A 115,343-nucleotide genomic window follows, 5' to 3' on the forward strand; every position below is an offset into this window, starting at 1 on the left:
GTAGACCGACAGGCCAGCGATGGCCCGGCCGATCACCGAACCTGTTGCCGCGGCGACCGTTTCGGCGTCAAGTACGCGATGCGTCACGTGCACGGTGGTCTCGGTGATGCCGTACATATTCACCAGTCGCGGCCCGGTCGCGCCGGGCGATCCGTCGCCGTGGCGGGCCATCCAGTCGCCGAGGCGACGCAGGTCGAGTGCCTCGCCACCGAATACCACGTAACGCAACGCCAAAGGTGTTGCGACACCGGCGTTCCGGTCGGCCTCGATCAGTTGGTAGAACGCCGAGGGGGTCTGGTTGAGCACCGTGACCCGCTCGCGGTGCAGCAATTCCAGGAACTGCTCGGGAGAACGCGACACGAAGTAGTCGACCACCACCGAGGTACCGCCATAGAGCAGCGCACCCCACAGCTCCCACACCGAGAAGTCGAAGGCACTCGAGTGGAACAACGTCCACACATCCTCGGGGCCGAAACCGAACTCGCGATCGGTGTTCGCGAACAACCGCACCACATTCCGATGCGACACGACCACACCCTTCGGGCGGCCGGTCGAACCCGAGGTGTAGATCACGTAAGCGGTGTTCCCGGCACGCAGCGGCCGGATCCGATCGGCATCGGTGATCGGCCCCTCGCCCGCGTCGACCAGATCACCGGTCTCCACACCGAAGCCGTCCATCGACACGACCGCGATGTCGCCGAGCAACTCAGTGTCGGCACTACCGTCGACGATCACGCTCGACGGGGCAGCGTCCGACAACACGTAGGTGATGCGCTCCGCCGGGTACGACGGGTCGATCGGCACGTAACCCGCGCCGGACTTGACCACCGCGAGCAGCGCGACCACCAGATCCAGCGAGCGCGGCAGCAGCACCGCGACCAGCTGTCCCGGCCCGGCGCCCTTGGCGATCAGCTTGCGCGCCAACTGATTCGCCCGCTGATCCAATTGCGCATAAGTCAATTCGTCATCGACGAAACGCACCGCAACCCGATCGCCGTAGGCCGCCACGGCCGCATCGACCAGCGTCGAGAGGGTGGTGGTCGGATCGGCGAACAGACCGGTGCCGCCGTCGCTGCCTGCGGAGACCCAGTGCTGCAACACATTCGAACGCTCAGTCGCGCCGAGCAGGTCGATGTCCCCGACGGGTGCGTCCGGTGCTGCGGCGAGTTCGGTCATGACCCGGACCAGCCGCTCTGCAACCCTGGCGACGCTGTCCGCGTCGAACAGGTCACTGAGGTAGCTGGCCCGCACTCGCAGCTGCGTATCCAGCGAGGCGATCAGCGTCAGCGGATAGTGCGTGGCATCGGCAACCTCGAGGCCTGCGACCGCCATCCCGTCGATATCGGCGGCTTGGGCCCGGATTCCTTCAGCGTCAACCGGATACGACTCGAACACCATCAACGTATCGAACAGACCACCGACACCAGTCGCGGTCTGGATCTCGGTCAACCCGATGTGGTGATGATCCAGCAGATCGGCCTGCTCACCCTGCAGGCGGGTGAGCAGCGCCCGCGCGGGCTCGGCCGGGTCGAAGGCCACCCGCACCGGCACGGTATTGATGAACAGACCGACCATGTTCTCCACACCGTTCAACTCGGCCGGACGGCCCGAAACGGTGGTACCGAACACGACATCGTGCTGGCCTGTCGACCGGCCCAGCACCAGACCCCACGCCGCCTGCAACACGGTGTTCACGGTGACACCCAGCTCCGGGGCGACTGCGGTGATGCCCGCGGTCACGGCCTCGTCCAGCTCGAAGCGATACTCGCCCGACAGCGTCGTGATCTCGTGCCCGGTATGCGGATTCGCCAGCAGCGTCGGCTCCGAAACACCCTGCAGCGCACGGGTCCACGCAGCCAGCGACACGGCGTTGTCCTGCTGCGCAACCCAGTCCAGGAAGTAGCGGTAGGACCGGACCGGCGGCAGTACCGCGGAATCGGCGTTGGTGGCATACAACACCAGCAGATCCCGCATGAGCAACGGCATCGACCAGCCGTCGAGCAGGATGTGATGGTTCGACACCACCAGTGACCACTCGTGCTCGCCGACCTGGATCAGGGTGAACCGGATCAGCGGCGGTGCGGTCAGGTCGAACCGCTGCAAGCGATCGGCCTCGACCAGGTCATCCGCTTGGCCGGTCGACCGGCGGTCGAGCTCGGACCAGGCCACCTGGACACCGTCCAGGACCAGCTGCACGGGGTTGCCGTTCGCATCCGTGACGAACGCGGTGCGCAGGTTGTCGTACCGGTCGACCAGCGCCTGTGCCGCCGACCGCAGTCTGGTCGCGGACAGCCGCCCGGTCAGGGTCAGCACCGCCTGCGAGGTGTAGACGTCCACCGACGACGCCGCCAACTGCGCATGGAAAAGCAGACCCGCCTGCAGCGGCGACAACGACCATGCGTCGGTGAGCGCGGGGAATTGCCGCTCCCAGCTGTCGATATCGGCCTGCGTGCTGGACACCAGCGGGAAATCGGACGGCGTGTGACCGCCCGCGTCCACCGTATCCGCATGCCGTGCAACCGCTTCCAGCGCTCGCACGAACAGTCCGGCGAATTCGGCGACTTGTTCGGCGTCGAGCAGCGTTGTCGGATAAGCGATCCTGGCACCCAGCCGGTCGTTATCGACACCCGCGTTGATGTCCAGCGGTGCCATCGCGGGCATATCCGCGTCATCGGCACCGACCAGGTCCGCGAGTTCGGGCGCGGGGAGCCAGCCGAAGCCACGCAGCGCCTCCGGCGCCGCGCCCTCGGCGAACCGGCCGAGGTAGTTGAAGCTGATCTGCCCCGGCATCCGGTCGGGCAGCGACGTCGCGGTAGCCGTGTTCAGGTAGCGCAGCAGCCCGTAGCCGACACCACGATCGGGCACCGCGAGCAACTGCTCCTTCACCGCCTTGACGGCACGGCCCATCTCGACACCGCCCGCCAGCGCGGCATCGATATCGATGCCCGCCAGATCGAACCGCACCGGGAAAATCGCGGTGAACCAGCCGACCGTGCGCGACAGATCGGCGCCCGGCACAACGGCCTCTTCGCGGCCGTGACCCTCGAGGCGGATCAGCGCGGAATCCTCGCGGATACCCAGCTGAGCACGCCATGCCGCGACCGCCACCGTCAACGCGGTGAGCAGGCCGTCGTTCACGCCGCCGTGGAACAACGCAGGAACCGTGGTCAACAGGGACTGAGTGACCTCCGCGGACACCTCGACTCGCACGGTGTCGACCACACCCGCCACGTCGATGGCCGGGTCGTATGCCCGCGCGGACAACAACGGGTCGGGCCCGTCGACCATGCCGCGCCAGAACTCCAGTTCCCCTGCACGATCGAGTGCGGCCTGCTCCAGTGCGTGCGCCCACGTGCGCATGCTCGTGACCGGCGCTTCCAGTTGCGGGCTCTGCCCGGCAGTCAGCTGGCCCCAGGCGGTAACGAAGTCCGGCACCAGCACACGCCAGGACACGCCGTCCACCACCAGGTGATGCGCGACCACGATCAGGAATCCGGCCCGATCCGTGGCACCGGCTTCGCTGTCCGCCGCGGTGACCGGTTCCAGCCACGCGAACCGGATCACCACGCCCGCTTCGGGATCCAACCGATCCAGGGTGGCATCCAATGCCGCAGAGGCGATCTCGACCAGCTCGTCATCGGATGTGTCGGCGTCGAATCCGGTGTGGTCGATCAGCGCGTCCACCTCGACCGTGCCAGTCGCCGCGGTCTCAACGCTCCACGCGGAACCCTCGTGTCGAACCAGCTGCGCGCGGAGCATGTCGTGCCGATCGAGCACGGCCGCGACCGTCGCGACGATCCCCGCCCGGTCGATACCGGCGGGCAGTCCCAGTGACACTGCCTGATGGAACCGGTTGTAGGAACCGGGACGCTGCACCATGAAGTGCTCCACCGGGGTCAGCGGCCTGGCGCCGACGCCGCCACCGGGCAGCTCCTGAAGCACCGGCACCGAATCCGAATGCGCCGCCGCGGTTTCCGCGACAACAGCCAAACCAGCGACGGTGCGCTGCTCGAACACGTCACGCGCGGAGAACAGCACGCCACGCGCCTTGGCGCGGGACACCAACTGAATCGACACGATCGAATCACCGCCGAGCGCGAAGAACGAATCATCCACACCGACCCGCTCCGAACCCAAGACCTCGGCGAACAGATCGGCGATGAGATGCTCGATCTGATTACGCGGCGCCAGATAGGCCGTCTCGGTGCTGAACACCGGCTCCGGCAACGCACGACGATCCAGCTTGCCGTTGGCATTCAACGGCAACTCATCCAGCACCATGATCACCGAAGGCACCATGTGCGACTGCAGACGACCCGCCAGGTATGCACGCAGCGCGGCCACCTCGATCGGCACGGGCGAGCCCGACTCCTGGGTGGCGGGCACGACATAGCTGACGAGCTGGTCGGTACCCGCGTGCGCGACCACGACGACAACAGCTTGTTTCACCGATTCGTGTGCGGTGAGCGCGGATTCGATCTCACCGAGCTCGATGCGCATACCGCGCAACTTCACCTGGAAGTCGGTTCGACCCAGATAGGTGATCGCGCCGTCGGGGCCGCGGCGCACCAGGTCGCCGGTGCGATACATGCGCGCACCGTCGTCGCCGAACGGGGCGGCCACGAACCGGTCCGCGGTCAGATCAGCACGCCCGAGATAACCACGCGCGAGCTGATCACCAGCCAGATACAGCTCACCCGCGACACCGACCGGCACCGGGTTGAACCGTGCATCCAACACATACGCCTGCGCGTTCCACACCGGCTTGCCGATCGGGACCGCACCGACCACGCCGGCCGCTGGCGCGTGTGTGGCATGCACGGTGAATTCCGTTGGGCCGTACAGGTTGAACAACTGCGCCGAGCTCACCCGACCGAACGCGGCGGCGGTGTCGGACATAAACGCCTCACCAGCCACCAGCACCGCACGCAACGACGACAACGCCGCACCCTCGACCGCACCCGCGAACACCGCGAGCATCGAGGGCACGAACGAAGTCATCGTGACCTGCTCCTCGGCGATCACCGTCGCCAGGTACTGCGGATCACGATGGCCGTCCGGTGCGGCAACCACCACACGACCACCAACGATCAACGGGCCGAACAACTCCCACACCGACACATCGAAAGTCACCGGGGTCTTGAACAGCACAACATCCGCGGCGTCGATGCCGTACTCGCCGGTGATCCACCGGATCTGGTTCACCACCGCCGAATGCGGCACCAGCACACCCTTCGGCCTACCGGTCGAGCCCGAGGTGAAGATCGCGTACGCCGGATGCGAAGGACGCAACGGCGCACGCCGATCGGCATCGGTCAACGGCGTGCCCGGGTAGGCCGACAAGTCCAGTTCATCGAGGACGAGCACGGACTCGCGCGGCGGCAGGGCAGCGCCTGCCGTCGAGGTAGTCAGCACACAAGCCGGATCCGCTGTCGCCAGCACGTATTCGATTCGTTCGGCGGGCTGTTCTAGGTCGAGCGGCACATAGCCACCGCCCGCCTCGGCGATCGCGTAGATCGCGACCAGCAGGTCAAGCGACCTGGGTATCCCTACTGCGACAAGGGTTTCCGGACCGACACCCACCTCGACCAGGCGATGCGCCAAACGGTGCACTCGACCTGCGAAGTCGGCGTAGGACAGACTTGTCCCCTCGGAGATCACCGCGACCGCGTCGGGGGTCCGCTCGACCTGGTCGGCGAACACCTCCACGAGGGTGCTGCCCTGACCCAGCTCACGCCACGATTCGTTCCAGCCCAACAGTTCTCGTGCTGTCTCGGCGGCATCGAGCAGCGGAATATCACCGACCGTGACCTCAGCGTCGGCCGCGACGGCGGTCAGCACCCGAGTCCACTGGCGCAGCATCGCCTCGGCGGTGGACTCGTCGAACAGATCCGTGGCATAGGTCAAAGTGACCGCCATGCCCGCGGAGCGGAAGGCGGCGTCCGAGTCGGCGTCCGGGATTTCCGACAGCGTGAACTGCAAATCGAAGCGCGAGGTCGAGGTCTCGACCTCCAGCTCCGACACGACGAGACCCGGCAGCTCCAAGGTGGCGCGGTCCAGATTCTGGAACGCCAGCATCACCTGGAACAACGGATTACGCGCCTGCGACCGCTCCGGCGCCAACAACTCAACCAGCCGCTCGAACGGCACATCAGCGTGGCCGAACGCCTCGAGATCCTGGTGGCGTGTATGCGCGAGCAGCGTGCTGAACGGCGTACCGAGCTCGAGCTCGGTACGCAGCACCAAGGTGTTGACGAACATGCCCACCAGGTCATCGAGCGCGGCCTCACCACGCCCCGCAACCGGCGTGCCGACCGCGACATCGTCGGTGCCCGCGAGACGGCCGAGCAACACCGCCAACGCGGCGTGCGTGACCATGAACAGCGAAACACCCTGTGCCCGAGCGACACCTTCGAGTGCCGCGATCAGCTCGACCGGCAATGTGGTCGTCACGGTCGCGCCGCGGTACGACGCGATCGCCGGGCGCGGCCGGTCGGTCGGCAGCGTGAGTTCCTCCGGGCTGCCAGCCAGCTGCCGCTGCCAGTAGGCAACCTGCTTGGCCAGCAACGACTCCGGATCATCCTCAGCGCCGAGGACTTCGCGTTGCCACACCGCGAAATCGGCATACTGCACCGGCAACGGCAACCACTCCGGCGCCACACCCTGAGTACGCGCCAGATAGGCAGTCATCACATCCCGGGCCAACGGACGCATCGAGAAACCATCCGCAGCAATGTGATGCACGACAACGACGAGCACGTGCTCGACCGCTAGCGACTGCTTGTCAGGTCGCTCGAAATGATCGGCCTGCAGCTGGAACAGCCTGGCCCGCACCGGCACTCGCTCGGCCACATCGAAACCAGCGTCGACGAAGTCGGTCGCCGCGGCCAGCAACTCGCCCTCCGAGATCGGATAGGCGCGCAGCTCTATGGCGAGCTGCTCGGCCGGGACAACGACCTGCACCGGGGTGCCGCCGTGCTCGGGATAGCGGGTGCGCAGCGACTCATGCCTGCGCACCACGTCCGACAGCGCCGATTCCAGTGCGGCGGTGTCGAGTTCGCCCGTCAACCGGATCGCCAGCGGCAGATTGTAAGCAGAGGACGACTTGTCGAACTGGTTGAGGAACCACATACGCTGCTGCGCGAACGACAACGGCACCAACTCACCCGCCGACCGCGACCGCGCCACCAACCGCGCACGAGCGCCTTCACCGGTGTGCGATTCGAGCCGGGTGGCCAACGCCTCCACGGTGGAGGCATCGAACAGCACCCGCAACGGCACCTCGGCGTCCAACGCCACACCGAGCCGCGCGGTAACCCGCGTCGCGATGAGCGAGTTGCCGCCCAGCGAGAAGAAATCGTCGTCGAGGCCGACCCGGTCGACGCCGAGCAGGTCGGCGAACACACCGGCGACGATCTCCTGCACCGGGGTCACCGGCGCACGGAACCCACGCACCTCGAACACCGGCTGCGGCAACGCCTTCCGATCCAACTTGCCCGAGGCGTTGAGCGGGAACGCGTCCAACACCACGAAGGCCGACGGGACCATGTAGCTCGGCAGCTGCGCGGCCAGCGCCGCCCGCAGTGCGTCGACGTCGATCCCCGCGTCCGCAGCGACCAGGTAGGCGACCAGCTGCGCGCCAGTGCGCTCGTCCTCACGCACCACCACCACGGCCTGGGCGACCGACTCCTGCGCGATGAGCGCGGACTCGATGTCGCCGAGCTCGATCCGCAGACCACGCACCTTCACCTGGAAGTCAGTGCGCCCCAAGTACTCCAGCTCACCAGTCGATTCCTCATCGACCGCCGCGATCCAGCGCACCAGGTCACCGGTGCGATACATCCGCGCACCGTCACCGAACGGGTTGGCCACGAATCGATCCGAGGTCAGCTCCGGCTGCCGCACATAACCGCGCGCCAACTGATCACCTGCCAGATACAACTCGCCCGGTATGCCCGCCGCGACCGGATGCAGGCGCGCATCCAGCACATAGACCTGGGTGTTGAACACCGGACGACCGATCGGCACCGACACCGTGTCGGCATCGACGACCTCGTGGAAGGTCACATCGACCGCGGCCTCGGTCGGTCCGTACAGATTGTGCAACAACGCACCGGTCAACTCACGCAGTCGCTGCGCGGTCGGTGCAGGCAGCGCCTCACCGGAGGCGAAAACATTACGCAGGCTCCCACATTCACCGACCCGCAGATCAGCAACGAACACCGCCAGCATCGACGGCACAAAGTGGGCCGTCGTGATGCCCTCGTCCATGATCAACTGGGCCAGATAAGCCGGGTCACGATGCCCGTCCGGCTTGGCGACCACGAGCCGCGCGCCGACCTGCAAGGGCCAGAAGAACTCCCACACCGACACATCGAAGGTGGCAGGCGTCTTCTGCAACACCACATCACCTGCGGTCAGGCCGTACTGGGCATGCATCCACACCAACCGGTTGACGATCGCCGCGTGCGAGACCGCAACGCCCTTCGGACGACCGGTCGAGCCGGAGGTGTAGATGACGTAGGCCGTGTTGCCGGGGCGCAGCGGCGCCAACCGATCCTCATCGGTCACCGGGGCATCGGAGAACCCCGACACATCCAGGGTGTCGATCTCCACCTGACGCACAGTCTCCGGCAACACCAGCTCGTCACGCGACGTGGTCAAAACACACACCGGCGATGCGGTGTCGAGGACGTGGGCGATGCGCTCAGCCGGATGATCCGGATCGATCGGCGCATACGCACCACCAGAAGCCACCACCGCATACATCGCGACCACCAGCTCAGTCGAACGCCGCATACCAAGCGCGACAAGCGATTCCGGTCCAACACCCTCGGCGATCAACCAGCGCGCGAGTCGCCGCGACTGCTCCGCGAACTCGGCATAGGACAGACTCGTCCCCTCGAAAGTGACCGCGACCGCATCCGGTGTCCGCTCCACCTGGGCCTCGAACAACGAAACCAGCGTCGCTGGATCGATCGTGTACTCAGTGGCATTCCACCGATGCAGCACCAGCGATCGTTCCTCGGCACCCAGCAGGTCGATATCACCGACCGCTACCTCGGCATCCGCGACCACAGCCGCCAGCATCCGATCCAACCGCCGCGCAAACTCGGCGATCGTGGCTCGATCGAACAAATCCGTCGAGTACGAGAACGCCGCCGACATTCCCGCGGGTTCACCCGCGGCGTCCGTCGTTTCCTGCACCATCAGCTGCAGGTCGAACTTCGCCAGGTCGTCCTCGTATTCGAGGCCGTGCACCGCGAGCCCTGGCAGCTCCAGGCTGGTCTGCTGCAGGTTCTGGAACGACAGCATCACCTGGAACAATGGATGACGCGCCTGCGAGCGCGCCGGGTTGAGCACCTCGACCAAACGCTCGAACGGCACATCAGCATGCGCGAACGCCTGCAGATCGGTATCACGAACTCCGGCAAGCAGATCCGCGATGGTGTACTCGCCACGGACCTCGGTGCGCAACACCAAAGTGTTGACGAACATCCCCACCAGATCATCGAGCGCAGCCTCACCACGCCCCGCCACCGGCGTACCGATCGCAATATCCTCAGTACCCGACAACCGCGCCAACAACACCGCCAACGCCGAATGCACAACCATGAACAACGACGCATTATGCGCCCGCCCGACCTCGACCAACCCACGCTGCGTCTCAGCCGAAATCACAAACGGATACGAACCACCCCGATAAGAAGCCACCGGCGGACGCGGCCGATCCGACGGCAACACCAACTCATCAGGCAACTCCGCCAACTGACCCGTCCAATAACGAATCTGATTGGCAATCAACGAACCCGGATCATCCTCCGAACCCAACACCTCACGCTGCCACAACGCATAATCCGCATACTGCACCGGCAGCGGCTGCCAGCCGGGTTCGCCGCCCGCGATACGGGCGGTGTAGGCGACCATAACGTCCCTGGTCAGCGGTCCCATCGAGAAACCGTCGGCACTGATGTGATGCGCAACCAGCGCGAGCACATGCTCGGTGGGGCTGAGCTCGAACAGCTCGACCCGCAACGGCACCTCGGTGGTGACGTCGAAGGCGGACAGCACCAGTTCCATCAGGCGCTGCGGCAGTTCGCTTTCGGAGACAACAGTCGCCGTCAGCTCGCGGGTGCCGTGGCCGATCGGCGCGATCACCTGATACGGCTGCCCATCCACCTCGGGGTAGTGGGTGCGCAGTGATTCGTGCCGGTCGATGACATCGATGATCGCGATCTCGAGCGCGGCGACCTCGAGTTCACCGGACAGGCGGATCGCGACCGGGATGTTGTTGACCGCGGACTCGGCGGCATCGGCGCCCGCGGAGAACCGGTTGAGGAACCACATCCGCTGCTGCGCCAGCGACAGCGGCACCCGCTCCGGACGCTCACGCGCCACCAGTTCCCGTCGCGCGCCGTCGCCGACATGGGATTCGACCCGCGCGGCCAGGGCGCCGACGGTCGAGGCCTCGAACAACAGTCGCACCGGCACCGAGGTGTCCAACGCGCTACCCAACCGCGACGCCACCTGAGTGGCGATCAGCGAATTGCCACCCAGCGTGAAGAAATCATCATCCACACCAACACGTTCGACACCGAGCACCTCGCTGAACACCTGTGCCACGATCTCTTCGATCGGCGTCGAGGGTGCACGGAACTGGCGTACCTCGAACGCAGGCGCAGGCAGTGCCCGACGGTCGAGCTTGCCCGTCGGCGTCAACGGAACCTGATCGATCACGATGATCGAGGACGGCACCATGTAGCTGGGCAGACGTCGGCCCAGGTCCCCGGACAATTCCGCGATATCAACCGAATGTCCTGGCACGAGAACCACATACGACACCAGCATCGTCATACCGGTGGTCCCGGCATGGCCGACCGTGACCGCGAAATCAACACTCGGATGCGTGGTCAGCGCCGCGTCGATCTCGCCGAGTTCGATGCGGAAGCCACGGATCTTGACCTGGAAGTCGGAACGGCCCACATATTCGACCGCACCAGAAGCGGTCCAGCGCACCACATCTCCGGTGCGATACATCCGTTCATCAACAGCGAACGGGTTCGCCACGAATCGATCGGCGGTCAGCCCGGCCCGGTCGAGGTAGCCACGCGCCAGCTGGATACCCGACACGTACAACTCACCGGCCACACCCACCGGCACCGGCTGCAACCGTGAATCCAGTACCAGCGCTTGCATACCCCGGATCGGGCCGCCCACGGTCACCCGATCACCCGGCGACAGCGCGTTGCTGATATTGCTGGCAATTGTTGCCTCGGTCGGACCGTACGCGTTGAAAAACTGCCGTCCACCCGCAGGCGCATCGACGGCAGCGAACTTCGCGATCAGATCGGCCGAAACCGCTTCACCACCAGCGATTATCACCCGCAGGCCTGCCAGCGCGGCCGGATCCATCGACGCAAGCACCGACGGCGTCAACATCGCATGCGTGACCCGCTCGCTGCGGATCAGCTCGGCCAATTCCGCACCGCCGTACATGCCCGGCGGCACCACCACCAATGCGCCGCCACCACCGACTGTCAGCAGGAACTCGAGAATCGACGCGTCGAAGCTCGGCGAAGCGAAATGCAGTGCCCGAGTAGCACCGTCCAGCCCATACCGCTCGTTTTGCTCGGCACGGAAATTCGCGAGGCCCGCATGGGTTACCACCACGCCCTTGGGTTTGCCCGTCGTACCAGAGGTGTAGATCACGTAGGCAGGATGCTGTGGCAACAACGACCGCGAACGAGTCCAATCGGTCACTGCCGCATCGGAATACGAGTCCAGATCCAGCTCGTCGAGCACCAGCCAATCCACCGAATCCGGCAACTGACCCCGCACCGCCGACACCGTCACACCGACCCGGGCACCCGAATCCGACAGCATGTACTCAATACGATCACTCGGCAGATCCGCGGCAATCGGCAAGAACGCCGCACCCGACTTCGCCACACCCCACGTTGCCAAGTACGACAACTCCGAGCGCGGCACCGTCAACGCGACAATGTCCTCGGCACCGACACCGCGCTCGATCAGCAACCGCGCCAAACGATTCGAGCGAGAATCCACCTCGGAGTAAGAGAGACTTGTCCCCTCGAACACCACCGCGGGCGCTTCCGGATCACCGGCAACCGCCTCAGCCAACAATTCCGGCAACGTCCACGCCGGCGCAGCAGCCGACCCACGACGCGCAATCAACGACGCACGTTCACCCGCACCCAAGATATCGATATCCCCCACGGGGACACCGGGATCGCGGGAGATCTCCTCGAGCACACGCACCCACCGCTCAGCGAAGCCGGCAGCGGTCGACTCATCGAACAGATCCGTTGCGTACGTCAGGTGCAGCGTCCAGCCACCATCAACAGCTTCTGTCAGGGTGAACTGCAGATCGAACTTCGCAAGCTCGACGTCGAGCTCCTCGGCACGCACCGAAAGACCGTCGAGCTCCAGCGCGGGTTCGTCCAGGTTCTCCAGCGAAAGCACCACCTGGAACAGCGGGTGCCGTGCTTGGGAACGCGCCGGATTCAGTACCTCCACCAACCGCTCGAACGGCACATCCGCGTGCCCGAACGCCGCCAAATCCGTCTCACGAACACGACCCAAGAAACCAGCAAACGACTCCCCACCCTCAACACGCGACCGCAACACCAACGTGTTGACAAACATCCCGATCAAATCATCGAGCGCCTGCTCACCACGACCAGCAATCGGCGTACCGATCGCCACATCCTCAGACCCCGACAACCGCGCCAACAACACCGCCAACGCACCATGCAACACCATGAACAACGACGCATTGTGCTGACGACTCAACACCACCAACCGCTGCTGCGTCTCCACCGAAATATCCGCAGTCACCCGACCACCACGGAAACTCGCCACCGCAGGACGCGCCCGATCCACCGGCAACACCAACTCATCCGGCAAATCCACCAACTGCGCAGACCAATAACCAATCTGCTGCGAAATCAACGACTCCGCATCATCCTCACCACCAAGAACCGCACGCTGCCACACCGCATAGTCGGCGTACTGCACCGGCAGCGGCGCCCACGCGGGGGCTTCGCCCGCGGTGCGGGCGGTGTAGGCGAGCATGACGTCGCGGGCCAGCGGCGCCATCGACCAGCCGTCGGAGGCGATGTGGTGCACCACGAGCGCCAGCACGTACTCCGACGTGCCGAGCTGGAACAGCCGTACCCGCAGCGGCAGGTCGGTGGTGACATCGAAGCCGGTGGACGCCAACGTGATCAGATGCTCGGCGAGGTTGGCTTCGGTGACCCGGAGCAGTGCCACATCCGGCACGCTCTCGCGCGGGTCAAGCACCACCTGCACCGGCCCGGTGGCGCCGTCGACCTCAGGGAAGATGGTGCGCAGCGACTCGTGCCGCTCGATCACGTCACCGAGGGCGGCCTGCAAGGCGGCGACGTCGAGGTCACCGGTCAACCGGATGCCGACGGGCATGTTGTAGATCGCCGCGTCGGTGTCCATGCGGTTGAGGAACCACATCCGCTGCTGCGCGAACGACAACGGCGTGAGCGCGTTCGGATCCCGCCGCAGCAGCGGGATCCGGCTGCCCTGTCCGGCCTGGTCCGCCAGCCGCACCGCCAACGCCGCCACCGTCGACGCCTCGAACAGGATGCGCACCGGCACGGTGGTGTCCAACGCGGCACCGAGCCGCGCGGTGACCTGGGTGGCGACGAGCGAGTTGCCGCCGAGCGCGAAGAAGTCGTCGTCGAGACCGACCCGGTCGGCACCGAGCAGATCGGCGAAGACACCGGCCACGATCTCCTGCACCGGCGTCACCGGCGCACGGAACTCACGCGCCTCGAACACCGGCTGCGGCAACGCTTTCCGATCCAGCTTGCCCGAGGAGTTGAACGGGAACTCCGCCAACACCATCAGCGTCGAGGGCACCATGTAGGACGGCAGTCGACGCTGCAGCTCGAAGCGCACCGCCTCGACATCGACCGCGCCTTCGACGTATCCGACCAGCTGATCACCGGCCACGGTCGCCACGACCTGCACCACGGCCTGCCGCACACCGGGGCAGTCCAGCAACGCGGTCTCGATCTCGCCGAGCTCGATGCGCTGACCGCGGAACTTCACCTGGAAGTCGCTGCGGCCGATGTACTCCAAGACGCCAGAAGTGTTCCAGCGCACCAGGTCACCGGTGCGGTACATCCGCTCACCGGCCACGCCGAATGGATCAGCGATGAACCGATCGGCGGTCAGGTCCACCCGGCCTTCGTACCCGCGCGCCAGCTGCACGCCTGCGAGGTACAACTCGCCACGCACGCCGACCGGCACCGGCCGCAACGCCGAATCCAGCACGTATGCCCGGGAGTTCCACACCGGCCCGCCGATCGGCAGCGACGCAGGCATGACCTCGCCGACCTGGCCCGAGGTGACGGTGATGGTGAACTCGGTGGGACCGTAGGTGTTGAACACCGCCGCATCCGAGATCCGCCGGAACGCGGTGGCGGTAGCCGGTGGCAACACTTCACCACCGGCGAGAACCGTACGCAGCGAACGGCATTCGTCCGGCGAAGCGGTAGCGGCGAAGACGGCGATCAGCGACGGGACCATCTCCATCGCGGTCACCCCGTGCCGCGCGATCAGTTCGGCTTGGTACCTCGGGTCACGGTGGCCGTCGTGGGTGATGATGATCGCGCGTGCGCCGATCATCAACGGGACGAACATCTCCCATGCCGAGGGGTCGAAGGTGAACGGCGTCCGCTGCAGCACCACATCGGTCTCGTCCAGCCCGAATTCGCCGATCATCCAACCCATCTGGTTGGCCAGTGCGGCATGACTGATCGCCACGCCCTTCGGGCGACCGGTAGAGCCCGAGGTGTACAGCACGTAGGCGGTGTTGCTCGCCCGCAACTGCCCACGTCGCTCACCTGCCGTCACCGGCGCATCGGAATACCCGGCAAGATCCAGCTCGTCGATATCCCACACCGGAACGGCGCCAGCGGTTTCCGCGCCGATGCCGCCGGAAACACCTGCGGCGTCACGAGCGGTCAGCACGCACACCGGCCGCGAACCGGCCAGCACGTACTCGATCCGGTCGGCCGGATGATCCGGATCCACCGGCACATAACCACCACCGGCGGTCAGCACCGCGTAGACCGCGACCAGCATGTCCACCGAACGGCGAATACCGACCGCCACCAACGCATCCGGGCCGACGCCCGCCTCGATCAGCTTGCGCGCCAACCGGTTCACCCGCGCGGAGAACTCCCCGTAGGACAGCGTCACGCAGTGACTCGATGAGGGGTGGTGGTCGGGCGACGGGTGGGCAAGGGTCTTGGCTACCGCGTCGGTACCCGGATCGAAGATCACCGCGACCGCGTCCGGCCGCAACCGCACCTGGGCCTCGAACAGATCGAGCACACTCACCAGATCCGGTACCGCGTGGGCGGTCTGGTTCCACTGCTGCAGCACCACGGCCCGCTCGGCGTCATCGAGCAGATCGATGTCACGCACCCGCCGCTGCGGATCTTCCGCGATCAGCGCGAGCACGCGCAGATACCGGTCGGCGAGCTTTGCCACCGTCGCGCCATCGAACAGATCGGTGGCATAAGACAATTCAGCGACCATGCCGCTGTTCGCCTCGCCGGATTCCTGGATGTTCAACGACAGGTCGAATTTCTCGGTGCCGACCTCGACATCGATCGCCGAGACGCGCAGGCCGGGCAGTTCGAACGTGCTTTCCGGCAGGTTCTGGAAGGAGAGCATCACCTGGAACAACGGATGACGCGCCTGCGAACGCGTCGGATTCAGCACCTCCACCAAACGCTCGAAAGGCACATCCGCATGGGCAAACGCATGCAAATCCGCATCACGCGTCGCCGCAAGCAAATCCGCAACCGAATGATCACCACGAATCTGGGTGCGCAACACCAACGTATTGACGAACATCCCCACCAGATCATCGAGCGCAGCCTCACCACGCCCCGCCACCGGCGTACCGATCGCAATATCCTCAGTACCCGACAACCGCGCCAACAACACCGCCAACGCCGAATGCACAACCATGAACAACGACGCATTATGCGCCCGCCCGACCTCGACCAACCCACGCTGCGTCTCAGCCGAAATCACAAACGGATACGAACCACCCCGATAAGAAGCCACCGGCGGACGCGGCCGATCCGACGGCAACACCAACTCATCAGGCAACTCCGCCAACTGACCCGTCCAATAACGAATCTGATTGGCAATCAACGAACCCGGATCATCCTCCGAACCCAACACCTCACGCTGCCACAACGCATAATCCGCATACTGCACCGGAAGCTCGACCCACGCCGGGTACTCCCACAGCGTGCGCGCGGCATAAGCGACCATGACGTCGCGTGCCAGCGGCGTCATGGACCAGCCGTCGGTGGAAATGTGGTGCACCACCATGCCGAGCACATACTCGGATTCGCTGATCTCGAACAGCCGCGCGTGCAGCGGCACTTCGCTGGTGACGTCGAAGGCCAGGGACGCGAGCTCGATCAGATGATCGAGCAAGGTTGCCTCGGTGACCGGAACGGGCGTCAGGTCGGGAACGATCTGTGCCGCATCGAGAATCACCTGCACCGGACCGGAAGCGGTGTCGGGGAATACTGTGCGCAGTGATTCGTGCCGGTCGATGACGTCGATGACCGCGATCTGCAACGCCGCCACATCCAGCTCACCCGAGAGCCGGATAGCGACCGGAATGTTGTTGACGGCCGACTCCGCCGCATCGGCGCTACCCACCGAGAACCGGTTGAGGAACCACATCCGCTGCTGCGCCAACGACAACGGCACCCGCTCGGGCCGCTCACGCGCCACCAGCTCACGCCGGGCCCCGTCACCGACGTGCGACTCGACCCGAGCCGCCAGCGCGGCCACCGTCGAGGCCTCGAACAACAGTCGCACCGGCACCGAAGTATCCAGCGCGCTGCCCAACCGGGAAGCGACCTGGGTCGCGATCAGCGAATTACCGCCGAGAGTGAAGAAGTCGTCGTCGGCGCCGATCCGCTCGACGCCGAGTACCTCGCCGAAGACCTGAGCGACGATCTCTTCGATCGGCGTCGACGGCGCACGGAACTGACGCACCTCGAACACCGGCGCAGGCAACGCCCGACGATCCAGCTTTCCGGTCGGCGTCAACGGAACCCGATCGATCACGATGATCGACGACGGCACCATGTACGCGGGCAGGCGCCGCGCCAGATCCCCCGACAACTCCGTGACATCCACCGAATGCCCCGGCACCGCAACCACATACGACACCAGTACGGTCACCCCCGCAGGACCCGTGTGACCCACCGTCACCGCGAAATCCACACTGGGATGCGTGGTCAATGCCGCGTCGATCTCGCCGAGTTCGATGCGGAAACCACGCACCTTCACCTGGAAGTCCGAACGACCGACGTATTCGACTGCACCGTCGGCAGTCCAGCGCACCACATCGCCCGTGCGATACATCCGCTCATCAACGGCGAACGGATTGGCGACAAAACGCTCTGCGGTCAAACCAGCACGATCGAGGTAGCCCCGCGCCAACTGAATGCCCGACACGTACAACTCACCCGCAACGCCCACCGGCACCGGCTGCAACCGCGAATCCAGCACCAGCGCTTGCATACCCCGGATCGGACCACCGACGGTCACCCGATCACCCGGGGACAGCACACCACTGATATTCGACGCAACCGTCGACTCTGTCGGGCCGTACGCATTGAAGAACCGACGAGACACGCCCGAGCCTTCGTCCGCCGTAGCGAACTTGGTCAGCAGATCGGCCGAAACTGCTTCACCACCGGCGATCACAACTTGCAAACCGGCCAATGCCGCCGGGTCCATCGACGCAAGCACCGACGGCGTCAACATCGCATGCGTGACCCGCTCGGAGCGAATCAGATCGGCAAGCTCAGCACCGCCATAGACGCCCGGCGGCACCACCACTAATGCGCCACCGCCGCCGACGGCAAGCAGGAACTCCAAAATCGACGCATCGAAGCTCGGCGAAGCGAAATGCAGTGCCCGAGTAGAACTATCGAGCCCATACCGCTCATTCTGCTCGGCACGGAAATTCGCCAGACCGGCATGCGTGAGCACCACGCCCTTCGGCCGACCTGTCGTACCCGAGGTATAGATGACATACGCGGGATGCTGCGGCAGCAATGCGCGCAGGCGCGCCGAATCCGTCACCACCGCATCGGAATACGAGCCCAGATCCAGCTCGTCGAGGACCAGCCAGTCCACCGAATCCGGCAACTGATCGCGTACCGCCGACACCGTCACACCGACCCGCGCACCCGAATCAGACAGCATGTACTCAATACGATCGCTAGGCAGATCCGCGGCAATCGGCAAGAACGCCGCACCCGACTTCGACACACCCCACGTCGCCAAATACGACAACTCCGACCGCGGCACCGTCAACGCGACAATGTCCTCGGCACCGACACCGCGCTCGATCAGCAACCGCGCCAAACGATTCGAGCGAGAATCCACCTCGCCGTAAGACAGACTTGTCCCCTCGAACACGACTGCGGGCGCGAGCGGATCACCGGAAGCGACCTCGGCCAACAACTCCGGCAACACTCGTGCCCTCGCAGCCGGAGCCCCGATACGCGTGACCAAGCCCGCACGCTCACCCACACCCAGAATTTCGACATCCCCCACCGGGACCGACGCATCAGCAGCGACGGCCTCCAGGAGTCGCACCCAGCGTTCCGCGATATCGGTGGCGGTCGACTCGTCGAACAAGTCTGCGGCATAGGTCAATTCCAGCGTTGCGCCGCCGCCGGACGCGTCCGAGACCACGAATTGCAGGTCGAACTTCGCCAGATCGACCATCAACTCCTCGACCTGGACGCTGGACCCCTCCAGCTCCAGTCGAGCCCGGTCCATGTTCTGCACCGAGAGCATGACCTGGAACAGCGGGTGCCGTGCTTGGGAACGCGCCGGATTCAGTACCTCCACCAACCGCTCGAACGGCACATCCGCGTGCCCGAACGCCGCCAAATCCGTCTCACGAACCCGACCCAAGAAACCAGCAAACGACTCCCCACCCTCAACACGCGACCGCAACACCAACGTATTGACAAACATCCCGATCAAATCATCGAGCGCCTGCTCACCACGACCAGCAATCGGCGTACCGATCGCCACATCCTCAGACCCCGACAACCGCGCCAACAACACCGCCAACGCACCATGCAACACCATGAACAACGACGCATTGTGCTGACGACTCAACACCACCAACCGCTGCTGCGTCTCCACCGAAATATCCGCAGTCACCCGACCACCACGGAAACTCGCCACCGCAGGACGCGCCCGATCCACCGGCAACACCAACTCATCCGGCAAATCCACCAACTGCGCAGACCAATAACCAATCTGCTGCGAAATCAACGACTCCGCATCATCCTCACCACCAAGAATCGCACGCTGCCACACCGTGAAATCCCGGTACTGCACCGCGAGCGGCGCCCAGTTCGGCGCCTCGCCAATAGCCCTGGAGAGGTAGGCCTGCGCCATGTCCTGCGCGAGCGGCCCGAACGAGAAACCGTCGACGGCAATGTGGTGCGTGACGACAGCGACCACGTACTCCCGGACGCCCGAGATGGCGAAAACCCGTACCCGGATCGGCAGTTCGCGGGAAACGTCGAACCCGACCTGCGCGAACTCGAGCAGGTGCGCGCGCAGGTCCGCCTCGTCGACGCTGTGCACGTCGATGTCGAGGTTCACCTGGTCCATCGGCAGCACCTGCTGGTAGCCACCGCCACCGGAGGCGGGGAAGATCGTGCGCAGCGACTGCTGCCGCTCGATCACATCCGACAACGCCGCGGCGCACGCGTCGATGTCGATCTCACCGCGCAACCGCATCACGAACGGCAGGTTGTAAATCGGTGCGGTGGGATCGAATTGGTTGATGAACCACATCCGCTGCTGGGCCAGCGACAACGGAACCCGATCCGGCAACTGCTGGGCCACCAGCGGCGGCCGCGGCGCGACGTCGGCGCCACCCGCGGCTTCCGCCCGCGCCGCGATACCGGCCACGGTCGGGGTCTCGAACAGCGCCCGCACCCCCAACCGGACACCGAACGCGGCCGACACCCGCGCGACCACCTGAGTCGCGACCAGCGAGTTGCCACCCAGATCGAAGAAGTCGTCGTCGACGCCGACCACGGGCAAGCTCAGCACATCGGCGAAGACCGCGGCGACGACCTGCTCGGCCTGCGTGCGCGGGGCCCGATAGCCTGCCGCGCCGACGGCGAACACCGGCTCCGGCAACGCTTTTCGATCCAGCTTGCCCGAGGTGTTGAGCGGGAACGACGCCAACGTCATGACGGCGGCGGGGACCATGTACGAGGGCAACCGCTCGCCGCCGAACTTGGTCAGCTCCACCGGATCGATCGACAAGCCTGGCGCGGGAACCACATACGCCACCAGCTGCTGACCGGTCGCGGTATCCATCACCAGCACAACGGCCTGCGACACCGCAGGATGCGCGAGCAGCACCGTCTCGATCTCGCCGAGCTCGATGCGCTGGCCGCGGAACTTCACCTGGAAGTCGGTGCGGCCGATGTACTCCAGCGAGCCTGCTGCGTTCCAGCGCACCAGGTCTCCGGTGCGGTACATCCGCTCGCCGTCGGCACCGAACGGGTTGGCGACGAACCGATCGGCCGTCAGGTCGGGCCGCCCGCGGTACCCGCGCGCCAATTGCCGTCCGGCGAGGAACAATTCACCCGCCGCACCGATCGCGGTAGGCCGCAGCCGCGAATCCAGCACGTACATTTCGACGTTCCACTCCGGCACGCCGATCGGCACCGTCACCGTGTCGGCGGCGGTCACCTTCCAGTAGGACACCGACACCGCGGCCTCGGTCGGGCCGTACAGGTTGTGCAGACTCGCGGAGCTGATCGCGCGGAAGGCGGCGGCGGTCTCCGGCGGCAACGCCTCACCGATCACGAATACCGCACGCAGCGAGGCGCATTGGTCCTTGGTCGCATGTGCGGCGAACACCGTCAGCATCGAGGGCACGAAGTCGGTCACCGTGACGCCGTGCCGCGCGATCGCGTCCGCGACGTACAGCGGGTCCCGATGTCCGTCGGGCGCGGCGATGACCAGTTTCGCGCCGACCATCAGCGGCAGGAAGTAACCCCACAGCGACACATCGAACGTCGTCGCGGTTTTCTGCAGATACACATCGGCTGCGGTCAGTCGATATTCGTCGAGCATCCACAACTGCTGATTCACGATCGCGCGATGACTGACCGCGACGCCCTTGGGCCGACCCGTCGAACCGGAGGTGTAGATGACGTAGGCCGTGTTGTCCGGGCGCAGCAAGGCCGAACGATCCGCGTCCGTCACCGGAGCATCGGAGAACTCCGACACATCCAGGGTGTCGATCTCCACCCGGCGCACCGTCTCCGGCAACACCAGCTCATCACTGGACGTGGTCAGCACACAGACCGGGCTCGCGGACTCGAGAATGTAAGCAGTGCGCTCAGCCGGATGATCCGGATCCACCGGCACATACGCACCACCGGCCTTCAGCACCGCATGCATGCCGATCACCAGCTCCAGCGACCGCCGCATACCCAGCGCAACAAGCGATTCCGGACCGACACCATCCGCGATCAAGAACCGCGCCAACCGGTTGACCCGCGCACCGAACTCCGCATACGTGAGTTCCGCGCCCTCGAAATCGAGCGCGATGTTCTCCGGCGTCAACGGGATCTGTGCATCGAGCAGCGCAGGCAGCGTGGTGTCGCGGACCCGATGACCCGACGTGCCCCACACCGACAGCGTGCGGGAGAACTCCGCCTCGGTCGTGATCGGCAGCTCCCAGACCGGCTCATCCGCGCCCGCGGCAAGCAGCCGATCGAAGAACTCCAGGAACCGCTCGCTGTGCCTGCGCGCCTCGGCCGCGGTGTACAGGTTCGGGTTCGTCTCGAAGTCGATGTGGAAGCTGTCCCCACCCATCGACTGATAGAAGTTGACGCTCAGATCCTCGATCGACCCGGTGGACAACACGTGCATGTGCCCGGTCGTCTCGCCCAAAGCGATCTGGTTGTTGAACAGCATGATGTTCACCCAGGGCCCGAAGAACTCCTTGGTGACCGCGCCCGCACCCGCGCTGTCGCGCCGGATGTCCTCGTGCCGGTAGCGCTGATGCCGCAACGCGCCGGACACCTCGACCGTCACCGCCTGCAGCAATGCGGCGACGTCCATGTCGTATCCGATGTGCAGCCGCAACGGCACGATATTGGAGGTGAAACCGGCGGCGCGGCGCATCACCGCGGTGGTCCGCGCGGTCACCGGCAGGCTGAGAATGACTTCTTCGCTGCCGGTCCACTGCGCCAGGTACGCCGCGAAGCCCGCGAGCAACAGCGCCGACGGGGACGAATTGTGCCGCTGCACCGCGGCATCCAGCAACTGACGCCTGCCGCGCGACAATGCCGCGCCCGCAACGAAGTTCAGCGGCGCCGGGGGCGCGGACCGGCCTGCCAGGCTGGTGCCCTCCTCCAAGCCCGCCACCCGCTCGGCCCAGTAGGTCTTGTCGGATTCGAACCGGGTGCTGTCGCGGTAGGCGAATTCGGTATCGACCAGGTCCCGCAGGTCCGTGGCTTTTGTCTGCGACGGCTCAGTGCCGGTGGCGTAAGCGGTGTACAGCTCGGCGAGGCGGTTCACATAGGTCATGGCCGAAAAGCCGTCGAGGACAATGTGATGCGCGCGCAGATAGAAGAACCAGTGCTGCTCGTCCAGCTGCAGGGTGGCCAGCCGGATCAGGCGATCCTGGAACGGATCGATGGGACGGCTGTATTCGGCGCGCATCCACTCGTGTGCGCGCGCCTTCGGGTCGGCCGCCCCGCGCAGGTCGATGTAGTAGATGCTGTCGCGGTCCGGGATGGTGGGGTCGATGTACTGCATCGGCTCACCGTCGACCTCGGTGAGGCAGATCAGACCGGACCCGATCTCGTTCGACGCCTCGATGGCGACCCGCCGCAACAGCTCTCGATCGAGGTCGCCGGTTAGATCGACGTACTGGGCGATGGTGATCGGCACCTGCGGATCCAGCGCCTGGGCATACCAGATACCCAGCTGTGCCGGGGACAGCGGGAACAGGTCCTCCCGCGCAGGTGCAGGCACGACCACGTTCTCCATCTCGCCGTTATCGTCGAAATTCACCCGATCCACCCGACCCTCAATCCTGGTGCGCTGTGCTGCGCGACTTCGCTACGAGATTTCGACCGAATCGATCGATGGTTGTTCTCAATGTTGGGGCGTGCGGTACGCGTCAACATACGTTCAGCTCGCGGTTGAGCACGTGCGCCAGCGCAGCGGCGCCACCCTCGCCGAGGTACTCGTCGACGTAGGGCTTGGTGAACAAAAATGCACTCAACTCGCTGAGTTCGGCACTCCTGGAATCCCACATGCGCAGGCCGAACGGGAACTCGCGGAGTTGTTCCCGAATATCCGCGTCCACGAGCCTTCTGCCCCACCCGACCATTTCTTCCTCGGTCGAGAGGTCGGGGTATTCGAATGCCTCGGCGGTGATGCGCAGTGCACTGCTGACCGGCAGCGCGGTCGTCAGGTCGCCGCGCGCAGCCGCCCAGTAGGCGGGCACCGTGTCGATCGTGCGCTGGCCGAGCATGCCGCAGCCGCCGGGATCCGTCCCGATCGACATGCCTGCCGGGCGATACGGGTCCGAGATGAGTGCGCATCCGGCGATCTCGACTCCGGCGAACCCGCCTCGGCACACCTGTGCGGCGACATCACCAGCGATGGCAGCGCCCTGCGCGTAGCCGGCGAGCACGACCGGCTCGCGACAACGCATGACTTCACCGATGAGTTCGGTCTTGCCGCTCGCTCCGGTCTCCGACGTCGAGACCAGGCGCGGCCGGAACCGGGCCGGATCCAGCGCAGCCGCAAAAGTATTGGTCACCGGATGCGGCGTCGAGGCCCAACTCGCCCCCACGATCAACACGTCGATCACCGGGACCCCGCGCCGAGGACCGTCGTCTGCGTCGCGCCAGCGGACACGGACCCCCCTTTCGATCACAGACTCCACGTACATCTAGCAGGATGCCCGAGCAGCCAGGGTGATTACATCGCCGCACAGGGTGAGGTCGTGTGCGGCAAGTGCACAGCCCGCGGGCCCCTGCCGGGCAGAGCCGAAGGCAATGGTCAGCGGCGCCGTCGCAGAGGTGACGCCGCGAGCACAACCGGGCGCGGCGCGGCCGCGGCGGGCAAATCACCCCGCAGGGGTGACGACGTCACCCTGAATTGCGGGCGATGATGATCACCGTGCACCACCCGAGCCCATCGACGACGCCCGAGGACTGAGCCAGCATACAGCGCACAACCCCATAAACAGGGACGGAGTCGGCTTGCGGGCAACGAGCCGACCCCACGTTGACAAAACCGACTCGGCTGAGGTGTGGTGGAACCATGCACGCAGTCGAGCCGTCAGCTTCGTCATGGTCGGGCTACCCTCCGGACCAATGCGGTAACCGGGATTTCCAGACCATCCAGCTCGGCGACCGACGCGATGCACCGCACACTTTCGACACAACGACAGCCGCACAACAGCCGGATACCAGCCTAATACGGCAAGACCAGCAGGATGCCGTCTTGGCCGAACGGGCCAGGATGGCCAGAGAGATCCACGATGTGCTGGCCGGCTCGCTCGGTCTGCTCGGCATCCAGCTGGAAGTGCTGCACACCGTGCTCGCCGACCTCGGCGATGTGGACAGCGCACTGAAGTTGCTGGTCGAGCTGCAGCAGACGGCACGCGAAGGACTCAAGGAGACGCACCGCGCCGTGCACGGGCTGCGCTCCGAGCTCCGGCCGCTCGACCAGGAACTCGCCGCGCTGGTGGACCGGCACCGCGAAGTCCAGCACACCGACGTGACGCTGACCGTCGCGGACACACCGCAGTGGCCTGCACCGGAGACCGCGCTGGCGCTGGTGCGGGTGACCGGCGAAGCGCTGGTGAACGCCGCCAAACACGCACCACACCAACCGATCACCGTTGCGCTGCGATACGAGTCGGGCGACGTCGTGCTCACTATCGAAAACCCGTTGGACCACAACGTTTCCGATCAGCGGTACCGAACAGTCGACGGCGGCTACGGGCTGCTCGGCATGCGGGAGCGGCTGTCACCGCTCGGCGGCACGGTCACCGCGGGGGCCCGCCAGGGACGGTGGGTGGTCACCGCGCGAGTACCGAACTGACGTCGAGCGCCGGACCCGCGAAGCAGCGCACAACCCGGCACGACGACGACAGTCACCCCCCGTGCGGTGACGAAACGCACGGTAACGAAACGGCCAAACCGACCGACTACGCTACCGAGCCCGCTATCCGATAGGCCAGGAGAGTTCGGTTGCCGCCAGTCACGCCAGTACCGCCGGTTATAAAGGATGATGAGGTGAATCTGTCCCTGGAGGTTTCGCCCGCACCGGTCCAGATCACCGATCAGGCACTGTCGACATCGCTGAACCTGCTCCCCGGCGACCGAGACGTGCACGACATGTCCGACACTAAGGGGTGGAACGTGAACGCGGCGATGGATGCCGAAAGGCCGTTGCGGATCATCGTTGTCGACGACCAGGCCAGCGTCCGAGAGGGCTTAGCCCTCATGCTCAATGTGCTACCCGACATCGACGTGGTTGCCACCGCCGCCGACGGACAACAGGCCCTCGACCGAGTTGCCGAGCACAACCCGGATGCCGTGCTGCTTGATCTGCGGATGCCGGTGCTCGACGGTATCGAGACCTCGACCCGATTGGCCGCCGACCACCCGGACGTCGCCGTCGTCATTCTGTCGACCTACGCTGACGACGCCTCAGTGCTGTCCGCGCTGCGCGCCGGCGCCCGCAGCTTCCTGACCAAGGACGCCGATCGAGCAGGCATCGTCCGAGCGCTGCACTCCGCGGTCGGCGGCATGGCCGTGCTCGACGCGCGCGTGCAGGACACCCTGCTCGCCGCCGCCCGCGGCCTGCCCGAGCCTGCCCAGCAACTACCCGACGGGCTGACCCGCCGCGAAGGCGAAATCCTCTCGCTCGTCGCCCGCGGCATGACGAACACCGAAATCTGCGAAGCACTCTTCCTCAGCGCGAACACCGTCAAGACCCATATCAACCGGATCTTCGCCAAAACCGCCTCGCGCGACCGCACCGCCGCCATCGACTACGCCCGCCGTCACGGACTCGCCTAGCAATACGCCGTCGGTTTCTTGTCGGCGAACGGCGTTTTCGCTGCTGGTGCCGGTCCTTGTGATTGCTGAACAATCGCTGCGGATGTGATCGACAATCAGCGAGGAGATCAGCCATGACCAGGACCGACGAAAAGCTCAGCACGGCCGGGATCGAAGAAATGCTCCTGGACTACTTCGAACTGCTCTACACCCAGAATATGAGCCTGTTCGATCGGGTGTTCCACCCTGCGGCAGTGCTGTACTCCGCCCAGGACGGTGAGGTTGTCGTGCGTTCGCGCGAGGAGTACCGCGAGCTCATGCTGGGGCGGCGGTCACCGCTGCAGAACAACGCGCCGCGGTACGACGCGGTGCTCCGGATCGATATGTTGTCGCCGGAGATGGCGATGGCCAAGGTGCGACTACGGCTCAACGACAACGTCATGGTCGATTTCCTGAACCTGCTCTTGGTCGACGGCGAATGGACGATCGTGGCAAAGCTGTATCACCGGGATGCCACCATCATCGACACGCCCTAGGACCGCGTGGCGAAAACCCGGCCCGACCTGCACCGATTAGCGTAAAACCATGTTGCACACGGTCGCCGCGATTGTCGTCGAGGACTTCATGCCGTTCGAACTCGGCGTTGTCTGCGAGGTCTTCGGCGTCGACCGGACCGCGGAGGGTGGGCCGTCCTTCGATTTCCGGGTATGCGGGGAACGCCCCGGCGAGCCGCTGCCCTGCGCACAGGGTTTCGCGCTCGTTCCCTCGGTGGGGTTGGCAGGGCTGGACGACGCGGATCTCGTGGTGGTGCCCGCCGCGACGGTCCGCGGCGAGTACGCACCGGTTGTCCTCGACACGCTGCGCGACGCCTACGACCGTGGCGCGGTGTTGCTTTCGGTGTGCAGTGGCGCGTATCTGCTCGGTGCTGCCGGTTTGCTGGATGGGCGGCGGTGCACCACCCATTGGCGTTACGTCGAGGATTTCCGGCAACGCTTTCCCCGTGCGGACGTCGATCCTGACGTGCTGTTCGTCGACGACGGATCGATCGTGACCAGCGCGGGCACGGCAGCGGGCATCGACGCGTGCCTGCATCTGGTCCGACGGGAAATCGGTTCCGCCGCAGCGAATCTGATCGCACGACGGATGGTCATCGCGCCGCATCGGCAGGGCGGGCAACGGCAGTTCGTCGACCGGCCGGTGCCTGCGAGCGCCGACGCGAGCCTGCAGCCGGTCCTCGACGAGATCCTCACCGACCTCACCGTCGAACACACCGTCGCCGAGCTCGCCCGCCGCGCCAGCGTCTCCACCCGCACCCTGCTGCGCCGGTTCACCGCCGAAACCGGCACGACCCCGCATCGCTGGCTCACCCTGCAACGCATCCGCCGCGCTCAGCATCTGCTCGAGGACACCACCTTGGATGTCGAGCAGATCGCCCGCGCCACCGGCATGGGCACCGGACCGCTACTGCGCCACCACTTTCGCCGGATCGTCGGGGTAACCCCCAAGGAGTACCGCGCCGCCTTCGCCACCCGGACGGAGACGTCGGCGAGCCGAGGTCATTGATCGAATGATGTCGTTGCCGCACGCCGCGACACCCGGCTGCTCGCGGGGTTTCACCCGCTGCGCTTCTCCGCTTCGAGTGCTCGGTGCTCAAACAGCAACGTATTTCCCTTGTGCGCCACCTGGATTCGCGGGGCGCCGCCGCGCTCGGAGCGCGCCGTGTTGCGCACCTGCTGCGGGGTCGCGCCGAACCAGCGGCGGACCACCCTGGTCAGGGTGGATTGCTCGCGCAATCCGATCAACGCGGTGATCTCGGTCATCGGCATATCGGTTTCGCGCAGCAGCCGGTAGGTGACGTCGCGGCGGGCACCGTCGAGCACCTCGCTGAAGGTCGTGCCCTCGTCCGCGAGCGCGCGCTGTAGCGATCGGCCGTGCATGGACAGCCGCTTGGCGACATCGTCGATATCGGGCTTCGTGCCGGTGAAGTTGTGGTCGATGGTGATTCGGACGCGCGCCGTCATGCTCTTGTCGAGCTCCGAATAGTTCCTGGCCAGATAGTCCATCGATATGGTGCGCAGCACCTGGTCGCTGCACGGTATCGGCCGGTTCAGCAGTTCGGCCGGAATGCGCAACAGCGTGGTGCTCGACTCGAATCGCACTTCGGCACCGAAGAATTCGGCGTAGCGGGCGGCGGGTGCGAGGGGTGGGTGCGGCAGATGAATGCTCCGCAAGCCGTAGTCGCCGACCGCGCGACGCAATCGGTGGTGGATGCTGCCCGCCGACAGATCGATGCCCTGCGCGAATCCGTTCGCCTCGCCGGGATCACGGAAGTTGATCGCCACCACGCCCGGCTGGTCTACCGGGTCGGGCACCAGCGCGAGCGAAATCCCGGCGTGGTGCACGAACAGGTACTTGGACGCACAGGAGATCGCATCGCCGAGGGTCGCGGCATTGGAAATAGCAACCGACAACGCGCCGAGCACACTGTCGTCCTGGCGGTCGGACAGCCGCAGGCCGAAATCAGGACAGTCGAGTTCGGCCGCCGCGGCCTGCAATGCCCAGCCGATCGCCTCGCCGGGGACCACAGCATCGTCGTCGTTCACCGCGGCCGGGGTGATGCCGAAGCGTTCGAGCAGCCGCGCGCCGTCACCGCCGAGTTCGTCGACGAGCGCCGGGTAACCGCGCAGGCTTGCCGCGCGCGCCATGATCACCACCGCTGGATCACCAACCTTCGGCCGGACTCGTCGGCTGCGTCGTCGCAGCCGGACCGGCTACTCGTCTGCCGAGCCACTGATCGGCAGGCCAGACCGGTCGTTCGTGCACGATTGATCTTTCCGAGACAGTGAGTATCACAAATGGCGGGGGCCGCGGCTATCAAATGGCAAAATTTGGCAGTGCGGACTGCCCTGCGCTCTAGTGCATCAGGACAAAAACTTGTCGTCCTGGAGCAATCAGGAACGTGCGGCGCACCGCCATACTCAGGCAGCAATGAGCAAGCACTGTGGCGCGGCCGGTTGCCAGCTGCCGGCGGACCGCGCCGCAGACCACCGGCCGTCGCGGGCGCTTTTCGACCGAGTCGGTGCGGATCACACCGAACTCGCCGCCGGCCGTATCCACCTCGATACGCGCGGAAAAGCCGCCACCCGCTCGCTGTGCGACGGCCGGACTTCGCGGGTCGCCGGGCAGCGAGTTTCCGCAACCGGACAGGAATGGATCGAGATGGAAGCACGGGCCCGCACGAAGCGATTCGCACGACCCGCACTACTTTTCGCCGCAACACTTCTCTGCGCGGGGACGGTGACGCCGTTCGCGTCCGCCGAACCGCCGGAGGGGTTCACCGACATCACCGGCGGCCCCTACGCGGCAGCGTGGACCGCGGCAGTCGACGGACCCCAGCCGTACTCGCAAATTTTCCCGGACTTGGCGATACCCGTCACGATGAGCGACGGCACCGTGATCAAGCTCGATGTCCAGCGTCCCGGCAACGGCGGCCGCCCGGTCGACGAAAAGCTGCCGACCATCGTCGAATTCCAGACCTACAGCAAGATCGCCATCAATCTGGCCTCGGCGATGCTCCAGATTCCTGGCATCGATGAGGTCCTGTTGCCCGCGTTGGCGTCGGTCGGCGCCCCGCCCGGCTCCGGCCTGGAGGGCCTGACAGATCTGACCAGGCAGCTCGATGCCGGGCTGCTGGCCACAGCCGCGCACAACTTCGATCTGGTCAAGGGCGGCTACAACCTGGTGCACGTCGATATTCGCGGCACCGGCACCTCGCAGGGCCATTGGCAGTTGTTCGGCGACAAGGAACGCCAGGACGCGGCCGAGGTGATCGACTGGGTCACCCGGCAGCCATGGAGCAACGGCTCGGTCGCGGTCAAGGGCACCTCCGCGACCGCCATCGCCGCCTTACGCGCCGCCGACCGGGGAAACCCGGCAATCAAAGCGGTCTTCGGGTTCGTGCCAAGTGCCGATCTGATCGACGACATCGTCATCCCAGGCGGCGGAGTGGGTTTCGGCTTCGCGGCGTTCTGGCCGATGTCGGTGAATCTGGCCAAGTTCGCCCCCGATGTCGAGTCGATCATCGCGGGCCGCTTCGATCCGGCACAGCAGTTGCAATGGTTCAAGGATCGGCTCGCCGATCCGCTCACCTTCATGGACGTGGTCGCGAACGCCTTCACCGCCATGAACACCGGACAGCTCACCCCGAAGACCCGCGCGCTCATCGATCCGGATTCCGATCTGCGCAAAGGCATGAAGGCCGACACCGAAAAGATCACCGCACCAACCTTTCTGGCCAGCGCGTGGTGGGACATCTTCGGTAGCACGCCCACCGACACCTACAACGACCTGGCGCTGCCGACCGAACAGAAGAAGCTGATCGTCGGCGAGGGGTTCCACGCCGGGGCCGGGCTTGCCGGGTTCGGCCATCCCGGGATGCCGCCACGGCTGGATGTGTTACAGCGGGCCTGGTTCGACAAGTGGCTCAAGGGAATCGACAACGGTATCGACAAATACAGCCCGCTCACCCTGAAACAGCAAGGTGGCGAATGGACTTCGGCGCCGTCGTTCCCCAGGGTGCCGGGCACACATCAGCGGATGTACCTGAACGATCGACGCTCTGGCACGGCGAACTCGCTGTATGACGGCGGACTTTCGGCTGACCCGGTGCAAGGCACGGTCAACGACCTGACCGTGGCACCCAGCCTGCTGAGCGTGTGCTCGCGGGACACGTCCCGCATCTGGGCCGGGATTCCGTCGATCATCATGGCGTGCGACCAGGATTCACGAATCTGGGAGCTGAACGGACTCACCTTCACCAGCAGCCCGGTGACCGAGCCGACGGTGCTCTCAGGGCCGATCAACGCACACCTCAACACTGTGCTCGATCACCCGGACGGGTATTGGGTCGTCACCGTCAACGATGTGTTCCCCGACGGCCGCTCCCGTGAGATCAGCTCTGGACAACTACTGGCGTCGGTCCGCCAGATCGATGAGGCCAAGAGCACAAGGGCGGCCAACGGCGACTACATCAGGCCCGAGTACTACATGGACCTGGACCGGCGCGAGCCCGTCGAGCCAGGACGGCCGCTCACCCTCGACATCGCCCTCGATCCCACCGATGCGGTGCTGCAGCCCGGCCATCGGCTGCGCATCGACATCTATGCCAGCAACCTGCCCAAGGGTCTGCCACCGATGCTCGCCCTGGTGGACAGCCAACTGGCGCCCCAGCACCTTCGGCTGGACCCTGGCCAGCCGAGCTGGGTGAACGTTCCGCTGAGTGTCACCATCCCCGGATAGACATCGGGAAAACGTAGGCCGCGCAGGGCGTTTCCGTCCTGCGCGGCCTGCGGTGGTCGATCAGCCCTTACGGCACCAACAGGTACCACTCCGCGAAGGTGCTCCGGATCGGCCACGCGATGGCCATGACCTTCGCCGGGCCCGTGCCGACCCACAGGTCCGTCGTGATGGTCTCGCCCGGTGCCGCATCGGCGTAGACGTAGACATCCCGGGTCTGCAGCCCCGCCGAGCCGACCCAGCCCAGCTTCACCTGGTTGCCGCACGGGCCGCCGAGATAGCCGCGTGGTGTCACGTGGGCAAGCACGTGCCCCGGATGGTGTGGTGCCGCCTCGAGCGCCAAGTCGATCGCGCCTGCACACAGACTCGCGTCGCCGAAGCTGTAGAGCGTGCTGCCGATCGTCGCCAACTGTGGCAGCGGGTCCGCCTGCGCCGGTGCCGCCACCCCTCCGAACACCAGCGCAGCGAGCACCGCCGACACTATTCCCGCTAGCATTCGCCGCGCCCTCATCAGTGGATACCCCTTCCGTGGAGCGACATTCGCCGCCCGCTTCCGCACGACAGCCGGTCGGCTGCGTAAACCGCGAGCGACATTATCGAAACAACTCGGCTGGTGCCGGAGCGTTAAGTTCTGCCTAACCGTTCTGAAGTGCTTCTCCACCAGGGAATTCCGACACTCCGACGACCATCCGGGTCGGATCGGGCCGGATCGGGCGTCGTAGGATACTGCCCCCGGATCCGTTCGCTCTGCCAGATACGCCAGTAACGACGACTGCACGATGTCGAATCAGGAGGGCTGTCGGTGTTGCCACGTGAACGTGCACGAAGCTTTGTCGAGTCATCTCGATGCCAGCGGTTCGTCGTCGCGGTCATTCTGCTGAACGCGGCGGCCCTAGGTGCGGAAACGTCCGACTGGCTGATGGCGATCGCAGGCAGGTCGATCCATCTGGTCGACACGGTCGCGCTCGGAATATTCGTCATCGAGATGCTGCTCAAGCTGTATGCCTACGGGCCCAGCTATTTTCGCGATCCGTGGAATTGTTTCGATTTCCTTGTCATCGGCGTCGCGCTGGTGCCCGCATCCGGTGGGCTTTCGGTGCTGCGGGCCTTCCGCATCCTCAGGGTGCTTCGTCTGGTCTCGGTCAGCCCGAGCATGCGACGGGTGGTGGCCAACTTGCTCGCCGCGTTGCCGGGCATGGGATCCATCCTCGGCCTGCTCGCGTTGGTCCTGTACGTGGCGGCCGTCATGGCCACCAAGTTGTTCGGCGCGATAACCCCGGAGTACTTCGGCAGCCTCGGCACGTCCATGTGGACGCTGTTTCAAGTCATGACCGGCGAAGCGTGGCCGGATATCGCGCGCACGGTGATGGCCGAGAAACCGCTGGCGTGGATCTTCTTCCTTGTTTACATCCTGGTCTCCACCTTTGTGGTGCTCAATTTGTTCCTGGCCGTCATGGTGAGCGCGGCGGAAGACGTGCGGGACGGGGAAAACCGTAAGCGCAAAGACCAGCAAACTGGAGCCGACAGTGCCTCCTACACAACAATTCTCAGCGAACTGACCGCGCTCCGCGCAGAGGTCAACGCATTGCGTTCCGGCACACACACCCTGGTGCCCGACACTCGCCGACAACTCAGCGACGTCGAACTAGCCCACGCGGTCATCCTCTACCGCAACGGCCACCCGCTCGCCCATATCGCCGACCGACTCGGCGTCACCCACGAAACCATCCGCACCACCCTGCAACGCCGCGCCGTCCTCCGCCATCGCTGACCAGTCGGCCCGGACGAAGGCCAGGTCATCGCGACCGAGCCTTCGTGAGTGGGCCTGGCGGGCCAGCGGATTCAGGCGATGTCGAGGGCGGCGCGGACGATGGCGTCGGTGTCGATGTCGTGGTGGCGGTAGACGTCGTCGAGGGATCCGACTTGCCCGAACTGGGTGACGCCGAGTCCCGCGTGGCGCACCCGGTTGATGCCGGCCAGGAAGGTGAGGGTGTGCGGGTGGCCGTCGAGCACGGTGATCAGCGGGGTCGCCCGATCGGCGGGGAAGAGTTGATCGAGGATCCAGGTTTCGCCGGTGCCGCGACCTTGGCGGGCTTGCAGCGCACGGAACAGGAGATCTGGGCTGGTGATGCAGATGACGTCGGCAGGGACCCCCGCGAGGTCGAGTCGTGTTGCGGCGCTGAGGGCTTCGGTCATCATCGCGCCCATCGCGGCAATCGTCACGCGGGCATCGTCGCGCCGGATCAGCGCATACCCACCGGCGACGACCTGGCGACGACGGCGCTCGCGTGCGGCCGGGTCGGACGGCACCGCGGCCAGCGTCTGGTCGACGGGCCGCGTCGACAGTCGCAGATAGGCCGAGCTGCCGCCGGGGCGGCCGAGCTGGTTGAGGCAGGCGAGCAGTGCCCATTCCACGTCGAGGGAGAAGGCCAGTTCGTAGCTGGTGCACCCCGGCTGTTCGAGTCCGATCGACGGCGTCTTGATGGATTGATGGGCACCGCCCTCGGCGGCCAAGGTGACCCCGGAGGGCGTGCCGACCAGGATGGATTGACCGCCGGCGTAGATGCCGTACGACCACGGCTCCAGCGCGCGCTCGACGAACGGGTCGTAGACGACGCCGATCGGGAAAAGCGGCTGCCCCCAACGACTCCAGGTGGCGCCGAGCTCGCCGATGAGGCCGACCAGGTTGGTCTCCGCGATGCCGAGTTCCATGTGCTGACCGGTGGGCTTCTCGCGCCAGTGCAAGATGGTTTCGGCGTCGTCGGCGAACCAGTCGTGCCGCTCGGCCGACGACCACACCCCGACCTTGTTCACCCATCCGGCCAGGTTGGTCGTCGAACTGACATCAGGGCTCACGGTCACGATCCTGCGCGCGGCCTCGGGTGCGGCGCGGGTGAGATCGAGCAGCACGCGTCCGAGCGCGGACTGGGTGGTCGCGGTGCCCTTCGGCGTCCTGCCGAAATCTGAAGGAATGGCCGGAAGCCCCACCGGCACAACAGGATCGCGGCGCAGGCGGGCCGCGACGGCGGCACACATCCGGCCCGGCGCGGTGCTGTCCTCGAATCGCGACCACGGCCGATCCGGATCCATGCCCAAATCGCTTGCCAGCTGGACATATTCGGCCGTACTCAACAGTGAGGAATGGTTCTGCGGGTGGCCCTCGACCGGCAGCCCGTAACCCTTGATGGTGTAGGCGATGATGATCGTCGGCCGGGAATCATCGATCCGGCGGTAGGCCGCCGTCAGCGCGGCGAGGTCGTGACCGCCGAGATTGCGGATCGCCGCCGTCAGCGTCTCGTCGTCGAGTCCGGCGATCAGCGTCGCGATCGCCGCGCTGCCATTGCCGGTGCCCGGCAGCCGGGTGCGCAGTTCCTCGGCGTTGCAGCGCAGCAGTCGCTGGTACTCCGGATTCGACATGTCCAGGATGCGGGTGCGCAGCTCGGCACCGCCTGCCCGCGCGAAAAGCGACTCGAGCAACTGGCCGAACTTGACCGTGATCACCTGCCAGCCTGCGGCGTCGAACATCTTCTCCAGCCTGCCCGCCGCGATATTCGGCACCACCCGGTCCAGCGACTGCCGATTGAGATCGACGATCCACACCACCTCACCCAGATCGATGACGCCGGGGTCGACAACGGCCTCCCATACCGCGCCCTCGTCGAGCTCGGCGTCGCCGACCAAGGAGTACTGGCGGCCCGTGCCCGCGGCACCGTCGAGGGTGTTGACGTAGCGGCGCGCCATCGCACCCCAGATCGGCGCGGTGGCGCCGATGCCCACCGACCCGGTCGAATAGTCCACCGTGTCAGGGTCTTTGGCCCGGCTCGGGTAGGACTGCAGTCCGCCGAACTGACGCAACGTGGTCAGGTAGGACTCGTCGAGCTCGCCGAGCAGATAGTTGATGCTGTGCAGCACCGGAGACGCGTGCGGTTTCACCGAAACGCGATCACCGGGACGCAGCTGCTCGAACCACAGTGCGGTCATGATCGACACCATCGAGGCCGACGAGGCCTGATGGCCACCGACCTTGAGCCCGCTCGGATTCGGACGCACCCGATTGGCATGGTGGATCATCGCCGTGGACAGCCAGAGCACCCGCTGCTGAATCGCTTCGAGCCCTTCGGGGGTACCGGAGAACTCGACTCCTGAATCGACGGCCGGGGCACTCATCGCAGTCTCCTCGCGCGTAATCGGTTGCGGCGCGCGCACAGAGGCTCGGCCATGGGCACACAGTGATCGAGGTTCGGGCAGCACACCCACCCGAGAAGGTTCCGTTGTGCAGAACTGTCAGCAAGTCCAGCAATAGGAGATGTTTTGCGCAATACTGACACGCGGACTTGATCAGATTGCCTACGGCGGACCTGTCGTGATGAGAACGGGGTTGTCACAATGCCAAGCACGCACACCGTCGACCAGATCGATGCCAGGATCCTGCTCGCACTCTCCGACGCGCCACGCGCGACCGTTCTCGCGCTCGCCGCGGACACCGGACTGTCCCGCAACACCGTCCAAGCCCGGCTGAACAAACTCGAAATGTCCGGCGCCCTACGCTCGTTCGAGCGGCGCATCGTGCCGTCGACCCTCGGCTACCCGCTGCAAGCGTTCGTCCTCACCCATGTCACGCAGCGCAAGCTCACCGCGGTGTCGGCGGCGCTCGCCGAGATTCCGGAGGTCCTCGAAGTACACGGACTCACCGGCGTCGCCGACCTGCTCGTCCACGTGGTGGCCCGCGACGCCGACGACCTCTATCGGATAGCCGGTCAGATCCTCGACATCAAGGGCGTCAAACGCACCAACACCGCCCTGGTCATGCGCGAACTCGTCGACTACCGCATCCAGCCACTGGTCGCCGCACGCGCCGAAAGCATCCAGGAGAGCCGCGACGACTCCGCCACCCGATGATCCGTCGACCCCGGCGGCTAGACCGGGCGGCGCTACGGCCCCGGGGCGTCGGTGTCGGCGGTGACCGGGAAGGACCAGGTCATTTCTGATCTGCTGCTGAAGATGTCGTACCAGTCCTCGTTCGAGATTCCGTGTTCGCCGGTGTTGATATCGGCGGAACTGACGGAGACCTCGACGCCCTCCACGCCGGCTGCGGACTCGCTGGCGCCCATCCCACCGGGCATGAAGAGGCGGGCGCGGATGATGGACACCTTGACGTTGGCGAACGCGGGCTTGCCTGCGGCCTGCAAGGCCGCGATCTCGGCGGCGCGGCGGTTGACGTCGGCGGAGATTTTCGGCCAGAGCGCCTGGACACCTTTCTGAATCTCCTTGGCGTCCAATCGGGCTCGGAAGTAGGCGGCCAGTAGATCGACTGCGAGACCTGCTCCCGACAGGGCATAGGAAGATCCCAATGAGCGCAAGGTCGAACCGACACGCACCCGGACAGTCAGTGGACGCGATGGCGCAGGCTTCGCGGTGGTCGGCGCCTGGGTCGGCAGCGTGGTACCGGGCGATGTCTGTGCGGGCGGCGTCGCCGTCACCGGCTGCTGGGCAGGTTTCGGCGTGGCCGGAGCCGGTGTCGTGGCAGGCGGGACTTTGGCGGTGGGCACCGTCGATGGGGCAGGCGGGACCTTCGCGGTTGGCACTGTCGACGGGGTAGGCGGGTTGGCGACGACCGGCGGTTTCACGGTGGGTTGTGGTTTTGTGGCGGTGGGTGTTTTGACGGCGGGTGGCGCCGACCCGGAGACCACGGGCGGCTTCACGACCGCCTTTTTCTTTGTCGCAGAAGACTTTTTCGGTGCGGGCGTCGCAGCCGGAGGCGTACTCGTCCCTGGCGTGACCACCCCGGCGCCGGTGATCGGCCGACGGTGGGTCGTCGTCCCGTACCGCACTTCGCTGATCGGCGAGCCCGGCCGGAACAAGACCGAATTCATCTCGTCCTGAACCTCTTTCGACGGCACCTGCGCGAAACTGATCACGATGCTCTCGCCGTTCGCCAGGTGCCTGCTGTTCCGCACAGCTTGGTCGACGTACGCGCGAGCCCTGGCCCGCGCGGCGGACGGTTGCAGCGACACGAGATCGTCGGACTTGAGATTGACGTGGATCCGTTCGAGGCTGCCGTCCGGGCGACGCCGGTCCAACGAGTAATCCGGCTGTGCATAACTCGACTGTCCGGGCGGCAGGTCGTGGTCTGGTAGCGCCGGGCCGCCCGCGACATGTTTGGTCTGCGGCGGACCCGCCGTGGCACTCGGTGTGCGCTGCAGCTCGTCGAAGGCGCCACGGCGCTGGCTCTTCTCCAACGTTGTTCCCGCGGTGCGCGCGATCAGCCTGCGATACCGCTCGAGGTCGGCGGCTTTGCGCGCCGGGGAGCGTTGTTTCGCGCCGGGTTGCCGGTAGCTGCGTTCGAGGGCGCGCGCTTCGTTCTCGGCTTCCGCCTGGGTGAGCAGGGCCGGGTCCTTGCCCGCTGCCGCCCGCTCCCGCGCACGTCGTTGGGTGGCCGCTTTGTCGCGCGCGCGTTCGGCGGCCTTGGCCTCGCCCTCCGCGTCGTCCTCGTCCTCGTCCTCACAGGCGACCCGGACGGGGCTCCGGCCTCGGACGTTGATCTGCGCGTCATCGAGCCAGCCTGCGGCAGCCTGTCGCGCGTCACTTTCCGCCTGCGCGGGCGTGAGCGCGCCGCCCGCCCCGCTCCAATTCTGTTGCACGACATGGGCGAGTTCGTGCGCGAGCAGATGATCACCCGCCGCAGTGCCCGGCCGGTACGCGCCTTCGCGGAAGACCACGTCGTTGCCGACGGTGTACGCGCGCGCTCGCAACGCGCGCGCCGACATGTCCGCCGCGGCCCCCGCATGAATCCGCACCGCGCCGAAGTCGTGGCCGAAGCGCGCCTCCATCTCGGTCCGGATCGTCGCGTCGAGTGGTGCGCCGTCATTGGTCCTGGTCGCGGGTATCGCGCTCAGATCTACGCCGAACCCGTCCGGCGCCCGCTGCGCCTCGGCAGTGCGCAGCCCCGGCTGCCGGACCACGTGCGACGGCCCGATCCCCGTGCTGGTAGGCACCGCTTTCCGGCCGCCTGTTCGACTGGACACCCCTCCATGATCGGCACCGTCGGCGGCGAACGAAATAGATCCTTGGATCTATCTTTCGCGGCATGCAGACTGGTTCGCCCGGATTCTTACCCGTCCTTGCCGTTGCCCTTGGCTCCCTTTGACACCGCCCAGGCACCGTGGCTGCTACCACGTTCGCAGCGGAGAAGAAGGGCGGTTTCCTGATGGGGACTTCCGTGCACACACTCGAGACGATCCCGGAGCGTCCGGCGTTGCCGTTGATCGGTCATGCGCTGCAGATTCCCAGCGGCGCAGACAATCTCCCCTACCTGCTCGCCGAAGCGAAGGAACTCGGACCGATCTTCAAGATCCGGTTCTTCGGCGACGAGACCACCATGGTTTCCGGCCTCGACCTGGTTACCGAACTGTCCGACGAGACCCGCTTCCGCAAGAACGTGCACGCCGATCTCCTCGCGCTGCGCGATATCGGCGGCGACGGATTGTTCACCGCCTTCCACGACGAGCCGAACTGGCGCAAGGCGCACGACATCCTGCTGCCCGCGTTCTCGCTGGCGGCGATGCGCGGTTATCACGCGACCATGCTGACGGTCGCCAAGAGCCTGCTCGCGAAATGGGATAGCGCCGTTGATCATCCGGTCGATGTGGCGGGCGATATGACGCGGTTGACCTTCGACACGATCGGGTTGTGCGGTTTCGGTTACGACTTCGGCTCGTTCCGCCGCGAGCAGCCGCATCGGTTCATCAGCGCGCTGTCCCGCACGCTGGATTACGCTCAGTCACAAAGCGAGTCGCTGCCAGGAATGCACCTCCTGCAGCGTGGGCGGGCCGAGCGCTACCGCACCGATATCGGGTACATGAAGGATCTGGTCGACGACGTGATCCGACGCCGTCGAGACCAGGCCGACGAGAACGCCGACGATCTACTCGGCCGCATGCTGCACACCGACGACCCGGTGACCGGCGCGCCCCTCGACGACGTCAACATCCGCTATCAGGTGCTCACCTTCCTGATCGCCGGGCACGAAACCACCAGCGGAGCATTGTCTTTCGCGCTGCACTATCTGACCAAACATCCCGAGGTCCTTGCCATCGCCCAGGCCGAGGTGGACGCACTGTGGGGCAATACCCCCGATCCCGAACCGTCCTACGAGGACATCGGCAAGCTGACCTACCTGCGCCAGGTGTTGAACGAGTCGCTGCGACTGTGGCCGACCGCCCCGGCCTACGCCGTAGAACCCTTGGCGGACACCGTGATCGGTGGCAAGTATGCGGTGCGCGCTGGCGAGTCGCTGCTGGTGTTCACCCCGGCGCTGCATCGAGATCCGGCCTGGGGCGAGAACATCGAACTGTTCGACCCGCAGCGGTTCGCCGCCGAACGCGAGTCCACCAGGCCTGCGCACTTGTTCAAGCCGTTCGGCAGTGGTGAGCGCGCCTGTATCGGACGCCAATTCGCGCTACACGAAGCAACATTGGTGCTCGGCTTGCTCGTGCACCGCTACCGCCTGCTCGATCACGCCGACTATCAGCTGAAGATCAAGCAATCGCTGACGATCAAACCGGACGGGTTCACTCTCCGGCTCGCCAGGCGCGGCGCCGCGGAACGGCGGTTGCCTGTCGCCGCGCGCGGCTCGGCTACCGGACCAGCAGAAACGACCAACCGCAAGGCCGCTGGCACCGCACTGACTGTGCTCTATGGATCGAACCTGGGCACGTGCGCCGGTATCGCGCGCGATCTCGCGGCGGAGGGAGCCGAGCGTGGCTTCACCACGACGGTGGCCGCACTCGACGACGCGATAGACATCCTCCCTGGCAATGACGGGGCGGTAGTGATCGTCGCCGCTTCCTACAACGGCAAACCGACGGATGACGCCGCCAAGTTCTACCCCTGGCTCGAACAGCTGGAACCTGGTGCCCTGCACCGGATTCGCTACGCGGTACTCGGTGTCGGTGACCGCAACTGGGCCGCCACCTACCAGCACGTCCCCTCGACCATCGACCAGTGGCTGACCACCGCAGGGGCCACCGCGCTGACCGAGCGCGGCGCCGCCGACGCCTCGGGAGACTTCGCAGGCGCCGTTGACGACTGGACCGGTCGACTGTGGGCCGCGTTGCTCGACCGGTTCGGTGTGCCGACCGCAGACGAAGACCGATCAGGTGCCGAGCCGACCCAGCTGTACACGGTGGAGGAAGTCGGTGCGTCGGTCACCGATCAACTCACCGGACGGCACGGGTTGACGGCAATGGAGGTACTCGACAGCCGCGAGTTGGTCGACATGGCGCACCCGCTCGGACGGTCCAAGCATTTCCTCCGACTGCGCCTACCCGAGGGCGTCACCTACCGAACCGGGGATCACCTGGCGGTGCTGCCGCACAACCCATCTGAACTTGTCGATCGAGTCGGCCAGCGGTTCGCACTCGACCTCGATCGCACCGTCCGGCTGCACGTGCACCGCCGCAGCCGAAACGCGCTGCCCGTCGACCGACCGCTCACACTGCGCAGGCTGCTCACCGAGTTCGTCGAGTTGCAGGACCCCGCAACACGCGAACAGCTCGCAGTGCTGGCGGCGCACACCGCTTGTCCTCCCGAACGCCGCCCGCTCGCCGAATTGGCGTCAGCACCGCACGAGCGGTTCGATCAAGAGGTGACCAGGGCCAGGCGCACTGTGCTCGACCTGCTGGGCCAATACCGAGCCTGCGAACTGTCATTCGAGCTCTTCTTGGAGATGCTGCCACCCCTGCGGCCACGCCACTACTCCATCTCCTCCTCCGCTCTGGGCGCACCGGGCACGGTCGACCTCATGATCTCCGTACTCGCCGCGCCGCATCGCGGCGGCGACGGCACGTTCCGCGGGATCGCCTCCCACTACCTCGCAGGCCTGCGCCCCGGTGCGCTGGTGCAAGCCAAGGTCAACCCGTGCCGGGAGGCATTCCGGCTGCCCGACGACCATGCCGTCCCGGTGATGGTGATCAGCGCGGGCACCGGTCTCGCCCCGTTCCGCGGCGCGATCCTCGATCGCCTGCACACCGGCGCTACCGGCACACTGCTCTGTTATTTCGGCTGCGATCACCCCGATGTCGACTATCTCCACCGCGCCGAACTCGAAGCCGCGCAGGATGCCTGCGCCGTCAGCCTCCGCCCGACCTTCACCCATGCGCCCGAACATGGCGCCCGTTTCGTTCAGCACCGCATCCTGGCCGAAAGCAGCGAGGTGTGGGCTGTTTTGCAGGCCGGAGGACACATTTATGTTTGTGGCGACGGCGCCCGCATGGCCCCCGGTGTCCGCGAGGCCCTGACGGAGGTCTACCGCAAGCACACCGGTGCCGACCCGACCGAAGCCGCGGCCTGGCTCGACATGCTCAGCGCGTCCGGACGGTACGTCGAGGACGTGTGGCGGTGATCGAGCCGCACAGTTCCGCGCGGTCGAACCAGGGGAATGCGGGACGATGAGTTTCGCGGCGACGGGCCGTCGTTACCTGTGACGTCTGTACCCATCCGAAGGAAGTGCCATGAACTGGACACTCGAAGTCGTCATTGTCCCGGTATCGGACATCGATCGTGCCAAGGACTTCTACAGCAAGCAGCTGGGATTCGTTGTCGACCACGACAGCACCTTCGGCGAAGGCATGCGCGTCGTGCAGTTGACGCCGCCGGGCTCCGGCTGCTCCATCGTCATCGGCGAAGGGGCCGTCCCGAAGATGGAGCCCGGCTCGGTGAAGGGACTTCAGCTGGTCGTGCCCGACATCAAACAGGCACACAAGGAACTGGTTGCCCGCGGTGTCGAGGTCAGCGATGTTCAGGTGCTCGGCCAAAACCCTTCGCCAACACCGGATCCGCTCGACAACGTCGGCTTCGTGTTCTTCGAGGACCCGGACGGCAACAGCTGGGGCGTGCAGCAGATCTCCTCGCGCGGGTGAGCCAGAAGTGCCCTGCCCTGTGCCGCACGGCATTCGGCGGGGCACTCCGCATCCGCGCTACTTCCATGCGCCCGCCGCGATCGCAGCGCGCACGTAGTCGGTGAAGTCGATCGGCTCGCGGCCGAGAACCCGTCGGACTGTGTCGGTCACCGTGGCGTTGCGGCCGTCCATCAGCGTGGCGAAGATGTCGATCATGCCGGCCACCTCCTCGTCCGGCATGCCGAACTCGGACTTCAGCACTGCACCGAATTCCGCACCGGTCACGGGAATGTAGTGGATCTCGCGGCCGGTCTCCGCGGCGATCGCCGCGACGGCGTCACCGAAAGTCAGCAACCGCGGTCCGGTCAGGTCGTAGTTCTGACCATGGTGACCGTCCTCGGTCAGCGCGAGCACCGCGACGTCCGCGAGATCATCGCAGTCGATGAAGGGTTCGAGCACCTGGCCTGCGGGAAACGCGAGCGCGCCTGCCTGCACCATGTCCGTGAAGGCGCCCTGGTCGAAGTTCTGGTTGAACCAGGCGGCTTGCAGCACAGTCCATTCGGCACCGCTCTCCCGGACCGCTGACTCGGCCGGAGCGGCCTGATCTTCGCCGCGCGCCGACAGCAGTACCAGTCGCTGCACCCCGGCGGCGACCGCCTGTTCGCTGAACGCCCGGAGAATGTCACCGGCCCGCGGATCCCCGATATCGGGCGTGTACATGAGGAAGACCGCGCGCACCCCGTCCAGCACCGGAGCCCACGTGCCCCGATCGTGCCAATCGAACGGAAGCGCCGCCGAGCGAGAACCGAGGCGAACCGGGAAACCGTTGGCGGTCAAGCGATCCGCCACCCGGCGGCCGATCTTCCCGGTGGCCGCGGTGACGAGGATGGTCTGGTTGTTGCTGTTCGTTGTCATGCTCCTAGTCAAGCCGTGCGCGGCGCCGCAGAACATCGGTGAGAGGCTCGTCTCCATACGCCTGCGTCCAGGGGAGCAACGTTCCAGTCCGACTGGTTGCTCCGGTTTTTCCCAGCGCCGAGAAGCGCAGCAAACCCGCAGTATCATGTGCCGATGTCCGAGAAGACTGTTCTGCCAACGGAATCGGGCGCTGTCTCGGTTCGAGGGGAACGTACAAGAGCCGCGCGGCAAGCCCAGGGTTTTCCGGCAACTGTCCTCGGTGCCTGTCATGCGGGAATCTCCCGGAGGTGAAGTCGCATGTCTACCTCGGCTTCCGAATCGACAGCGGATCCCGCCTTAGCGTCGGCTCTGCTGACCCAGGCTCGTGCCACCGTCGATCCGATTCTGCGTGATGCGCTGAGCATGCTGCCGTCGCCCCTGGATGTCATGGCAGGCAACCATTTCGGCTGGTGCGACATCGACGGGGCACCGATGTCCTCGGTGTCGGGCAAGGCGCTGCGGCCTGCGTTCATGTTCGCCGCGGCACGGTCGGTGGGCCGTACGCCCGACGTCGTGGCCCATGCCGCGGCGGCCGTCGAACTGCTGCACAACTTTTCACTGGTCCATGACGACATCATGGACGGTGACGCGCTACGGCACGGACGCGCGACCGTCTGGAAGACGTGGGGGGTCACCAACGCCACGCTGGTCGGCGACGGCCTGCAAGCACTCGCGACGCGCGTACTCACCGCGCATGCCCCTGCCCCAGTTCTTGCGGAAGCCGTTCGCCGCTTGACGATCACCTCCGTCGAATTGTGCGGCGGGCAGTATCTCGACTGCGCCTTCGAGCAGCGCGCCTCGGTCGCCATCGGGGATTACCTGGCGATGGCCACCGGAAAGACGGGGGCGCTGATCGGCTGCGCGTGTGCACTCGGCGGGCTACTCGCCGGCGCGGACCCGAGTTCGGTGCACGCCCTCGACGCCTACGGCCGCATGGTCGGTGTGGCATTCCAACTGGTCGACGACGTGATCGGGATCTGGGGCGATCCGAACAACACCGGGAAGCCGGCAGGTACTGACCTCGTCCGAAGAAAACGGACCTTTCCTGTCGTGCGGCTGCTCGGTTCGGGTCTGCCCCAAGCCGACCAGCTCGCCACGATCTATCAAGGGCGAGAACCGTTGTCGGACGCGGAGGTGGCCGCCGCCATCGGTCTACTCGATGCGGCAGGCGGGTCTGCGCCGACACTGCGTTGTGCCGAAGACCAGATCACCGCGGCCTTCGACGCATTGCCCGCACACCTTCGCACCGACGACTTGCTGGCGCTGGCCCAGCTGGCCGCCCATCGAGATCGCTGACAGCCATGCGCATCTCGACAAGCCGCCGCGCCACCTCGACGCCGACCCGAGTAGCAACCGATGGGAGCGAACGCGAATGGTGACCAGCCCCTCGTCGACGGCTTGCCGAGCGTGCAAGCAGGAAGTTCAGCGGTTGTTGTCCGGGCTGACCGAGGACGGGCGCATCAGCCTCTCGGTCTACGAGACCGCGCGGGTCGTGTCGAGTCTCCCGGACCTACCCGGCCACACCGCGAGGATCGACTATCTCCTTGCCACACAAGGGCAAGAAGGGCGCTGGGGACCACGCGACGCCGGCTACGGCCTCATCCCGACCCTGAGCGCGATCGAGGCGCTGCTGACGGTCCAGGCGGCCGGGCGCGGAGGTTCCCCGATCATCTCGACAGTGCAGAGCGCTCTCCGTGGCCTGGCCGATGTCGTTCCGGGAGCATCGCTCCGGCTGCCCGACCTACCCGCTGCCGACCTCGTCGTTGCCGCGCTGGTACCACGCATCGATCAGCACCTGTCGACCGTGCATCTCGCAGGCACAGCGAAGTTGCCAACGTGGGTGCGAGACATGGGATCCCACCATGGCCGCCGGTTGAACGCGCTCACCACTCGACTGAGCGCTGCCACACGATTGGACGACAAGCTGCTGCATGCGGCGGAAACTTTCGTTGCAGAACTCGCACCCGGCAGCATTCAGCCCTCGGCGGCAGGCAGTATCGGCGCGTCTCCTGCCGCCACCGCCGCCTGGCTGGCCACCAAACCATCCGGGCCCGGAGCGACCGCGGCGCGCCGATACCTCGCGCAGCTGGCCAGCCACACCGGCGGTCCACTGCCCTGCGTAGCGCCCGTCGCCGTCTTCGAACGGGCATGGGTGTTGAACTGGCTGCGCCACACCGGAATTCCGGTCGACGTCCCGAAAACGATACGACGAAGCCTGCGCCGCAGCCTCACCGCCACCGGCGCCGCAACAGCGCCCGGGCTACCGACCGACGCCGACACCACCAGCATGGTCCTGGCCACCCTGACTCTGCTCGGCGAACCGCACGATCCCTCGATGCTCCGCACCTACGAACTCGGTACCCATTTCTGTACGTGGCCTGGCGAACAAGGGCAATCCGTCACCACCAATGCCCATGTGCTGGAAGCACTCAGCCTCTATGTTCGCGCCCGGCCCGCCGAACGTCACCGCTATCTGCCGGTGATCCGCAAGATATCCAGCTGGCTGCTCGACCAGCAACAGGACGCAGGCCACTGGGATGACCGCTGGCACGCTTCCCCGTACTACGCGACATTCTGCGCGGCACTCGCCCTCACGCGTTTCGCCGACCCGCCTGCCACTCCCGCGATGCGCAGCACCGTCCGCTGGCTGCTGAACACCCAGCGCGCCAACGGATCCTGGGGTATCTGGTGCGGCACCCCCGAAGAGACCGCGTACGCAGTCCAACTGCTCATCCAGCTCGCCAGTCCGAGACACCCGAGATACCAGGTCGCCATCGAACTCGCGAAAACCTACCTCGACCAGACACCGCGCAACGGCGGCCAGCCACCGCTGTGGCACGACAAAGACCTCTACACACCCGAGACGATCGTCGACACCGCATTGCTCACCACGCGCCACTGCCTGCATTCGGCACCGAGTCGACAGCGAAGGGATCACTGATGCCCGATCGGCAGCAATCCGAGAAAACGCGCGAAGACCTCAGCAGCTTTCCTGTGACGGCCTTCGCGGAAATGACTGCCCTCCTGCCGGCTCGCCCGCACCCAGAAGCCGAGCAAGTCGAGAACTTGACCGTCGCCTGGGCCGATCAAGCACAGCTTCCGATGGACAAGGCGAAGTTCGAGCGGCTCCGTGGTTCGCGGATCGGGCGCGGCGTGGCGAACTGCTCGCCGGACCTCCCTCGCGAACTGGTTGCTCTCTGGGCACGATTCACCTTCTGGTACACCGCCTTCGACGATGTGTGCGCAGAGGATGTGGCCGCCCGCGACCTGTCGACCTACATACGCGAAGCAGGCCAGATATGGCGCATCCTGCACGACGAAACCCCGCCGGAACCGCCGCGCAGCACATTCGCCGCTGTGCTTCAACCGCTGCTCGCCGAGCTGGACATGTCCGCCTCGGCTACCACCGCCAATCGTCTGCGGCATGCGCTGCGCGACTACCTCACGGCCGCAGCCTGGGAAGCAAACAGCAGATCCAGCAACGTCCCGCCCCATTACGACGACTATCTGTCCTTCTACCGCCATTCGGGAACATTCGTCTTGAACATCGAATTCCTCGAAACGACTCCTGGTGCCGCTCTCTCCGACGAGGCCAGGCGGCTACCCCACACCAGAGCCATGCGGGCGGCGCTCTGCGATTTGGGGTGCCTGGTCAACTTCATTTCCTCAGGGCCGAAGGAGAAAGAGCTGAATACCTCATGGCCGACCGCCTTTACGGCGGATATCGGTGCGCTCTACACGGCGCGCTGCCTCGACTTGGCACGAACAGTGGCCGAACTGCGCGACACCTACACAACCGATCCCCAGGTCGGCGGCTTCTTCATGGCCGGAGCCGACTGGGCCGCAGGCATGCTGCGATGGCATCGAGAGTCGTTGGCGCACCGATACTCGCTGGGGCCAGGAAGCCTGGGGTCGTCATGATTCTTCCCAGCAACGTGCCCCCACATGTGGTGCGGGACTTCGACTATCACCGCGATCTACACCTGTCGCCGGACCCGGCCCGCACACCCATCCAGCCCTATTCGGATCCGATATTCTGGACCCCGAAATCCGGCGGATACTGGGTGCTCACCCGATACACGGACATCAGTGCCGTCCTCCGCGACACCGAACACTTCTCCAACGCCACCAGTCCCACGCTCGACGGCAAGGGCGCGTGGCCCCGCCCATTGATTCCGCAGGAACTCGACCCGCCAGAACATGGCAAGTACCGCAGGGTGTTCGTCCGGCATCTCAACCGTCGCACCACCGAACGCATCACCACAGCGATCACCACCCGCTGTACGGATCGAATTGCCGAATTCACGCCGAGGGGCCGTTGCGAACTGATGGCCGACCTCGCCCGGCCGATGCAGTACGCACTGTTCACCGCTCTCTATGACGCCTCGCACGAGACCGCCGTCCGCTGCGCCGAGTCGACCACAACGCTGCTGCACAGCCGCGACACCACAGCACGCGCGGAGGCCGGCAGAGCCCTCGAAGAGGTGCTGTCAGAGCTGATCGCCGCCAGACCCCAGCATGGGTTCATCGGCACCATGATCAACAGCGACGACGAATCGCTGACCGACCAAGAAATGCTCGATATGGCCGCCATGCTGGCCTTGGCCAGTCTGGACACACTCGCCAATTCCCTCGGCTTCGCCTTCAAATTCCTTGCCGAGCACCCTCAGCATCAGCATGCCCTCGCCACCGATCCCGAACTCGCCACGGCCGCAGTCGAAGAACTCCTTCGCCTCCATTCCGTCGCAAACCTGCTCAGAACCGCCGTAGCCGACCGCGAACTTTGTGGCATGACCATCCGCAGCGGTGACCGCATCCTCCTCAGCCCCACACTCGCCCACCATGATCCCCACGCCTACGACGCCCCTTCGGCAGCGCACTGGGACCGCCCCTCCCGAAACCAGCACCTAGCGTTCGGCATTGGCGCCCACCGCTGCGTCGGGGTCGCACTGGCCCGAACCGCTCTGAAGAGCGCGATAACTTCCTTCCACGCCCAAATACCGTCGTACCGCATACCTCCCGAAGCCGAGATCAAGACAACCTGCGGCGTAACCAACGAAATACGATCACTCCCACTGGTGTGGACACACCGGCTGGACAAGCGGTCGGGCGGCGCTGGTGGCGGTGCCGTCGGACCGACCGAGGTACTGCACGAACCGGCAGATCACGATTGAAATACGCAGTGTCGCAATCGGCTTCGTGCAACGCTCTTGAGCTGGCCGGCATCAATGAGGCTTCTGATCGCGGTGTAACAAAGTCACCGGCTTGGCCGAAAGCTGGAAGGTAGGATCCACGAACACAACTGTTCGACAACCACAAAGGATGAATATCGTGCGGAAAATGCTGGTGATCCTGGCCGTCGCAGGATCACTGATCGCCGGATCGAACGCTGTCGCCAACGCTGAACCCGCCCCCGTGCCACCGCTGTGCCAATTGTTCGGCGGCCCTTTGGCTCTGGTCAAATGGATGATCGATCCCTACAGCCAGTCCACCGACCCGCTCGCCGTCGCCTTCCGCGGTGTCGAGCACGCCCTGTGCCGCCCAGGCCAGTGAGCTCGAGGTAGGTCGACTGCTGCACTGAACAGTCGGCCCGCCTCGCGTCCGATTCCCGATTCGCCCGGGAGGAATTCCCGGGTATGCGTGGCATCCTCCCCTACTGCGAAGGTACGGCCGCCGAGCATCATCGAAGACGGCCGAGTGTCACTGCGGGATGTCCGGCATGCGTTACCCGGCCATCTGTTGAAGGCATTCCGAAGAGGGTTTGATATGTCTGCACCGATAGACGATTTCGATCTCGACATCCGAATCAGCCAACCCAGCACGACTCTCGATCGGACATCAGCACAGCGGAGGACGGACGACTCGGTCTGCCCGACTGAGGTGACCGGCTGCACGGGCTGCACCGTCTGCTATCCCTGCCGCACAGATGTGCGCTGAGCCCGATTCAGCTTTGTAGCATTGTTGTCATGCCTCTCCGCCGAGTTCGTTTCGTCTCACGCGCTGCGCTGGCGTTGGGTGCACTGCTTTGCCTGATCGGAGTGTTCGTTGTTCCACAGGCCTCGGCGGCGCCGCAGAGCACGTGGCTGTGCAAGCCCGGTCAGCCGAATGACCCGTGCGGAGGGCGGGCGGGGGCACCGATCGACTGCTTCTATGTCTATCCGACCGTGTCGTTGCAGCCGTCGATCAACGCAAACCTCGACGCGTCCCCGGAATTGCGCGGAGTAGCAGCAGCCCAGGCGGAGCCCTTCGGAGTGCACTGCAATGTGTGGGCACCGGTGTATCGGCAAACGACGCTTCGGACGTTGAATACCGGTTCGCCACAGGAGCGCAACGACGCGCGAGACCTCGCGTACGGCGACGTCGAGCGGGCCTGGGACGACTACCTCGCACAACACAACGGCGGACGCGGTGTCGTGCTCATCGGCCACTCGCAAGGCACCAGCATGTTGCGGACCCTGATCCAGCGCCGTATCGAAAGGAAACCTGCACAGTCGCAACTGGTTTCGGCACTGCTGATCGGCGGCAATGTCCTGGTCGGGAAGGGCGCGACGGTCGGTGGCGATTTCCGCACCGTGCCCGCATGCACCAGCCCGGCACAGACCGGGTGCGTTATCGCCTATTCCGCCTTCTCCCGAACACCGCCGCCGAACGCGCGCTTCGGCTGGTCGCCGAGCACACCCAACACCTCGGCGACCGGCGCAAGCCTGCCGTTCGGGCCCGATTACGAGGTGCTGTGTACGAACCCGGCCTCGTTGCGCGACAACGCTATAGCGCCGATCCACGGCAGTGTCGCGGGCCTCGCCCTCGATGGAGTACGCGCCCACTGCACCACCGGCGACGGACCGCACGTGCTCATGGCCGAGGGCCTGATCGCCACCGCGCTACCCGATCTTCAGGACGCCACCTGGGGCCTACACCTCTACGACGTGAACATCGCCCACCAAACCCTCGTCGACCTGGTCGGCACCCAGAGCGCCGCATACGGCCGGTGAGGCGCCAACGCCCAACGCCATGATCGCGCAGAGGATTTCAGTGGCAACGCGGAACGGCTAGGGCGACCTTGTCGCTGGTCAGGGGTGTAGGACGCGGGTTCGCAGTGCGGGGTCCGCGCGGATGTCGGATTCGGTGAAGCGATCGGCGATCCAGTCCTCGGTGGTGAACAGTTGGGTTTGGTCGCTGTGGTGGGGGGAGGTGGCGGCGGCAGATTGGGAGTAGGTCAGCAAGGTGCGGGCCGAGGGGCCTTCCGGAGACAGCTCGACTGCCATCATGAAGCTCGAACCGGAGTCCACGGGGGCGAAGGTGCCGTCGGGGCGGAGTCCTGGTGGGTCCCCGCCGATTACGTTGTAGCAGCCTTCCTGGTGGGTGCAGCCGGGCACTGCGACGCCGGTGCCGATCGAGCGTTGCGCCGAGGAGAGCGAGGCGGTCGGCGCCACCCCTGCGTCGGCCAGGCGCGCCACGGCGTCGGCCAGCGCGCGGCGGATATCGGGGGACGCAGTGTTGAGGGTGTTCGGTGTGGTCAGTGGGTTGGCCGGATCGAACGGCACCGTCCACGCATGGGGAACGCGCTCTGCGGCAAGCCAGAATTGGCGCCACAGCACGGCTCCCCCGCTGTCCGGCCGTGCGCGAAGATCCCACTGCGCCAACGCCGCACACGCTTCGCCGAGTTCGACGGCGCGGCCGTCGGTCGCCACCGCGGTCGGCTGCTCGCGGCACATCGAAACGACGCTGTCTCTTGCCAATTCGGCGCTGTGGTTACGCTCGGCCGAAAAGGCCGCCAGCGCGGTCGGAATGGTGAACCCCGGCGGACCGAAGCCATCCGTGCCACGCAGGCGCCGATCGATGATGTCGAGGCCGACCCGGGTGCGCAAGCTCCGCATCGTCGTAGCGGGTCCGAAGATCTGTGGGGTGCCGACGATCGGCGCGGCCGGGTTGGTGAGCCACGCCGAATCATTGCTGTTGGTGACGAAATCGGTGCGCGTCAGCGCCGGGTACACCTGCGGGCCGAAGATCCCCGGTGTCACGGCACCGGGGTCACTCCCCCACTCGCACAACGACAACGAGCCGTCGAGCAGCGCCGCACTCGGCGGAAACCCTGGTCCTCGGCCGCACAGCAACGCTTGCGTGTCGGTCAGGTGCGGAACCACCGAGGCATCGGCGTAATAGGCGACACCGGTGTCGTCGACGGCAAGTGTGTTCACGAACGGGACGCCCTGGTAACGGTCTTGGGCCGGGCGCAGCTCCGCGACACTGCCTGCCCGATTCATCGCCAGCCACACATTGGCCGTTCGCCCGTTGCCTGCGTTGACATCTCGCAGCGAGACCGCATGCGACTCGGTCCACGCACCGCCGAGCACCGGCCCGTACCGGGAGCTGTACACGGTCCGGTGCACCGTGCCGCCGCCGAGCACCGGCACCGCGATGCTGCGCTCGGTCATCCGCTCGGGTCGGCCGTCGACGAGATAGCTCGTCGGATCCCCTGGCACCAACTGCAAGGCGTACAGGCTGTGCCGCCGGGCCGTCGACACCGTATGAGTCCAGGCCATGCGCGCGGTGTGGCCGATCATGACCAACGGCACGCCGGGCATCGTCGCCCCCGACACGTCGAGGATACCGGGAATGGTCAACTGCGCCTGATAGAACCGCAGCGCACCGCGCCACGGAAAATGGGGATTGGCCAGCAGGAAGCCGCCGCCCTGTTGGGTGGCGTCGCGCCCGACGGCGATGCCATTACTGCCCAGAGGCACTGTGTCGTCGGCCAACTCGGTGAACACCGCGTCGATCGGGGCAGCCTGGTGCGGTGTCGGCGCCGCAGTCGCGATCCGTGTCTTCACCCGGCCGAGCCCGCCGAACACGGTGATGTCGTAGATGATGCGGTGCACGTCGAGCGGGGTGATCGGGCGCACCCACGGTTTGTCGCGGCACTCGGAGTCAGGCAGCCCGGCCACTCCGACATCGGCGAGATACCGGTTCACTCCGTCCGCATAGCCGTCGATGATGTCCTCGACTTCGTCGGTCGGACCGAGCGGTGGCGGCTGGTCGAATACCCGCTCCACAGTGTGGTTTTCGTGCAGGGAGCGGTGGAAGACGTCGCTATCGATATTGGTCAGCTGCCGATCGACCGGGTCCTCTGCGTTGGCGTCGGCGCCGAAGTACACCGAGCGCTCACCGGCGACCGTCACCACGATGTCCGCGAGCGAGCACATGTTGTCTTCCGCGAAGGCGTAGCCGAGACCGAATCCCAGACCGGCGAAATCGTGGGCGAGGACATGCGGAATGCCGTATTCGGTACGCCGGATGACTACCGATTCGCTTGCTGCGGCACCGGTTCCGTTGGTGATGCCCGCGAGGAGGGCGAGCACCAAGCCGAGCACTGAAAAGCAACGCACCCCGGCGGTCATATCGTCCTCTCGGCTGCTGTTTCGTCGCCGCGGACGGCGGCCGCCAACCGGTCGACATCCGGCGGCAGCAGAATCGTGTGGTGCATGCCCGGCACCTCGACGAGGACGCGGCCGTCGGCGCCGACCGATGCCCAGCCGAGCGTCGGATCATGCACGGGCTCAGCTGTTTCCGCGGCACGAACGATGGTGGTGACACCGTGATACGGGCGCGGCCGATAGTGGCGCAGTGCCCACAGATGTCGCTCGAACAACGCATAGCGGCGCCGGATCTCATCGAGGGTGGTGTATGTCGGCAACGCCCCTACCCGCTGTGCGTGCTCGGTGATCAGCTCGAGCTGGTCGGCGAGCTCGCGCCCCCAGATACCCTCGCCCAACGCAGCACGATGCTCGGCAGCAGGCATCAGCGTGTAGACGAACGTCGCGAACCGCTCGTCCGGGTCGACCGGAACACCGACCGACATCCGTTGCGGCGCAGCCGTGTCGACCAAGACGAGCTGGTCGACCGCGGACCCGGATTCGCGGAGCTGTACGGCCATCTCATAGGCCACGATGCCCGCGAACGACCAACCGAGCAATCGATAGGGACCGTGCGGCCGGTCGTGACGCATCCGGGCGATCAGTTCCGCGGCGATCTGCTCGATCGATGCGGGCGCCGACTCCGGTCCGGGCGTGAGCCCGTACACCGCGTCCGTATCGGCCAGCCGTCGGGCGAGCGCGGCGTACTCGAAGACACCGCCGAGGATCCCATGCACGCAGTACAGCGGCGGGCGGCCACCGCCTGCGCGGTGCAACCGGACGACACCGGACGGATTCACGGGCTCGGCGTCGCGTTGCTCCGTCGTGCGCCGCACGTCGATTCGCGCCGCGAGCGCCGAAACGGACGGGTGTGCGAACACCTCGGGCACAGGCAGCCTGGTTCTCAGCTCTTCCATCAGCCGTCGCACGAGCTGGGTGGCCACCAGCGAGTTGCCGCCGAGCGCAAAGAACTCGTCGTCCGAGCCGACGGCAGGCACACCGAGCAACTCAGCGAATACCGCGGCGACCGCGACCTCGGTCGGCGTTGCCGGCTCGCGATACCGCCGGGGCCGGAACACCGGTGCGGGCAACGCCGCGCGGTCCAGCTTTCCCGAAGTGCCGACGGGGAACTCGTCGAGCACCGTCACCGCCGGGGGCACCAGATATCCGGGGAGAACGTCACGCACCGACTCGATCATGGCGTCCGAGTCGAGGCCGGTTCCGGTCACGTAGGCCGCCAGCTGATCGCCGAGGCGCGGGTCGTTGTGCATCGTCACGACGGCCCTGCGCACCCCCGGCAGTCGCGCCATGACCGATTCGATCTCACCGAGTTCGATCCGCTGCCCGCGTAGTTTGACCTGAAAGTCGCTGCGTCCCATGAACTCCAAGCCCGCCGGTGTCCATCGCACGATATCGCCGGTGCGATACAACCGACCTCCCGCCCCGAACGGATCAGCTACGAAAGCAGCGCTGGTCAAGCCAGGCAGGCCCGCGTACCCGCGCGCCAATTGCGCACCGCCGATGTACAACTCGCCTGCCACGCCGACCGGCACCGGGCGCAGCATCGGGTCGAGGACAAACGTCGTGGTGTTCCATACCGGGGCACCGATCGGGACGGGGTCGGGCTCGTTGCCGGTGACCTCGAAACACGTTGCCTCCACCGTGGTTTCGGTGGGGCCATACAGATTGTGCAGCCGGACCCCGAGCCGATGCCGCGTCCGTCGCGCGGTGGCCGCCGGGAGCGCTTCGCCGGACGAGCACACCGTCGACAACGTCGAGCATCGGCGCACCTCAGGCTCGGCGAGAAAAGCTTCGAGCATCGACGGCACGAAATGCGCGACGGTGACGTCGTGCCGGAGGATCGTGTCGACGAGGTAGCCAGGATCGTGGTGGCCGTCCGGTGCCGCCACCACCATCCGTGCTCCGATGTGCAACGGCCCGAACAACTCCAAGACCGAGACATCGAAGGTGAGCGGAGTCTTGTGCAGCACAACGTCATCGGAGGTCAGCCCACAGTGCGATTGCAACCACAGCAGCTGGTTGACGATCGCACCGTGGGTAACGACAACGGGTTTCGGTCGACCGGTGGAGCCGGAGGTGAAGAGCACATAGGCAGGGTTGCCGGGTCGCAGCGCAGCCCGGCGATCGCGATCGGTGAGCGGTCCGGCGCTGCGTGCGGTCAGGTCGATGTCTGGCAGCGTCACCGGATCGAGGACGACGACCGGCGAAACCTGCTCGAGCAGTAGCTCTCTGCGTTGCGCGGGTGCGTTCGGATCGATCGGCACGAACGCACCGCCCGCCAGCACTGTGGCGTAAGCGCACTCAACGAATCGTTCGCCGCGCGGTAACGCGAGGGCGACCAGCGACTCCGGACCGACGCCTTGCTCGATCAACCAGCGGGCCAGCCGGTTCACCCGCCCGGAAAACTCCGCATACGTTGCCGACGTATCCCCACAGGTGACCGCGATTCGATCGGGGGTCCGCTCCACCTGCGCCTGGAACAGCGCGGGCAGCGTCGCGCCCGCCGCCATGGGTATCGCCACCGTACTGTCGTTTCGATCGATCAGCAGCGCGGTCCGTTCCTCCGGGGAAAGCAGATCGATGGCGCCGACTCGTCCTCGGGGGTTGGCGACGGCGGCGGTGAGCACACGCAGGAACCTATCCCGAAGCGCCGCGACTGTCGCTGGGTCGAACAGATCAGTGGCGAAGCCGAGCGAGCAGTGCAGCCCGGTCACCGCATCGGGTCCCTCCGGCACCTCGGCGAAGGACCATTCCAGGTCGAATCGCGAAGTTGTCCTTGGGATTTCGAAATCTTCGAGCCTTAACACCGGCAACTCGAAGGATGTCTCGGGCAGGTTCTGAAATGCCAGCATGATCTGGAACAGCGGATTGTGTGCGGTCGAACGCTGCGGCCGGACCACCTCAACGATGCGTTCGAACGGAAGTTCAGCGTGGGACAAGGCCGTCAAATCCGTTTCGCGCACCGCCTCGAGCAGCTCGACGAACGACTGATCTGCCCGAACCGACGTGCGCAACGGAATCGTGTTGACGAACATGCCAACCACATCATCGAGCGCACCCTCGGCACGTCCGGCGACCGGTGTCCCGATCACGATATCGTCGACGCGCGCCAATCGGGCCAACAGCACCGCAAGCACGGCATGCAACACCATGAAAACAGTGACCCGCTGCTCGCGCGCCGCCGCGTAGACCGCACCCGCCAGTTCAGCAGGCACCGCGAACTCGACTACCCCACCCGCATACGACAACGCCCCGGGCCGTCGACGATCCGACGGCAATTCGATGACCTGCGGTACGCCCGCCAGCTCCCGCACCCAGAAGGCCTCGTCGATGGCCGCCACCGAAGTGGGATCGGCACTGTCCCCCAAGACCTTTCGCTGCCACAGCGCGAAGTCCGCATACTGCATCACCAGCGGCGCCCAATCAGGTTCCGCGCCACGCGACCGCGCCGCATACGCGGTGACCATATCGCGCGCAAACGGCACCCTAGACAACCCGTCACTCGCGATGTGATGCACGACGAGCACCAGCACGTGAACCGACTCCGTCACCGCACACACCAACACCCGGACCGGCACATCGACCGTCACATCGAAACCGCGATCCGTGAAATCACGGACGGCATCCCGGAGCTCCTGCGCGCTCCCTGGAGCAACCGGGCCGGTCACGACATCGGCGATATCACCAAGCGGCACTATCGATTGCACGGGCGCACCGTCCACGATCGGAAACACCGTGCGCAGTGCCTCCTGCCTACCGACGACATCGCGCACGGCAGTGCGGAGAGTATTGATGTCGATGGCTCCGGACAGCCGGAACGCGTGCACGATGTGGTAAGCCGACGACGAGGGATCGAACTGATTCAACAGCCACATTCGCCGCTGAGCGAACGACAACGGGAGCCGCTCCGGGCGCGGACCGGCGACCGGCGCGGGCACTCGGTCCGCGCGCACGTCCGCCCGCGCCCGATCCACCAGCGCGGCGAACTCCGCCAGCGTCGGCGCGTCGAACATTCCTCGCACGGGCAGCTCGACGCCGATCGCGCGGTGCACCCGCGCCAGCATCCGGGTGGCCAGCAACGAATGCCCTCCGAGATGAAAGAAGTTGTCAGCGGTACCGAAGTCGTCGACTCCGAGCAGCTCGGCCCAGATGGCGTGCACCGTCCGCTCGGTCGGCGTCCGCGGCACGACCAGCGGAACCCGCTCGATTGCGGATTCGATCGCCTTGGCGTGCAACGCGATTCGATCGATCTTGCCGCTGGACGTACGCGGCAGCGTATCGACGAACGCGAACAGCGTCGGGATCATGTGCTCCGGCAACACCGTGCGCAAGGCCGCCCTGATCTCGCTCGTTGTCGCACCCGGTGCGGCCGCGAGGAAGGCGACCAGCACAGGGCCGTTGCCCTCGTCCCTGGTCAGCACCGCGGACGCGCGGACGCCGGGCACACCGCGCAATGCTTGCTCGACTTCAGCGGGCTCGATGCGGTAGCCGCGAAGTTTGACCTGATGATCCTCCCGGCCCAGGTACTCCAACTGCCCGGTGTGACACCACCGCCCGATATCGCCGGTGCGATAGAGCCGATGCCCCGTCCCGAACGGATCGGCGACGAAGGATACGCCGGTCAATCCGGGGCGGCCGGCGTATCCGCGCGCCAATTGCACACCGCCGATGTACAACTCGCCCGCGACGCCGACGGGCACCGGCCGCAGCCGACCGTCGAGCACGGCGACCGTGGTGTTCGGTATCGGAAGCCCGATCGGCACCGTGTCAGTCTCCTGGCCGGTGACCTCGAAAGAGGTTACTTCCACCGTGGTTTCGGTCGGGCCGTACAAATTGTGCAGCCTGGCGCCGAGGCGCTGTAGCGTTCGCCATGCGATGGCGACCGGGAGCGTTTCACCCGAGGCCAGCACTGTCGTCAAGGACCGGCAATCGCTGGCGCCGGGGTGGTCGAGGAAGACCTCGAGCATCGACGGCACGAAGTACACGACCGTCACCCGGTGCCGGACGATCGTGTCGACAAGATAGCCGGGATCACGGTGGCCGTCCGGCGCCGCAACCACCATCCGTGCCCCGATCTGCAACGGCCAGAACAACTCCCATACCGCGACGTCGAAGGTGAGCGGAGTCTTGTGCAGCACAACGTCATCGGCGGTCAGCCGGTAACGCGACTGCATCCACAGCACCCTGTTGACGATGGCGGCATGTGTCGCGACCACTGGCTTGGGCAGACCGGTGGAACCGGAGGTGAAGCTGACATAGGCGATGTTCGCAGGTCGCAGCGCTGCCCTGCGGTCACGGTCGGTGATCGGTTCCGCGGACAAACCGGTCAGGTCGAGGTCGGTCAGCAATTCCGAGTCGAGGACGACAACCGGCGAGACCTGTTCGAGTAGCTGTGTTCTCCGCTGCGCAGGGACAGTCGGATCGATCGGCACGAAGCCGCCGCCCGCCAGCACTGTCGCGTACGCGCACACCGCAAAGTGTCCACTGCGCGGCATGATGATGGCGACCAGCGACTCCGGGCCGATCCCGCGCCCGATCAACCAGCGGGCCAACCGATTCGCCCGCCCAGAAAATTCCGCATAGGTCGACTCGGTGCTGTCGTCCACCACGGCCACCGCCGATGGTGATCGCCGCGCCTGCCGCTGGAACAGGCTTGCGAGTGTTTCCTCCGGTAGTGGTTGACTCGTGGTGTTTCGCTCGGCCAGCAGGGCGGCTCGTTCGGGCGCGGAGAGCAGGTCGATGTCACCCACGTGGGTGCCGGGGTGCGTGACCGCCGCGGTGAGTACGCGCAGAAAGCGATCTCCGAATGTCTGCGCCGTCGCGGTGTCGAACAGGTCGGTGGCGAATATCAGCTTGCCGTGCAGCCGAGCCACCCGACCCTGGCCATCGAACACTTCGGTGAAGATCCACTCCAGATCGAACTTCGCAGTGGCACTGTGCAGTTCGAGGTCTTCGAGCCGCAATCCCGGCAACTCGAAGGTTGTCTCGGGCAGGTTCTGAAATGCCAGCATGATCTGGAACAGCGGATTGTGTGCGGTCGAACGCTGCGGCTGGACCGCCTCCACGATCCGTTCGAACGGTAGTTCCGCGTGGGTGAAGATCGTCAGGTCCGTTTCGCGCACTGCCTCGAGCAGCTCGGCGAACGACTGATCGGCCCGGACCGGCGTGCGCAGCGGAATCGTGTTGACGAACATGCCGACCACGTCGTCGAGTGCACCCTCGGCACGTCCGGCAACCGGTGTCCCGATCACAACGTCGTCGGCGCGCGCCAATTTCGCGAGCAGCACCGCAAGCGCGGCATGCAACACCATGAAGACGGTGACTGCATGCTCGTGTGCCTGCTGGTAGACCATCTGCGTCAGGTCGGTGGGCACCGTGAATTGCACTGTGCCACCCGCATAGGACGGGAATGCCGGGCGCCGACGGTCCGACGGCAATTCGATGACGTGCGCAACACCGGCCAATTCCCGCACCCAGAAGGCCTCGTCGGCGGCCGCCACCGAGGTGGGATCGGCACTGTTCCCCAAGACCTTTCGCTGCCACAGGGTGAAGTCCGCATACTGCACCGCAAGCGGCGCCCAGCCGGGCTCCGCGCCACGCGACCGCGCCGCATACGCGGTGACCATGTCGCGGGCCAACGGCACCTTGGACAGCCCATCGCTCGCGATATGGTGCAGCACCAGCACCAGCACATGAACCGATTCCGTTACCGCACACACCATCACCCGGACCGGCACATCGATCGTCACATCGAAACCGCGATCCACAAATCCGCGGACCGCATCCCAGAGCTCCTTGTCACTCCCAAGGGCGACCGGGCCGGTCACGACATCACCGATATCGTCGATGGGCAGAATCGATTGCACCGGTTCACCGTCCACAGCGGGAAACACCGTTCGCAGCGCCTCGTGCCTGCCGACCAGATCACGCACCGCGGCCCGCAGCACAGCGATATCGAGATCGCCGGACCCCCGGAACGCGAGCGCGATGTGATAGGCCGACGACGAGGGATCGAGCTGGTTCAGGAACCACATCCGCCGCTGCGCGAACGACAACGGGATCCGTTCCGGCCGTGGCGCCGCCGCGAGCCCAGGCATCGAGATCCGCGGCGTCTGCGCCCGCACCCGATCCACCAGCGCCGCGAACTCCGCGAGCGTCGGCGCACCGAACACCTCGCGTACCGAAAGCCGGACACCGGTGGCACGGCCGAGCCGCGCCAGCATCTGGGTGGCCAGCAGCGAGTGCCCGCCGAGGTGAAAGAAGTTGTCGGCGACACCGAAACGCTCGTCTCTGAGTACCTCTGCCCAGATGTCGTACACCACCCGCTCGGTCGCTGTGCGCGGCGGTATCTGCCGAGGACGCTCAGCTTCGGGCTCGATGGCAATGTTGCGCAACGCATTTCGATCGAGCTTGCCGCTGGATGTCTGCGGCAGCGTTTCGACGAACGCGAACCGTGTCGGCACCATGGGCTCGGGCAGCACGGCGTGCAATGCCGCGCTGATCTCGCTCTGTGCCAGGCCGGGGGCGGCAGCGACGAAGGCGGCCAGTACCGGGCCGTTGCCCTCGTCGCGCAATTGGACCGCGGCCGCTCGAATCCCCGGCACACCGCACAACGCGTGCTCGACCTCGGCGGGCTCGATGCGATGGCCACGGAGTTTGACCTGATGATCCGCCCGGCCGAGATACGCCAACTGCCCGGCGTGATTCCACCGGACGACATCACCGGTGCGATAGAGCCGCTCACCCGACCCGAACGGATCAGCAACGAATGCGGCACTGGTCAGGCCGGGACGGCCCGCGTAACCACGCGCCAATTGCACACCGCCGATGTACAACTCGCCCACCGCGCCGACCGGCACCAACCGCAATGCGCGGTCGAGCACAAAGACCGCGGTATTCCACACCGGCGCACCGATCGGGACGGTAGCGGACTCGGCACCGGTGGTCTCGTAAGACGTTGCGTCCACGGCGGTCTCGGTAAGGCCATAGAGATTGTGCGGCCGCAAGCCGAGCCGCTCCCACGAGCGCAGCACAGTCGCGACCGGGAGTGCTTCGCCACCGGAAAACACTGCGGTCAACGAACGGCACTCGCGCACACCGGGTTCATCGAGGAAGACCGCGAGCATCGACGGCACGAAATGCACTACCGTCACCCGGTGCCGAATGATCGTGTCGACAAGAAGACCTGGATCACGATGGACGTCCGGCGCCGCCACCACCATCCGTGCCCCGATCTGCAACGGCCCGAACAACTCCAAGACCGAGACATCGAAGGTGAGCGGAGTCTTGTGCAGCACAACGTCATCGGCGATCAGTCCGTAACGCGACCGCAGCCACAGCAACTGGTTGACAATCGCAGCGTGCGACACGGCAACCGGTTTCGGGCTACCGGTGGAACCGGAGGTGAAGCAGACATAGGCGATGTTCGCGGGCAGCAGCGTGGCGCGACGGTCACCGTCGGTGATCGGATCCGCGCTGGAATCGGTCAGGTCGATCCGCGCCAGCACTTCCGCGTCCAAGACGACCACCGGCGACGCCTGTTCGAGTAGCAGCGCCATCCGCCGCGCCGGGGTGGTCGGATCGATCGGCACATACCCGCCCCCGGCGAGCGCCGTCGCGTAAGCGCATTCCACGAAGCGCACGCTGCGCGGTAAAACGATGGCAACCAACGACTCCGGGCCGACCCCACGCCCGATCAACCAGCGCGCCAACCGATTCGCCCGCCCGGCGAACTCCGCGTAGGTCAACTCCGTTGTCCCGTCCACCACGGCCACCGCCGATGGCGACCGCCGCGCCTGCCGCTGGAACAGACTCGCGAGCGTCTCCGCCGGTACCGGAACCGTGGTGCGGTTTCGCTCGACCAGCAACGCTGTTCGCTCGTCGGTGGCGAGCAGCTCCAGGTCGGTGAGCGGGACATCGGGCTGCTGCCCCGCGTGCCGCAGCATCCGCCCGAGGTAGCCGTTGAGGCGTTGCACGGTCTCGGGCCGGAGGCGGGCACGGTCGTATTCCATGACCCCGCGCAGTCGGCCTGCGCGCTCGGCGGCGGTCAACGTCAGGGGGAATTTCGCGGCCCCGGTCTGCATCGGCCGCGGCGCTACCGCAAGGCCGTGCAGTTCGAAGGTCGGCTGCGGCATGTTCTGGAACGCGAACATCACCTGGAATACCGGTGTGCTCTGTGGGTTTCGCGTCGGAGCGAGCGTCTCGACGATCTGCTCGAACGGAACTCCGCCGTGCGCGAGCGCGTCGACGACACTGCCGCGCGCCTGCTCGAGCAACGTGCGGAACGTCGGTCGTCCGGACAACTGGGCGCGCATCGGCAGCGTGTTGAGCAGCGGTCCGATCAAGCGGTCCAACTCCGGCTGATCGCGGCCGGATACCGGCACCCCAACCACGACGTCGTCTTGGCCGCTCCAATACGCCAGCACGGCCTGCCATGCGGCAAGCAGCACCGTGAACGGGGTAGCCCCGACGTCAGCACCGACCGCAACCGCCGCCTGCCACTCGGGGCCAGGACACTCGAACTCCAGCCACCCGCCACCGGTCTGCCCGGTGTCGGCCTCTAGTGCCGCAAACTCCGCGGGCGCACCGGCCAACCGGTCGCGCCAATAGGCCAGGTCGCTGTCGAAGTCATCCGCTCGTTGCCGCCGCCGTTGCTGCACAGCCACATCCACGTACTGCACCGGCAGTGGTGCCGGGTGGTAGGGCTGGTCGGTGACGCTCGCGGTGTAGGCCGCGCTGATCTCGGCGGTCAGCACGGCCACCGACCATCCGTCGGACACGCTGTGGTGCAGCGTGCAGACCAGCACGTGCTCGACCGCCGACGCCCGCAACACCGTGAGGCGCAGCAACGGGCCGCTGCCGAGATCGAAGGGCCGCTCGACCTCGGCAGCGGCGCGCCGATTGATCTCGTCCGCGCGGTGCTCCTGGCGCGATCCGACGTCGACGACCGGTATATCGATCACCAGCACGGGCGCGATCACCTGTACCGGTTCCCCGTCGAAGGCCTGCCGGAACGTCGTCCGCAACGACTCGTGCCGTGCGACAACCTGATTCACGGCAGACCGCAGCGCAAGCAGGTTCAGCGGGCCGCGGACTTCGAGCGCGGCCGCAATGTGGTACGCGGGCGAACCCGGGTCGAGCTGTTCCAGCAACCAGAACCGTTCCTGGGCGAAGGAGAGCGGCAGATAACCGTTGCGGGCCACCGGCATCAGCGAGAATCGGCCGGCGGCCGACCGGCCGGGCATGGCGTCGATCCGCGCCGCCAGTGCACGCAGCGTGGTGGCCTCGAACACCGCGGGCACGGGAAGCGCGACGTCGAATACCGCACCGATCCGCGCGATGAGCTGCACGGCGATGACGGATTGTCCACCGAGTTCGAAGAAGTCGTCGTCGCGCCCGACCCGGTCGACGCGGAGCAGCGCGCTCCACACCTGTGCCAACGCCACCTCGGTCGCACCGTGCGGCGCGGCGAACGGCGCCTGCGGCCGCTCCCCCGGTTCCGGCAGAGCGGCGCGGTCGACCTTTCCCGCAGCGGTCAGCGGCAGCGTCGGTAGGGCGACAATCGCCGAGGGCACCATGTACGCGGGCAACCGGCGTTGCAGGTGCGTGCGCAGGTCCTCGTCGGACACCGCGCCGCCGTCGCCGACGACGTAGCCGATCAGATAGGGCGCGCCGAAACTGTTGCGCCGCAGCGCCGACGACGCGGCCGAGACGCCGGGACAGCCGAGCAGGGCCGAGTCGATCTCGTCCAGCTCGATGCGATAGCCGCGCAGTTTGACCTGAGTGTCGCTGCGACCGAGATAGTGCAGGACGCCGTCGGACCGGATGCTGACCAGATCGCCGGTACGGTACATCCGGCCGCCGGCCTCGGTCGCGACGAATCTGCTTGCCGTACGGGCAGTCTCGGCGAGATAGCCGCGGGCAACGCCGGGGCCTTCGACATAGAGTTCGCCGGTCACGCCGATCGGCACCGGCCGCAGCCAGCGGTCGAGCACGCGCACCCGCACGCCCGAGATCGGCCGCCCGATCGGCACCGGTCCGGTCCAGGGATCGGCGGCAACGATCTCGTGCATGACACAGACGACGGCGGTCTCCGTCGGACCGTAATTGTTGAAGATCCGCAGGCCCGGCGCGTAGGCGCGGAACACGGCCAACTGTTCGCTGTGCACCGCTTCACTCGCAACGGCCAGCGTGCCGCGGAGATTCGCGAGAGCGGCCGGACTCAACAACTCGCGGAGCAGTCCGACATGGACCGGTGTCGCCGCAAGCACACCGACCTCGCCGTCCGCCGCGAGCCGTGTGGCGAGGTGAGTGATGTCCTCCGCTTCGGTGTGGACCCGGATGCGGCCGCCGACAGCCAGCGGAACGAACACACTGATCAAGGCGAAATCGAAAGCCGCCGACGTGTGCACCGGCGTCTCGCCGTTGGCTGCGCTGCCGAAGCAGTGCACCGCCCACGCCAGATAGTTCGTGAAGCCCTGATCGGTCACCATGACGCCCTTGGGCCGCCCGGTCGTTCCCGAGGTGTAGATGACGTAACACAGATCGTCCGCACCTCGGGCCCGCACCCGAGCCATCCTGGCCGCCGGTGACTCGTGTTCGCCGGACACCACGACCGTGGGCACGATATCGGCGAGGCGCCCGGGGCGATCGACCACCGCAAGCAACGGCTGTGCGGACTCGACGATCTGCCGGATCCGGTCGAGCGGATGCGTGAGATCGACAGGGACGAACGCACCGCCCGCCTTGAGCACCGCCAGCATCGCCACCACGAGATCGGGTGACCGCGGCAGCGCAATCAGCACCCGTGTATCCCGCTCGACCCCCATGGCGCGCAACCGATCCGCCAGACCATCGACGCGCTCGGCGAGCTGACCGTAGGTCAGCGACTCGGCCGCAGACACGACGGCCGGCGTGTCCGGCCGCGTGGCAACCACGCGTTCGAAACGGGCGAGAAAGGGCACCGCCGGGGTGGGCAGTGTCGGCCCATGGCTCACCTCGGCGATCAGCCGCTGCTCCGCGGCGGAGCGGATATCCAGGTCCGCGACCCGCGTCGCGGGTGCGTGCGCGAATGCGGCGAGGGCGGTGTGGAAGTGCGCGGCCATCCGCGCCATGCGGTCCGCATCGAAGAGGTCGGTGTCGTACTCCAAGTGCCCGGTCAAAGACCCACCGACGACGCGAAGCGACACCGCCAGATCGGATTTCGAGGTCCCGGGAAAGTTGTCCTTCGCCTCGATGGTCAGGCCGGCCAGCTCGAACACGGACCTCGGCGCGTTCTCGAAGTTGACGGTGACCTGGGTCAGCGCGGTGTGGCCTGCCTGCTGTCCGCTGCCGAGTCGCGCGACGACGCGCTCGAACGGCGCTGCCTGATTGTCGTATGCCGACAGGCAGGTTTCCCGCACGCGCCGCAGCGCCTCGGCGAAGGTGGGATTCCCCGACAGATCGAGCCGCAGCGCCACGGCGTTGACGAAAAACCCGATCAGCCGCTCCGCGCCGGGCGGGCGGTTGGCGGCCATCGTGGCGACCACGATGTCCTCGACACCGGTATGGCTCCTGAGCACCGCGGCGAAGACCGTCAGACTCGCCATGAACAGGGTGGCGTTCTCCTGGCCAGCGAGCATGCTCAGCCGCTCGGTGGTGGCCACGGGCACCGAGATCGGCATCCGGGCTCCGCGACCTCGGTGCGCCGCCCGCCGAGGCCGGTCGGTGGGCAGCGGGAGCAACGGCGGCGCACCACCGAGTTGGCGCGCGAAATGCTCGATGTGCCCGTCGAACGCACCCGCGCCTGCCAGTCGACGTTCAGTGCGCGCATGATCGGCGTAGCTCGTCGACAGTGGCGCAGGCGACGGCGACTCGCCCCGGTGGTAAGCGTGATAGAACTCGACGATTTCGGCGATGAAGAGCCCGAGCGACCACCCGTCGCACACCGCGTGATGAGCGGTCACGCACAGCGTGAATTCCTCGGCGGCCGTGCGGAACAGCGTGGCGCGGACCAGCGGCGGGCGGGCCAGATCGAACGGCATGCCCGCATCGAACGGCATGCCCGCGTCGGCCACCGCAAGGGCGGCCACCTCGGCGGGCGAGGTCTCGAGCACCGAAAGGACCGGGAGCTCCGGCGCAGGCACCATGTGTAATCCGTTGTCGCGCAACACCAGTCCCGAGCGCAAGACCTCGTGCCGCTGGACCACCAGACGCAGCGCGGCCTGCAACGCGGCCAGCTCGAGCGGTCCGCGCAGCAGATACCGGACGGACTCGTTGTAGGCCGCGCTGCCGGGCGCGAGCCGGCTGAGCAACCAGAGCCGCTCCTGCCCCAGGGAGGCCCGTGCCTCCGGCGACGCCGCCGAGTCGCGTTCGCGCACCAGCTTTTCCAGCAGGGCACGCTTGTCCGGCGCGAGTGCCGCGATCCTTGCCGACAGGTCCGTCACGGGCCAACCTCCACATCCGGGTGCGACGCCGCACGCTGAACCGCCAGGCGCAGGGCGTCGATACCGGCCAAGCCGGCCAGCACGATGTCGTCGTCGACGCCGAAGTCGATCAGGCACGCCACCTCGTCGACGCCCGCCTGCTGCAGGCGCGCGGTCATGTCCAGGCAGGTCTCGGGTGTGCCGAACATGCCGTTGCCTGCGAAGTACCGCTCGAAGGCGAATTCCGCGACGGCCGCCTTGTCGTCGGCCGAGAAGTCGGCGGCGTCGATATCGAGCCGCGCCTGCAGGCCGGGCATCGTCTCGTAGAGCTTCAGGTGGGTTTCGAGATACGCCAGCAGCGGGGCGCGCACCGTGCGGCGCACGTCCTCGACCGACGCCCCGACGAAGGTGTGCATCATCATGGTCACCCGGCCGGTCGCCGGATCGTGTCCGGCGTCCGCTCTGGCGTTGCGATACCGGGCGATGTTGGCGGCGGCCCGGTCCAGATCGCCCTGTAACAGACCGGACAGCACGTGGTAGCCCTTCGCGCCTGCCAGTGCCCACGTCTCGGGGGTACCGGCGGTGGTGATCCACACCGAGAGCTCAGGCTGAATCGGCCGCGGAAAGGTGGCCAGCGGCAACGGCTTCGCTCCCGCACCGAGCCGCATGTCGATCCGATCGCCGCGCCACAACGCGCGAATCGCGTCCAACCTGGTGAAGGTCTCGGAACGGCGGCGCTGGAAGTCCACGGTCGAGAGCGCGAAATCGTCGGGCGCCCAGCCGGATGCGGCGGCGATGTCGACCCGCCCACCGGACAGGTTGTCGACCATCGCCCACTCCTCGGCGACGCGAGCCGGATGGTGCAGTGGCACAACGACACTGCCCGCCCGGATGCGCACCCGACGGGTGGTCGCTGCGACGGCCGCCGCGAGGACCGACGGGTTCGGATACAGCCCGCCGAATTCGTGAAAGTGGCGCTCGGGCAGCCAGACGGCCTCGAAATCGTGGTCGTCGGCGAACTGTGCCGCCGCAAGCACCAGTCGATACGGGTGCTGCGGGCGGTGCGCGGCATTGTCGGAGAAGAAGAACAAGCTGAATGACAGGGGCCGGTGCACCGGCAGAGGTGGCGGTGGCGCGGGCGCTGGGGCAGGCGGCTCATCGACACGTTTACGCGCCAGCCCGGCCGCAAGCAACGCGCGTTGCCGCGGCGACAGTCCGGCCAGCCGTCCGGGCAGATCAGTAATCGCCTGCTCCTTCCCTGCGATCGAGCAGCAGCCGTACTTCGTCCGGCTCGCCGTCGAGCTCGAGCGAAAGTCCTTCCAGCGCACGGACACCCGTCTCCATTCGCCAGCGCACGTCCGCGCTGCGCCGGATGTTCGGCCAACCGCGCAGCATCGCTGCCAAGGTCAGTTCCACCTCGAGGTGCGCCAGGGGTGCGCCGAGACAGAAGTGCGCGCCCAAGCCGAAACTCATCTGCCTGCCCGGCCGATCGAGCCGGATCTCGTCCGGAGCCGTGAACTCGGCCGCATCTCGATTCGCCGACGCCAGCAACACCAGCACCGGCTGCCCCGGTTCGATCCGCACGCCACGAAACCGCACCGGGGAGTCGACGTGGCGGGTGATGAAGTGGAACGGCGGCTCGTACCTCAGCAACTCGTCGACGGCGGCGGGGATCAGGCCGGGTTCGGCGCGCAACCGAGCCAGCAGCTCCGGGTGCTCCAGCAGTAGGTTCACGGCCTTGGCCAGAAACTGTGCGGTCGGCTCGTTGTCGCCGAATCTGCGGAACGGCGGGCCGGTGACGAGCGCGGCAACGAGCGCGAGCACCTCGTCGCGGGTCAGGTCGCCGCCCGCGGCCAGCGACGCGATCACGCCGTGCCCGCCGGAATGCGCGAGATGATCGTCCAGCCACTGTCGCCACTGTTCGATGGCGTGCTGCGCGCGACGTGCAGTGTCGACTTTCGGTGTTCGCATGAACGTGACGACGTCCGTGATCCACGGCCGAAACGACTGCAGCCGTTGATAATCGATGCCGAGCAGCCGCGCCATCACGACCGCGGGCAGCGGCGCGAAATCGGCGACCACGTCGCAGCCGCCGAGCTGAGCGGCCTTGGCGACCAGATGGTCGGCCGCGTCCTGGATCACCTCGCTGAGCGCCAGCACGGTGCGGTTGGACAGCTTCCCGCTGAACGCCGCTCGGCGGTGGGTGTGTTCGGGCGGGTCCGACAATCCCAGCCAGGTACCGAAAAACCTATGCAGCGAATCGAATTCACCCGTCCCGGTGGGCAGCATCGCGAGGAACCCGGCGTTACCTCGCACCGAGAACGCCGGATCACGCAGGACCGCTGTGACATCGGCGTGCTTGGCGATCAGCCAGGCCCCCAGCGTCGCATCGTAGGTCGGCGAAGCCTCCGCACGCAGCGCGCGATAGTAATCGTAAGGATCGGCGACAATCTCCGGTCGGTCGAATGCCGCGACCTCGCCCGGCCCGTGTACAGGACAATGCTCGGGCATCGTCATTGCTCCGATCCGTGGTGATCGGGCGGCGCGATACCCGCGTCGCGGAGCACTTCCAAGGCCAGGTCGTCGGGCAGGTTGTCGAGCTCGGCCAGCATCTGCTTGACCACCGCCAGATCGTCGGGGTCCGACTGCGCCTCCGTGATCAGCATCGCCACCTCGGCGGGAACGGGAGCCTCGAAGAGCTGCCGCAACGACAACTCGACCTGGAACTCCGTGCGGACTCGTGCGGCGAGCCGGGTGATGAGCAGCGAATCGCCGCCCAGCTCGAAGAAGTTGTCGTACACGCCGATTCCGGCGATGCCGAGCAGGTGCTCCCACAGTCCGGTGACGCCGGATTCGAGTTCGGTGCGTGGCGCCACGTACGGCGTGGCCAGGTTCGGGCGGCGATGGGTCGCCCGCACCCGCGGCGACGGCGCACCTGCGCCGGTGGGTTCGACCCACCGGCGCAGCCGTTCGACCGGGTCGGCCGTCGAGACGATCAGTTCGCGAAACGCGCAGGCGGGGGTGGAAAGCACCCGCGCCAGGACGGCCTCGGTTTCCCGCGCCGTCATCGCCAGTTCCAGTCGGCTCGCCCCCGCGGCCGCCGGATCGACCTGTTCACCGCCCAGCTTCCAGGTTTCGAAGTTCACGCTCTGCCACGGCAATTCGCGGCATGACCGCGCGAACGCGTCGGCGAAGGCCCCTGCTGCGGCATAGGCCGTGTGGCCGAGTCCACCCAGCAGTGAGGCCAGCGACGAGGCGATGACCGCGAAACCGAGCCCGGGAGCCAGCTGCGTGAGCACCCGGTCGAGGTGCACCAGCCCGTGCACCTTGGTCGCGAAGTGCCGCTCGCATTCGGCAACGTCTGCCTCCTCGAGCGCCGCCAGCAACGGCGGCGGGCCCGCCGCGTGGATGACGCCATCGAGGCGATCGAAGTGAGCAATGGTGTCGCGCACCGCGTCTCGGGTTTGCCACGCGTCGGAAACATCCGCAGCCAGGACGAGTACCTCGACGCCGTCGGCCCGCAATTGCCCGAGCGCGCGCTCGGTGTCATCGGACGGCGCGGCGGTGTCGATCAGCGCGATCCGCGAACAACCGAGCCCGGCCAGCACGCGGGCCGCGAGCAGGCCGAAGCTGCCGAGCCCGCCGAAAATCGCGCTCACACTGTCGGGTTCGATCCGCGAGCCGGTGGACTCGGTCAGTGGCATCGGCTCGAAGGTGCGCACCCAACGGCGGCCTGCTCGCCAGGCCACGGCCGGCTCGGGGTGATCCCGCATCGCTTCCGCAGCCATGATTTTCGCCGTCCCTGCGGCGTCGACGGTGCCGATGTCGACGACACCGCACCGGACCCACGGGCGTTCCTGCGCGAATGTCGTGACCGCGCCCAGCACAGTGGCCCGCGCCGGGGTCACCGTGTCGTCGGCTTGGACATCGAACAAGCCCCGCGTCAGAACCCAGATCGGCACCGGGTCACCCGCGCCAGGCAGGCTCATGGCCTGTGCCAATGCGATCAGACTGCGCAGGCCGAAGTGTTGCGCGGCAGCGAAATCCGCGTCGGCACCGAGACCGAAGGCGTGCACCACACCGGTCGGCTCGACACCGTCGGCGCGTAGCGCGTCCAGCAGCGCCCGGTAGTCGTCGGCGGTGGACGGCTCGACGAGATAGTGCCTTGCTCCTTTACGCTCGAACGCCGCGCCAGCGAAGACCTGCACCGCGTCGTCGAATTCTGCTGCGAGGCAGGCATTTTCAGTGTCACCGAAGATCAACCATTGGCGGTCGGGACGCGCCCGCGGCACCACAGGACGCTGCGTCCAACCGGGCACGGCGAACCAGTCGGCCACCTCCGGCCTGCGCACCAGCTGTCTCGCCTGCGAAATCGGCTGCCGCTCAGGGGGATCGACCCAATATCTGGTCCGCGCGAACGGATAAGCGGGAAGCCGCACGCGCCCGCGCTCTTCCCCATACGGGGACCCGAGATCGAGATCGTGCCCGCGCACCCACAGCTTGCCTGCCGCGGCCAGCAGTGCCGCCGGGTTCGAGGCGGGTTCCGGGGTCGGCAGCGAACTCACCACCGCGGCGTTTTCCCGGTCGGCCAGGGCGGGTCGCACCAGGCCGGACAACGACTGTCCGGCACCGACTTCCAGCCACGAGGCGTCCGGATGGGCGTCTCGCAACACCGAGACGGCGGCCCCGAACTGCACGGTGGACACCAGCTGGCGGGCCCAGTAGGCCGGATCGCAGGCCTGCTCGGGGCGTAGCCACTGCCCGGTCACGGTGGAGACGATCGGTATGCGCGGTGGTTGCAACGGAGTTTCCCGAAGCAACCGTTCCAGCTCGTCGGCCGCAGGCGCCAGCGCGGGGGAATGAAACGCGTGCGAGGTCTCCAGTCGGGTGCAGAGCACCTGTCGTGCGGAAAGCTGCTGCTCCAGTGCGAGGATATCGGCGGGCGATCCGGAAAGCACTGTGTTGCATGGCCCGTTGACCGCCGCCACCGAAACACCGTCGCGCAGTAGTTCGCTCAGCTCCGATTCGGGCAGTCGCACCGAGAGCATGACGCCTGCGGCGAGGCCGTCGACGAGGCGGGCGCGTGCGGCCACCACCCGCAGAGCGTCCGCCAGGGAGAAGACCCCGGCGAGACACGCGGCCACATATTCGCCGAGGCTGTGGCCGATCATGGCCGTCGGGTGGGCGCCCCAGGATTGCCAGGTCACCGCGAGCGCGTAGTCGAGAACGAAGACAGCAGGCTGGGTGGTGCGCGTGCGCCGCAGCGCCGCCTGCGCCGCCGCCGGATCCGACGCGGAATACAGAGCCGCACCCAGATCCACATCGGTTGTGTCGCTCAAGATTTCACAGCATTGGTCGATCGTCTCGCGGAACGGCCGGACGCGGCGGTACAACTCCGAGGCGACGGCGACGCGCTGGGTGCCCTGGCCCGGAAACAGCCACACCAGATCCGGTGCGCCTGCCGCCGGTCGCGTGCCGCGCAGCAGGGTCGGCCGGTGCGGCTCATCGAGCGCGCGTATCGCCTCGTCCTTGTCGCCGACCACGACTGCGGCTCGGTGACCGAATGCCGCTCGCCCCCGGTGCAGCGTGAACGCGATATCGCCGAGTCCGGCAGCGTTGTCGGCGTTCGGCAGCCAGGCACGGAACCGATCGATCGCGGTGTCCAGCGATTCCGGTTCGCGAGCGGACCACACCAGCAGCTCGGGTGCTCCGGTGACCGGCGTCCGCACTCGCTCCGGACGTGGTGCTTCCTGCACGACCAGATGGGCGTTCGTGCCACCGACCCCGAACGAACTGACACCGGCCCGGCGCGGGTGCTCTGCCACCGGCCACGGCCGCAGTGTGGTGTTGACGAAGAACGGAGACGATTCGAAATCGATTGCTGGGTTCGGGCTTTCGAAGTGCAGGCTCGGCGGGATCTGCCCGGCCTGCAGCGCCAGCACCACCTTGATGAGCCCAGCCATCCCCGCGGCCGAGTCGAGGTGGCCGATGTTGGTCTTGACCGAGCCGATGGCGCAGTACCCCGAGTCCTCGGTACCCGCCCGGAAGGCTCGGGTGAGCGCAGCGATCTCGATGGGATCGCCGATCGGCGTTGCGGTGCCGTGTGTTTCGACATAGCCGATGGTGTGCGGCGCGACGCCGGCCTGAGCCATGGCCGCGGCGACGGCCTCGGCCTGACCTGCGATGCTCGGCGCCGCGTAGCCGACCTTTCGGTTGCCGTCGTTGTTGACCGCTCCGCCCCGGATGACGGCGTGCACGTGGTCGCGGTCGGCCAGCGCATCGGCCAGCCGCTTCAGCACAACGATGCCGAGACCGCCGCCGGTGACGGTGCCCTGCGCCCGCGCGTCGAAGGCGCGACAGTGTCCATCCGGCGAGACGATTCCCCCCTGCACCGACCGATAACCAACGCGCTGTGGGAATTTGACCGCGACCGCCCCGGCCAGCGCCATGTCGCAGCCGAAGTTGTTCAAGCTGTCGCAGGCGAACTGGACCGAGACCAGACCCGAGGAACAACTCGTCTGCACCGCAACGCTGGGACCACGCAGGCCGAGCTTGTACGACACCCGGGTCGGCAGGGTGTCCTTGTCGTTGAGCGTCATGATCTGGAAGTCGCCCATCGTGGCGACCAGTTCGCCGTCGGGCAGAATGTTCTTCAGCAGGTAGGTATTCATGCCGACACCCGCGAAAACGCCGATGGGGCCTGGGTACCGGGTCGGGTCGTAGCCTGCGTCCTCCAGCGACTCCCACGCGCACTCCAGAAACAATCGGTGCTGCGGGTCGAGCACCTCGGCTTCACGCGGACTGAACCCGAAGAAGCCGGCGTCGAACAGGTCCGCGTCGGCGAGCACGCCGCGGGCGCCGACATAGCCGGAACGATCGAGATCCTCGGCGGACACCCCCGCTTCGAGCAGCTCTTCGCGGTCGAAATGGGTGATCAGCTCGCGTCCCGCGTGCAGGGCGTCCCAGAACACGTCGAGGTCAGGGGCGCCAGGAAACCGTCCCGCCATGCCGACAATCGCGATATCGAAATCACTCATTGCTCACTCCTGTATGCGGCCCGGCGGCGCGCGAGCGCGCGGGCACGTTGCCGGGCCCGGGCCGGTACCCCGGCAATGCCGTCGTCTTCGGGTGCGGCGCCGGGTGACACCTGGGCAAGTCGGTGCGCGAGCGTGCGCACGGTAGGGAACTCGAACAGCTCGATCAGCTCGAACTGCCGGCCAAGCCGTTCCTGCAGTAGCGCGTGCACGCGTGACGCGTTGAGCGAATGCCCGCCGATATCGAAGAAGTTGTCGTCTAGTCCGATCGGCTCGACGCCGAGAACCTCCTGCCACACCATGGCCACCGTCCGCTGCTGTGCATCGCGCGGCGGTGCAGACGAAACGTCCGCGAACGCAGGGACCGGCGGCGGCAGCGCGGCGCGATCGACCTTGCCGGTCACACCGCGCGGCAGCGCGGGCAGCAGCATGAACGTCGCGGGCACCAAATGCCGCGGCAGTTCCGTGCGCGCCAACTCCCGGAACTCCGCGACATCCGGCGCCGGGAAATCGACCGCGAGATAGGCCACCAACGCGGTGTTCCTCGCGAATTCCCGTGCCACGACGACCGCCTCGCGCACCGCGGGATGCGCCAGGAGTACCGCCTCGATCTCCCCAGGCTCGATGCGATGACCGCGCAGCGTGATCTGGTCGTCGATCCTGCCGAGAAACTCCAGACCGCCCTCGGCATCCAGCCGCGCCAGATCGCCGGTTCGATACATCCGCCCGCCCGCCGCGCCGAACGGATCCGGCACGAACCGTTGCGCCGAGAGTCCAGGCATGTCGACGTATCCGCGGGCCACACCGGCACCGCCGACATAGATTTCGCCGATGTTGCCCGGACGCACCAGCTCCAGCCCAGGGCCGAGCACGTACACCGCGGCGCCAGGCACGGCTCGGCCGATTCGTGCCGAGTGGCCGGGGTCGGAGGTTTCCCTGGTTGTCGCGCACACGGTCGTTTCCGTCGGTCCGTAAGAATTCAGGAACCGGCGACCGCCTGCCCACCGTTGCACGACGGCCGCGCTGCACTGCTCACCTGCGGAGACGACGGTGCGCAGGTTCGGTAGTTCGTCGCCGGCGTACAGCGCAAGCACCGAGGGTGGCATGGCCACGGTGTCGACACCGTCGGCAAGCAGCCGCATGAGGTCGGGCCCTGGTAGCAACGAGCGCGGATCCGCCAGCCGCAGCGTGCCGCCGGCCGCAAGGACAGGGAAGATCTCCCACACCGAGCCGTCGAAGCTGGGTGAGGCGTATTGCAGCATCGTGGTGTCCGGAGTCAAACCGAGCATCACCGCCTGCCCGCTGATGAGGTTGACCACGCCACGGTGTTCGATCAGCACACCCTTCGGGCGGCCGGTCGAGCCGGACGTGAAAAGCAGATATGCGGCCGACGATCGTGTCGTCCGACGCTGCGGATTCCGGTCAAGCTCCGCAGGCCCTGGAACACAGAGCGATTCGATGTCGAGGGCGCCCGGACCGAGTTCGAGCGTTGTTCCGGCCGTGACGGTCATCGCGGTCCGCCGGTCTTCCGGATACGACGGATCGAGTGGCACATATGCCGCGCCTGCCTTCAGCACGCCGAGCATGGCCACGATCGTCCATAACGAGCGGTCCGCCCGAATGCCGATCCGCTGCTCCGGGGTTATGCCGCGGTCGCGCAGCCGATGTGCGAGCCGATTGGCCAGACGGTTGAGCTCGCGGTAGGACGTGTGTACGCCTCGGTGATCCACCGCGACCGCGTGCGGTGCGCGCAGCACCGCCGCCTCGAAGCAGTCCTGCACACACTCCGCCGGAGACGGGACCGCCGCCGTCGACGCGGCCGCGAGCACGCGGGTCCGTTCCGCGCCGGATGCGGCCGTAAACCACCCCACAGTGAGGTCGGCGCTGTGCCGCAACCGTTCCAGGATATCGACCAGCCGATCGCAAAGCGCGTCGACAGTGCTCCGCTCGAAGATGTCGGCATAGTCGATCAGCACGGCGAGGCGGCCGTCGTCTGCGGCCATAGCCAGTGTCAGATCCACCTGGGCCGCCGCACCGGTGAGTGCGATGTTCTCCAAAATCACGTCATCGCAAGTGATCTGGGCCCCCGGGGCGCCCAAGGCAAACAACGCAGCTCCGGCCGTTGCCGCCGGCGGGTCGCGGTACAGCACGCACATGGTGCGGAAGAAGGTGTCGCGCCCGCGGCCTGCCGGTGCGCTCGACCGCGCGACGAGTTCGGCGAACGGATAATCCTGATGGGCGAGCGCCTCGACGACCACGCCGTGCACGCTGCGAACGAGATCGGCGAAGACCGGATTACCGGACACCGTCAACCGCAGTGCGACCGGGTTGACGAAATAGCCGACCACGTCGGCAAATTGGGCCGAGGTCCGCCCGGCTGTCGGACATCCGACGACCAGCTCGGCGTCGCCGGTCCAGGCGCCGAGCACCGCCGCCCATGCTGCGGCGAGTACGGAATACGGTGTAGCGCAGAGGGATTCCGCGATCCCGGTGATCGTTGCGAACAAGGCGGGGTCGAGCTCGCGAACCACCCTGCCGCCGGCGCGCACGGCACCGCCGCCGGATCGGCAGCGGTCGGCGGGCAGCCGCATCGCCACCGGAGCCCCGGCCAACCGCGCCTGCCAAAACTGTGCCAGCCGTTGACCTTCCGGCCCGTTCAGCAGCTCCGCTTCTCGGCGCGCGTACTGTGCCATGTCTGCCTGCTGGACGGGCGCCGTGCCACCCGCGAACCCGATCCGCAGGCGGTCGATGACCAGCAGGAACGACCAGTAGTCCAAGGCCAGATGATGTGCCGAGACCGCGACTACCGGTGCAGCGGCGGTGCCACGGTCGAACAGCCGCCCCCGAAAGATCGGCCCGGTCGCCAGATCGAAGCCGCGATCGGCTTCGGCCTGACAGGCGTTGCGCACCCGGTCGTCGTCCCAACCGGACGCGTCGACCACGGAAAGCCACTCCCCCGGTTGATCGTCAACGACACGGACGGGCACGCCATCGACCTCGATGAACCGGGACCGCAGCGCCGGACAGGCCCGAACGACCCCGTCGAGGACGGCGTGGATCGCGGCCGGATCGACCGCTCCGCGTACCCGAAAAGCGCGGGACAGGTGATACGCCGTGCCCATCCGATCGAGCAACCACAGCGCGGTCTCGGCCGCCGACAGCGCGCCCGCCGGCAGTGTGGTCTCCGTGGCACCCGTCGCAGGCCTGGTGCGCGTCCGCATCTCCTCGACCACCGTGCCGACATCGCCGCGTAGCAGGGTCGCAATGTCGGGCGCGACACCGAAGGTGACCTCGCATTCGTGCCGGATCCTCAGTGCCGCAAGGGAATCGATGCCGAGCCGAGTCAGCGGCCGGTGCCAGTCGGTCGGCGAGATCGCCATGCCCGTTGCCCGTTGCACGGCTAGAGCCAACTGTCCCGACTCGACAGGAATGCGCTCGCGCGCGCCGGATGTCACCTCGGCATTTCCCGGAATGCTGCTGTCCGCCAACACATTCAGACTGCCGTCGAGCAGACTGCGCCGGGTATCCAGCCGTCGCAGCTTGCCGCTGGAGGTCTTGGGGATGGTTCGCGGCGGGACAAGCACCACCCGCTGCGGCCGCACCTCGGTTTCCGCGGTGATCCGGGCCCGAACAGCCGTGCTGATGTCGGCGAGTTCCGCCTCGGTGCGACCAGGATCCACCCGGATCTCCTGGACGACGACCAAATGTTCCACCTCGTCGGCCAGCACGGCGAATGCCACACCGCAGCCACGGCGGACCGCGGGATGAGCGCGATCCATTGCCGATTCGACGTCGTGCGGATACAGATTTCGCCCGCGGATCACCATGAGTTCTTTGTGGCGGCCGGTGACGACGAGTTGACCGTCCACCATCATGCCCAGATCACCGGTGCGCAGGAACGGGCCGCCCGCGTCGTCGTTCGCCAGGCGTGCGCCGAAGACGCGCGCGGTCTCCTCGGGCGCGCGCCAATAGCCAAGTGCGACACCGGGCCCCCGTAACCAAATTTCACCGACCGTGGCGGGCGGCCGCGGCAGCCTGCTGTCCGGATCGACGACGACCACCTCGTGCGACGGTGCCGCCGCGCCGCAGGCCACCAATCGCGTCGCATCGGGCAGCGGGATGATCTCCGGTTCCGCCGCCAAGTCCCCGCCGGTCGCCAGCAACGTCGCCTCGGCCAAGCCGTAGCACGGATAGAAGGCCGATAATCGAAAGCCGGAGACGGCGAACACTTCCGTGAATCTCGACACCGTGCTCGCCCGCACCGGCTCGGCGCCGTTGAATGCCACGGTCCAGCTCGTCAGATCCAGGCCGCCGAGATCATCAGGACCGATCTTGTCGATGCACAGCTCGTACGCGAAATTCGGCCCGCCGCTGATGGTTCCGCGATACCGGGAGATCGTCTCCAGCCACAGTCGCGGACGCTGCAGCACCGCAAGCGGAGACAGCAGCACCACCCGGAATCCACCGAACAGCGGCTGCAGAATGCCGCCGATCAGACCCATGTCGTGATAGGGCGGCAGCCAGATCACCCCGACGCTGTCGCGGGTGCAGCCGAACAGGTGGTGGATGCTCGCACAGTTGTGCAGCAAGTTCGCATGGGACACCATGACGCCCTTCGGCGTACCGGTCGACCCTGAGGTGTACTGCAGCAGCGCCACCGACTCAGGGCTCGCAATCACCTGTCGGCCATCGCTTTCCGATACCGGCATCGGCGAATCGACTGCGACGCAACGTGGACCGTCCGGCATGCCGGAGCAGATCTCCTCGATCCATGGCCGCAGATCCGTGGTCGTCAATGCGAGAGCGGCACCCGAATCCGCGACGATAGCCGTCAACCTCGGTACGGCTTCGGCGTCACGCGGTGGGTAGGCGGGCACTGCCACGACACCCGCGTACAGGCAGCCGAGCAAAGTGGCGACGAATTCCATCCCCGGCGCGAACAACAGCACGGCACGATCACCCGGCGCAGCGATCCGCAGCAGTGCGTGCGAGATCGTCGTTGCCCGCTCGATGAGTTCGCGGTAGGTCAGGTGTAGGTCGGCACCGCCGTCCGTGACGAAACTGACCGCGATCCGATCACCATCGGCGGCGACGCGAGCGTCGAGAAGTTCAGGAAACGTACGCGCACTCGACTCCGCGAACTGCCGCCCCACTGTGCTGATCCGTCGAGATACCAAGTGCCCCATCCGCGTAGCCACGTAGCGTCAAAGTCAGTCGCACCGCCCAGGATGGTCGGACAACACCGGGACGGCGCCAGTAGAGCAAGAAGCTACGGTGTCGAGCGGATGCTTCTCAGCGTTGGGAATGCGATGGTTCGCCACAACAAACCCAGCCCATGCCCGCCATCGCCGGCGATCAAGACACCAGCCGGCAAACGATGAAGCCTTGCCCGTCAGCAGGTTTCACGGGCGTCGGCGTGCTATCGGCGAGCAACAGCCGGATGAACTCGAAATCGCGGTGATACACGAGAGTGGATGACTCGACGCCGAAAATGGACGGACAGTCCAGCATGAAGGGAATCTCGGCAAGGGCGTACTCGACGCAGGTATCGATCCTTGGGTCCGTGGCATCCGCGCCGATGGCCCGCGCGGAAAGCTGCCTGATCGCGCGGCGCATGCACGGATCGACGTCGTATTGGTGAGTAACCAACGCGCGTAGTCGCTGGTACGGCGGATGGCCTGCCAACTGTGTCCAGCTGTGCAGTCGGTCATCCGGGTCGGCAACACCGGCTTCCAGCAGCGCCGATCGAGTTGGCGCCCGGAGCTTTCCGACGGCGATCGCGGCCCGGCGGAGCGCGCGTTCCCGCGTCCACCCGCGTGCGACCAGCGTGTCGGCGGCCTCGATTCCGGGCACCACGAAGTCCGACGATCCGAAGGTGGTCAACGCCCACCGGGTGAGCGATCTGATCAGACGCGGTTTGTAGTAGCTGTTGAACGGCGACATGACGACAGCACAGTGCGTCCCCCGCTCCAGAATGCGGCGACAGTTATCGGTGTACGGCTCAGCGGTGAACAGCATGACCGATTGTCGCCACCGAGTCGGGACGGCGAATTCTCCGCACTCCCAGCGGCGAGAACTGCCACCGCGGTGATCGCACCCGCTGTCGCGACGGTGGTGAAATACCGTAGTCAACTGTACGATCCCGCATGACACATCATGTTTGCTGGGAAACTGCTCGAGGCCACACCGCCTGATCGGCACTCGGCAGGTTCTACAGGAATTGAGCGTGGCACTGTGGGCACGTTGGCCGAAGCAGTCCGGTTGATCCGAGATCCGTTGGCGGCGTTGACCGAACTGCCTGCGCGAGGCGATGTGGTGCCGATCGGAATCGGCCGATGGCGGGCCTTCGTGGTCTGTGATCCGGAGCTGACCAGGCAGGTCCTCGTCGACGGTCAAACATATGACAAAGGCGGCGTGCTCGCCGAGCGAGCCAGGGAGGTGTCCGGAAACGGACTGGTCACCTGCCGTCACGCGGACCACCGCAGCCAGCGCCGGCAGCTCCAGCCTGCCTTCGGCCGAGACCAGGTGGCCGGTTACGCGGACGCGGTGGCGACCCAGGTCGGGGCAGTGACCCGACACTGGCAGCACGGTCGGATCATCGACGCGGTGGCGTCCATGTACGCACTCACCACGCGAGTTACCTGCGCATCAATGTTTGCGACCGAACTACCCGCCGATCGCCTCACCCAAATCGCTCACGACCTCGATGTCTTCATGTCCGGGGCATACCGGCGCATCCTCATCCCGCGGCCGCTGGACCGCCTGCCGACACCCGGCCGGCGTCGGCACACGAAAGCTGTTGCCCGCCTGCGGGATCTGGGTTCAGACATCACCGACGAGGCCGGCCGCGGCACTATCCTGTCCGTCTTGACAGCGGCTCGCGACGAGGACGGCCGGGCGATGACCCCGGCCGAAATCAGCGACCAGGTGGTCACCTTCTTCATCGCCGCCGTCGATACCACCGCAGTGACGCTGACATGGGCGCTGCATCTACTCGCGGAGCATCCCGATGTCGCCGAGCGGGTATGCCGCGAGGTCGACACGGCACTCGCCGATCGCCCCGCCACCTTCGCCGATCTGCCCGCGCTCGAGCTGACCGGCCGGGTCGTCGCGGAGACCCTGCGGCTGTATCCGCCGCTGTGGTTTCTCACCCGCGTGACCACGTCCGACACCGAACTCGGCGGGCACCGTATGCCAGCGGGCAGTACGGTCGTCTGCAGCCCCTACCTCATCCATCATCGCGACGACCGCCATGCGGATCCCGAGCGTTTCGACCCGGATCGGCACGGCGAACGGCTGCCCCGCGGCGCACTCGTCCCATTCGGCGCCGGCGCCCGCCGGTGTATCGGGGACAGCTTCGCCACCGCCGAGGTGACGCTCGCCCTGGCGACACTGACGACCCGCTGGCGCTTCGAATCGGTTGCCGGTGAACGAGTTCGGGCCGCGCCCAGATTCGTGCTCGCCCCGCGTACCCTGCACCTGCGCACCGTGGCGCGCTGACTCCCCACGTGTGGGGAGTCGGTGTTCAATGTCACGTCAATAGACTTCGACCCGGTGAGCGACCCCCACCTTTGCCGCCCCGGGGTCGGCAGGATGCGTCCGTCATCCCAGAGCTGGCCAGATCGTAGGAGGCCACCATGACAGCCGTCGAAAATGGCGCGCAGGTACTGGATATCGTGCGCGGCGACGCGGAATTGCTGGAAGCAGACCTGAGAGTCTTCCTGGCCGAACTCACGGTCACCGCCGCTCGACTGGTCGGCTCGGTCGCCGGACCTGGCGAGCTGGACACCGCAGTGCGCCGGGCATTTCACGACCCGGTGCTCGACGCGCTCGGCTCGAAGGTGGGACAGGAAGCGCTGCGCCAGGGCGGGGGTCCCGGCTTCCGCCCCTCGCTCGTCTACTGGGTCTTCCGTAACTATCGTGGCTTCACCAACACCGGCGAGGCGGCCACCGACCTGCCGACCATCCGCCGGGTGGCGGTCGCGGTCCGGATGCTGCTGAAGGCAGCGGTCGTCCTCGACGACATCGAGGACAGCAGCGCGGTGCGCTACGGCGAGCCTGCGCTGCACACCACCCACGGTGTGCCGCTCGCCCTCAACACCGGCGCCTGGATGGTGCTCGCCGCCCTGCGCCACGCCGAATCACCAGCCGTCGTGCAGTATCTCGTGCAGACCGTGGAGAACGGCTTCATCGGTCAGGCACTGGATATGTCCACCCGGCTCGCCGAGATTCGGCGCGACCTGCTCGCGGCGGACGAGCACGACCGCGTGACGTTCTGGGAATCGGTGGCCACGTTGAAAACCGCGACACTGTTCCGCATGCCTCTGCACGCGGCGGCAACTGCCCTGCGAGTGCCCGACGACGAGCTGACCGTGCTGGACGACGCGATGCAGCAATTGGGTTTGGCGAGCCAGATCTTCAACGACCTCACCGATTTCGTCCCAGAGTTCGGCGGAGCCAATACCCACGAGGACTTCGACGGGCTCACGAACCGCGTGTGCCTCGAACTACTCGGCTCAGGGCCGATAGCCGCCGACCTCGTCGGCGACCGATTGAAGATGTTCGCGCTCGGCCACCCTCGACTCGACGCGACGCTCGTCCGACTCGCCGGGCAAGCCGTCGAGCTCAAAGAACAAGCCAAGAACCGAATACACGAGCTGTGCCGAACGCCAGGCAGCGCAGCCTATTTCGATCTGACGATCGACCGCAAAGGCCACGTGATGGAAAAGCTGTACGACGCGGTGCGCGCCAAGCACGTCGGCTAGGACCGCAACCATGATCATGCAACGGCTCCGTGCCGAAACCAGCACCTGGCACACCACGCTGGAGACGACCCCGTTCAGCATCGAACTCCTCAGCCGCACAATGCCATTGAGCACGTACGTGGGACAGCTGATCGCCTACCGGATCATCCTCGACGCCCTGGAGGCCGTCCTCGCACGCTCGGCCGACCCGACCGTCACTGCAGTCTGGCAACCCGACCTGGCCAAAGTCCCACTGCTGGACCAGGATCTCGAATTCTTCGACACCCTGCCCGTCGGCAGCATGCCCACCCCGGCAATCCGCGCCGCACAGCGATTCGCCACAGCCATCAACCGTCACGCGGCCACCGACCCGGTCTCATCCCTCGGCTTCCTCTACGTAATGGAAGGCTCCACCATGGGTGCCATGCAGCTGACCGCACACATCCGTGCCGCATTCGGGCTGACCCAAGACCACGGCGTCGCCTACTACAGCTGCGGCGACCGTCAACGATGGACCGCATTCGCCCACCGCATGAACGACGCGGTAGTCGACGAACCCCGCCAGCAACAAGTCCTCACAGCAGCAAACAACGCCTACCAGGCAATCGCAGAAACCCTCGCCGCCCTCGCCCAACCCGATCGCAGTGATCACCCGGCCGGGAACTCGGGCACCGTTGAAATCTAGTTGCGGACCTTGTGCCACAGATTGACGAACGGCCGCGTGTAGAGCATTGCGATGCTGGTGTACTGGTTGTTCTGTTCGGTGCTGCCCAGCCCGTAGTAGATCGGGCGTTCGGCTCCGGGAACGATGAGAGTTCCCGCCATCCAGTCCCACAGCGCGAGCAGGCCGCCGTAGTTCGCGTTGTAGTCGGCGCTGTCGCCGCTGTGGTGTATCTGATGATGGGCCGGGCTGTAGAGGATTCGGTTGAGCCGGGGACCGAAATGTATCCACACGTGGGAGTGTCGGAGCGCAGCGAGCAGGAATGCTCCGCTACCTATGGCCAGGACATTGGAGCCCAGCCAGGACAGCACCCGTACCGTGCCCGAAGAGAAGTACCCGGCGCTGCCGAGGACAACGCCCGAGAAGACGACCCCGGCGGTGGTGGTCAGGTAAAGCTGCACCGGGTGGGCTCGGAAACTCGTCAGTGGATTCAACTCGGTTGCCGAATGATGGATCTTGTGGAACTCCCACAACCACGACACCCGATGCATCAGCATATGGAAAAGGAAAAAGGAGAGATCGGCGGCCATGAAGACGAGGACGGTCACGATCGTACTGGCGAGAAATCCGCCGTTGAGCAGGTATAGACGAGGTTCCTGGAGCAGCCACGCCCAGCCCGATTCCACCGCATGGGGAACCTGCCGGTACCAGGGATCGCTGTAGGTATACAGAAAGGTCATCAAAATGATGTTGATGAAATAGAATCTGATATCCAGACTTCCCGACCGGCCGCGCAGTGCACGCTGGAAAGTCACATAGCTGATCAGGCTCTCTTCCCGCGGTTGACGCCGGAATGCCCATATCATGGCGACCAGTAGAAAAGGGTAGAAGAAGACACCGACATCGATGTCCGTGCTGAGTATCATCCGAAATGGCCGAATTACAGCATTCCGCAATGCGTCGACGACAGACCACATCATCGCCGATACCCCAATCCAAATTTCGCGCTTTCAGGTCATCTAGCAGAAGCGGATGGCCGCTGGCCAGCGGCCGCGCCGCTGGCCAGCGACTCCGTCAACAACAGCCGGCGTAAAGGCCACCGGAGAAATTGCCGACGGGCTGTTGCTGAGTGGTGGAATTTGCGGTCCCGCTGAATCCTAGGGCGCCGATGGCGGCTAGGGCCACGACCGCCGAGACAATGACTTTCCTTGTCTTAGTGGAGGTTATGTTGATCATGATCAGTTCCTTCCCGGATCTTTATTCGCCCTCGAGCTTGCCGACGCACATTCATCGCCGAGGACGGTCCTGAATATACGCCGTCGAGCGACGTTGTCAATCTTTAAACTACAACAACAAACGCCTCGACTTACCGGAGACTTGGGGGCATCAGAAAACCCATGAGGGCAGGTGGCGACGCCTTCGCTCACAATGAATGCGCGCGATTAGTTCGCACAGCATTTAATTTCGCTGAACTGCATCGCAGATCGACGTCATGGCTTAAGCCTGCGTGGCCGTGCCAGTGAATTCCGACGTCACTCGTCGGTGAATGCCGAGATCGGCTATAGAGGGTCGAATACCGCTAAATCGATGACGGCATTCAATCGGGGTTATCAGTTCTCAGGCGTGCCTATCGGTGATGGGCTGAGTGCGAGGTGTTCATGTTTCAAGGGGACGTTGGCAGGACATGCGATCGGCGGTTCCGAGGGAGGTTGGTTGTCTAGCTCGCGGGGTCGTCGCTACTGGGCCGCTCACCTCCCAAATTGCCAGATCATTGCTATTGGGCTGATTATGACCGACTCACACACCTGTTCTCGCCAGTGAGAAGGCCCGCCAAGCATCGCGGTGTATGTAAACCATCACAGGTAGGGACCAGACTGAACGCGCTTCGCCAACGACGCAGTTCACGAGAGGCTCAATGCAGCGCATCTCTCCCAAACATCAAGTCCGGTAGAGGATTCAGTGGCTTTCACGAGCACCTGACGCGGCTCCAAGCTCCTCCCCCGGATGGATTCCTCGCTGGCAAGGCGAAGACGCCGACCGCGACGGATTCTCTGGGCCGGTCGCTGCTGCAGGGTGTCGTGATGCGCGATGATGTTCTTGTGTCGCACCGGCTGCTGCAGGCCGTGCGCCGCCTGTTCGGACGGCGCGCACGGGCTCGCGGTGGGCGTCCAACATTCATCGTCGAGTGAGCCTCGTAAAGGAGCCTTGTGAGCAGCCTCGGTAGTTTCATCTGGTCGATCGCCGACCAGCTTCGGGGTCCCTACCGCCCCAACCAGTACGGCAACGTGATCCTCCCGCTTACGATCCTGCGCCGCCTCGACTGCATCCTAGAGCCCGACCAGGAGGCAGTGCGCAAGCTGGCGGCGAAGTATGACAACCCCAACCGGCTCAAGATCGAGGTCAAGAAGGCAACTGGGCGGCCGTTCTACAACACATCGAACTACTCGTTCGCCAACCTCCTCAAAGACGCCGATGGGCTGGCGGACAACCTGGCCGACTACATCGACCGGTTCTCGCCCGATGTCGACGTGTTCGAGTACTTCGACTTCAAGAAGGAGATCCTTGCCCTGGAGAAGGCGGAGCTCCTGCGCGAGGTCATCACGTCCTTCAAGGCCATCGACCTGCATCCAGAAGCCGTCTCCAACGCCGACATGGGAGATGCGTTCGAGTACATCATCCGCAAGTTCAACGAGGCCGCGAACGAGACCTCCGGCGACCACTACACCCCGCGGGACGCGATCCGTCTGCTAGTTGATCTGCTCTTCGCCGAGAAGGACGCCGACCTGACCGAGGCCGGCATCGTCCGCACGCTGTACGATCCCACCGCAGGCACCGGCGGCATGCTCGCACTGGCCGAGGAGCACCTGCTCGAGCAGAACCCCGACGCGAAGCTGAGCCTCTACGGCCAGGAGTACAACCCGCAGTCGTACGCGATCTGCAAGTCCGACTTGTTGGCCAAGGGCCACGACGCGACCAACATCGCCTTCGGCAACACACTCACCGATGATGCGTTCAAGGGCCGCCAGTTCGACTTCTGCATGTCCAATCCGCCATACGGTGTCGACTGGAAGCAGTACGCCAAGGCGGTCACAAAAGAGCGCGACGAAGCTGGTCCCTACGGCCGGTTCGCCCCTGGCCTCCCGGCAACCTCGGACGGGCAGATGCTCTTCCTGCTCCACTTGGCTCACAAGATGCGCGCCCCCGAGGATGGCGGCGGTCGGATCGGGATCGTCATGAACGGGTCACCGCTCTTCACCGGTGCCGCCGAGTCCGGCCCCTCCAATATCCGCAAGTGGCTGCTGGAAAACGACCTGGTCGATGCCATCGTCGCTCTGCCAACCAACATGTTCTTCAACACCGGCATCGCTACCTACATCTGGATCCTCGACAACACCAAACACCCCGAGCGGAAGGGCGCGGTCCAGCTCATCGACGGTTCGTCGTTCTGGACCAAGATGCGTAAGAACCTCGGCGCCAAAAACCGTGAGCTCAGCGAGGCGGACCGTGCCGCGGTGGTGAAGTTGTACGCCGACTTCACCGACGCCGACCCGGAATACTCCAGGGTGCTGCAGAACGACGAGTTCGGCTACTGGACCATCACCGTCGAGCGCCCCCTCCTCGACGAGTCCGGCCAGCCGGTCGTGGACCGCAAGGGCAAACCCAAGTCGGATCCGAAGAAGCGTGACACCGAGAACGTCCCGTTCACATACGGCGGCTCAAGCGCCGGCGTGGCCGGTAGATTCGAGGTCATCCGGGCGTACTTCGATGCTGAGGTGAAGCCGCACGTCCCCGACGCCTGGATTGACTGGGCCAAGGTCAAGACCAGCTACGAGATCCCCTTCACCCGCCACTTCTACAAACACGTCCCGCCACGCCCCCTCACCGAGATCGACGCCGACCTGGAGAAGCAGGTCGCCAAGATTCTCGACTTGCTGCGCGAGGTGGAACTGTGACGGGACCGCTTTGGGTCGCCTTGCCGGAAGGGTGGCTAGCGGGCCAGGTTAAGAACGCTGCGACCGTCACGCTCGGCAAAATGCTGCAGAGCAAGGACTCCGGCAGTGACGCGCGCGCCCCGTATATGCGTGCCGCGAACGTGCAGCCCGACGGTGTGCTGGCCCTCGAGGACGTGAACGAAATGTGGTTCAGCAAAACCGAGCTGGAGCAGTTGAGCATCCGAGCAGGCGACGTTGTCGTCGTCGAAGGCGGCCAAGGCGGCTTCGGCCGTGCCGCGTATGTCGACAAGGATCTCCCAGACTGGGGATTCCAGAACTCGATCAACCGACTTCGACCAATTGGCGATTTCGACGGCCGGTTCCTGGCGTTCTATCTGATCGCGCTGCGCGCCAGCGGCTTCATTCGCGCCTACTCGAACGTTGTCTCGATGCCGCACCTCACTGCGGAGAAGCTGGCCAGGATTCCGATGCCGCTGCCGCCTCCAGAGGAGCAACGCGCCATCGCCGACTACCTCGATCGCGAGACGGCCCGCATCAACGATCTCCTTGAGGAGCAGCAACGCCTGATCGAGATGCTCCGCGAGCGGCGGCAGGATCTGGTCCGAGTGGCGGTTCTCGGATCGGCGAACCCCTTCTCGCCAACTCCTGAAGTAGCGTTCACCGCGATTGGGCACCACTTCTCGGTGACACTCGGGAAGATGTTGGACGCTGGCAAAGCGATTCGTGGCGAAGATCGGATGCTCCCCTACGTCAGAGCCGGGAACATCCAGGACACCGGGCTGAAGCTCGATTACGTGAAAGAGATGCCCTACTCAGAGGCAGAGGCAGCGAACCTCAACCTGCTCAAGGGCGACTTGCTCGTAGTTGAGGGCGGAGCCGTCGGGACGAACGTGCTGCTTCGCGAGGACATGCCTGAGTGGTCCTTTCAGAAGACCGTCAACCGAGTCCGTCCGCTCAGCAGTTGGTCGTCTGCTTGGCTGGGGTATGTCCTTCGGACATACCGGGACATCGGCGTGATTGACATTGTGTGCAATAGGTCAACGATTCCGCACCTGACAGCCGAGAAGCTCCGTGCCATGCGTGTTCCTTTCGTGGATCCGCATGAGCAGGCGCTCGTGGCCGCAACGCTCGATCGTCAGACCGCGGAAATCGATGCTCTGATCAAAGAGACCGAGCGGTTCATCGAGCTCTCCCGAGAGCGCCGGACAGCACTCGTTACCGCTGCCGTGACGGGCCAGATCGACGTACGGGAGATGGTGTGATGGACGACCACAACGAGGTCGTCTTCGAGTCCGAGATCTGCGAACACTTGTGTGCCCACGGGTGGCGGTACTCGGTGGACGACACCGGCTACGACCGAGTGCGGGCGCTGTTTCCTGACGATCTGTTCGCCTGGTTGACAGAGACCCAGCAGGTGGCGTTCGAGAAGGCTTTGAAAGCCGCAGGCTCACAGGCAAAGTTCCTCGACGTGCTGGTCGCGGCTCTCGACAAACCCCTGGATCATGGGGGCGGAACGCTAAATATCCTGCGCAACGGGGTGCAGTACATCGGCGGTGGCCGGTTGAAGATGGCGCAGTTCCGTCCCGAGACCAGTCTGAACGCGACGACCAACGAGCAGTACGCGGCGATGCGGGTGCGGGTGATGCGGCAGGTGCATTTCTCCACCGCTGACCGGCGCAGCATCGATTTGGTCTTCTTCGTGAATGGGCTCCCGGTGGCCACCGTCGAGTTGAAGACCGACTTCACTCAGTCGCTCAATGAAGCGATCGACCAGTACCGCAAGAAGCGGCATCCGTTGACCAACGGACGGCCTGAGCCGCTGCTGTCATTTGGGCACCGAGCGCTGGTCCACTTCGCGGTCTCCAACGACCTTGCTGCGATGACCACCCGGCTCGAAGGCGAGAAGACACGCTTCCTGCCGTTCAACACGGGCCGCGACCGTGGCGCGGGGAACCCGCCGGCCGAGGGTGCGCAATCGGCTACGGCGTACCTGTGGGAGCGGGTCTGGGAGAAGGACGCCTGGCTCAATATCATCGGTCGGCTCATGATCGTGGAGACCAAGGAGGAGTGGGACGTCGCGACCGGGACGTCGGTGCGATGCACGAGCATGCTGTTCCCCCGGTTCCATCAGTGGGAAGCCGTGACGAACATCGTTTCCGCAGTGCGCGAGGAGGGGGTAGGGCATCGCTACCTGATCGAGCACTCGGCAGGTTCAGGAAAGACGAACACCATCGCCTGGACCGCGCACCGACTAGCGCGGCTGCACGTGAACGACGAGAAGGTCTTCGACTCGGTGATCGTGGTCGTGGACCGCACTGTGCTCGATGGGCAGCTCCAGGAGGCGATCCGGCAGATCGACGGGTCAGGGAAGATCGTTGCCACGATCAGCCCGGAGGACGTCCGCAAGGCAGGGGCGAAGTCGAAATCCGGGCTGTTGGCAACCGCTTTGAGGAACGGGGAGCTGATCATCGCGGTGACGGTCCAGACCTTCCCGTTCGCCCTCGACGAGATCCGGGCCGACTCCTCACTGAAGGGTCGGCGGTTCGCGGTGATCGCGGACGAGGCGCACTCCTCGCAGTCCGGCCAGGCCTCCTCCAAGCTCAAGGCTGTGCTGACCGTGGAAGAGGTCAAGGAGATCGAGGACGGCGGTGGGGTCGACGTCGAGGCGATCCTGGCCTCGGAGATGACCGAGCGGGCCGAGTCGGAGAACATCTCCTACTTCGCGTTCACCGCGACGCCGAAGAACAAGACACTGGAGCTCTTCGGCCGCAAGGGTCCCGACGGGAAGCCAGTCGAGTTCCACCTCTACTCGATGCGACAGGCGATCGAGGAGGGCTACATCCTCGATGTGCTCAAGGGCTACCAGACCTATGACACCGCGCTGAAGATCGCCAACAAGGTCAAGAGTGGCGACGGTGGCGAAGTGGACGAGGCCGCAGCGCGTAAGGGGCTGATGCGGTGGGTGAAACTGCACCCGACCAACATCAGCCAGAAAGTGCAGATCATCGTTGAGCACTTCCACATCAACGTTGCCCGCCTGCTGGAGGGCAAGGCGAAGGCGATGGTCGTCACCGACTCACGCAAAGCCGCCGTGAAGTACAAGAAAGCGATCGACGCCTACATCGCCAAGCGGGCCGCTATGGACGCCTCGTACAACTACCGCACCCTGGTTGCCTTCTCCGGCTCAGTGACTATGGCTGAGGACGAGGAGTGGGCTTCGGACTGGGGGCCGCAGCCAAGCAAGGACGACGAGTTCACCGAGGCCAACCTGAACCCTGGCGCCGGCTCGGACCTGGCCGCCGCTTTTAAGGGCACTACCTACAAGATTATGCTGGTCGCCAACAAGTTCCAGACAGGGTTTGACCAGCCACTGCTCTCAGCGATGTACGTCGACAAGAAGCTTTCCGGAGTCACTGCCGTGCAGACGCTTTCCCGGCTCAACCGCACCCATCGCACTGCGGGCGGGGAGCAGAAGCGCAAGACGTTCGTCATCGACTTCGTGAACAAACCTGAGGACATCCGGGCTGCATTTGAGCCGTACTTCACCAATGCCACCCTGGAGACCGAGACCGACCCGTACGTCGTCGTCCACCTCGCCACCAAGCTCGATCAGGCCGGGATCTACACGTCAGAGCAGGTCCGCGAAGTCGCCGAACTGTGGGTCAGACGGAAAGGCAACAACGCACTCTCGGCCGCGATCAGCCCGGCCAAGAACGACTTCGCCCGCCGCTACGCGTCGGCGATCGAGGCAGACGACAAAGTTGCCCTGAATACCCTCGACCTGTTCCGCAAGGACGTCTCCACCTACGTCCGGCTCTATGACTTCATGAGCCAGATCCTCGACTACGGCGACCCGTACCTGGAGATGTTGTCGATCTTCCTGCGGCTCCTCGAGAAGGTCATCGCAGACTCCTCCTGGGCCGCGGAGGTCGACCTCTCCGACGTAGTCCTGGTCGGGGTCAAGCACGACAAGAGGGCCCCGGTCGACATCTCGCTTACTGGTGACGGCGAGCTCAAGGGTATCGGCGCCGCGGGCACCGGCAGCCGGAAGGAGCCGAAATACGTTGCACTGCAGGTCGTCATCGACAAAATGAACGACCTCTTCGGTGCCGAGTCGTTCTCGGCATCTCAGGTCCGTGAGTTCGTGCAGGGACTGGTGCGGCGGCTGCTCGCCTACCCGGACCTGGTCAACCAGACCAAGGTGAACTCGAAGAAGCAGTTCATGGAATCGCAGGACTTCCAAGCGGCGGTCACTGAGGCGGTCGTCGCCAACCAAGAAGCCCACAACACCATGGCCGACTACTTCTTCAGCGATGGACCTGGCATTAGCGCTGTAATCATGGCGCTCGCGGACGCCTTCTACGAGGCGGCTACCGACATTAAAACCATAGACTGGAGCGCTTCCCCGGACGACGCCGAGCAAGCCGTCGCCCGTGCAATTTCCGCCGGAGTACTCGATCAGGCCGCACTGCAGGATCTACCAACAGCGGCAGAAGCCGCCGACATGCCGCTAGAGCCACCGTCTCCTGACGGATATACGGGGAGCGAGGCAGTCTTGTCTCTTCGCGACGAGGAGACATGGTGAACTTCCTGTACATGGATACTTGCGCGGCCATCAAGCTTTTCAAGCAGGAGGCAGATTCCGAGGCGCTGCAAAACTGGCTCGCTAGCCAGGCGTCCTCCCGCCAGATCACCGCTCACTTGACTCGGACCGAGCTGCGCCGTGGTCTGCATGCAGCTGGCGCCAATCAAGAGTCGCACGAGCGCGCCACCGTTTGGTTGAACCGCTGCGCGCATATTGCGCTGACCGCGGAAGTTCTCGACAAAGCGGGGAAACTGGCCCCCGGTGCCAGGCTGCGCACCTTGGATGCGCTCCACTTGGCCGCCGCCCTCGAATTGGGCGCCGCACTAACGTATTTCGTTACCTACGACAAGCGTCTCGCCACCGCGGCGGAGGAGCACGGCTTGACAGTGGCTGCGCCGAAGTAGCAGCTGATCGCGTACACGAAAGGGCGTGGTTCAGCATGGCCCAGAGGCGCAGATAAACACGAACGGCACATAGCGGCAGCAGGGAACCTGTGCCTGGTGTCGTTAGCTACACCAGGTACATGAGACGTCGTCCGAGGACACGGCATCGGGCTGGCGGACCTGGGAGGGGTTCTGGGGCGCGGCATCGGGGCTGGTGAATCGAGAAGGGGCGCAAGGCTAAAGCTGCACGGATAGCAATTGAGCGTGCACGATCCAAAAGACAGTGCACCAGGAAAGGTCCCTGGTACGAAGCCCCGCCAGGCGGGACGTGGCGTCTTCGCCCCATAAACACGATGAAAACGAGTACGGCTCAATGCTTTTCATGAGCATGAGCCGTCTACGAGTGAAGTGGGCCTTGCGGGAAACTATCCGAACCGAACGTGCCTTCTCACCTTCTCGGCCTCAAGCAACAGATCCAACAGGCCAGGACACCGCAGGCACCGGTCAACCAATTCGGAACGTTAGTACGAGCTGAGCGGTCCGGCCTCCCAGCACGATCACCGGTGCAAGGTCGACGCGTGCCTGATCAACTCGTTGCCCGAATAGCCTCGACCAGGTCCGAAGCGAGGATGCTGATTGCGGTTGCGACCTGCTCGGGCTCCCCAACTCCTTCCTCTGCGCGGCCGGCCATGTGGGAGCCGATAACGTCGGGCCCAGCCGCGAAGAACGCGTGGAGATGGTCGACCGCCTCGTTGGTGACCTCGGCACTAACCTCGTCGACGAGCAGGCTTGTGAAGGAGGCGGCCAGTTCTGCGGTCTGGAACTTCACTAGGATTCGGTAAATGTCGTGCGCGTCTTTGTCTTTCAGGCGATCAGGTTTCGGATCGTTGATGCGCTCGGCGATCTTGTGGCACTTGGCCACGAGCAACGCCGCAGGTCCAGCGACATTGGCAGTAATGGCCCGGTTGTCCCCCTCCACAAGCGATTGGACAACGACTTCGCTGTAGTCGACTACGGCTGCTTCAAGACCGCGAGCTCGCCGCATCGCCATCTTGTCGTGTGGTGGCTTATGCACGCAACGACGGCTCTTCTTCCCAGCAAGGGCTTCGGGGACCATGATGTCGACCGGAATTCCGTCCGGGCTCATCCATGCGCCGGGCTGCGGCTGCAATGGGTTGGGAATGAAGTTGGCCTTCTCCATGGCCTCGTTGATCGTGGGTTCCGGTCCGAGGTTGCGGGTGTCGAGCGCAACGTCGCTATCTTTGGTTGATTCGGCAATGGCGACTTGGACTCCACCGGTGTGCAAGTAGACCGCTTGGGCGCCGATAACTATTACTGAACGCCTGTGCTCGGCCAGAGCTTCGAGAGCATCGAGTAGCACGGAGCGCGTCCGGACGAGCAGGTCGAACGGGCTGTCAGACACGACGCCAGGATTGTTCATTCTTCTCCATCCAATTGAGTAGTTCTGTTGCTTCCGAAGGTGCCCGGCCTGGCCCGGTCAACAGGTCGACGGCGACCTGGGTCGGCGCTGCGATCCGCAGGTCGTGGAGAGCTTCCCTGCTTCGGGCGAGGAGGACAGGATATGCAGGCACAGCGATCAGCACATTGGCACCGGTGTCGGTAGCACGTAATCCCCAAGCCTCGGCGGCTTTTTCGGGGGCGTGGGCGTAGATCATCGCTGAGCGCGGCGGGGCGTAGGACTCCCATGCCGCGGCCGCGATCGAACCGGTCGCAGCGTAATCGGAGACTTCGGAACTGCGGACGACATCGAGAAACGCCGGCAGACCGCGCGGCGCAATCCATCTCGTGATCGTGTTCGTCTGCAGGAACTGGTAGTCCTCGCTCCAACGGCGTAGCAGCGCGACCCAGTCCGGAACCATCGCGACACCGCGCGGCTCACGGATGATCAGCGCTTCACGTTCGAGGAAGTCCAGCACTCGATAGGCCGAGCCGGTTGCGACTTCTGCGGCGTCGACTAGGTGACGGATTTTCCACGGCCCTTGGAAGTCGAGCAGCGCACGAACGACCTTCGCTGCTGGTTCCCCCTTGAGAGTGCCGCGTGGACGTCCCGGGCCACGCCAAGGGTCGGGGTCCGCACCGATTGCGGACAGGAACAGAGCCGCCCAGTCGGCACGCACCAGCATGTTGCCGGTCGCGTCTACGTAGGAGATCCCTGCCTGCTGGAGGCGTTGCCGCGTGGAGGCGGACAGGTGGCGTGCGACCAGCACACCGATGCTGCCTGGTTGCCGGGAGGTGGCGGCGGCGAGGTTTTTGTGTAGCCGGTCGACATCTTGGGCGCGGAAGACATTCTTGGCCTCGACGAGGAGAACGATAACGAGCCCGTTCGGCGCATAGAGCCTGATTTCCGCGTCATAACCCTTGCCTTCCGGGCCGGAGGGTGGTTCTGCGACCCCGAGATCCCACGTTGGTGGTATTCGCTCCCTTATGGCGGCTGCGGCAACGGCGATCGCCTCCCTCTCGTTCCGTGGTGGTTCAGTCCGCGTAGCAGGCATGTTCGGATAATACCCCAATTCCGTTCCGTACGGAGATGGCTAATTTCCTGAACATCGACGAGGCCGCAGACACTTGAGCCCCCGAACGTGCGAGCCGTATACCGTCCACGTGTGGTCATCATCGACAGCCACGACCACCCGAGATGTGGCGACCGTCAGCCAGGTGCGGATGAGCCACCAACGTGACGATCGTCTAGTCACGGCCGAACCAACTGGCCCGGCTTGTCGTTACCAATGCCATTGACAAGGCGGAACACTCGACTAGGCCATGATCGCTGACTGTATGAAACCAGTGCCGACAGCGTCCATTGTCTGCTTAACCATGGCGTTCTACGAGCGGATGTACCTGGATGTGGAAGATGTGAAGCCGGACGAGCTGAAACGGTGATTTGCGGACCTACATGAGGTAGCGAGGGCGAGTACTTCCCACGGACCTGAGGGGTCTGGAGGAACGGCCTCGGACTGGCGAGCCGAGCCGGGGTCCGGGGACGCGCCCTCAGGACTGACAGATCTGGGGAGAGGCCCGGGGGGCGAAGCCCGCCGGGTGGGGTGTGGGGGTTGCACCCCCACAAGCATGACGAAACGAGAACGGCTCATGCTCTCCATGAGCATGAGCCGACTACGAGTGAAGTGGAGCTAAGGGGAATCGAACCCCTGACCTTCTCGATGCGAACGAGACGCGCTACCAACTGCGCTATAGCCCCGTGCGGTTCCGGGGAACCGCGCTGGATCACTGTAGCAAAGGTTGCTGCGAGACTCCGAATCGTCCAGTTGAGCTGGGGGTTTTCGGAGTTACGCGGGTGTGGTTATGCGCCGGCGGCGCGGCGCATGTCGCCGCCGCCGGTGCGGTCGCGGAGGGCGCGGGCGGTGGCGGGGTCGAAGGGGTCGAGGTGGTCGAACATGGGGTCTTCGTCGTCGACTTCGAGGAGGGCGGAGCGGCGGCGCAGGGCGCGGGCGGTGTCGCGGTCCATGCTGGCGCGGGTGGCGGGGGCTTGGCGTGGTTCGCCGCGTTGTTCGGCGCGGCTGAGGCGGGCGGCCCTGCGGCGGCGGATGTCTTCTTCCATGCGCACTTGCTTGCGTAGGTAGGCGAGGTAGCCGACTGCGACGAGGCAGGCGAGGCCGGTGCCCCACCAGAACAGTGGGTTTATTGCGACGGCGAGGCCGCCGCACAGCAGGGCGACGAGGACGAGGCCGAGGACGGCGCGCTGACGGAAGGTGTAGCGGGCGGCGCGGGCGATGGCGTCGGCTTCGGGGTCGAAGCCGCCGCGGCCGCGTCGGGACGGGACGTAGTCGAGGTCGTCGTCGTAGTCGTCGTTGAGCGCGGTGTAGTCGTCGTCGAGGTCGTCGTAGTCGAGGTCGTCGTCGATGGGGACGCGTGCGGGCGCTCGCGCGGGAGGTATCCGGGCCGCGGCCGGTTCGGTGCGCTCTTCGCCCACGTCGTCATCATCGGCCGCGTCGACGTTCTTCGCAGCCGCTTCGTCATCTGCGTCTTCGTCGTCTGCGTCGTCTTCCGGTCCAGCGCTTACCGATTCGGCCGCGACCTCGTCGAGGTCTGCGTCGTCGAGGTCGGCGTCATCGAGTGCGACGTCGTCGGGTGCGGTGTCGTCGAGCTCGGCGTCAGCGATGTCGGGTTCGGGGTTGGTTGCCGCGGATCCGGCGATCGCGGGCAGTTCACCTTCGGTTTCGGGGTCGGCCGGTGTGGTCATCCGGTCCTCCGCATCATCGCTGTGGGCATACTTTCTCGGTGCGCGGCGTGGCCGCCAGTTCGGGTCGGTTTCGTGTCCGGCGGCGGGTCCACTCTTGGTGCGCCGCTTGGCGTCTCCGCGGTGCAGCACGCGGGTGGCGAGGGCGGCGTCGGTGGTGCGCCGGATTCTCGGGTGCCGGTCGGCGAGGATCGGGAACAGGACGAAGACCCAGAGCACGACCAGGCCGATCCACAGGATCGAATTCGGCATCGCGGTCAGCACCTCCGTCCCCGCCTGGATTGGTCCATTCGGCCGGCGAGCGGTGCGCAGCACGCCCCGCGTCCGTCCGGCTTCCATCCGTCGCTGCGGCGTGGACGCCGGTCGCCTCGCAGGCTCCCTGCCGAAGGCGCAAGACGCACCTCCGACGTCCGTAGGTTAATTCCGGGACGCGCCGAGATACGGCAGGCGCGCCGTGCACATCTGCCACACCTGTCACAACTTTCCTCGGCGACTGTCCCGTCGCTCCGCGTTTCTTACCGCCCGTAAGGGATTGCGGCGGTATGTTTGCGGGCTGACTTCTTCGCGATCCGGACGGGCCCGGACCAACTACCCGCAGGGTAGGCGAACTCAGGGCAGGCTTGCGCGTCCGTCGCGCACCAACCGCTCGACCACGGTGCCCATGATCTCCTCGACAGTGATGCCGACGAGCAGGTGATCACGCCACGCCCCGTCCACGTCGAGGTAGCGCCGCAGCATCCCTTCCTCACGGAATCCGACGTTGCGCAGGACCGCTTGGCTGGCCAGGTTTTCCGGCCGCACCGTCGCCTCCACCCGATGCAGGCCGACCTGACCGAAGCAGTGGTCGAGCCCGAGCGCCAGCGCCGCGGTCGCCACACCTTGGCCGCCGAGATCTTTGGCCACCCAGTAACCGATCCACCCAGAACGCAGCGCGCCGCGCACGATATTGCCGACGGTCAACTGGCCGCTGAAGGCCCCGTTCACCTCGATCACGAGCGGAATCATGGCGCCGCGCCGCGCCTCGGCCTTCAAGCTCGACCACAGCGACGGCCAATTGGACGCGTGATTGCGCGCCTCCCAGGTGCCACGCCCGGTCGGCTCCCACGGCTCGAGATGTTCCCTGTCCCGCAACCGGATTCGGCTCCACGCCGCGGCGTCGCGCAACCGCACCGGGCGCAGCGTCACCTCGCCTGCCCCGACGCGGACCGGTCCGAGTCGCGCAGGCCATCCCGGATGCTGCGTGACCCGGAAGACGTTCATGGTCTCCACGCCTCAGCCGCGCTGGGCGAGGAAAGCGACCCGCACTTCGTCACCGGTGCGGATCTCGGTGTCGTCAGGGTCGAGCACGATCAAACTGTTGGCCTCGGCCAAGGTCGCGAGCAGGTGCGAGGACGCGCCCGCGCCGCCGCCGAGTGGTTGCACGAGATAGTCGCCGGTCGCCTCGTCGCGCATCAACTGCGCGCGCAGGTAGCCCTTGCGCCCTGCCATCGAGCTGATCGGCGTGATGGTCCGCGCCATGATGATCCGGCGCATGGGATGCCTGCGCCCCAACGCAATTCGGATCAGCGGGCGCACCATCACCTCGAACACGACGAGCGCACCGACCGGGTTCGACGGCAGCAGGAAGGTGGGCACCTCGTCGCGACCGAGCCGCCCGAAACCCTGCACCGAGCCGGGATGCATGGCGACGCGGGCGATTTCGAGTTCGCCGAGCCCCTCCAGCGCCTCCCTGACCTGCTCGGAAGCCCAGCCACCCACCGCGCCCGCGATGACGACGACCTCGGAGCGCACCAGCTGACCCTCGACCACATCGCGCAGCCGCCGCGGATCCGCGCTCACGATGCCGACCCGGTTCACGTCCGCGCCCGCGTCCCTGGCGGCCGCGGCGAGGGCGTAGGAGTTCACGTCGTAGACCTGCCCAGGCCCGGGGGTGCGGTCGATGTCGATGAGCTCGCCGCCGACCGAGATCACCGAAAGCCGCGGCCGCGGATGCACGAGCACCTTGTCCTGGCCGACCGCGGCGAGCAGCCCGACCTGGGCCGCGCCGATGATGGTGCCCGCACGCACCGCGACATCGCCGGGCTGCACATCGTCGCCGATGCGCCGCACATAGTCACCGGAGCGGACCGGCTCGTAGATCTTGATCTTGGCGCGGCCGCCATCGGTGAAATCCAAGGGCAGCACGGCATCCGCGAGCGTCGGCAACGGCGCACCGGTATCGACCCGGACGGTCTGGCGCGGCTGCAGCCGGATCGGCTGCCGAGATCCGGCGATCACCTCGCCGACCACGGGCAGCACCAAATCGACCAGGTCGCCGTCCTCGTTGCGGATATCGGAACCTGCGGCGGACACGTCGACGCTGCGCACCGCGTAGCCGTCGATCGCGGCCTGATCGAATCCGGGCAGCGGTCGTTCAGTGACGACATCCTCGGCACACAGCAGGCCCTGGGCCTCGGAAATCGCGACCCGGACCGGCCGAGGCGCGACCGCCGCGGCGGTCACCTTGATCTGCTGATCCTCAACCGAGCGCATCAAGCCCTTCCCTGATCTCTTCGCACTCCACCGATATTCACCGCCGTTATCTCACGTCGGCACAATCGATTCGGCGCGCATGACGGTGAACCATCATTCGTACCCGACGGTCCACTATCAGCGAAACCCGACGCTTCGGCGGTGGCTACCTGCCGACCCCTCAGTCGTAGGTCGTCAGCTGCGGATCCCAGTCGGGACTGAGCCGATGCTGCAGCCACTCCCGCAGGGCAGGGCCGTATTCGTCACGTTCCAAAGCGAAATCGACCGCAGCACGAAGATAGCCGCCCGGGTTGCCCAAATCGTGGCGCGACCCACGGTGGACCACCACATGAACAGGATGACCTTCGGCAATGAGCAGCGCGACGGCGTCGGTGAGTTGCAGTTCACCACCCGCGCCAGGCTCGATCCGGCGCAGCGCGTCGAAAATGGCGCGGTCCAACAGGTATCGACCGGCGGCGGCGAAGGTGGACGGCGCGTCGGCGAGCGCGGGCTTCTCCACCATGCCTTTTACTCGGAGCACGTTCGGATTCACCGCGTCGGGCACGGTCGCCACGTCGAACACGCCGTAGGAGCTGACCTGGTCTTTCGGCACGTCGATGGCGCACAGCACGGTGCCGCCGCGCTTGCGGCGCACCCGGCTCATCACGTCGAGCACACCGGAGGGCAGCACCAGATCGTCGGGGAGCAGCACGGCGATGGCGTCCTCGTCGGCGTCGAGTGCTGCCTCGGCCTGGGCGACCGCGTGGCCGAGGCCGAGCGGTTCCTCCTGCACCACCGAGGTGACATCGAGCAGGCCAGGCGCCTTGCGCACCTTCTCGAGCAGCTGGAACTTGCCGCGCTCGGCCAGGGTGCCCTCGAGCACGAGGTCCTCGACGAAGTGCGCGACCACGCCGTCCTTGCCCGGTGAGGTGACAATCACCAGCCGCTCGGCGCCGGAGTCGGCGGCCTCGGCGGCGACCAATTCGATACCGGGGGTGTCCACCACCGGGAGCAGTTCTTTGGGGACCGTTTTGGTCGCGGGCAGGAACCGTGTTCCGAGCCCGGCCGCGGGCACCACGGCCGTGCGGAAGCACGAGACCAGCGTGGCATCGCCGGGTTGTCCGGCCTTTGCTGTCATGCGCATACCCTATCCATCCGTCACAGCCCCTGACTCGGCGTCGAGCCGACCGGTATTCCGGTCAGCCTATGGTGATCGACATGGAGATGCCCGGTGAGCGCGAGAAACATGCATGGCGCACCGAAATTATTGCTCGACGGCGGGCGGAGACCCCTGAGGAGCACGCGGCGGACACCCGCGCTTTGGTCGCCGCGGCCGGGCAACTCGACGTCGGCGCGTGGGTCTGCGCGTACGTGCCGGTGCGGGGTGAGCCGGGGTCGACCGAGCTGCTCGATGCGCTGCGGACGGCGGGAGCCAGGGTGCTCGTCCCGGTCACCGGACCGCCTGGCCCGTTGAACTGGGCCGAGTACACCGGAACAGACAGCCTGCGCCGGGCCAGGTTCGGCCTGCTCGAACCGGTTGCCGAACCGCTGCCGACGAGCGCGATCGCCATGGCCGGGCTGATCCTCGTTCCCGCGCTCGCGGTGGATCGGCGCGGCGTCCGGCTCGGGCGCGGTGCCGGGTACTACGACCGGACGCTGTCCGCCGCCGATCCGGGCGCGCGACTGGTCGCGGTGGTTCGCGACGACGAACTCGTCGACCGGTTGCCCGAGGAACCGCACGACCGGCGGATGGGCTGGGCACTGACCCCGAGAGCCGGGTTACAACGGCTTGGCGAAGATCACTTCACGGAATGAACTGCGGATTGGCAACGTTGGCACTGTCGGCTGTAGAGTGCCAGATGACGAAACCCGCGGAGGATCCTGTGCCAACTTACTCGTATGCGTGCACCCAGTGTGACAACCGCTTCGACATCGTTCAGTCCTTCTCTGACGAGTCGCTGACTGTCTGCCCGGAGTGCTCCGGGAAGCTGCGCAAGCTGTTCAACTCGGTCGGCATCGTGTTCAAGGGCAGCGGCTTCTACCGCACCGACAGCCGCGGCGGCGCGTCGACCGCGAGCGAGCCAGCGAAGTCCGACGGCTCGTCGTCCACGTCGAGCTCGGATTCCGGCTCGTCCAACGGCAGCTCGTCCAACGGCGCGTCCACCAGCAGCAGCACGTCCACCAGCACCGCTGTGGCCAGCTGATTCACTGAGTTATCCCCAGCCTCGAAGTTATCCACAACTAGCCGTTCTACCGGCCAGGCGGGTGCGATCACGGCCATAGGATCCGGCCATGACTCGATCCCTCGCCGACCTCGGCCGTGGCGCCCGCTTCGACGGGTGGCAGCGACCGCCATGGGCCGACGCCCTGCTGGCGCGGCGCCTGCTCGCCGCGGGATTGGTGATTCTCGCGGTCATTCTGTTCCTGCGCGGCGATCCGGACACGCAGCGGTCCACGGTGGTCGTCGCCGGACGTGATCTCCCACCTGGGCACGTGCTCACTGCGGACGATCTGCGGACCGCGCCCCGTGAATCCGCCGCCCTGCCCGACGGTGTCGTCCACGACCCCGCCGCCGTGCTCGGCGCGACGGTGACCGGAGCGATGCGCGGCGGCGAGGTCTTCACCGATCTGCGCGTCGTCGGATCCCGGCTTGCCGCCGTCGCGACCGGCGCGCGCGATGCGCGGATCGTGCCGATCCGCCTGGCCGACACCGCGGTCGCCGACATCCTGCGGGCCGGCGACCGCGTCGACGTGATCGGCGGCGAGGAACAGGGCGGACGACCCGCCCGCACCCTGGCGACCGACGCGGCCGTCGTCCTGGTGTCCGGGCCAGGCGACGGACGCGGCGCGAAAGAACGCGTTGTGCTCGTCGCGATGGACGCCGAACACGCCACGATCGTCGCGTCGGCCTCGCTGCGCACCGCACTTGCGGTGGTCTTTCACTGAATTGTTTTCGGTGCCACTCATCGAGTCGCCAACTTTAAACATCAAGGTCAACTAGCATCGGCATACGGCAGCCTCGACCGCCGAGCACGACTGGTTCAGCTCCACACGCAGAGGAGACATCGGCAATGCTCAAGGGTTTCAAGGATTTTCTGTTCCGCGGAAATGTCGTCGATTTGGCCGTTGCGGTCGTTATCGGCACCGCGTTCGTCGCGATCGTCACCGCATTCACCAATGGCATCATCAATCCGATCCTGGCCGTCTTCGGCGGCAGCAACGAACTGGGGCTCGGCTTCCAGCTCGTTGCCGATAAACCCGCGACCTTTGTTCAGGTCGGACCGATCATCACGGCGGCGCTCAACTTCGTGATCATCGCCGCCGTGTTGTACTTCGTCCTCGTCCTGCCTGCCACCCATGTGAAGAAGCGAGTCAGTCCGGAGGCCGCCGAACTCAGCGATACCGAAGTGCTGATCCAGATCCGCGATCTGGTCGCCGCGGGACAGCGCAGCGCGGGCGGCAAACACGAATCCTGAATGCCCTTGTGCCAGAACAAAAACGGGCCTGTCGCGATAGCGACGGGCCCGTTTTTCGTGCCCCAGTTGATATTCGGCGTCAGCCGAGGATGAATGGCTTGCCCCACAACGTCACCCAGGTAACGACGGAGTCGGTTTCGACGCTCAGGCTGACGAACGAGCGCGCCTGCACATACCCGTCGCAGCCGGAAAGACCGATGGTCTCGTCCCAAGCCACCGCGCCGCTGTTGCCCTTGAATGCGTTGATCGACTCGGTCCCCGCGCTCCCGGTGGAGTCGGCCTGCTCGAGATCAGCGACATAGAACGAAATAGCCTCGCCGAGACCGAGCGACAAATTGCCACCGGTGGCGGGTTCAACCTTCGGCTGGATCGTCTCGCCGCCGCCGTCGACGGTGCCGTTCATGGCGACATCCGCCTGGCAGGCCACGGTATACCCCGGGAAGATCGAGCCGCCCGCGCCCTGGGCGTCGCCGGAAAACTCGACATGTCCGCTGCCCGCCACCCGCGCGCTGCGCTGATTCGGCGTCGCCGCAACGGGTGGGCCGATGGCCACCGATTCACCGACCAACCTGATGGTGACCACGGTGCCGTCGACGAGCGTCTTGGTGATCTCGCCGCCGGGCAGCGGGATCACGATGTCGGCCTCGGCCGGGCCAATCGCGAGCAGACTTATCGCGACAGTGGCGGCAAGTCCGGTCGCCCGCGTCAACTGCTGACGGTTGATCATGGTGGAGCCACTCCTAGAGGTCTGAGTTCGCTTCAGCGAGTGGAGATTTGACGGCGCGAGACGCGCCAAAACGGGCCCGCCACCTCGGTGACGGGCCCGTTCGATGGATCAGCGTGGATCAGCCGAGGCTGAAGGGCTGGCCCCACAGCGTCACGTAGGACATGACGTTGGCGGTCTCGACCTTGACCTTGACGAACGCGCGCGCCTGCGCGTAGCCGCCGCAGCCGCCGAGGCCGATGGTCGAATCGGCCCAGGTGACCGAGCCGTTGGTGCCCTTGAAGGTGATCTGGGTCGAGTGATCTTCGTTGCCGAAGTCGTCGGCCAGCTCACGATCGAGCAGGTAGAACGACGCTGCCTGGCCGGGGCCCAGCGTCAGGTTGCCGCCGCTGCTGGCACCGAGATCGCCATCCTTGCCGTCCCACTGGACGCTGCCGTCGACGCCACCGGTGACGCCACCGCCGTCGATGTTGACCTGGCAGCCGACGACGTAGCCCGGACGGATCTTGCCGTACAGGACGCCTTCACCGGACACCTCGACCTGCGCCGAACCGGACACCCACGCGTTGCGGTGCACCGGAGTCGAGCCCATGGACGGGTTGATGTTGGCCGACTCGTTGACCAGGCGAACCTTGACGGTGGTGCCGTCGGACAGCGTCTTGACAATTTCGCCGCCAGGCAGCCCAACGAAGGTGTCCGCGTTCGCGGCACCGTTGGAGAAGAGGCCCAATGCGATGGTTGCGGCGGCGCAAGCACCAGCAGCGCGCGCCACATTCTTACGGTTGATCATGTGTTTAGTCCCTAAGGGGTTGAGTTCGTTTCAGCGAGAGGAATGTTCGACAGATTCGACAGACGTCAGCCAATGCTGAACGGCGCCCCGTAGAGGGTGGTCTTCGAGTAGTGGTCGCCGATGATCTCGACCACGGTGTAGGCACGCGCCTGCGCGTAACCCGCGCACCCCTGGATCTCCATCTCGACGTCCTGGTACTCGACGGAGTAGGTGCCGGCCTTGGTGATGTCCTTCAGTTCGATCTGCACGAACTTGACATCGCCGGGGCCGAGGTTCAGGCCGACGGAGCCGCCGAGTCCACCCTGCGTGAGGTTGACCTTGGCGGAGACGCCGACGGAGATCGCGTCATCGGCGATGCTGACCTGGCAACCGATGATGTAGCCGGTGTTCAGCTGAGACGTACCGTGCGTCGAGGAGTTGTTGCTGCCCGGCGCGTTCTTGGGGCCGTTCCAGGGACCGACCGTGCCTTCCGGAGTGACGGCGACATCGGCGGTGGCGTTGCCGGAGACCCAGACAACGCGGCCCGCGCCGTTGGACGCGAGCGACGGAGACACGATGGCGTGCTCTCCGGTGCGGGTAATGGTGACGTTCGGGCCGAGCTTCTGTCCGTCCGGCAACGGGACAAAAACGTCAGCGCTGGCGGCACCGGTCGAAAGCAATCCCATCGCCATGGCCGCGGCGGCGCCGACGCCTGCGGCGCGGGCGCCACGGCGCAGACCGTTGGTGCGGTTCTCGCTCATACTTCCCCTCATCAGGTTAAAACAGTCAGCCTCGACCATCGAGGCTGGACAGTGGTCCTCGCAGGCCCAGCTCAGTGTGTCGACCCTTTGTTGCCGGTGTGTAACCGGCAATTAAGTTCGGTGCGACGGCCTGGCTGGCGACCGGAACCGAGCCGGGTTCCGCCGAGTCGACGCGTACGTGCCGTACCCGGGCCTTTCGAAGTCCAGTGTGGGTGGCTCGTGGCGAACATTAAACGCTAGATAACGGCGCTGCAACGTGAGCTTTCGTAAAGATCAATGTGATGTAGATCACAATCGTTAACGAGCCAATAGCGTTTGACATGCATTTTTGCCTGACGCAGACAGTGGGACCGACCGGCCGGTGCTGACGAAGTCCCCATAGCGCCATGCGCTGAATACGGGACAAAGCCGTATGAAATAACAGGTGAATCTCGGGGATCTGAAACAGTCACAAGTATATTACGGGGCGCCATACTTTTCGATACGTAGCTACTACGTAGATATGGGGCGCTCAGCCGTGATGCGGCGGAATCTGTGCGCGCAACCAATCGTCGCTCGACGACTCGCACTCGGCGCCGTGGCCGCGCTCATCGCTCGTAGTGTCTGGGAGGGTGTCCCCGAAAATTTCGGCAAGACGTGCCGCATCCCTCGCCCGGCGAGCGGCCGGACGAGGGATGTTGTCGGAATCGTCGGACGTCGAAATTATTCGACCAATCCGGAAAGCTCGCCGATAACTTTGCTGGCGAGCGGGCCGAGCGTCGCCATACCGTCGCGCACCGCGGCGCGCGTGCCCGGCAGGTTGACCACCAGCGTGCTGCCGGAAACACCGGCGACACCGCGCGAGAGACCCGCGTCGAGCGAACCGGCGACCCGGCCGGACGAGCGAAGCGCCTCGCTGATGCCGGGCAGCTCGCGGTCGAGCACCTGCGAGGTGGCCTCCGGCGTGACGTCACGCGGGGACATGCCGGTGCCGCCGACCGAAATGACCAGGTCGACACCGCCGATCACCGCGGTGTTCAGCGCGTTGCGGATCTCGACCTCGTCGGCCTGCACCGACACCGAGGCATCCACGAGGAAACCCGCTTCGGTCAGCAGCTCGGTGACCAGCGGGCCGAGCGAGTCCACACCTCCATGCGCCGTTCGATCATCGACGACCACCACCAGAGCACGCCCCGCCACCGGAGCATCGATTTCCATGGTGCTCACCGTAGCGCTTGCGCCGAGAACCTCTGCGGCCGTGTCGAGCAGCGGCGTCCAGCCGCCCTGCAGCACGCGCATCACCGTCCGCCGTCCGCGGGGGCGCCGGTGAGGGTCACCTCGACGGTCTTGGGGTTGTTGCCTTGCTCATCGGTATAGGTGACCTTCACCTTGTCTCCTGGTTGATGCGAACGAACCGCGGCAACGAGTGCGTCGCCGGTATCGATGGTGCGGTCGTTGAGTTTCGTGACGATCACGCCTGCGGGAATGCCCGCCTTCGCGGCGGGACCGTCCGGAGTGGCGTCGAGCACCCGCGCGCCGTTGACCGTGTCCTGCGCCTGGATCTTGACGCCTATCTGCGCGTAGGTGGCGTGGCCGGTCTTGATCAGCTCGTCGGCGACGCGGCGAGCCTGGTCGATCGGGATCGCGAAGCCGAGGCCGATCGACCCGCTCTGCTGGCCGACGCCCGGCTCCCCCGCGCCGAGGCTGGCGATCGCGGTGTTGATACCGATGAGCTTGCCGTTGCCGTCGACCAGCGCGCCGCCGGAGTTGCCGGGGTTGATCGCGGCGTCGGTCTGGATCGCGTCGATCACCGGCTGCGGGGCGGCCGGGTTGCGCGGGCCCTCACCGCTGGTCGACACCGGGCGGTTCAGCGACGAAACGATGCCGGTGGTCACCGTGCCCGCCAGGCCGAGCGGCGAACCGATCGCCACCACCGGCTGGCCGATCTGCAGGTTGCCCGAGGTGCCCAGCTCGATCGGGGTCAGTCCGGTCTTGCCGGTGACCTTGATGACGGCCAGGTCGGAGACCGGGTCGGCGCCGACGATGGTCGCGGGCGCGGTGCTGCCGTCGGAGAACACCACATCCATCTTGGCGTTCGGGCCGCCGCCCGCGGCAACGTGATTGTTGGTCAGGATGAGGCCGTCGGTCGACAGGATGACGCCGGAACCCTCGCCCTCGGCGCGGCTACTGGCGACCTTGATCATCACGACACTGGGCAGCACCTTCTGCGCGACTGCCTGGGTCGAGCCTGCCGGTGCGTTCGAGACGTTGTTGACGTTCGGTTTCGGCTGTTCGAGTGCGTTGGTGATCGGCGAGCGCCCGTTGTCCGAGTGCGTCGCCAGTGCGCCGACCGCGCCGCCGACGCCACCGCTGACCAGTGCGAGCGCGACCGCGCCGAGCACGAGCCCGGTGCGGATCGGGCGCTTGGCCGGTGCCTGCTGCGCGCCGAAGGGGGCGGGTTGCGGGTGGCCGTGCGCACCGAACGCCGGATTGCCGTGTGGCGCCTGCGGATCGAACGGAGCGCCTGCCTGCGCATCGAACGCGCCGTACTCCTGGCCGGGGAACGGTTGAGTCTGCGAAGGCGGCGGGTAGGTGCCGAGCCCTGGCCGCGCGTCGTACGGCGCATAGGGCGCCTGCGGCGGCACATAGCCTGCGTCGGCCCCGTGGGGCGCGCCTGCCGCCGAAGCCGGGATCTGCTCGGTCGGCTGGGCCTGGCCGGGCGTGGCGTTCGCCGGCTCGTCCCGCCGGTCCTTCGAATCCTCGGTCATGGACTCCTCGTTTCTCCTCAACGTCTGCCGACCAGCTTGCCGACGACTACTGAGAGCGGACTGAGACCGTGCTTTCAATTGTCCGAGACTGCGTACCCACTTCTGGGCAACCCACCACACCCCCAGCCATACGATACGGCCAGGTGCCCGCTGCCGCGCGCCGACGTTTTCCCTGTCAGCCAACTGTTATGGACACCACTGCCCGGCCCGCGGCGCACGGTCAAGCGCCGACGGCCCGCCCGCCCTCGCCGGGCAGCACGATGCGGATCCGCGCACCGCCCGAGGCCGAACTCTCGATGGAGATCGTGCCGCCGTGTTTCGTCACGACCTGCTTGACGATCGCCAGTCCGAGGCCGGAGCCGGGCATGGAGCGGGAGGCGGTGGTCCGGTAGAAGCGCTCGAAGACCAGCTCGCGTTCGCCGGGCGGAATGCCTGGCCCTGCGTCGTCGACGGTCAGCTCGAGCAGGCCGCGGCCGGTTTCGCTCATGACGACGTGCACCTTGGCGCCTGCCGGGCTCCACTTCGCTGCGTTGTCGAGCACGTTGAGGACGGCCCGTTCCAGGCCTGCCTCGTGGCCGTAGACGAACCATGGCCTGATGTCGGCGACGAACTCGACCGAGCCGCGGCGGCGCCTGGCCCGTTCCAGCGCGCGCTCGACCACCTCGCCGAGATCGACGCGCTCGTAGACGGTTTCGGGTGCGTCCTCGCGGGCGAGGTCGACCAAATCGCCGACCAGGTTGGACAGCTCCTCGATCTGGGCCATCACGTCGGAGCGCAACTCGGCCATGTCCTCTTCCGGAATGCTCGGCGCGCCTGGACGACTGGAGGCCATCAGCAGCTCGGTGTTGGTGCGCAACGAGGTGAGCGGGGTGCGCAGTTCGTGCCCGGCGTCGGCGACCAGCCTGCGCTGCCGGTCGCGCGATTCGGCGAGCGCACGCAGCATCGTGTTGAAACTGTCCGTCAGCCTGGCGAGTTCGTCGTCTCCGGTGACCGGGATGGGCGTCAGGTCGTCGGTCCGCGCGATCCGCTCGGTCGCCGCGGTCAGCCGTCCGATCGGGCGCAGGCCGGTGCGACCGACCGCGGTGCCTGCCGCGGCGGCAAGCACGACGCCGCACCCACCGACCACGAACAGCAGCCAGGCGAGTCGATCGAGGACTTCCCTGGTTGGTTGCAGCCGCTGCGAGATGATCAGCGTCGCACCCAGATCCGAGCGCACGGCGAGCACGCGCTGCCCTTCGACGGTGCGCAATGACGAACTCAACGCGCCATTGGCCACATCGACTTCTTGTTGACCGACGGGCGGATAAGTCGACTGCGGCGGCGCCCACGGCTTGAGGTCCGGCCAGATCAACGCGATGCCGGTGTCGGGGTAAAACGCCGTCGCCACCATCATGTTTTGGTAATTGAACCCGTAGGGATTGCTCGCGATCACGCCATTCGCCCGGCTGCGCAGTTGCGTATCCACATTCGCGTACAACGCACGAGCGACCAACGCGTAGGCCGCGATCGATGTCACGGCAACCGCGATCGCCACGACGGACGCGGCGAGCAACGTCACGCGCCACCGCAGCGAAACGGACCTGGTGAGCGGGATGGGCGGCCGCATTTCGGCCGGGTCGGGCTGGCGCTGTTGCGGCCCGAGCCCGGCGACGACGGGTCGCTTCGGAACTGTTCGTGCCATCGTCATGCCCCTACGGGGGCGTCTCCCGCAGCACATAGCCGACACCGCGCACGGTGTGGATGAGCCGTGGCTCGCCTTCGGCTTCGGTCTTGCGGCGCAAATAGCCGATGTAGACCTCCAGCGCGTTTCCCGAGGTCGGGAAGTCGTAGCCCCACACCTCTTCTAAGATGCGGCTTCGGGTGAGCACCCGGCGCGGATTGGCCATCAGCATTTCCAGTAGTGAGAACTCGGTGCGTGTGAGGCTGATCGCACGTTCGCCGCGAGAAACCTCTCTGGTGACCGGATCCAGCGACAAATCGGCGAACACCATTGCCTCGGAAGTTTCCCCGGGGTCGGCGGTCGTGCGACGCAACAGTGCTCGCAATCGTGCGAGTAATTCTTCCAATGCGAACGGCTTCGGCAAATAATCATCGGCTCCGGCATCGAGCCCGGCAACCCGTTCCGACACCGAATCCCGTGCTGTCAAAACGAGAATGGGAAGATCGTCGCCGGTGCTGCGCAAGCGCCTGCAGACCTCGAGCCCATCCATCCGGGGCATCATGACGTCCAACACCAACGCGTCCGGTCGCTGACTGGTTGCCTTGTCGAGGGCATCGACGCCGTCGACCGCGAGATCGACGGAGTAGCCGTTGAAGGTCAGCGACCGGCGCAAGGACTCCCGAACGGCGCGATCGTCGTCGACTACCAGAATGCGCATGCGACCAGTTTGACCGTATCGACTGAGAGGCAACTGAGAGGCACCTCCCGACACGCCGCGACGGGTCGGCCCAGCGCGCCGGAGGACAGCAGCCGTTCAGCTATCGGCCACCGAGGGTCATCTTGATCATTTGTCCAGTTGTTCTGTAGACTCAGGAAGTGTCGCTACGTGAAACCTGTTACGCGTAGCCATATTCGGGCACCATCCGACCTTGTCCCTCAGATTGCCGATGGCCTGTCCTCGCGGTATGTTCCGTGCGGTAAAAAGAAGACCTTTAGTTGGTTCTCGGCGGGTTAGATCCCACTACGTTGAACAGCACGTGCCATCCCGAGGGCCCTGCGCGGAGTGGAGGCGACGGAAGCGGAATGGAAAAGGCACCGCGTTCCTGGTATTTCAGCCTGTCCAACATGTCGGTCACGCGTAAGGTCGGCATCGTTCTACTGCTGCCCGTGCTGCTTGCCTCGACCTTCGCCGGCTTACGCATCAAGGACGAGCTCGGCGTGATCGCCAAGCTCGACACGGCCACCGAGCAGGCCCGCATCTTGCGCCCCATGCTCGTATTCGGTCAAGCCACCGAGACACTCGCCATCGCCGCGGTCAACGCGCGCCCCGAAGACAATCTCGACCCGATCGCCGCCAAGTTCGACCAGGCGGCAGTGAACCTGGAAACCGCGCTACGGTCCGGCAAGACCGAAGACAGCTTCACCAAGGAGCTCGGCGCGGCCATCGCGGTCGGCCGCACCATGCGCAACGGGCTGCGCACCGCCTCGCCGCTGACCATCGGCGAACAGGTCGGCGAAGTCGGCACCCGGATCGTCACCGCGACCTCGGTGTCCTCCTCGATCGAAGAGATCGTCATCCAGCGCTACTTCCTGCAGCTCGGCCTCATCGCCAACGCCAGCCGCGTGCTCACGCAGGAACAGATCATGGTCGCCACGGCAGGTCCGGGCGCCAACCCTCAGGTGGTCGGCCAGATGCTGACCACGCTCGGCGCCGAGATCGTGCTGGTCAACATCTACGCGCAGTTGAACCCCGAATCGGCGACCAACGCCCCGGCCTTGATCGAGGCGGTGAACGCCAGAATCGGCGCGTTCGGCCAGAACCCCGCCAACCCGAGCGCCAACCCGGCGATCACCGATTCGCTCAAGCTCAGCACCGACAACTACCGCCAGGCCACCACCGCGCTGCTCGGCACGGTCGACGTCAAGCTCGCCGACCGGACCACCGAGCTGCGCAGCGCGGTGCTGCGTGACGTCGCGATCGTGGTCACCACGCTGCTCGCCGGCCTCGCGCTCGCGCTCGCGGTCGCCCGCTCGCTGGTCGTCCCGATTCGCCGCCTGCGCCATGACGCCCTTCAGGTCGCGCACGTCGACCTGCCGAAGGAGATCGAGGTGGTGCGTGCCGGTGGCGCGACCCCGGAGATCGCCCCGGTCGACGTCAAGACCACCGAGGAGATCGGCCAGCTGGCCCGCGCGGTCGACGACATCCACCAGGCCTCGCTGCATCTCGCCGCCGAACAGGCTCGACTGCGACTGCAGATCGGCAGCATGTTCGAGACCCTGTCCCGGCGCAGCCAATCGCTCGTCGAGCAGCAGCTCGCCCTGATCGAGGATCTGGAACACGACGAGGACAACACCGAACGGCTGCAGAGCCTGTTCCGCCTCGACCACCTCGCGACCCGCATGCGCCGCAACGGCGACAACCTGCTCGTGCTCGCGGGCACCGCGCTGCGCCGCGGCACGCTGCACCCGGTCCAGCTCTCCGACATGCTGTGGAGCGCGGTCTCCCAGGTCGAGGACTACCAGCGGGTCGAGATCGGCGCCGTACCCGACGGCATCGTGGCCGGTGAGCCTGCGATCGACATCGAGCACCTGCTCGCCGAGCTGATCGACAACGCGCTGCGCTACTCGCCGCCGACCACCCCGGTCACCGTTTCGGTGGCCCGCGCGGTCGACGGCGGCTACCTGATCGAGGTCATCGACCGCGGCCTCGGCATGTCGGCCGACGACCTGACCGCCATCAACGACCGGCTGAGCTCCGGTGGCGAGGTGACCGTCGAAACCGCCCGCCGCATGGGTCTTTTCGTCGTCGGCAGGCTGGCGAAGCGGCATACGATCACCACCAACCTGCGCCGCACCTCCACCATGGCGCAGCAGCCGGGCATCACCGCGAGCGTGCACCTGCCAGGTGCGCTCGTCTCGCCGCCGCTGGACGCCACCGACCCGCAAGGTCAGGCACCGCTGCACCGGACCGGTGACTACTCGATCATCGCGCCGCCGTCGCACCACACGCAGCCGCGCAATCTGGTCCCCGTCCCGAATCTGCCGCAGCACAACGCACCTCGATTCGACGTGTCGAATACGGGCCTGCCGCAGCGCAGGCCTGCCATCCGGGTCGCCGAGGCGCCCGGCCAGCCCGCGATCTCGGTTCCGGCCCGAAACAGTGGCCGCGACAGCGACGCCATCGACGACGCCGAGTCGCAGCCGCCGACCGAGCCGTGGTCGATCAATTCGCCGACCGACGACCGGTCGCCGTTCGGCCCGCCGACGGTGACCTCCAGGGGCAACGACGCCGAGGAGCGCGCCACCGACCTGTGGGCCGAGCCGTCCACCGAACCCGAGCGGTTCCCCGAACCGCAGCGCGACCAACCACTGCACCGCCCCAGCGTTTCGCGCGAACCCGCCAGGACCACCTCGCGGTCCGGGCTCCCGATCCGGCGACCGTCGACCGTGCCGGAGCCTGCCCCGCAGCCGCGGACGCCCGAGCCGTCGATGGTCACCTCCTCGCGGCTGCAGCCGGTGGCGGGCGCCTCGCCGACCCCGATCTATCAACGCATGGTGTCGGAGTGGCTGGTCGAGCCCGCGACGTCGCAAACATCCGAGGGCACCTGGACCTCACCAGCGGACGCAGGCTGGATAGCCGCCGAGGAGGCGACCCGGCCGACCCCGACGGGTCGCACCAGCGGTGGTCTGCCCATCCGCACGCCAGGCGCGCAGCTCGTGCCCGGCGGCCTGGCCCAAGCAGACGAAGCTGGAGCCCGTGATCCCGAAGAAATCCGCAACAACCTGACCAGGCATCTCAGTGGGGTCCGCAGCGGGCGGGCAAATGCGCAGTACAACGACGGAGGGCTTCCATGACCAAGGCGAACAACACCACGGATGAGAACCTGAACTGGCTGGTCGCCCGCTTCACCCGGGACGTGCCCGGCGTATCCCATGCGGTACTCGTCTCGGCCGATGGTCTGTTGCAGGCGACCAGCCCGCACCTGCCTGCGGATCGGGCCGAGCAGCTCGCCGCGGTCACCGCAGGCCTCGCCAGTCTGTCGATGGGCGCCGCGTCGCTCTTCGACGGCGGCAAGGTCATGCAGTCGATCGTCGAGATGCAGCGTGGCTATCTTCTGGTTATGAGCGTCGGCAATGGTTCACACATCGCCGTGCTCGCCAACAAGTCGCACGACATCGGCCGGATCGGCTACGAGATGGCGCTGTTGGTCGACCGGGTCGGCACGGTGGTCTCCGCCACCGCCCGTACCGCTGTTTGAGCGTGAGATGTCCAATCCATTCGGACCTGGACCTAAACCGACCACCCGCGTCCGGCCGTATGCCCTGACCTCGGGGCGCACCGAGCCCGCAGTCGACCTGCCCATGGAAGCGGTCATCGAGACCCTGTCTTACACTGCGCATCTCGACTGGCCGACCGGTGATGTTCGCACGGATATCCTTAGGCTGGGTACACACCGGTTGTCCGTTGCCGAGATTGCCGCTCATTTGGATCGGCCGCTCGGCATGGTCCGGGTGATGATCGGCGACCTCGTGGTCGATGGGATCCTGCGTGTCCATTCGACACTGACCGACGAGGCGAGTTTCGATGAGCGCCGTTCTTTGATGGAGAGGACTTTGCGTGGACTCCGTGCCCTATAGGAAAATCGGGCCAGACACCAACCCCGGCCAGGCCGATTCCGACAACCGGATGGCCTCGACGAAGATCGTGGTCGCCGGCGGTTTCGGTGCGGGCAAGACGACGTTTGTCGGCGCGGTGTCGGAGATCGTTCCGCTGCGGACCGAAGCCATGGTCACCAGGTTCTCCGACGGCATCGACGACCTCGCCGATACGCCGGAGAAGGAAACCACCACGGTTGCCATGGATTTCGGCCGCATCATCCTGCCGGGCAACCTGGTGCTCTACCTGTTCGGCACGCCGGGGCAGCGACGCTTCTGGTTCATGTGGGACGACCTGATCCGCGGCGCGATCGGCGCCGTCGTGCTCATCGACACCCGCAGGCTGGAGGACAGCTTCGCGGCGGTCGACTTCTTCGAGGCACGCAATCTGCCGTTCCTGGTCGCGGTCAACCGTTTTCCGAACGCGCCGCGTTTCCCGATCGCCGAACTGCGTGAGGCGCTCGCGGTGCGCGAGGGTGTGCCGATCGTCGACATCGACGCGCGCAACGCGAACGAGGTGCGCCAGTCGCTGGCCGCGGTGACCGAGTACGCCATCCAACGGCTCGCCGTGCAGGAGAAGGAACAGGCGGTCCTTTGAGTTATTTCAGCATGGGGTACTGGCTCATCGGCCTGTCCGTCGCGGTGTCGGTGGTCGGCACGCTCGTCGGTTTCACCTGTATCCGGCAGTCGGCACGCTCGCTGACGACCCGGTTCCGGGTGGTGTGGCAGGTGTCGGCGGCGATCTCCATCGGTGGCGTCGGTGTCTGGCTACCGGTGTTCGTGTCGATGCTCGGTCTCACGGTGCGGGGCAGCCTGATTCGGTACGACGTGCTGAATGTGACCGGGGCCGCAGCGGTTTCGGTGCTCGGCGTGTGGGCCGCGCTGGCGATCGCGGGCCCGACACTGCGCGTGCCTCGGCTCGTGCTTGCGGGGCTGGTGATGGGCGGCGGTTTCGGCCTGATGCATTTCCTGGCGTTGAACGCCATCCGCATTCAGGGTTCGACCGAGGTGCAGCCGCTGATGCTGGCGGGCGCGGTGGCGATCGCCGTCGCGATTTCGCTTGCCGCACTGTGGTTCACCAGGTCGTTCCGGCCGCTGGCCGCGCTGGTCGGCGCGGCGGTGGTGTTCGCGGCCGGCGTCATGGGCCTGCATTTCACCGATCTCGTCGGCCTGGAGAGCCAGCTCTCGATGAGCAGCACGACACCGCCGGGCAAGGACCTGTTCGGGTTCTTCGTTCCGGTGTTCGTGGTCGGCATGTTGTCGCTGGCCATCCCGATCAGCGCGATCCTGATCGCGCCCGATCGGCGCACCGTCGTCCCCGCGCGGATCGTCAAGGCGAACTCCACCTTCTGAGCGCCCGGGTTCCCCGATGCCGCCGAAATCCCTGATTGCCCGATTTACAGTGTGAGACATGCGTTTCGGTCTCGACTACGCCGGGGGTCGTCCGGGCGGCGCGGCGATCCGCGCGGCGGGTTTCGACTTCGTGGTGCGGTATCTGTCCCCGGGTGGCCCCACGCTGCCAGGCAAGTTGCTGACCCCGGCCGAGGCCGATGATCTTCGGGCGCACGGGGTGTCGATCGCGGCCAATTGGGAAACCACCGCGACCCGCATGCTCGACGGCTATGGTGCTGGCATCGTGGATGCGCGGGCCGGTCTTGCGCAGGTGTTGCGATGCGGCGGCCGGGAGGATCGGCCCATCTACTTCTCCGCCGATTTCGATGCGACGCCGCAGGATCAGCAGCGGATCAATGCCTACCTCGACGGCGCCGCGACCGTGCTAGGTCGCGCGAATGTCGGTATCTATGGCGGGTTTTGGTCGGTGAGCCGCGCACTGGACGCGGGTAGCGCACGCTGGGCATGGCAGACCGACGCCTGGTCAGGCGGCAATATCGAGACGCGCCGCAACATCCATCAGACGCTGCGCCAGCAGACGGTCGGTGGCGTGGTCTGCGATGTGAATGTGGCCGAGACGACCGATTTCGGTCAGTGGGATTTCTTTGCACAGGAGGACGCGGACGTGACACCGGAGCAGGACGCCGTGCTGCGCGATATTCAGGTCCAGTTGCGTGGGCCTGGCCTGGCGGGCTGGCCGCAGTTGGGCACCGACGCGGAGGGGCATTTCCTTACCGTGGTCGACGGGCTGGCCGCGGCACTCACCCGGATCGGCGAGCTGGAGGGCGAGTGCGTCGAGTTACGCACCGAGATCAGCGAATTGGAGGCCACGACGGCCGATCTGGCGGCGCAGGTGGAGCGGCTGAACGGGCGGCATTGGCCGTGGCCG

Annotated in this window: 60 protein-coding genes and 1 tRNA gene (1 of these 61 running past the window's edge); 32 read left to right on the forward strand and 29 right to left on the reverse strand. The window is 66.1% G+C overall.

Features of this window, described 5'->3' with window-relative positions; genetic code table 11:
* Both NA11_RS10290 and NA11_RS10295 read right to left on the reverse strand, forming a co-directional pair.
* Positions 1-23,187 (reverse strand): non-ribosomal peptide synthase/polyketide synthase (locus NA11_RS10290; protein ID WP_141717512.1); only part of this gene is annotated, 23,187 nt, incomplete at its 3' end.
* Positions 23,188-23,296: 109 nt separating this feature from the next.
* A complete protein-coding gene (locus NA11_RS10295; protein WP_141717513.1) occupies positions 23,297-24,061 on the reverse strand; it encodes a hypothetical protein in 765 nt (254 codons plus the stop codon).
* 572 nt (positions 24,062-24,633) lie between these two features.
* Between NA11_RS10295 and NA11_RS10300 the strand changes: the two genes are divergently transcribed.
* The 4 genes from NA11_RS10300 (at position 24,634) to NA11_RS10315 (ending at position 27,761) form a co-directional block, all read left to right on the forward strand.
* On the forward strand, positions 24,634-25,236 hold the full coding sequence (locus NA11_RS10300) for a sensor histidine kinase (protein WP_167837614.1): 603 nt from the start codon (positions 24,634-24,636) through the stop codon (positions 25,234-25,236).
* A gap of 194 nt (positions 25,237-25,430) precedes the next feature.
* Positions 25,431-26,219, forward strand: coding sequence for a response regulator (locus NA11_RS10305; protein ID WP_245745808.1), 789 nt, complete (start codon positions 25,431-25,433; stop codon positions 26,217-26,219).
* A gap of 113 nt (positions 26,220-26,332) precedes the next feature.
* Positions 26,333-26,734: a nuclear transport factor 2 family protein gene (locus NA11_RS10310; protein ID WP_084654479.1), complete on the forward strand. Its 402-nt coding sequence runs from the start codon at positions 26,333-26,335 to the stop codon at positions 26,732-26,734.
* 49 nt (positions 26,735-26,783) lie between these two features.
* The gene (locus NA11_RS10315) at positions 26,784-27,761 is read left to right on the forward strand and encodes a GlxA family transcriptional regulator (protein ID WP_069161607.1); all 978 of its coding nucleotides are present in this window, start codon (positions 26,784-26,786) and stop codon (positions 27,759-27,761) included.
* Between the two features lie 50 nt (positions 27,762-27,811).
* Here NA11_RS10315 and NA11_RS10320 read toward each other — a convergent pair whose 3' ends face one another.
* Positions 27,812-28,903 (reverse strand): AraC family transcriptional regulator, encoded by a 1,092-nt coding sequence (locus NA11_RS10320; RefSeq protein ID WP_245745809.1) that lies wholly within the window; start codon positions 28,901-28,903, stop codon positions 27,812-27,814.
* A 283-nt stretch (positions 28,904-29,186) separates the two neighbouring features.
* Between NA11_RS10320 and NA11_RS10325 the strand changes: the two genes are divergently transcribed.
* A complete protein-coding gene (locus NA11_RS10325; RefSeq protein WP_245745810.1) occupies positions 29,187-31,496 on the forward strand; it encodes a CocE/NonD family hydrolase in 2,310 nt (769 codons plus the stop codon).
* Positions 31,497-31,563: 67 nt separating this feature from the next.
* On the opposite strand, the gene NA11_RS10330 is transcribed toward NA11_RS10325, so the two are convergent.
* Positions 31,564-31,989 (reverse strand): hypothetical protein, encoded by a 426-nt coding sequence (locus NA11_RS10330; RefSeq protein ID WP_141717514.1) that lies wholly within the window; start codon positions 31,987-31,989, stop codon positions 31,564-31,566.
* 306 nt (positions 31,990-32,295) lie between these two features.
* Between NA11_RS10330 and NA11_RS10335 the strand changes: the two genes are divergently transcribed.
* On the forward strand, positions 32,296-33,264 hold the full coding sequence (locus tag NA11_RS10335; RefSeq protein WP_069161610.1) for an ion transporter: 969 nt from the start codon (positions 32,296-32,298) through the stop codon (positions 33,262-33,264).
* A 71-nt stretch (positions 33,265-33,335) separates the two neighbouring features.
* Here the strand turns inward: NA11_RS10335 and NA11_RS10340 are convergent, their stop codons facing one another.
* Complete coding sequence (locus NA11_RS10340; RefSeq protein ID WP_069161611.1) at positions 33,336-35,660, reverse strand: thiamine pyrophosphate-binding protein; 2,325 nt, start codon at positions 35,658-35,660, stop codon at positions 33,336-33,338.
* Between the two features lie 219 nt (positions 35,661-35,879).
* Here NA11_RS10340 and NA11_RS10345 point away from each other — a divergent pair, with 219 nt between their 5' ends.
* Positions 35,880-36,392, forward strand: a complete 513-nt coding sequence (locus NA11_RS10345; RefSeq protein ID WP_069161612.1) for an Lrp/AsnC family transcriptional regulator — start codon at positions 35,880-35,882, stop codon at positions 36,390-36,392.
* 32 nt (positions 36,393-36,424) lie between these two features.
* Here NA11_RS10345 and NA11_RS46280 read toward each other — a convergent pair whose 3' ends face one another.
* A complete protein-coding gene (locus NA11_RS46280) occupies positions 36,425-38,518 on the reverse strand; it encodes an eCIS core domain-containing protein (RefSeq protein ID WP_245745811.1) in 2,094 nt (697 codons plus the stop codon).
* A 182-nt stretch (positions 38,519-38,700) separates the two neighbouring features.
* Here NA11_RS46280 and NA11_RS10355 point away from each other — a divergent pair, with 182 nt between their 5' ends.
* Together NA11_RS10355 and NA11_RS10360 are read left to right on the forward strand one after the other, a co-directional pair.
* Positions 38,701-41,895 (forward strand): bifunctional cytochrome P450/NADPH--P450 reductase, encoded by a 3,195-nt coding sequence (locus tag NA11_RS10355; protein ID WP_069161706.1) that lies wholly within the window; start codon positions 38,701-38,703, stop codon positions 41,893-41,895.
* Positions 41,896-42,004: 109 nt separating this feature from the next.
* Positions 42,005-42,412: a VOC family protein gene (locus tag NA11_RS10360; RefSeq protein WP_069161614.1), complete on the forward strand. Its 408-nt coding sequence runs from the start codon at positions 42,005-42,007 to the stop codon at positions 42,410-42,412.
* Between the two features lie 57 nt (positions 42,413-42,469).
* Here NA11_RS10360 and NA11_RS10365 read toward each other — a convergent pair whose 3' ends face one another.
* The gene (locus tag NA11_RS10365) at positions 42,470-43,306 is read right to left on the reverse strand and encodes an NAD(P)H-binding protein (RefSeq protein ID WP_069161615.1); all 837 of its coding nucleotides are present in this window, start codon (positions 43,304-43,306) and stop codon (positions 42,470-42,472) included.
* Positions 43,307-43,603: 297 nt separating this feature from the next.
* On the opposite strand from NA11_RS10365, the gene NA11_RS10370 reads away from it, so the two are divergent.
* The 6 genes from NA11_RS10370 (at position 43,604) to NA11_RS10395 (ending at position 50,337) form a co-directional block, all read left to right on the forward strand.
* Positions 43,604-44,641: a polyprenyl synthetase family protein gene (locus NA11_RS10370; RefSeq protein WP_069161616.1), complete on the forward strand. Its 1,038-nt coding sequence runs from the start codon at positions 43,604-43,606 to the stop codon at positions 44,639-44,641.
* 76 nt (positions 44,642-44,717) lie between these two features.
* Complete coding sequence (locus NA11_RS10375; protein WP_069161617.1) at positions 44,718-46,286, forward strand: prenyltransferase/squalene oxidase repeat-containing protein; 1,569 nt, start codon at positions 44,718-44,720, stop codon at positions 46,284-46,286.
* Positions 46,286-47,266, forward strand: coding sequence for a terpene synthase family protein (locus tag NA11_RS45555; protein ID WP_069161618.1), 981 nt, complete (start codon positions 46,286-46,288; stop codon positions 47,264-47,266). Before NA11_RS10375 ends, NA11_RS45555 begins: the two co-directional genes overlap by 1 nt.
* Positions 47,263-48,519, forward strand: a complete 1,257-nt coding sequence (locus tag NA11_RS10385) for a cytochrome P450 (protein WP_069161619.1) — start codon at positions 47,263-47,265, stop codon at positions 48,517-48,519. The genes NA11_RS45555 and NA11_RS10385 overlap by 4 nt, the downstream gene beginning before the upstream one ends.
* Positions 48,520-48,676: 157 nt before the next feature.
* Entirely contained in the window at positions 48,677-48,898 is a 222-nt protein-coding gene (locus NA11_RS10390; RefSeq protein WP_141717516.1) for a hypothetical protein, read from the forward strand.
* A gap of 413 nt (positions 48,899-49,311) precedes the next feature.
* A complete protein-coding gene (locus tag NA11_RS10395) occupies positions 49,312-50,337 on the forward strand; it encodes a DUF3089 domain-containing protein (RefSeq protein WP_069161621.1) in 1,026 nt (341 codons plus the stop codon).
* Between the two features lie 78 nt (positions 50,338-50,415).
* Here the strand turns inward: NA11_RS10395 and NA11_RS10400 are convergent, their stop codons facing one another.
* The 7 genes from NA11_RS10400 to NA11_RS10430 all read right to left on the reverse strand — a co-directional run bounded on the left by NA11_RS10400 (position 50,416) and on the right by NA11_RS10430 (position 79,234).
* The gene (locus NA11_RS10400; RefSeq protein ID WP_069161622.1) at positions 50,416-52,743 is read right to left on the reverse strand and encodes a penicillin acylase family protein; all 2,328 of its coding nucleotides are present in this window, start codon (positions 52,741-52,743) and stop codon (positions 50,416-50,418) included.
* Positions 52,740-66,203, reverse strand: a complete 13,464-nt coding sequence (locus NA11_RS10405; RefSeq protein WP_069161623.1) for a non-ribosomal peptide synthetase — start codon at positions 66,201-66,203, stop codon at positions 52,740-52,742. The genes NA11_RS10400 and NA11_RS10405 overlap by 4 nt, the downstream gene beginning before the upstream one ends.
* Positions 66,200-67,516, reverse strand: a complete 1,317-nt coding sequence (locus NA11_RS10410; protein WP_084654485.1) for a MupA/Atu3671 family FMN-dependent luciferase-like monooxygenase — start codon at positions 67,514-67,516, stop codon at positions 66,200-66,202. The genes NA11_RS10405 and NA11_RS10410 overlap by 4 nt, the downstream gene beginning before the upstream one ends.
* Positions 67,419-68,699 (reverse strand): cytochrome P450, encoded by a 1,281-nt coding sequence (locus NA11_RS10415; protein ID WP_069161625.1) that lies wholly within the window; start codon positions 68,697-68,699, stop codon positions 67,419-67,421. Before NA11_RS10415 ends, NA11_RS10410 begins: the two co-directional genes overlap by 98 nt.
* Positions 68,696-73,219 carry a type I polyketide synthase gene (locus NA11_RS10420; RefSeq protein ID WP_069161626.1) on the reverse strand — a complete coding sequence of 1,508 codons (4,524 nt, stop codon included), beginning with the start codon at positions 73,217-73,219 and terminating at the stop codon, positions 68,696-68,698. Before NA11_RS10420 ends, NA11_RS10415 begins: the two co-directional genes overlap by 4 nt.
* Positions 73,216-78,369: a non-ribosomal peptide synthetase gene (locus NA11_RS10425; RefSeq protein ID WP_167837615.1), complete on the reverse strand. Its 5,154-nt coding sequence runs from the start codon at positions 78,367-78,369 to the stop codon at positions 73,216-73,218. Before NA11_RS10425 ends, NA11_RS10420 begins: the two co-directional genes overlap by 4 nt.
* 202 nt (positions 78,370-78,571) lie before the next feature.
* The gene (locus NA11_RS10430) at positions 78,572-79,234 is read right to left on the reverse strand and encodes a tRNA-dependent cyclodipeptide synthase (RefSeq protein ID WP_069161627.1); all 663 of its coding nucleotides are present in this window, start codon (positions 79,232-79,234) and stop codon (positions 78,572-78,574) included.
* 225 nt (positions 79,235-79,459) lie between these two features.
* Here NA11_RS10430 and NA11_RS10435 point away from each other — a divergent pair, with 225 nt between their 5' ends.
* From NA11_RS10435 to NA11_RS10445, 3 genes are all read left to right on the forward strand, one after another.
* Positions 79,460-80,716, forward strand: a complete 1,257-nt coding sequence (locus NA11_RS10435; protein WP_218023286.1) for a cytochrome P450 — start codon at positions 79,460-79,462, stop codon at positions 80,714-80,716.
* Positions 80,717-80,853: 137 nt separating this feature from the next.
* The gene (locus NA11_RS10440; RefSeq protein ID WP_069161628.1) at positions 80,854-81,981 is read left to right on the forward strand and encodes a polyprenyl synthetase family protein; all 1,128 of its coding nucleotides are present in this window, start codon (positions 80,854-80,856) and stop codon (positions 81,979-81,981) included.
* A gap of 10 nt (positions 81,982-81,991) precedes the next feature.
* Positions 81,992-82,645 carry a biliverdin-producing heme oxygenase gene (locus NA11_RS10445; RefSeq protein WP_069161629.1) on the forward strand — a complete coding sequence of 218 codons (654 nt, stop codon included), beginning with the start codon at positions 81,992-81,994 and terminating at the stop codon, positions 82,643-82,645.
* Here the strand turns inward: NA11_RS10445 and NA11_RS10450 are convergent.
* A complete protein-coding gene (locus tag NA11_RS10450) occupies positions 82,642-83,601 on the reverse strand; it encodes a sterol desaturase family protein (protein WP_084654491.1) in 960 nt (319 codons plus the stop codon). The two genes, NA11_RS10445 and NA11_RS10450, sit on opposite strands and share 4 nt — an antisense overlap.
* Before the next feature lie 1,227 nt (positions 83,602-84,828).
* On the opposite strand from NA11_RS10450, the gene NA11_RS10455 reads away from it, so the two are divergent.
* Genes NA11_RS10455 through NA11_RS10470 form a run of 4 tightly spaced genes read left to right on the forward strand, consistent with a single transcriptional unit; the run spans position 84,829 to position 91,563 of the window.
* Positions 84,829-86,574 (forward strand): type I restriction-modification system subunit M, encoded by a 1,746-nt coding sequence (locus NA11_RS10455; protein WP_069161631.1) that lies wholly within the window; start codon positions 84,829-84,831, stop codon positions 86,572-86,574.
* On the forward strand, positions 86,571-87,836 hold the full coding sequence (locus NA11_RS10460) for a restriction endonuclease subunit S (RefSeq protein WP_069161632.1): 1,266 nt from the start codon (positions 86,571-86,573) through the stop codon (positions 87,834-87,836). The genes NA11_RS10455 and NA11_RS10460 overlap by 4 nt, the downstream gene beginning before the upstream one ends.
* The gene (locus NA11_RS10465) at positions 87,836-91,159 is read left to right on the forward strand and encodes a type I restriction endonuclease subunit R (protein WP_245745812.1); all 3,324 of its coding nucleotides are present in this window, start codon (positions 87,836-87,838) and stop codon (positions 91,157-91,159) included. Before NA11_RS10460 ends, NA11_RS10465 begins: the two co-directional genes overlap by 1 nt.
* Positions 91,153-91,563 (forward strand): PIN domain-containing protein, encoded by a 411-nt coding sequence (locus NA11_RS10470; RefSeq protein ID WP_069161633.1) that lies wholly within the window; start codon positions 91,153-91,155, stop codon positions 91,561-91,563. Before NA11_RS10465 ends, NA11_RS10470 begins: the two co-directional genes overlap by 7 nt.
* A gap of 565 nt (positions 91,564-92,128) precedes the next feature.
* On the opposite strand, the gene NA11_RS10475 is transcribed toward NA11_RS10470, so the two are convergent.
* From NA11_RS10475 to NA11_RS10505, 7 genes are all read right to left on the reverse strand, one after another.
* Entirely contained in the window at positions 92,129-92,983 is an 855-nt protein-coding gene (locus NA11_RS10475) for a GSU2403 family nucleotidyltransferase fold protein (RefSeq protein WP_069161634.1), read from the reverse strand.
* Positions 92,958-94,055, reverse strand: coding sequence for a hypothetical protein (locus tag NA11_RS46565; protein ID WP_245745813.1), 1,098 nt, complete (start codon positions 94,053-94,055; stop codon positions 92,958-92,960). The genes NA11_RS10475 and NA11_RS46565 overlap by 26 nt, the downstream gene beginning before the upstream one ends.
* A 631-nt stretch (positions 94,056-94,686) precedes the next feature.
* A tRNA-Ala gene (locus tag NA11_RS10485) sits at positions 94,687-94,759 on the reverse strand.
* 102 nt (positions 94,760-94,861) lie between these two features.
* On the reverse strand, positions 94,862-96,010 hold the full coding sequence (sepX, locus tag NA11_RS10490) for a divisome protein SepX/GlpR (RefSeq protein WP_069161710.1): 1,149 nt from the start codon (positions 96,008-96,010) through the stop codon (positions 94,862-94,864).
* 357 nt (positions 96,011-96,367) lie between these two features.
* Positions 96,368-97,018, reverse strand: coding sequence for a GNAT family N-acetyltransferase (locus tag NA11_RS10495; protein WP_069161711.1), 651 nt, complete (start codon positions 97,016-97,018; stop codon positions 96,368-96,370).
* 12 nt (positions 97,019-97,030) lie between these two features.
* Positions 97,031-98,290 carry a molybdotransferase-like divisome protein Glp gene (gene glp, locus NA11_RS10500; protein WP_069161635.1) on the reverse strand — a complete coding sequence of 420 codons (1,260 nt, stop codon included), beginning with the start codon at positions 98,288-98,290 and terminating at the stop codon, positions 97,031-97,033.
* Positions 98,291-98,450: 160 nt separating this feature from the next.
* Complete coding sequence (locus tag NA11_RS10505) at positions 98,451-99,407, reverse strand: UTP--glucose-1-phosphate uridylyltransferase (RefSeq protein ID WP_069161712.1); 957 nt, start codon at positions 99,405-99,407, stop codon at positions 98,451-98,453.
* Between the two features lie 80 nt (positions 99,408-99,487).
* Between NA11_RS10505 and NA11_RS10510 the strand changes: the two genes are divergently transcribed.
* The 4 genes from NA11_RS10510 (at position 99,488) to mscL (ending at position 101,745) form a co-directional block, all read left to right on the forward strand.
* A complete protein-coding gene (locus NA11_RS10510; protein ID WP_069161713.1) occupies positions 99,488-100,084 on the forward strand; it encodes a 5-formyltetrahydrofolate cyclo-ligase in 597 nt (198 codons plus the stop codon).
* 68 nt (positions 100,085-100,152) lie between these two features.
* Positions 100,153-100,473: an FmdB family zinc ribbon protein gene (locus tag NA11_RS43795; protein WP_084654507.1), complete on the forward strand. Its 321-nt coding sequence runs from the start codon at positions 100,153-100,155 to the stop codon at positions 100,471-100,473.
* 88 nt (positions 100,474-100,561) lie between these two features.
* The gene (locus NA11_RS10515; protein ID WP_069161636.1) at positions 100,562-101,215 is read left to right on the forward strand and encodes an SAF domain-containing protein; all 654 of its coding nucleotides are present in this window, start codon (positions 100,562-100,564) and stop codon (positions 101,213-101,215) included.
* A gap of 125 nt (positions 101,216-101,340) precedes the next feature.
* Entirely contained in the window at positions 101,341-101,745 is a 405-nt protein-coding gene (gene mscL, locus NA11_RS10520; RefSeq protein ID WP_069161637.1) for a large conductance mechanosensitive channel protein MscL, read from the forward strand.
* A 79-nt stretch (positions 101,746-101,824) separates the two neighbouring features.
* Here mscL and NA11_RS10525 read toward each other — a convergent pair whose 3' ends face one another.
* From NA11_RS10525 to NA11_RS10555, 7 genes are all read right to left on the reverse strand, one after another.
* Positions 101,825-102,472 carry an MspA family porin gene (locus NA11_RS10525; RefSeq protein WP_069161638.1) on the reverse strand — a complete coding sequence of 216 codons (648 nt, stop codon included), beginning with the start codon at positions 102,470-102,472 and terminating at the stop codon, positions 101,825-101,827.
* Positions 102,473-102,590: 118 nt separating this feature from the next.
* Positions 102,591-103,259, reverse strand: a complete 669-nt coding sequence (locus NA11_RS10530; protein WP_069161639.1) for an MspA family porin — start codon at positions 103,257-103,259, stop codon at positions 102,591-102,593.
* Positions 103,260-103,324: 65 nt separating this feature from the next.
* Complete coding sequence (locus NA11_RS10535) at positions 103,325-103,999, reverse strand: MspA family porin (RefSeq protein WP_069161640.1); 675 nt, start codon at positions 103,997-103,999, stop codon at positions 103,325-103,327.
* A gap of 702 nt (positions 104,000-104,701) precedes the next feature.
* On the reverse strand, positions 104,702-105,196 hold the full coding sequence (locus tag NA11_RS10540) for a MogA/MoaB family molybdenum cofactor biosynthesis protein (RefSeq protein ID WP_218471713.1): 495 nt from the start codon (positions 105,194-105,196) through the stop codon (positions 104,702-104,704).
* 80 nt (positions 105,197-105,276) lie between these two features.
* The gene (locus tag NA11_RS10545; protein ID WP_084654493.1) at positions 105,277-106,746 is read right to left on the reverse strand and encodes a S1C family serine protease; all 1,470 of its coding nucleotides are present in this window, start codon (positions 106,744-106,746) and stop codon (positions 105,277-105,279) included.
* 220 nt (positions 106,747-106,966) lie between these two features.
* On the reverse strand, positions 106,967-108,427 hold the full coding sequence (locus tag NA11_RS10550) for an ATP-binding protein (protein WP_069161715.1): 1,461 nt from the start codon (positions 108,425-108,427) through the stop codon (positions 106,967-106,969).
* 10 nt (positions 108,428-108,437) lie between these two features.
* Positions 108,438-109,124 carry a response regulator transcription factor gene (locus tag NA11_RS10555; protein WP_069161642.1) on the reverse strand — a complete coding sequence of 229 codons (687 nt, stop codon included), beginning with the start codon at positions 109,122-109,124 and terminating at the stop codon, positions 108,438-108,440.
* A gap of 407 nt (positions 109,125-109,531) precedes the next feature.
* Between NA11_RS10555 and NA11_RS10560 the strand changes: the two genes are divergently transcribed.
* The 6 genes in view from NA11_RS10560 to NA11_RS10585 are tightly spaced (at most 58 nt apart) and all read left to right on the forward strand, a layout consistent with a single transcriptional unit that may run on beyond the window.
* On the forward strand, positions 109,532-112,261 hold the full coding sequence (locus tag NA11_RS10560; RefSeq protein ID WP_245745814.1) for a sensor histidine kinase: 2,730 nt from the start codon (positions 109,532-109,534) through the stop codon (positions 112,259-112,261).
* Positions 112,258-112,665: a roadblock/LC7 domain-containing protein gene (locus tag NA11_RS10565; protein ID WP_069161644.1), complete on the forward strand. Its 408-nt coding sequence runs from the start codon at positions 112,258-112,260 to the stop codon at positions 112,663-112,665. The genes NA11_RS10560 and NA11_RS10565 overlap by 4 nt, the downstream gene beginning before the upstream one ends.
* 7 nt (positions 112,666-112,672) lie before the next feature.
* Positions 112,673-113,044 carry a DUF742 domain-containing protein gene (locus NA11_RS10570; protein WP_029900002.1) on the forward strand — a complete coding sequence of 124 codons (372 nt, stop codon included), beginning with the start codon at positions 112,673-112,675 and terminating at the stop codon, positions 113,042-113,044.
* A gap of 49 nt (positions 113,045-113,093) precedes the next feature.
* Positions 113,094-113,660 carry a GTP-binding protein gene (locus NA11_RS10575; protein ID WP_069161716.1) on the forward strand — a complete coding sequence of 189 codons (567 nt, stop codon included), beginning with the start codon at positions 113,094-113,096 and terminating at the stop codon, positions 113,658-113,660.
* On the forward strand, positions 113,657-114,415 hold the full coding sequence (locus NA11_RS10580) for an MHYT domain-containing protein (RefSeq protein ID WP_069161645.1): 759 nt from the start codon (positions 113,657-113,659) through the stop codon (positions 114,413-114,415). The genes NA11_RS10575 and NA11_RS10580 overlap by 4 nt, the downstream gene beginning before the upstream one ends.
* Before the next feature lie 58 nt (positions 114,416-114,473).
* Positions 114,474-115,343, forward strand: partial view of a DUF1906 domain-containing protein gene (locus NA11_RS10585; RefSeq protein WP_069161646.1) — the 5' portion only. The gene runs 153 nt beyond the window's last position; 870 of the gene's 1,023 nt are visible here — the first part of the coding sequence; it begins with the start codon at positions 114,474-114,476; the stop codon falls past the right edge of the window.

The organism is Nocardia altamirensis NBRC 108246 (assembly GCF_001612685.1).
In the GTDB taxonomy this organism is placed as follows: domain Bacteria; phylum Actinomycetota; class Actinomycetes; order Mycobacteriales; family Mycobacteriaceae; genus Nocardia; species Nocardia altamirensis.

Bases quoted from the DNA above. Each gene is read 5' to 3' on its own strand.
- NA11_RS10310 (WP_084654479.1), top strand. From the start codon at position 26,333: ATGACCAGGACCGACGAAAAGCTCAGCACGGCCGGGATCGAAGAAATG.
- NA11_RS10315 (WP_069161607.1), top strand. From the start codon at position 26,784: ATGTTGCACACGGTCGCCGCGATTGTCGTCGAGGACTTCATGCCGTTC.
- NA11_RS10320 (WP_245745809.1), bottom strand. From the start codon at position 28,903: ATGGCGCGCGCGGCAAGCCTGCGCGGTTACCCGGCGCTCGTCGACGAA.
- NA11_RS10325 (WP_245745810.1), top strand. From the start codon at position 29,187: ATGAGCAAGCACTGTGGCGCGGCCGGTTGCCAGCTGCCGGCGGACCGC.
- NA11_RS10330 (WP_141717514.1), bottom strand. From the start codon at position 31,989: ATGCTAGCGGGAATAGTGTCGGCGGTGCTCGCTGCGCTGGTGTTCGGA.
- NA11_RS10340 (WP_069161611.1), bottom strand. From the start codon at position 35,660: ATGAGTGCCCCGGCCGTCGATTCAGGAGTCGAGTTCTCCGGTACCCCC.
- NA11_RS10345 (WP_069161612.1), top strand. From the start codon at position 35,880: ATGCCAAGCACGCACACCGTCGACCAGATCGATGCCAGGATCCTGCTC.
- NA11_RS10355 (WP_069161706.1), top strand. From the start codon at position 38,701: ATGGGGACTTCCGTGCACACACTCGAGACGATCCCGGAGCGTCCGGCG.
- NA11_RS10360 (WP_069161614.1), top strand. From the start codon at position 42,005: ATGAACTGGACACTCGAAGTCGTCATTGTCCCGGTATCGGACATCGAT.
- NA11_RS10365 (WP_069161615.1), bottom strand. From the start codon at position 43,306: ATGACAACGAACAGCAACAACCAGACCATCCTCGTCACCGCGGCCACC.
- NA11_RS10370 (WP_069161616.1), top strand. From the start codon at position 43,604: ATGTCTACCTCGGCTTCCGAATCGACAGCGGATCCCGCCTTAGCGTCG.
- NA11_RS10375 (WP_069161617.1), top strand. From the start codon at position 44,718: ATGGTGACCAGCCCCTCGTCGACGGCTTGCCGAGCGTGCAAGCAGGAA.
- NA11_RS45555 (WP_069161618.1), top strand. From the start codon at position 46,286: ATGCCCGATCGGCAGCAATCCGAGAAAACGCGCGAAGACCTCAGCAGC.
- NA11_RS10385 (WP_069161619.1), top strand. From the start codon at position 47,263: ATGATTCTTCCCAGCAACGTGCCCCCACATGTGGTGCGGGACTTCGAC.
- NA11_RS10395 (WP_069161621.1), top strand. From the start codon at position 49,312: ATGCCTCTCCGCCGAGTTCGTTTCGTCTCACGCGCTGCGCTGGCGTTG.
- NA11_RS10400 (WP_069161622.1), bottom strand. From the start codon at position 52,743: ATGACCGCCGGGGTGCGTTGCTTTTCAGTGCTCGGCTTGGTGCTCGCC.
- NA11_RS10415 (WP_069161625.1), bottom strand. From the start codon at position 68,699: ATGACGATGCCCGAGCATTGTCCTGTACACGGGCCGGGCGAGGTCGCG.
- NA11_RS10420 (WP_069161626.1), bottom strand. From the start codon at position 73,219: ATGAGTGATTTCGATATCGCGATTGTCGGCATGGCGGGACGGTTTCCT.
- NA11_RS10430 (WP_069161627.1), bottom strand. From the start codon at position 79,234: ATGCTGTTCACCGCTGAGCCGTACACCGATAACTGTCGCCGCATTCTG.
- NA11_RS10440 (WP_069161628.1), top strand. From the start codon at position 80,854: ATGACAGCCGTCGAAAATGGCGCGCAGGTACTGGATATCGTGCGCGGC.
- NA11_RS10445 (WP_069161629.1), top strand. From the start codon at position 81,992: ATGATCATGCAACGGCTCCGTGCCGAAACCAGCACCTGGCACACCACG.
- NA11_RS10450 (WP_084654491.1), bottom strand. From the start codon at position 83,601: ATGATGTGGTCTGTCGTCGACGCATTGCGGAATGCTGTAATTCGGCCA.
- NA11_RS10465 (WP_245745812.1), top strand. From the start codon at position 87,836: ATGGACGACCACAACGAGGTCGTCTTCGAGTCCGAGATCTGCGAACAC.
- NA11_RS10470 (WP_069161633.1), top strand. From the start codon at position 91,153: ATGGTGAACTTCCTGTACATGGATACTTGCGCGGCCATCAAGCTTTTC.
- NA11_RS10475 (WP_069161634.1), bottom strand. From the start codon at position 92,983: ATGAACAATCCTGGCGTCGTGTCTGACAGCCCGTTCGACCTGCTCGTC.
- NA11_RS46565 (WP_245745813.1), bottom strand. From the start codon at position 94,055: ATGCCTGCTACGCGGACTGAACCACCACGGAACGAGAGGGAGGCGATC.
- sepX (WP_069161710.1), bottom strand. From the start codon at position 96,010: ATGCCGAATTCGATCCTGTGGATCGGCCTGGTCGTGCTCTGGGTCTTC.
- NA11_RS10495 (WP_069161711.1), bottom strand. From the start codon at position 97,018: ATGAACGTCTTCCGGGTCACGCAGCATCCGGGATGGCCTGCGCGACTC.
- glp (WP_069161635.1), bottom strand. From the start codon at position 98,290: ATGCGCTCGGTTGAGGATCAGCAGATCAAGGTGACCGCCGCGGCGGTC.
- NA11_RS10505 (WP_069161712.1), bottom strand. From the start codon at position 99,407: ATGACAGCAAAGGCCGGACAACCCGGCGATGCCACGCTGGTCTCGTGC.
- NA11_RS10510 (WP_069161713.1), top strand. From the start codon at position 99,488: ATGGAGATGCCCGGTGAGCGCGAGAAACATGCATGGCGCACCGAAATT.
- NA11_RS10515 (WP_069161636.1), top strand. From the start codon at position 100,562: ATGACTCGATCCCTCGCCGACCTCGGCCGTGGCGCCCGCTTCGACGGG.
- mscL (WP_069161637.1), top strand. From the start codon at position 101,341: ATGCTCAAGGGTTTCAAGGATTTTCTGTTCCGCGGAAATGTCGTCGAT.
- NA11_RS10525 (WP_069161638.1), bottom strand. From the start codon at position 102,472: ATGATCAACCGTCAGCAGTTGACGCGGGCGACCGGACTTGCCGCCACT.
- NA11_RS10530 (WP_069161639.1), bottom strand. From the start codon at position 103,259: ATGATCAACCGTAAGAATGTGGCGCGCGCTGCTGGTGCTTGCGCCGCC.
- NA11_RS10535 (WP_069161640.1), bottom strand. From the start codon at position 103,999: ATGAGCGAGAACCGCACCAACGGTCTGCGCCGTGGCGCCCGCGCCGCA.
- NA11_RS10540 (WP_218471713.1), bottom strand. From the start codon at position 105,196: ATGGAAATCGATGCTCCGGTGGCGGGGCGTGCTCTGGTGGTGGTCGTC.
- NA11_RS10545 (WP_084654493.1), bottom strand. From the start codon at position 106,746: ATGACCGAGGATTCGAAGGACCGGCGGGACGAGCCGGCGAACGCCACG.
- NA11_RS10550 (WP_069161715.1), bottom strand. From the start codon at position 108,427: ATGGCACGAACAGTTCCGAAGCGACCCGTCGTCGCCGGGCTCGGGCCG.
- NA11_RS10555 (WP_069161642.1), bottom strand. From the start codon at position 109,124: ATGCGCATTCTGGTAGTCGACGACGATCGCGCCGTTCGGGAGTCCTTG.
- NA11_RS10560 (WP_245745814.1), top strand. From the start codon at position 109,532: ATGTCGGTCACGCGTAAGGTCGGCATCGTTCTACTGCTGCCCGTGCTG.
- NA11_RS10565 (WP_069161644.1), top strand. From the start codon at position 112,258: ATGACCAAGGCGAACAACACCACGGATGAGAACCTGAACTGGCTGGTC.
- NA11_RS10570 (WP_029900002.1), top strand. From the start codon at position 112,673: ATGTCCAATCCATTCGGACCTGGACCTAAACCGACCACCCGCGTCCGG.
- NA11_RS10575 (WP_069161716.1), top strand. From the start codon at position 113,094: ATGGCCTCGACGAAGATCGTGGTCGCCGGCGGTTTCGGTGCGGGCAAG.